A 115,343-nucleotide genomic window follows, 5' to 3' on the forward strand; every position below is an offset into this window, starting at 1 on the left:
CTCAGCAGTTAAGGACTTTACCTCTTCAACATAGGCATTAACCGTACTTTGTAATTCTTTAACTTCTAACTCAAATTTTTCGGCAAGCTCATGTTTTTCAGCCAACGCTTCAAACAACATGTTAAAATCAGCGGTTTGTCGAATGGCTTCGTTAAACACAGCAGAAATTTCCAGTTGACTTGGCTTATTGAGTTCTATTGATGTTTTTGAAACCTCTTTGTATAAACCCTCATAAAATGCGCGGGCACCTTCAGTTTCTTGTGCCGCCTCTTTTAAAACTTTAAAAAGAATTTGTTTAAACGGTATGGATAAAGCACTGTTTTGTAAAAGTACTTTAAGCTTGGAAGAGTTTTTAGGCTCTTTTGCTTGCTCAATTAGCCACTCTTTATTAATTAAAAGAGCAACAATACGCGCTTTCTGCTGTTCTGGCGTGGCTGTCGAAAAATCAGTGCAAATTGCATCGAGTAACGTTTCCACTATAGCAAAATGCTGATCACGATTGGTTTGTTTAGATAGAAAATTTTTAAGGGGGTTAGCGGGATGAGGATTACTCAACAGCCGAACCAATATATCTGCACTATTTTCAGTATTTTCTTTAATAAAATGAATGAAGCGATCCAGGTATTCAAATTGATCCAATTCAAGCATGTAATTGAGAATATTTTTTCCCTGCGAATCGAGTTGAGAAAAAACTTGTTGCCACTCGTTGAACTGTACTTCTTGTCCCAGTTCGAGTAATTGGAAAACACCTGCAAAATTCGTTTTCGCTGCAGCAATCAGTAAAGGATTCCCTGGTGCGGATAATAAAAAGTCTTTGGCAAGTTCAGGTTGCTGTTTTAGGGCGGTCCAATCAATGGCAGTTAAGTTCGCCTCATTACTTAAGAACAAATGATAGGGTGATAAATTGTCTGGCGGGAAAGCAATCGCCATTATTTGTTCTGTAGTTAGAGGACTTCCTAACTCCAAGCGATTATCAAGAATGGCTTGAAATAAGGTTTTATTTCCAAGTACTGCGCAAAAATGCAGAGCTTTTGCGATTACTTCATCGTAACGATTGTCTTTAGGCAATAAACTTAAAAGGGTTTCTAGTTGTTTTTTATTATTATTGCGGATGGCAATGTGAAAACAGTGAGTCGACCATTTCAGATGAAGAGCGCTATGAATTTGATCTTTACCTGGTCCATATTCAGCTAGTGCTAAATCGAGTATATTATCTACTTCTGCACGCTTTAGGGCTTCTACTAAGCTGTTAAATATCTCGGTTAACCCTTGTTCAGCAGCATAGTGTAACAATCCGTCTTCCCGAACCAGACTAACAAAGTCATCGCGCATTTTTGTCGCTTTATCAAACTTATCTTGCAACGCTTTCTGATTTTCTTGGTTAACCTTTTGAGATTTGCGTAACCGTTCAAGCTCAATTGCATGGCGTTCACGCGTTTCCTGTAATAAAACTTCAGCCTCAGAAACAGCATGCTCACCTTCTTGTTTCGCCGTTTCTACAGCCTGCGTTAAACGTTCTTCCTCTTCTACAAATTCCTTGCGGGTTTGTTTTATTTTTTCATCAAGTTCTAAAGACTGAATATCTATCAACTCTTTATGTTTTTCTTGCGAAACTTTTTGAGACTCGCGTAACCGTTCAAGCTCCATTGCATGGCGTTTACGCGTTTCCTGTAATAAAACTTCAGCCTCAGAAACAGCATGCTCACCTTCTTGTTTCGCCGTTTCTACAACCTGCGTTAAACGCTCTTCCTCTTCCACAAATTCCTTGCGGGTTTGTTTTATTTTTTCATCAAGTTCTAAAGACTCAAGATTTATTTTTTCCAATTGACTTGTAATCGCTGATAATGTCTCTTCCGCACTTTTTTTATCAGCTATTTTATTCACTAAACTAGTGAAAATGTCTGTCTGTCCCTGAGCAATCATTTCTTTAAATAAATGACGCGCTGGAGCTTCGCTACTTAGAAATTTGTCATTTAATTCAGCCTCATCAGTAAAAGCCTCCTGCAAAATATTAATGACCTTGTCTATTTGTTCTTGTGATTCTGGATAAGTGGTTAATACCTGTAAGCGACTGGGACCACCTTCTTGCGCAGGTTGTAATAATTCATTGGCTAAGTTTCTAGACGGTTTTCCTGAGGGAATTTCATTCAGAACCGTTTGCAGCGTTTCTTTCTTCTGAAGCGCTTCTTGGTAACCCTTGTCATTTAATTTTTCATAATTTTTTAAACAACGTTGGGCAGCATTTAATTCTTTTTGCAGCTCTTGCTTGCTCAGTCCCTGACCTAATGCAATTGAACGATGGACTTTTTGTAAAATTTCTTCGATTTCATCAACGATTTGTTGTTCAGGACTGTCCTTCATGTTTTCAGCCGCTAGAGGAGTTAATACTCGTTTTAACTCTTGAAGGCGTCGGTAAAGATGTAGTGGCTCCCCTTCTCGTTGATTGGAAGGAATAAACATAACCGCATTTGGATCATGATAAGCAGTACCATCTTTTAATGAATCGCTATCGAGTTCACTGCCACAAGCAAAAAATTCATTAAATTTTTTGACATCAACAATTTTTAATCCAAGCGGAATGTGGTCATCCGGTTCCAAAATACCGGTAACAATGTAATCATTCACCACTCGCCCTTTTACCAGGGCAAAATAAGCTTGCCGATTACAAATACCAAAAGTCATGGCAGTTAATGCCCAATCATCAAGGGCAGGGTCATTGGTTTTAAGAACGGTATTAAAGGCGGGATTAGGAGGGGTTCCAGCTGCTAATGCCCGATTTTTTCTATCACTCCCCAAGACTTTTTGGGGACTAAGATAGGGGAGTGTTCCACTGCGGGCACCATGCAAAATTTGCAAAGTGGGATTAATTCCGTAGACGATGCCAATACCTTCTTTTTTCCTTACGAAACGACCATCTTTATCAACACAGACGCCCTCTTTGCATTCAGATGAAAGATCGCTACCAAACAATTCAGCAAAAATGTCCTTTAAATTTTCCTGCTGACCTTCATATTTTCGCTCAAAACCACCAGTCGCCCAATCAATATAGCGGACTTCAAAACTACCATCACTATTTCGTTTATAAAGAAAATTTTCTGGTTTAATATCATTGTGCGCGAAACCAAACTCTGGACTTTGTTCACTGGCTCCCAAGGTTGCAAATTTTTGTGCTTCACCGACTAAAGCCTGTGATAACGCTAACATATCCGTAAGCTCTTGCAGATTATTTGTTTTACGTTGGATAGGATCGTGATAGGCAAGCTTATCTTTGGAATAATAATTTAAAGCCTCATTTGCCTTGTCTGCAAAAGTTTGCCCTTTAGCTCGTCCCGTTAATAGATGATATTGCTGAGGCTGACTGTCCTTAGCAAATAAAACGCCTTTCGATCGTTGCTTATCTGTCTCCAGCCAATATTGTGTTTCCCCTATCATCGTATTTTTATTAGCAATCGCTGCTGCTGAAAAATTTTTCAGGATATCACTTTCTACACGATAGAAAGGATCATCACGAGCAGTAATTGGTCGTGTTCTTAAATCATTACGACTTTCATCAGAAAAAGTGGGTTCAGTGCTGGGAACATATCCTTTTTTGATAACCTGGTTTAAACCAGATAATAAATTTTCAACTTCTTTGACAGAACCATATTGTCCCACACCTAGTAAACGGGAATGAGTAAAAAGACGAGATTTGAGTTTGCTCTCACCCGCATAAGCTTTATCCAACCCAGCAAAAGGTGCAATGACCCCTCGGCTACCACCAAAGGAAAAAATAAATTCGCTTTCACCAGGTGGTTTAATAAGTGAATACGGCAGTTGCTCAACATTTAAGTGAATCTTTACCGAATGCTCCCGCCCCTCTTTATCAATTACAATAATTTTTTGTTCTGGTTTTAAGGCATAAGGGATTTTAAACCGCACTTCATTCATTTTAAGGTTAAGCGATTCTATTTCTATGGAGATCTGTTTAATCGCTTCAAAATAAGCAGCCTCCTCTTCTGGTTTCAAGGCGGGTTGAGCATTTTGAGTTCGCTCAAGCAGTTTGATAGTTTCTTTCGCCATGCCAAAAATATTATCATGCAAGCGCTTATAATCTTTTTCAGACAAAGCGAGTGTAGGGGCCATGTCTTTGTATTCATCAAAGAAAAGTTTAGTAAGCTTAAGCTCTTTATCCGTAGTAGATAATTCTGACTGTAATATCTCATTTAAAGTCTTTAGTTTTTCTTCTCTCTCCTTGGTAAAGAGTGTTTTTGCTTTCTGCAAAATGGGGCGCACATAATCGGGTACCTCTGCTTCTCTGAGAGAAGCCAAATTTCGATAGGCCATTTCAACGGCAGATTCTAAATTTTTAATTTTTACAGCTTCTATGTATTGGTTGGCTGCTATTTTTTCGAGAGCCTCTGAGATCTCTAGCCCATTGGTCACTTCATTAATAGGCGCTATCGATTGCAGCTCCAATAATTTTCGTAATAAAATTTCTTCATTATTACTTAAAGGCAAGTCACTAATTTGCTTAATTTTTTCTTTATCAAAAGTATCTTGCAGGCTCTTTAATTGTTTTTTATAAGAATCTCTTAATTGCTTTTTATAAGCATTTCGCTGATCTACATCTTTTACTTTATTAAATTGCTTATCGAAGTCTTCCTCAAAGTATTGCTCTAAAGACTGGTCTATTTCTGCCAAGGTTCTGCCTTTCAACGTTAAGTCTTGTATCGCAGGGATCTCATGCTTAAATCGTTGTAATTTTTTTAACTCATTAACCAAAGGTTCTGAATTGCTCCCCAATCCCTTCGCTTCTAAAATAGATTGAGTGAGTTCATTATTCTTTAAGGACGAATAATAAAAATTAACATGTATCAAACCATCTTTTATCTGGAGGGTGGGAACAAAAAATTTTTTAAATTCCTCACTCACAACCCGTTCCATTTTTACTAAGTCATTTCCTTTTACCCTTGTTTTGTCACCTATTGCAAAGGAAGTCGTTGAGCTTCTAATTTCTTTCACTTTATTAAGAACAGCCACCAACTTTCTTTCTGCAAAAGAGAAGTCGACAGGCAATGAATGCGGCTTCCTGAATGATTGTTTTAGTGAATTTTGCTGCACCAATGCTGAAAACTCATCATCAGAAACACCACTTTTGGTAAACAACTCAATATCACGAATGTTTCTACCCCAAAATAAATCGCGTGCCAGGTTACTTTGTACTCTTTCTACATACTCTCTTCTGTCTGACTGGCCAAAACGCAACTTATGAAACACTGCTTTTTTAATTTTAAATGCTTCAATTTTAGCGTCATCCTTCCAGCTATCATTAGGTGAAATACCCAATTTACGTTCAACATTAAAGAGTAATTCAATAAGAGTTCTTCCTTGCGAATCTCTATGCTCGCTTAAGGTATCAATCACATTAGATTTTTCAACATTGGGTAATTTAGCGTTTAATAAAAGAAGAAATTCTTTATATTGTGCATAAGGAGGTAACGATTCTTTCACTGTTGCTCGTTCACAGTCACTACGGATGATTTCGAAAATACCCATAGAAATGAGCTTCTTTGCCAAGTCACGCAACAGAGGAGTACTCGATTCATCTTCATAAATGTCAAACGCCTGGTTTATCATCTCGCGAATATCTTCGAGCGATAACGTTTGCAACTGTACTTCTTGCTCTTTTTGTTCAAGTTTAAAAAGAATTTCTGTATATAGACGAGTTTGTAATCGCTTAATTGCCACAGGTGCATCGGACAAAGTGTCCGCTAAATGCCTGATGTTACGGAAATTACCTGCAAAATTTTGAATAAACGAGTCATCAATTTTAAATTCTGCATCTAAATCAAAGGGAGGATTTTTAGCCTCCTCTTGCAACATACTAAGTTGAAACTCAATTCGTGCCACAGCAGCTGCCTGTTTCTCTTTATAAGCTTGTAGTTGCTCATTCCCTAGCACATTCCTATAGGTTTGAAGTTGCTCATTTTCTAAATCATGCTCATCCACTTTTATAGGCAAGCGGGCCAATCTATCTTTAATTGCTTGAAGTTCTTGTTGTAACTCCTTGTAGGCAAACGATAAAAGCGCTTGTTTGAGGAGTTGAGCGGAAGAGTCAGAAAAGTTAATAGCGCTGATTCCAGCGATAAATTTCTTACAATAAGCCATGAATGAATTTCTTTTATTTCTGCAGATAAAATAATCATAGCGCTTAAATATTAAGATACAATTAAGATAAGAGAATTTTTCAATTAAACTAGCTAATTAACGTCATTAATTATCATATATTAATCAAATAGTTTTATTAACAAACCGTCATTACGTAACCTGTTTGTTATAGTGCGCCAAAGCAGCAGCGATAACTGCTGCTTTATGATGAGGTAAGGATTTATTTGAATAGCGTAACCATTCGGGATGTGCTTCTATTAAACCGGTGGTGAGCATGCCTTCTTGGAATTCTTTGGATTTTAACATCTCTAAATAAAAGGGAATGGTTGTTTTCACCCCAAATACCCTCATTTCTTCCAGAGCCCGTCGGGCGCGGCGTAATACAGAAGACCAGTCAAGGCTCCAAACAGTCAGTTTGGCACACAGAGAGTCATAATCTGGCGGAATGGTGTAGCCTGTATAAATTGCACTGTCGGTACGAACCCCTGGCCCGCCCGGGGCATAGTAACGTGTAATACGCCCAAAACTGGGCAGAAAATCATTTTGTGGATCTTCCGCATTGATTCTAAACTCAATCGCATAGCCTCGCCGGGTAATTTTATCCTGTGTCAGTGTTAATTTTTCCCCAGCAGCAATACGAATTTGCTCTTGCACCAGATCAATCCCTGTAATTTGCTCAGTGACGGGATGTTCAACTTGCAAGCGGGTATTCATTTCCAGAAAATACGCTTGATTTTGCTCATCCAAAATAAATTCCACTGTTCCCGCATTGGTATAACCCACAGCGGCTGCAGACTTGACGGCATAATCGTACAAAAGGTTTCGAGTGTTATCATTTAACTGAACAGAGGGGGCAATTTCGACAAGTTTTTGATGGCGCCGCTGTATGGAACAATCTCGTTCGAATAAATGTAAAACGGTACCGTGATTATCCGCGAGAATCTGCACTTCGATATGACGTGGGTTTGCAATAAATTTTTCCATAAAAACATGAGCATTACCAAAGGCCTTGCTCGCTTCGGATTGTACGCGCACGTATTGGTGCCTGATTTGTTCCGCGTCATGGCAGAGACGAATACCACGCCCTCCTCCTCCGAATGTCGCTTTAAGCATGACCGGATAACCCAATTTTTCCGCACAAGCGACTGCCTCGTCAATGGACTCCAAGTTCCCATCACTACCTGGTATAACGGGAATGTCCGCGTGTTGCATTGCTTTTCTGGCAGCAATTTTAGACCCCATAGTGGCGATAACATCTGCGGAAGGACCAATAAATACGATACCTGCTTTTTCGCAGGCAGCAGCAAAATCGGGATTTTCTGATAAAAATCCATACCCAGGATGAATAGCTTCGCAGCCAGCGGCCTTCGCACATTCAATGATGCGATGACCATTGAGATAAGCTTCCAGGGGTTTCTTACTCAGACAGTGCGAATGAGAACCACGTTTAACATGCAAGGCGTATCGGTCAGCAACGCTATGGATCGTCACAGCCTCAATACCCATTTCTTTACAAGCTCGCACAATACGAAGTGCAATTTCCCCACGGTTACTTACGAGAATTTTTTTAAACATCCATGCCTCTAGTTACAGGTTATGAGTTTGATATTGCAAGTAATTTGAACAGCATTAACTGCTTTTACCATTCTAGCAGGAAATCAAAATTTTTAAGACGCAGTATTTAAGAAAACCTAAATTGACCATTAAGTCAACCGTCAGGATTGTGGCTATAATTAATCTACATAAGAATTATATAGTCTAGCCGCTTGAATCCAATGGTCGGAGGCTGGTTAATTAATGAGATTAATAAACAGTTATAAAACCGCCTTATTTCAGGGAAGGAAAAGTGCAAAAACTTTGCCCTCCACTAAAATTTTAGCTGATCAAGTTCATTTACTTTACGAGCAAAATCCTTTTGGCATTTCTGCTCAATGTGGGGCCGCAATTTTTTTGACGATTGCTATTTGGCCTGTGGTAAATCATCAACTACTCCTCGGATGGGGCATCTACATGCTATCCATTAGTTTAATCTGGTTTAGCATAGCAATGTCTTATAAACTCAAAAAAAAGCACTATAATCCTAAAATCTGGTTAAGGTGGTTTTCAATTTTTACTTTTCTTTCTGGCTGTGGTTGGGGCTTTGCAAGCTCTATTTTAATGCCAACAGAAAATCTCATTTATCAAAGCTTTGTAGTAATACTTATTTTTGGCCTCACAGCAGGCTCCATGTCCTTCTTTGCACCCGTTGTTTCAACTTACGCGCTTTATCTTTTTCCAGCCTTTATCCCTTTTACTGTATGGCTATTTTGGCAAGGCGATATTTATATTCTCCTTGGGTTTTGTGGACTAATTTACATGCCCGCCGTCCTTATTAGTTGTTATTATTCCAATAAAATTTTGACCAGTTTTCTTTCTTTACATTATAAAAACATTGATCTTGATACCCTCAATCAACTACTTGAGCGTCGTGTTGCCAAACGCACGCGTGAATTGGAGAAATCACTGGCCATTACCAAATCGACCCTGGAATCGACAACAGATGGTTTACTCGTCATTGATTTGAAAGGGCGAATTGAATATTACAATCAAAACTTTATAGAGATGTGGAAAATACCAGAAAACTTTGCCCCCAAAACCGATCTTGCCCTAGTTATTGACGAAATACTTAGTCAACTTAAACTTCCGCAAGATTTTCTGGCAAAAATTGATGAGTTACGTGCCAATCCCGAACTGGAAACTGATTATGAAATCCTGTTAAACACGGGAAATATCTATGAGTGGCATTCGAAACCTCATCAACTACGGCATATTACGGTAGGCTATGTATGGAGCTTTCGCGATGTCACCATGCGTAAGCAAATGGAAAAACAATTGGCTTATCAAGCCACGCATGATCTTTTAACTGGCTTACCTAACCGTACCTTACTTTACGATAGGATACATCAAGCCATTGCCTATGCTAAGCGCTATGGTAATCAAGTCGCTCTATTTTTTCTTGATATTGATAATTTTAAATTAATCAATGACAATCTAGGGCATAACCATGGCGACATTTTATTGCAAAAAATTGCAAGAAGACTTACTTTATTTCTACGCAAAAGTGATACTATTTCCCGGTTCGGTGGGGATGAGTTTGTCATTTTATTCATTCTTAATGAGAATGATGATGTCACACAGCTTTCACAAAAAATTCTTAATAAACTAACTAAACCTATACAGCTTCTTAATCATGAAATTGTGATTACTGCAAGCATAGGGGCAAGCCTCTTTCCTGATCATGGAAAAGACCCGGCAACGCTGCTAAAGCATGCTGATATGGCCATGTATTTAGCAAAAAAAGAAAAAAATAATTTTAAAATTTTTGATCAAAGGCTGCACGAGAGCACACAAAAAAGTCTTGAAATGCAAATGGATCTACGAAGTGGGTTACTTGCTAATGAATTTTTTTTGGAATATCAACCTACCATTGATTTATTAACCGGTGAAATTATTGGCGTAGAAGCCTTAGTCCGTTGGAATCATCCAACGAAAGGCATTATCCAACCGCTGGATTTTATCCCAATGGCCGAATCATCAAAATTGATTATTCCTTTGGGGGAGTGGATTTTTACCAATGCTTGTTTACAAAATAAAGCCTGGCAAAAGCAAGGACTTAAACCATTACGTTTAGCTGTTAACGTCTCTGGAGTACAGCTTGTTAGGGACAATTTTGTCGAATTTATAAAAGAAACGTTAGAACAGTGTCAGCTTGATCCTACGTACATTGAAATAGAATTAACAGAAAGTGTGATTATGGATAATAAAAAGCAAAACTTACACAAACTCAAACAACTTAAGGCACTTGGCATTAGTTTAACGGTTGATGATTTCGGTACCGGCTACTCCAGCTTAAATTACTTAAGGGCATTTCCCGTAAGCAAACTTAAAATTGATCAATCCTTTACACAGGAATGCCTTAATAATCATAATGATGCCTCAATCATAGAAGCTATCATTGCGATGGGACACAGTCTTAAACTACGGGTGCTTGCGGAAGGAATTGAAACCCTTGAGCAGCTTAAATTTTTAAAAAGCCGCAACTGTGATGAAGGTCAAGGCTTTTTTTACGGGCACCCCATGCCCCCAGAGGCGTTCGCAAAATTACTGGCAAAGCATCAAAGATTTTGCTTTGAATAAAGTAATCCTACCATTTGGTAACTCGTACCATAGTCTCCTGCACCAGAGTGAGTCGTTTTTCAATTTCGCCTACTTCGGCGTTCAAATTTAATCGAGTACCTAAATCATTCGTTTGTTCCAAGCGATTAATTAAAGCCTGCCGTTGCTGCAATAGAAGTTCCTTTTCTTTTCCCAACTCTTCTACATAGTGTTGGCGTGTGGTAATCATACTCAAATAATTGCTTTGTCGTGGAGCGGGATTTACTTCCAAACGACATAATGCTATTAGAACATTGATTTTTTGCTGGATTTTTTGAGCTAGATAAAAACCGCTTTGTTCATTTTGATGGTTAGCCAATCTTTTAAGATCTGTTTTTATATCATTAATAAAAGCAGTTGCGCTGGCTGTTTCTGGTAGTCGGAATAGTCCTTTGGGTAAGATTTTGGTTGAAATAGTGTGTCCGAAAGAGCTCATTTGCCATTCTAATTCGGGCAAACGAGCCTCTAGTTCGTCAAGTGATAGACTAACAGTCATCTATCGCTACGCAGCCGCAATATCGATTTCTGCTGCAACCCTGGCACGATTTTGAAGCCAGGTGCTGATAAAAGGTGGTAAACACATGAATATCAATCCTGCAATCAAAGTAAGCTCATAACGACTTACCGACCCTACATTTATACCTTCCGGAGGCATGAAACTTACCACTAGGGTGGTTAAACAACCCACTATACCAACGCCTCCTACCAAGCTCATGCCAATTATCCCTCCGGGAATACGAAAAGCGCGAGGATGAGAAGGAGCACTAACACGCAATTTAAAAGCAGCAAAAAACATAAGTAAATACATGAGCATGTAAAGCTGTGCTGCCAGGGCAGTTAATAACCAGTAAGAACCATTAACAGAAGGCATAAAAAGAAATAAAGCAGAAAGAATAGTTACAATTACTGCCTGTGAAATTAACATAACAATCGGAGCCCCATTACGATTAGCTCTTTGAAACAATGCGGGCAAATTTCCATCTTCTGCGGCGACTAATAACCCTTTGGTTGGAGCAATAATCCAGTTACTGACACCTCCTAACCCTCCCATAACCAGCATGACTGCGACAATAGGCATAAACCAACTTAGATGGTACCTGGCAAAAAACGCATCAAATGCTTGCATAATCCCTGCAACAAGATTGATGTCATGTTGAGGCAAAACCACTGCAATGGCTAATGAACCTAAAATCAGGGTGCTAAGGATAATAAGCACAGAATAGATTAACGCGCGGGGGAAAGCTTGTTGAGGATTTTGTACATCATTGGCATGTACCGTCGCAATTTCAATACCACAAAAGGACATCATAATAGCAGTTAAAGAAACCCACATTGATTTATCCTGCCAATGTGGGCTAATGCTATGTGAATCGAATTGAACTTGTAAAGGGTTACCGCCCACTATCCACAAGGCACCTAAACCAATAATCAGTGCCATTGGTAAGAGAAGGCCTGACAGCGCACAAATGTTACTGAATAAAGCGGATGAACGCATACCCCTTAAATTTAGCAGTGTCGCCCCCCAAAATGAGCTAACTATCACTAACCATAGAAAATATGGATTATCCGCCATACCCGGATTAATCAAATAACCAATTGTTCCAGCAACAAAAGATAAAATGGTTGGATACCAAATCACATTTTCAATCCATTGTAACCATATTGCCAAAAATCCTGTTTTCTTGCCGAAAGCTTCTTTTACCCAGATATAGATTCCGCCTTGTTTAGCCCATCCAGAAGCCAATTCTGCGGAAACCAAAGCAGTAGGAATTAAAAAAAACAAAGCACCCAAAATAAAAAAAGAAATCAGCTGACTTCCAAATAAGGCAGTTGCTGGCAAATTGCGAATACTATCGACTGAGCCAACGGTAATCATAGTCAAACTGAAAATAGTTAACGCGTGTTTTCTACTGCTCATTGCATTCCTTCTCTGCTGTTCCAAACTACTTGCAAAAGGTCATTGTAACGTGGACAAGCTTAAGATAACCTTAATAATCGTGTAAAAACTAAACAAAAATAGCCTTACTCTACGCTACCCTGGTGAATTTGTAAATTAGGGAATAGTTTTAAGGCGATATTCATTGACGCGACACATAAAATATCGCGGTTTCATTTAGCAAATCAAGCTATCAGGGTGAGGTATTATATCATAATACTGGCCTACTGTACAAAATTACATCATAATAAAATTGTATTGCGGACTTTGCCCTTCAATTAGAACTTGATAGGATAAAACTAATGCATTCAGAGGATGGTTACATGAAGCGACTTAAAGCATTCATCGTGTCTATTGGATTAGCTATTTTTCTCTTGTCCCATCCCAGCTATTCCCTGCCTCCAAAGCCTCATCTATGTCAAAATGCAGCCACGATATATGTTAACGCAACATTTATTACTTTAAATCCCAAACAACCAGAAGTCTCTGCCGTAGCTGTGGGGAGACATCGCTTATTAGCGCTTGGCGACAAAGCAAACTTAATGCGTGCTTGCCAGGGCAAAGACACACAGGTTATTGATTTAAAAGGGGCATATGTTGTACCAGGGTTTATCGATACTTATTCAAAATTTCTTCTTTATGGCTGGTTATCTGAAAATGCTCTCGATGTATCAACAACCAACGCGCTTAAGCAATCTGATTGGCAAGAAATTAAAAGTCTTAATACATTTTTAGCTGCTCTTAAACATAAGGCTCCTAATGCCGATGGATGGGTAATTGTGAATGGCTATGATCCATTACGCATGCAAGGGGAATCTTTAAACCAAACCATGTTAACTAATTTGCAACCTACTATCCCTACCCTTGTCCTTTATGCATCAGGGGCACAAGCCTTAGTTAATCAGGCAGCCATGCAAAAAATTACTGCTTTTAATCATGAAAAAAACATGGTTATCGATAACCATGGATTTATTCGCAATACTTCATTAATGAAAGTGTTTGGTCACCTGATCAACAAAGAAGAGGCAAGCAAGGCAATACAACAAGCAGCACGTCAATATACTCAACAAGGTTATACCACAGCGACTGAGACGATGCTTAACCCAGCCTGGATTGCTGACTATGAGCAATTAACGTTATCTCCCAACTTTCCTCTTGATGTGGTTTTGTTACCTTCAACGATTACTGAAAAGCAACGCATGGATTTGACCTATCAGGATTTTTTCCGTCTATATGCTGGACCGGTGTTGTTTAAAGTAGATGGTAGTGCTCAAGATGGAGCCGCATTTCTTACAACCCCATCATCGCTACAAACAAATCGTCTTCATTCTGGTAATAGCTGGCCTGATACCCTTAAAAAATCTCCAAGAGAATTAGAACAATTTCTTGAAGCAGCGGATAAGGAGAAAGTACCGGTAGCCCTGGAATGCAATGGTGATGCCGCTATTGATTTGGCTTTAAATTTGATTAATAAAGTACAAAATACGCCAAGTGAAGGGTCGTTAAATGCCATCATTATCAATGCCCCTTTTGTACGTAATGATCAGTTGCAACGCCTGCAACATTTAAAAGTGAAGGTCAGTTGGTTTGTGCCGCATTTTTATTACTGGGGAACTGCTTTTTGTAGTTTTTTTCGCGATGCACAGGGAAACTATCAGACAACCCCTTTAGTAAGTGCAAAAAAAATTATGACCAGTTTAAGCGCCCATGCGAACCCCCCGGCTGCGCCACCTGCCCCTTTGCACCTAATAGCAATGATGAATTCAGGTGAATTGCCAAACTGGCCACCAGGGAATGCTAGATGTGTATCAATCAAACCTGCCAAAGCATCGTTAAAGTTTATAGATGCCTTGAAAGCATTAACACTAGACGCTGCCGTGTTATATGGACTTGAAAATAATAAGGGTTCGCTTGTTCCTGGCAAATTAGCAGACATGACTTTGCTGAGTGCTAATCCCTTAAAGACCGATATACGAACAATTAAAGTGTTAGGCACAATTTCCAGAGGAGTGCTGCGTCTTAATAATGAATAAAGTAACTGTCTCACAGTATTGTCTGCGAGACAGTTACTTTTACCTTAATAGGGGACAGCAATATTATGTGGGTTATTTTGTGCCTCAAGTTCAATAATAGTTTTAATTTCTCGTTCGATAATTTTTCTCAATTCCGTATTTGCTCTCTGGCCATGCCATTGTATGGGATTTTCATTATTTGCTTTGGCATGAGCGTCATAAATTTGGATATAAGTTTTGAGTGCTTCAAGACATTTTTTTTGTTTATCCAAAGGCACCTCACTTAAGCCATCTATTTTAAACAAATCCAGAATAACATTACCTAATGCACTATTTTTCTTGACACTGGTTTCATCACCCTTATAACTTCTGGTAATTTTTAGAAGATCCAGCAACAGCGCTCCAGACAGTGCTTCTTTCAGGAAGGGGGCAACCACCAAAGCATAATCTTGACCTTTGAATGAAGCGTCAACATTGCTGTAATTTGCTTTATTATCACTGATATGTTGTGCCAACGTTTTAATAAACTGCATATCATTTATTCTATCGGAATTATAAGTCGCAGGACGAATACTTCCCAGAAAACGATTAGAGTCTTTCTCTTTTCTTATTTCTGCATAAGTTATCTCCAGTTGATTAGCAGCTTTCAATAACTCTGACATCGGGGGGATTCGAAATGGCATATTGTTCTCCAGTTATTAATTTCCTTATTACTAACCTCAAAAAACATAATGCTGCAAATACGGCTGCTTTGTATAACAGACCGAAGGCTTCAAGTATACTCTTTATTAACGCTTTAAAAGAAGAATAAAATGAATAACGGCCTACTTTTCCATATTTTTATTTTCCTCGCAGCAGCCTCTATTATTGTACCGCTGGCAAGCCGCTTTAAACTAGGCTCCGTATTAGGTTACCTCCTCATAGGAATTTTAATAGGCCCTTTTGGTTTTAATTTAATTACCAATTCAGAGCAAATTATGCATTTTGCTGAATTTGGTGTCATTATGATGTTGTTTTTAATAGGGTTGGAATTAGAACCAGCCAGATTGTGGCAATTGCGCAAATCCATCATTGGTTTAGGTGGATTGCAAGTTACCCTCACTACCATTTTGTTAATGGGGCTCGGGCTTTTGGCAGGTTATAACTGGCGGGTGAGCCTTGCCATAAGTATGGCCCTATCTCTTTCATCTACAGCCCTGGTTTTACAAATACTGCAAGAAAAAAAATTAATGCACACCGCCACTGGCGAAACTTCATTTGCTGTTCTTCTTTTTCAAGACATTGCGGTAATCCCCATTCTAATTTTAATGCCCATGCTTACCAGTCCAGAGGCAATAACGTCTACGGCTTACCCTGTTTCAGTATTAACTGGATGGTCTCATGCCGGATTAATTGCTGGCATTATTGGTGCGGTTATTTTAGCCGGCCATTACCTGTCTCATCATTTTTTTTATTTAATAGCTCAAACCAACCTGCGTGAAGTGTTTACGGCTACTTCGTTGGCTTTAATTGTAGGTATTACCTTGTTAATGCAAACAGTAGGAGTATCGCCAGGGTTAGGTGCTTTTATCGGAGGAGTAGTGTTAGCGAATTCCGCCTATAAACGTACGCTGGAAACGGATATTGAACCGTTTAAAGGATTATTACTTGGCTTGTTTTTTATTTCAGTAGGGATGAGCATGAACTTCCATCTACTGGTCCAACAGCCTATAACACTATTTAGTGTCGTAGCCAGCTTCATTTTAATAAAAATTTCAATACTCTTAATGTTGGGACGCTTCTTTGGACTTACCACATTACAAGGTATTGCCTTTGCATTAGTTCTTTCTCAAGGGAGTGAGTTTGCTTTTGTATTATTTACCTTTGCCTATAGTACAAATGTGATTAGCCTGCAGGATGCAAACTTCTTCACCTTGGCTGTCGCACTTTCTATGGCCAGTACGCCTTTTTTAGTCCTTATTTACCAATACTTAATTGTACCCAGATTTATAAGCATTTTACCTCCTCATCAATTTGATGCAATTGATATCCAACATTCTATTATTCTTGCTGGTTATGGTCGCTTTGGGCAAATTATTGGACGTTTTTTAAATGCACAAGGTATTGAGTTAACAGTACTAGAAAACGATCCACAACAGATTGAACAACTAAGAAAATTTGGTATTAAGGGGCACTTTGGTGATGCTTCTCGACTTGACTTACTCAAAAATGCAGGCGCCCAGCAGGCCAAATTACTTATTATTACTGTTGATGATCCAGATACCTCTCTTGAAATCGTAAAACTTGCAAAACAAGAATTTCCGCAACTTAAAATCTATGCACGTGCCCGCAATCGTCGTCATGCGTATGAATTACATAAAGCAGGAGTTGATTATTTCAAACGGGAAACCTTCGATTCATCGCTGTCTATGGCTCAGGAAATTATGAAATTTCTGGGCTATGAGGAAGAAAGTTTAAAAACGAAGGCGCAAGCTTTTGCCCGGCACGATGAACTTACCTTACAAAAATCCTTCACTTTTTTTGAAAAAGAGCACGAATTAATTAACCTTTCACAACAAGCCCGGGGTGAATTGGAACGAATTTTAAAGGATGATCAAATTCTTTAAACAAATGAGGGCATATTGGAAATCAGAGATTTAAGCTTTAAAATAATCAGGCTGCAATACTGCACTGTTATCAACGCATAAATCTCTGTCACTTGGCGCTTACTGACTTTCTTTATAACGCTCAACGCTTGCTATAACTTCTTTTCGAGCTGCTTCTGGCCCTTCCCAACCATTCACTTTAACCCATTTGCCCTCTTCTAGATCTTTATAGTGCTGGAAGAAATGCTCAAGTGATGATAGCAAATGCTGTGGTAAATCCTTATACGTTTCCACTTTTTCATACATTTTGGTTAATTTGTTAGTTGGCACAGCAAGAAGCTTGGCATCTACTCCAGCTTCGTCCGCCATCTTCAGCATCCCCACCACACGACAAGGAATAACGGAACCACTGTATAAAGGTACCGGAGTTACAACCAGTACATCCACCGGGTCACCATCTTCAGATAACGTTTGAGGGATATAACCGTAGTTAGCAGGGTAATACATCGCGGTTGTCAAAAAACGATCGACAAATAAGGCTCCCGTTTCCTTGCTAACTTCATATTTAACAGGCTCCCCGTGCATAGGAATTTCTATAATGACATTGATTTCATTCGGTACATCACGGCCACTTTTAATACTCATTAAACCCATTTTCTCGCACCAATCTAATTTTAAAGACGCGCTATTATGCGCAAAACGGTCTTAAAAGGCAAAAAATTACTATTTCCAACAAGGTGAAATTATATGCACTTCAGGACAAAAATCATGCTCTTTGAATTAAATTCATACCATTATTCTAAGCAAAGCGAAGGACCTCCCGCAGATAAGTCTTGAGCTTCAACAATGAGATTCTTTCGTTTGCCCCAAAGACGTACGTCATGTCGAACGTAGTGAGACATCCTGCAAAGGGATCCCTCACTACGTTCGGGATGACGGTCGTTTTTTTTGATGTTTGCCACAGTGTGGCTGGGATACTCAGGATGATAATAATGTCGTTTATATTTGGTTAAAATAGGATTTTGCCCTGCATTAGTTTTCAGGGCACTTTTTTATCCATACTAACTCGAGCTATAATTGTAGGTTAAGCCAAAACTATCAGGATGAATATGAGCTGCTTATTTTGTAAGATTGCCTCAGGGGAAATAAAAGCGGATATTGTGTTTGAAACCCAAGAGATTCTTGTGATACGCGATATAAAACCACAAGCTCCTATACACCTGTTGCTAATTCCGAAAAAGCATATTGCGACGATTAACGATGCAGATAGCAAGGATGAGCAATTGTTAGGCCGTATGATACTAACAGCAAAAAATATGGCCAAAGTGGAGCAGCTAAGCGAAGACGGATATCGGCTGGTATTTAATGTTAACTCCGGTGGCGGGCAGGAAGTTTACCACATTCATTTACATCTACTGGGTGGCCGACAGATGACTTGGCCTCCAGGCTAGGATTCGTACAATGCACGAACTATATAAACAAATTTTAAAGAGAATTGGTGAAGACCCAGAACGAGAGGGATTGCGTGATACCCCTGAACGAGCTGCAAATGCTTTGCTTTATCTAACCAAAGGGTATCATGAACAGCTCGATGATATTATTAACGATGCCCTATTCGAGTCTGATATGAGTGAAATGGTCATCGTAAAAGACATTGAGATGTATTCCATGTGTGAACATCACTTGCTTCCCTTTCTTGGAAAATGCCACGTAGGCTATTTACCTAACGGTAAAGTATTGGGGCTATCCAAAATAGCACGTATTGTAGATTACTTCGCGCGCCGGTTACAAATTCAGGAGCGATTGACTTCCGAAATTGCAAATTGCATTCAATCAATTACTGGAGCACGTGGGGTCGCTGTTGTCATGGAAGCCAAGCATATGTGCATGATGATGCGAGGTGTTGAAAAACAGAACTCCGTAATGACCACCTCAGTCATGCTGGGTGACATGCGAAATAACCCTTCAAGCCGCAGTGAATTTCTGCAATTAATTGGTTAAACGCCTGGAGCATGCCTTTGTTTGTTTTTGCAAGGCGAAATTTTGAATAATTTTATGTAAGAATACCAGTAGGTTGGCTTTACTGATGAATACAGTTAGAGCCAATTGCTTTTCAACAAGTTATGAATTCTTAAGTATTCATTTGACTTCGCTATTTTCTTGTAAAATAATCCAATATCATCGATTTCTTCACCAATGCCCTTATAGAATCAATAAGTTAAGAAAAATTATGATTGTTATTTTCGTTCATGGTTGGAGTGTCACACATACCAATACTTATGGGGAGCTTCCGCAATGGCTTGAACGTGAGGGCAAAGACGGAAAGCTGGATATTCAAGTTGGTAATATTTATCTTGGGCACTATATTAGCTTTGACGATACAGTTACAGTCGACGATATTGCCCGTGCATTTGACCATGCAGTGCGTGATGGAATTGCTGATAAGCTGCGAGATGGGGAACGTTTTGCTTGTATTACTCACTCAGCCGGTGGCCCCGTTGTTCGAAAATGGATGGATTTATATTTTAAAAATAATCTTGCAAAATGCCCATTGAGTCATCTGATTATGCTGGCTCCCGCAAACCACGGTTCTGCGCTTGCCCAACTTGGTAAATCCCGACTAGGCCGTATAAAAAGTTTTTTTGAAGGTATTGAACCGGGACAGCATGTCCTTGATTGGCTTGAGCTTGGCAGTGATATGAGCTGGAAACTTAATGAAAGTTGGCTTGATTACAATTGCACAACCAACGGCATCTATGCCTTTGTACTTACAGGCCAGAAAATTGATCGCCAGCTGTATGATGCTATTAACTCTTACACCGGGGAATCCGGGTCTGATGGAGTGATACGCGTCGCTGCTGCAAATATGAATTATAGTCTATTAAAGTTACATCAGGAGGGTACTAACGGTGAAAATCTTGTTGTCGCTAATATGACACGTACAAAACCCATGGCATTTGGTGTTCTGCCAGGGTGTTCTCACTCCGGTAAAAGAATGGGAATTATTCGCAGTGTTACCATGGCCAATGCAGCCACCCATCCTACGGCCATATGGATCTTACGATGCCTTCAAGTAAAAAATCGTGACTCCTATAATACATTGACAAAAGAGCTAGCTAAGCTTACTGAAGAAACCCAGCACAATGAACATATACAAGTTGTGAACACACCTCTCTATAAGCGCAAATACATTACAAACCGCTACTCCATGATTATATTTCGACTTGTTGATGACAGGGGAAACTATCTTAACGATTATGATCTGTATCTAACTGCCGGCCCCCAATATAGCGAACATGCGCTACCCAAAGGTTTCTTTGGAGATCGTCAGCGAAACCAACATAATCAAGGAAAGCTTACGTATTACCTTGACTACGATATTATGGAAGCCGGGATTAACACGCCAAAAATGCAAGGTAATCTCGGATTTCGTATCAGGGCACGCCCCGAAGCGAGTGACCAAGCCCTTGCTTATTACAAGTTACTTGACTTTCATTCCTCGCTTGCTGATATTAATAAAATTCTGCATCCGAATGAAACAGTAATGGTTGAAATTATGCTACAAAGAAGGGTCGATAGAACTGTCTCTCGTATCACCAACATCCTTACTCCAGCAAAAATCAATTCAAAACCAAGTGGCAAAACAGTAGATTAATATTTAAAGGATATATTATTGTTGTTTATTGCATTTGTATTTTTTTAATCCAGATCTTGTTTCATGTGGGCCTCATCTTGTCTACTATTCTTGTAGCGCAACTAAGGATTGCAATAATTGCAGTACTGTGGTTCAACCAATTGTAATCCATCTTTTCTAGGTTTTATTTCCTTGTAATCACATTGTATGCATTTCCAAACTTCATCCCTAAAAAAAGAGGTAGGTGAATCACACACTTTGTAATTTAAATGTCCTTGAGTATTTGCATATCCAAAACCTGGTGCTTTACATTCGGGACAAAAACTTGCAATTTTAAGTGTTAATTTATGTGCAAGCTCTCTTATGACCCCCATTCTTGTTGGATTCATCATGGCACGCATGTCAGTTGCCAAATATAATTGATTTTCTTTTTGAAAACCTTTCTTTAAAGCGCTAGACAATGAAGACAGGTCTTTTATTCCCTTGGCAATTACTTCTTTTGTTGTATTAGTTTGAAGGGTAACAGCATGGTTAGGAAAACCAATTTTGGTTAAAAAACTCTTTAATTCTGTTTGGCTATCAATAGTTACCATATTAAAATTTGTTTTTTCTGAAATTAATTGCTCTGAGATTATCCAATTATTTTTTTTATCATAAAAAACCATAATTTCATGGCCAGCAGGTATAAAGGGTATAGCGGGATGGGGGCCAAAACTTCCCTCGCTTGCCAAACTAAGCTCATACCCATAGAGTTCTATGGCTTTTTTTGCTTTTAAAAGGCAAGTTTCATAAGGGTTTAATAGTCTGGGCTTCTCCCCTGTAAATGTCCCAAATTGATCAGTATCAAAGCTTTCAACACAAACCTCACAATTTAGATTCTTTAAAAAAATATTGGATATTGCTTTTTCTTTTCCATGCATGGTAGCAAGCAAAACTTGTTTATTGTCATAATAGTTCATGGAGTTTCCTTTAATCCTGTCTAAAGTTGTAAAGCGTTCTTTTCGTTACCCCAATCCAATGACCTGGCTTTTCAAGTCTATAAAATTGATTATCCGTAGGGTCAATTACAATTAAATGTACCCATTCATTAAAAAATAAATTTTCTAGGATCTTATGCTTTTTGATAATAGAGCTAACTATATCTCGGGGTGCCAAGACTACAGTTAACAAACGTTGGGGTATATGATAATACTTTTGATCGTTAATCATCACTGACTGAACCGGTAAGCCATGCATTAAATCACTGGCATTACCTTGCATAACACCAATTTTTCCGGTGACATTATGAGTAATTTTACTTCCACTTCCATAGCTTATGTTATCAATTGTTGAAAATAAATACTGTGCATTAATCCACTGTGCCACAATCATTGGCGCAGTTAAAATCATTTCCAGATAAACTCCGTCAGGGTCATTTTCCCATTTATAAGAATGAAGAAAACATCTACCCGCTAGATTAAGATCTTTGGTTAAACAGCGAGGGGCGACTATAAAAGCCGCGTTACGAGCCAATCCCCACTCTGGTCTTACCTCAGACCAATCATTACTTCTTCGAAATATATTTTTAGGACTCTGAATTACTGTTAAGTTTAAACTTCGTTCCTTGTTGTTTGCTGATTGAGCCCTTTTTAAATTCTCTTTCAGCTCACTAAGAATAGTTGGATAAATTACCCGTTGAGCCTTATCAAAAACCTCCACTGCATCGGTGGTGGTATTATGCAGCGCCCCAAAAAACTGTGTATCCAATGGAATGTGGATACCTTTATCTTCCAGACTTTGGCGCACTTCAACCTTGTTTAAAATGGTAGCGAGAAGTCTTGCATTTATGTCACCTTGGTTCCCGCCGCAAGCACCACAATCTAATGATGATGCATAGGGATTATTTAGAGTTGTACTTCCATGACCACAAAAAACAACGACCTTTGCAAAATTGGAAGTCAAGCCCATCAAATTCAAAATGGTTTCTGCGTGGTTAATCTGTTGGTGAAGCGTCATAGGTGAATTATTTTCTATTTCAGTTATTGTAAACACTGATTTAACTTGTTCTAGTTTTATTGAAGCCAATTTTTTTATAAAAGTACTTACTTTTCTTGAAATATTGGGGAACGTAGACTGCAAAAGCATGCGCAGGCCATACCAGGGTCCTAAGGCTTCAACCAAAGAAAAAGCGGTGGAAAAATTATATTTTAATTGCGGATAGAGCTGTAAAAATGCTTTATTTGCCTCGTTAACCGTATTTATATTGTTGACTAAATCAGAATTTGCTAAAAATTTTTCCTCAACTTGAAAACTAGGCTTTAAAAGAACAGGACAAAGATCTTTGAGTTGTTCATTATTCTTTATTTGAATCGCTAACCCAAAAAATCCTGCAAAGCCTAGTGTTTCATAGTTGCCACACTGCTCTAAAGCACGACGAAAAGGTTCAGAGCGGACATCAATACAAAAAACCATCTGTACATCCGCCCTTTTAGAGTGACGAGTTTTTTTATTGACATAAGGGAAAAGAGCATTTAGCAATTCAGTTCTATAAGTAATTTCATTTTGCTTTAAATCCTTAATAAGTTGTTTTAAATGGAAACCACCACTTTCTTCTTTTTTTTTTCTTGCGCTGCATCAGGCCACATAAGGCAGGTAATCACTAATCTGATGGCCACAAAATCAGTCAATGTAACTGGCTTTTCACCGGGATTTATAATATTTTTCCATTCTGATCGCCATTTAACATAACCAGCCCAACCAGGTAAATATTGCAGCGTTTGTTTGATAAATTGCACACGGCGATTCACATCAACACCAAGCTGTTCTAGACAAAAATGGACCGCTTCTTCAGCCGTTTTGGGTAAATTTTTTATCCAATGCTTTAACTCTTTTTTATTTCTATGCAGCTGCTTATCATAATAAGCCAATGCTAAAAAGCCCTGGTAGAAGCCTTTGTCTCGATGGGGCATTTCAATAGCCCCTTGCCCTGCATCCAGAAAACCGCCACACCATTTAATCATCTGAAGATTGACCTCTTCCAGAGGTACATTACGTTTCTGCCTTTCCCGATTTAAATTCCCCTGTGTTAAAGCCTCCTCAAAACTTCTAGCCTCAAACCCTTGCAACGGATTGCAAGCAATAAATGTTTCAAGTGGCCAAACAGGTACTATTTCTTGTGCACAAGTTTTTATAAGCAAACGTATTTCAGCCTGTACACTTTCGAAATTATCGTTTATGGATTGAGAAATCTCGTAGTGATCCCTTTCTTTTATTAACGCTGAGCTTTTCATTAAAGACTCCTTAATTAAAATTAGTAGTAATAAAGATTTCGTAACGTGGTTACAGTTTTTGGATGAGGTTGACTTGCATTCATCATTGCTACATAGAAACGACTCCAAAATTGTGTTCTTTTGATGCGTACAAATACTCCAAGATTAGTAACTATCCATAGGGTAAAGAAAACAACCATGGGAATAAGATGTATTAGCGTAAGCTTTGAGATAGAGGATATGACTAGCTGTGGAACTAATGACTCAATCAAAAAAATGCTTAACCCGTAGAAAACACCTGCAATGCTACTTAGTACATAGGTCATGGTGATTCGTTTAAAAGTTGGATTGCTGTTAAGCAAAGTGAGGCTAAACTGAGCACCAGCAATGAAAGCAAACATTAAAAGAAAAGTGGTAGGCGCCAGGAAGAAAATAGGTTTATTAATGGTTATCGCAAATAGTGCCATTGCTATAAACCCACCTATAAGCGCTGTCAAAAACGATTTTAAGGGAGTGCCGGTTGTTTCTTTCAGGCTTTTTTGATGAATCGCCGAACCAGCATTAAGGAAAAGATAGGCTTTGAACAACCCATGCCAGCATAAATGTGCAATCGCTGAAGCATATAGCCCCAGACCGCATTGCATCATCATAAATCCCATTTGGGCTAAGGTGGAACAAGCAAGCATTCTTTTAATATCATGCTGGATCAACTTCCAAAATGTTCCAAGCAGAGCAGATAAAGCACCCAGTAAAAATAAACAGGTTAAGATCTTTTCATCAAATAAGGGTGCAAATCTTATGATCAAGATTCCTCCTCCACTAATAAGGCCAGCATGCATCAAAGCAGATACAGGAGTGGGGGAATTTAATGAACTAATAAGCCATCGATGAAAAGGCCACAGGGCAGACTGCATAACTGCTGAGATAACTAATAAAGTCGAAAAAAATAAGTGTATTTGAGGTGATAATTGATGCGATAGATTTAACAAAGAGTTAATCGATGTGAGATGGGTTACTTGTGTTATAAAATTAATTGCACTTAGTAGTATGACACTACCTGGTACTAATGTTTTTAAAGCTAACACCCCAGCGCTTTTGGCAGGAGCCCATTCTTTTTTATGAATCATTAATACTACAAGTAAAAAATTACTTAATGTCCATAAAAACGCAAAGATGAAAAGATTATCAGTGAGTACCATCCATGTTGTGCTTAATGTAATTGCTGATAGATTGAAAAAATAACGACGGTAGAACCTATCCCCATCCATGTAGTGAACAGAGTAACGGTGAACAATGAAACTAATAAAAAAAATTAACGTACAAAGTAATAGAGGTACGGTATTTAAGTTCTCTGCAAAATTTACTGCCGTGCGACTAAAATGAACCCCTGTTAAAAGTATTAATCCAGCCACAAACCCACTCCCCATGAAGTAACTTGCTAGTCTTGCAGCCAGATGTGATCTTTTTTTTCCTATCATAGCGTTAACAAATAAAGCTAATATTGGAAAAACAGCTTCGAAATGTATTAAATTTAAAATCATTTTATGCGACCGCCATTAGAAAAATTGTTTTAATGATTTAAATTTATAAGAAAATGTGATAGAAATAAAATTAATAATTTTTATCAATATAATTAGGATTTCTAATGTCTCTTGATACAGTCACGTTACAATGTTTCTTAGCAGTAGCTGAGACGTTAAGTTTTACAAAGGCAGCACTTCGTGTTGGACGTACTCAATCTGCAGTCAGCCAGCAAATTGCCAAACTTGAAAATATGATTGAAAAACCTCTTTTTTTTCGTGGCAAAGAGTTATCGTTGACCTCAGATGGAGAATTATTCTTAGGCTATGCTAAAAGAATTTACGAATTACAAAGAGAGTCGATTGATCGGTTTAAGGCGCCAGAACTTGAGGGAGAATTACGGCTTGGACTTCCTGAAGATTTCGCTTCGATGATTTTATCAGATGTTTTAGTAGAATTCTCAAGACTTCATCCTAGAGTCTTACTGAATGTTGAATGTGATCTAACCCTCAATTTACTAGAACGTTTTAATCAAGGATATTTTGATTTAATTCTGATAAAAACTAACAAGCGCCATGAAGTCGGGCAAGGTATTACCGTTTGGAACGAACCTGTTGAATGGGCAGGAAAACTAGAGCTTTTTTCTTCCTGGAATCCAGAAGCACCACTTCCATTGGTGCTTTCTCCTGCCCCCTGTGTTTATCGTGGAAATGTTATTGACTCTTTGAATCAAAAAAAAATAAATTGGCGACTTGTTTACAGTAGCTCCAGTTATGCAGGTAAAATGGCTGCCGTGCGTGCGGGATTAGGTATCACTGCAATTCAGCGAAGTTTAATTCCTGTTTACTTAGATCGCTTGGATTTTCACTTTTTACCCAGATTGACTGATCTTCATGTCTCACTACTTAAAAAAGAGGAAACCAATAAAGCGATTGATTCTTTGGAATTTTTTATTTTAAAAAAATTAAAGCATTAAGGGCGCCCATGGAAAGGAAAAAAATTGTTTCAATTTATGATGTCCTGGATAAGTCAGCCATCTTGTCTATAGGAATGATGAGCACTTTTTCAGGCATACTCTATTTGGGCATCCCTATTGCCGCTCAAACTCTGATTAATTTAATTGCTTTCGGCAAATTATTACAACCATTACTCACATTATCTATAATTGTGTTTATTTTAATGATTGGATTAGGGGCACTTCATATTTGGCAAGCCGTCATTATTGAAATAATCCAACAAAAATTAATGGTAAAAATCAGTCTAGCCTTGACCAAACAATTTACCCATCTTTCGTTAAATACCTTTTCAACCCATCATGGCCCAGAATTGGTTAATCGCTATTTTGAGATTGTTTCAATCAATAAATCATTGGCAAATTTGCTTTTTTATGGAATTAATTTGGGATTACAGCTTTTTTTTGGCCTTCTTCTTCTACTAATTTATCATCCACTTTTCTTGGCTTATGATCTTCTTATGCTCTTGGGGATTTTTTTAGTCATTTTTATTCCTTACAAAAAAGCCTCCTCGAGTGCAAAGAAAGAGTGTACCCAAAAGCATGAGATTGGTGCTTGGCTAGAAGAAATTCTAATTAATCGTTTCCTCTTTCGTTTTAATTTATATCACCAATATGCAACCAAAGAGACCGACATAAAGTTAGTTGGATTTCTTAAAGCACGAAACACTCATTTTAAGCAATTGATAAAACATCAACTCGGTTTCTATTTTCTCTCTGCCTTAGCAAGTAGTCTTCTTCTGGGCGTTGGAGGGTATCTTGTTATTCACAACCAGCTTAGTCTTGGACAGTTAGTTGCGGCTGAAATTGTTTTAGGTGCTTTAATTTACGCTTTTAAGCGATTTGGTGCCTTAATGGAAAACTATTATGACTTAGTTGCCTCAGCAAATAAAATTGATGATGTCCTTTATTTACCAACCGAGTCATCTAAAGGCTCATCACCGGAAATTTTTCTTCCAGCCACTCACATGAAGGTTAAATTTAAGGAAAACTCTGCCCAGGTAACCTATGATAGGCCTTTAGAGGTTTACTCAGAAACCCCTGAATATTGTGAACAATTTATTCAAAATGTCCTAGGCTTTACGGTAGCAGAGGATTTTGAAGTATTTGTTAATCATATCAAATGTTCCCAGTCACATCTTATGATGCTACGTCAATACAGTTTATTTTTAGCAGCACCACAATGGTTTGCCGGAAGCATCTATGACAATTTGGTACTTAATCATCGAATTGACAAAAAAACAATAATAGAACAGTTAAAAGACCTTGAATTACTTGAAAAAATTATGGAGCTCCCCGCTGAAGTTGACACTGTCATTTATGACTGGCAATCAGTATTTACCGAATTAGAAATGATTAAACTTATGATTATTCGAGCTCTTTTGCTTAAACCCAAAATTTTAATCATTGATAGAGCCTTTGATTTAATTAATGAGGTAGAAATTCGTGGATTAATAGAGAAATTATTAACTTTAGAAAACACACTTTTCATTTTGGTTACCCATAATCAACAATTTCATTACTTTGATAATCATTTGGTCTTACACTCATGAAATTACATGCTTATGCAATGATTAAAAAACTACCTCGGCCGCATAAAGTGGCCAAAGTAATTTTGCTTGTATTATTGTTGTTTTTATTACTTTTAGGCGCAGTTCCCTGGCAACAATTTGCACTCGGCAATGGGCAAGTTATTGCTTTCTCGCCCAATGAGCGAGCACATACGGTGAATAGCCCTATTAATGGACGTATAAAGCAATGGTTTGTTGATGAAGGGATGCAAGTGAAACCCGGTGATCCGATTGTTGAAATCTCAGATAATGACCCTGAACTATTAAGTCGCTTGGAAACAGAAAAAAAAGCAATTCTACTTCGTATTCAATCGGCCAAACAGGCTATTACTGCAAGTAATGCAAATTTAGCTAGACAAAAACGGCTATATAAAGAGGGTATTAATTCAAAACGTCAGTACGAATTGGCACAGATAGAATATGCGAAATATCAAAATGAACTTGCGCAAGCAAATATTGATAAAGTGGATATCGATGTCCGCATAGCCAGACAAAAAACGCAGTTAATTAAAGCACATGCTACAGGAACTATTTATAAACGACTTACAGGACAAGAAAGTGTTGTGGTCAAGGCCGGTGATGTACTTGCACAGATTATTCCAGACACGCAATCGCGAGCAGTTGCACTATGGGTAGATGGAAATGATATTCCCTTTGTTCGATTAAATCAGAAAGCACGTCTTCAATTCGAAGGTTGGCCAGCTGTTCAGTTTTATGGCTGGCCTGAAATTGCAGTAGGTACTTTTGGAGGAGTAGTATCCTTTATTGATCCAATTGATAATGGCTCGGGTATGTTTCGCGTAGTTATTACCCCTGATGAACTTTGGCCCGACAAACAATTTTTACGACAAGGTGTTAAAGTACACGGGTGGATACAGCTTGGCAAAGTGCCTCTATGGTATGAACTTTGGCGGCAATTTAATGGTTTCCCCCCAGAAAGCTATTCTGCCGGGACAGCACAGCAATGATGTATTCTATTTTGCAAAGAAAGAAATATTTTTTATTATTACTATTAATGTCATTCAACGCTTTTACAAAAGAATCTCTAACATTGAAAGACGTTCTATCGAGTGTGGAATGTTTTTATCCACAAATAAGAATTGCTCAGCTTGAAATAAACAAAGCCCAAGGTGATTTTTTAAGCGCAGTTGGACAGTTTGATCCATCTTTAGATATTAATACACGTTCACAACCATTCGGCGGGTATGTAAATAATTACGGTGACGGTCAATTTAATATTCCTACGATGTACAATGGAATTAAATTCTTTGGTGGATATCGATTAGGCAGGGGAGATTGGCCTATTTATTACCAAAATTATTTAACGAATTCAGGCGGTGAGTATAGGGCTGGTTTATCCTTACCTTTACTAAAAGATAGAAGAATTGATAAAGAAAGAACCGAGTTATTATCCAAGGCGCAACTGATCCAGGTAAAACTACAAGAGGTTCAATTAACAAAAATTAAAATCTATAAAGAAGCGATTAATGCTTATTGGAGGTGGGTGGAAGCTGGTTTGCAACTAAGAAACTTTGAAGCATTATTAAAACTTGCCAAAGTGAGGCAAAATGCAATCAGTAAACAGGCAGAGAGAGGTGACTTACCGACCCTTTCCGTCAGTGAAAATTTACAATTAATTATGCAGCGTCAGCAATTGCTAAATCAAAGTAAGATGGTATTTGAACAAGCTGCAATCAATTTATCATTGTATTATCGTGGTAAAGATGGAAAACCTAAAATAGCGTTACCCAGTGTAATACCTCAATTTTTATCCAGATTACCGGCACAAATAGCTACAAGCCTTGGGCAACTACAAAATCATCCCCTCCTCAAAAAACTTGATGAGTACACTGAGGTGCTTAAATTAAAAAGAAATTTGGCTCAAAATGATTTACTTCCTAATCTTGATGCAACAGCTTACACCTTCAAGCAAGAAGGAAGCGGTGGGTATCCACAATTAATCCCTCAAGCAGGTATGGTAGGTTTATCTTTTAAATTCCCACTTCTACAACGTGAGGCAAAAGGCAGGATAATATCCACTAATAGTGAATTACAGCAAGTTTTAGCGGAGAGAAAATTTTTATACGAACAATTAAAAATCGAACTTAATAACCTGTTTGTAGGAATAAAAGCTTATGAACGTCAGGTAGAGCTCTTAAAAAAAGAATTAGATCTAGCCCAACGCGTTCAAACCGGTGAAGCTAAGAAATTTTATGAGGGAGATAGCACACTGTTCCTAGTTAACCAGAGAGAACAAGCAACAGCCCAAGTTAAATTTAATTTAATTAACGCTAAGATTAAACTCTATGAGATGAATGATTTAGCTTATTTTTTTTCTTCTACGAATATTAAGTTAAATGGTGTGATTAACAAAAAATAATAATTTCTTGCAGGCATTCTATGATGGCACTCCACTTCACTATAATAAAAAAATAATTGATGTTAATTAAAAACAAATTGCGCACGCATAAGAAACCCGGTTACCGTGTTTCAACGTCACCGGGCTACAGATTCTAAATGAAGGTCAAACCTAATCTATTATTCTTCTTCTGTAGAAGAAGGATAGCTTTCAGCATCAGCAGTGACCGATTCGTTTGCATCGGCTTTTTCAATGTTTTCTGCTTCTTCTGATTTTTTAGCTTTTTCCTCACTCGTTGGATTAGCTGGTGCTTGAGGTTTATCCTTCCACTCAAGTTTGACACGACCTTGCTTATCCACACCTGCCACGAATACCTCAATTTCTTGTCCCTCTTTTAAGATATCCTCAACCTTTTGGGAACGATCACTGCAAATTTGTGAAATATGCAGTAACCCATCTTTACCTGGTAGTAAGTTAATGAAGGCACCAAAGTCCACGATTTTGCTAACCTTGCCGTTATAGGTTTGTCCTACTTCAATTTCAGCAATCAAAGCTTTTATTTGACGTTGAGCTTCTTCAAGCGCTGAAGCATCAGGTGAAAATAATTGCACAGTTCCACTGTCATCAATATCAATGGATACACCAGTACTTTCGCTGAGACCTTTAATGGTCGCCCCACCCTTGCCAATGATAGTACGTATCTTGTCTTCAGCAACCTTCATGGTCGTGATTCTTGGAGCATGCTGAGACAATTCCTCACGATGTTCAGAGAGAGAGTTATTCATTACACCAAGAATGTGAGTACGTCCTGCCAAGGCTTGATCTAAAGCTTGTTCCATAATTTCTTTGGTGATACCAGTAATTTTGATATCCATTTGTAAAGCCGTGACGCCTTTTTCGGTTCCTGCTACCTTAAAATCCATATCCCCGAGATGATCTTCATCACCAAGAATGTCGGTTAATACTGCAAAGCGATCACCTTCTTTGATTAAACCCATCGCCACACCAGCTACAGGTGCTTTTAATGGAACACCAGCATCCATTAAAGCCAAACTAGTACCACAGACTGTGGCCATTGAGCTTGAACCATTAGATTCTGTAATCTCAGAAACAACACGCAAGACGTAAGGGAATTCACTTTGCGAAGGTAACACGGCCATCAATGCACGTTTAGCTAGGCGACCATGACCAATCTCACGACGCTTAGGACTACCTGTCATACCAGTCTCACCCACAGAGTAGGGTGGGAAATTGTAATGGAGCATAAATCTGTCTTTGGTTTCACCCGTTAATTGATCTAGAAGTTGCGCATCTCTGTCATTACCTAAGGTAGCCACCACAATGGCTTGTGTCTCACCACGAGTAAACAAGGCAGAACCATGCGTTCTTTCGAGTATTTTCGTGCGGATGTTAATTGGCCGTACGGTTTTTTGATCGCGACCATCAATACGTGGCTCACCATCAAGAATACGTTGTCGAACTACATCTTTTTCTAAAGCGCTAAGCATTTCTGTTGCAGTAGCAATATTAATTTCGGGCTGCTCGTTGATCAAAGCATCCAAAGTTTGCTGCTTAACAGTAGCTAATTGTTGTCGGCGCTGCAATTTATCCTTAATGAGATACGCCTCTGTAATGGACATTCTTGCCAATTCGCTAATACGGCGCTCTAATATTGTGTCAATGGCCGGTGGGGTCCAATCCCAGGCTGGTTTGCCTGCTTCTTTTGCTAATTCATTAATGCCTTTAATGACATTTTTCATCATTTCATGACCGAATAGAACGGCACCCAGCATAATTTCTTCACTTAATTCACTGGCTTCAGACTCTACCATTAGAATAGCATCTGATGTTCCAGCAACTACTAAATCCAATTGAGATTGGGCAAGCGCCTTGTAGCCTGGATTAAGCAAATAAACGCCATCTTTATAACCTACACGTGCAGCACCAATTGGTCCGTGAAAAGGGATACCTGAAATTGCCAATGCTGCTGATGCCCCAACCATGGAAACGATATCTGCCGGTACTTCAGGATTTAATGACATCACTGTAGCAATGATTTGTACTTCATTGTAAAAATTATCAGGAAATAATGGACGTAACGGCCTGTCCATTAAACGCGACACCAAAGTTTCATGTTCACTAGGCCGTCCTTCGCGCTTGTTAAAACCACCTGGAATTTTACCTGCAGCAAATGTCTTTTCTTGGTAATTAACGGTTAAGGGAAAAAAGTCATTGCCCTCAGCAGCCTCTTTTTTACCTACTACTGTTACCAATACCTGAGTACCATTCATATTAGCAAAAACAGCACCATCCGCTTGTCTTGCTATTTCACCAGTTTCTAGCACAAGTGTGTGCTCACCGAAACGTATTTCTTTTGTGATTTTAGCCACGTAAATTACCCCTTAAATCATAGTAGTGAAAAAAAAGGGCGCAGAAAACTGCGCCCCTTTTATTCTTACTAAGAATTGCGTAAAGTTAGTCCCATGGTGTGGTTCCAACGATTAATATGAATCTCGCAAGCCTAAGCTTTGAATCAGAGTCTGATAACGAGCTTCATCCGTTCTTTTCAAGTATTTGAGCAACTTGCGGCGTTTGTTAACCAATTCCTGCAAGCCACGTCGAGAATGAAAATCTTTTTTATGGTCTTTAAAATGATCTGTTAAGTATTTAATACGACCAGTCATTAGTGAAACTTGAACTTCAGGTGAACCAGTATCTTTATCACCACGTTTAAATTCTTTAACAATTTCTGCTTTTTGTGCGCTAGTTAGCGACATATTCACTCCTAGAGATAAGCCAGTGTTCTTTTAAAGGGAAGCATTCTACCAAGGCATGCTTTAAGACACAAGTATTAGTTAATAATTTGTGCAATATTTATCGAGTATTATTAAATCCCAATTCGGTGAAAATTTTATACAACCGTTAAAAAATAGCCTTGGTTGCCTCTTCTGTCAATAGTCGCTTTACAGATAACTCACCTGAAAAGATTTTTCCTAAACCAATAAGTTGGCCTGCCTCATTATGCAACCGCAAATATTTTTCAAAATCTTGAACGATAATATTGGTGTTTTTAAGTACTTTTCCCTGACGTAATGCGAGCACCTCATCTTCCTTTAAAACAACTGCTGGGAAATGACTTACAGCACGCTCCATCGGTAATAAACAAGTCAATAGTTCAGAAGACGATTTTTCTTGCAAGTCATCTAAACTGTACATTACCTCACCCTGAAAACCTGAAGTATACACACGATGTAGCCGACTTACATGGGCCCCTGGACCAAGATAATCACCAATATCCTCCACTAAATTTCTAATGTAAGTTCCCTTACTACAAGAAACCCTAATATCGAAGCTGTTCTCATAAACTGCAGTGAGATCCAGTTGGTAAATCATGACATTCCGAGCTTCTCTCTCAATCGAAATGCCTTCTCTTGCATATTTATAAAGAGGTACCCCTTTATGTTTCAATGCGGAAAACATCGAAGGTATTTGTGTGATAGGGCCTGTAAATTGTAGCATGGCCTTTTGGAGTTCCAATTCGTTGACAACGAAATTCTCTCGTTGTTCAACAACTTGACCCAAAGCATCACCCGTATCTGTTTTAATACCTAAAAGAGCAGTTGCCTCATAAACTTTATCAGCATCTAATAAAAACTGACAAAATTTGGTCGCTTCACCTAAACAAACAGGCAACATGCCAGTTGCCAATGGATCGAGACTACCCGTATGCCCTGCTTTTTTTGCACGGAATAGTCGCTTTACTCGTTGCAATACCGCGTTGGATGAAAGTCCTTGAGGTTTATTAACAAGCAAAATACCATTAATCGCTTGTTCATTACTAATCTTGCTCATCGTCATTGTCTGGGTTTACTTCGTCAATCAAGCGACTCAGCCTTTTGCCATATTCTATAGATTCATCATAAACAAAATGAAGTTGTGGCACTGTCCGTAATTTTACTGACTTGGCAAGAGCCGTACGTAAATAGCTGGCTGCCGCGTTAAGAATAGACGTAGTTAACTCAATTTCATTATTCAACACAGTAAAATAAACTTTAGCATGCCCCAAATCTGCAGACACCTTTACTGATGAAATAGTGACAAAAGCAGGTAACCGCGGGTCTTTAATTTCTTGCTGAATAAGTTGCGAAAGTTCACGCTGCATCAATCCTGCAATACGATCAGTTCGCTTAAAGTCGTTCCTCATAAATCCCGCTTAATTTCAACAGTTTCAAATACCTCGATTAAATCACCAGGTTTAACATCATTGTAATTTTTTACACCAATACCACATTCAAAACCTTGGCGAACTTCAATTACATCGTCTTTAAAGCGACGAAGTGATTCTAATGTACCCTCATAAATAACCACATTATTTCTAAGAACACGGATAGGATTATTTCGCTTAATGACTCCCTCGACTACCATACAACCTGCAATAGCACCAAGTTTTGGCGACCGGAATACATCTCGCACTTCAGCTATACCAATAATTTCTTCTTTAAATTGTGGTGCCAGCATGCCTGATAAAGCACCTTTTACTTGATCCACAATATCGTAAATCACACTGTAATAGTGCAATGCAACTGATTCTTGTTCTGCAAGACGTTTTGCACCACCATCGGCACGAACATTAAAGCCGATCAAAATAGCATTTGAGGCAATTGCCAAGTGAACATCTGACTCAGTAATTCCTCCTACACCACTAGCAATAATTTCTACTTTAACCTCATCTGTAGAAAGTTTCACCAGGGCATCGGCGATTGCTTCTACTGAACCTTGAACATCTGCTTTAAGAACAATGTTTAACACTTTTGTTTCAGCTGAAGCCATCGTTTCAAAAATACCTTCCAGAGAAGATTTTTGTCGTCTTGCTAATTTAACATCACGGAATTTGCCCTGACGGAATAATGCGACTTCGCGTGCACGTTTTTCATCCGGAACAACAACAGCTTCGTCACCCGCATGCGGCACAGCGGATAAACCAAGGACCTCAACTGGGATGGAAGGTCCAGCATCATCTACTTGTGTACCATTATCGCTTACCAGTGCTCGAACGCGTCCGTACTGCAGACCAGCTAGAAGTATGTCTCCTCTGCGTAAAGTACCACTTTGTACTAATACAGTTGCAACCGGACCACGTCCTTTATCTAATCTTGATTCAATAACAACACCCTTAGCGGCACCATCGGTTGGGGCTTTTAATTCCAATACTTCAGATTGCAATAAAACTGCATCTAAAAGCTCATCTACCCCTGTCCCGGTTTTTGCTGAAATTTGCATAAACATGGTATCACCACCCCACGATTCAGGAATAACCTCATAGGCCGAAAGTTCATTCATAACTCTGTCAGGATCAGCATCCGGTTTATCCATTTTATTTACTGCAACAATAATCGGCACGTTGGCAGCTTTCGCGTGCTGGACTGCTTCAACTGTTTGTGGTTTAACACCATCATCAGCAGCAACGATAAGAATAACGATGTCCGTAGCCTGTGCACCACGAGCACGCATGGCTGTAAAGGCAGCATGGCCAGGGGTATCCAAAAAGGTAATGTCACCTTTAGGTGTGCTTACATGATATGCACCAATGTGTTGGGTAATACCACCCGCCTCACCCGCAGCAACCTTGGTACGGCGAATATAATCTAGCAATGAAGTTTTACCATGATCGACATGTCCCATAATGGTAACAACAGGCGCTCGTGATTCGCTGTGGCTACCCTGACTAATCACATCGCCCAACGTATCCTCAATGGCATTTTCTTTGAGAGGATGAGGCTTATGGCCCATTTCTTCAACGACTATTATTGCAGTGTCTTGATCAATAACTTGGTTAATAGTAGCCATTGCTCCAAGTCCCATCATGACTTTAATTACTTCAGCCGCTTTTACAGACATACGTTTAGCAAGTTCAGCCACAGTAATTGTTTCAGGGATGGCTATATCTTTTACAACAGGAGCGGTTGGCATCGCAAAGCCATGCGTGAGTGCCTCTTCTGCTTCTCTATATTTTTCAGATTTTTCATTACCTTTACGTTTTTTGGGCTTATTACGCTTAGGTCGGCCATGCATCAAGCGCTCTTCTTCGTCCTGTTCTGGAGTTACATATTTGCCTTTCTTTTTTCCACGTTTAAACTCAGAATCTAAATCAGTCTCTTTTTTATCATGATGTTTTTTCTTAGTGGCTTTATCTGTTTTCTCTTCCAACGGATTTGCAGATTTCTCAACAATATCTTTCTCAGGGGTAACGGGAGTTACAAGAGCTGCGTCTGCTATTTCTTCCTCCGGAATTTCTTCCCGGGCCTCTTCAACTGCTGCCGCTTGTTGCCCTTCTTGTTTGACAGAGTCATCTTGAATAGTCGCAACTGATGCCTTTTCAGCCTGTGCTGCGACGTTCGTGTCTTCCAAAGTCTCTGTATGAGCATCTTCCGAAACTGCCTGTTCCAATTCTACATCGGCCTCTGTTTCAGGCGACTGTTCAAGCAGACTTCGTTTTACATAGGTTCTTTTTTTGCGTACTTCAACATTAACTGTTTTACCACTATGAATATCATGACCAACAGTGACTTGAGTCAAACTTTTACGTTTTAAAGTAATACGCTCAGGGGCAGTTCGAACCTCTCGATTTGCATTGAGATGGTTTAATAAAATTCGTTTTTGGTCTTCATTTAATGTCTGATTATCATCAGTAAAAGCCAAACCAGCTTCCTGTAACTGATCTAATAGGCGTTTAGCAGGGATACCAACGACCTGAGCCAATTGTTTAACCGTCACATCCGCCATAATTTACCCCCTTTCAGCAAATTCCAATAAGAAATTGCTCTAAAAAATTCTAATGTTTCAAGCTTTATGCTACTTAAATCAAAATTGCATGTGCATTTTGATAAGCTCGAAAAAATTTCTCTAGTGCAGGATTGATTTATCCTGCTCTTGTACCGTCTTATTCGATCATCGATCGATTATTGAAACCACGGTTCGCGTGCTTTCATAATAAGTTCAGCGGCTTTTTCTTCCGTCATGCCCTTAATATCCAGAAGTTCGTCAACAGATTGCTCTGCCAACTCATCCATAGTTGTAATTCCTTTGGCTGCCAAATTTGCCGCCAGTGACTCTGTCATTCCTTCCATACTTAATAATGACTCAGAAGGAGTGCCAGGTAAGTCTTGCCCAGAAGTTAACGCTTGGGTTAGCAAAATATCATTAGCTCGGCTTCGTAATTCATCAACAATTTCTTCGTCAAATTCTTCAATGGCCAGTAATTCTTCCTTAGGGACATAAGCAACTTCTTCTAATGATGAAAAACCATGGGTTACGAGAAGATTTGCTATCTCTTCATCCACTTCAAGTGAAGCAGTAAATAAATTAATAATTTTACTGGATTCTTCCTGACTTTTACTGTTAAATTCTTCAACAGTCATCACATTAAGCGTCCAACCAGTAAGTTGGCTGGCTAATCTAACATTTTGACCACTACGTCCTATGGCCTGAGATAGCTGTTCTTTTTGAACTGCCAAATCCATTGTGTGAGTATCCTCATCCACGACTATAGAAGTAATATCTGCAGGCGCCATTGCATTGATAACCAATTGAGCAGGGTTATCATCCCACAATATAATATCGACACGCTCACCACCCAGCTCACTGGAGACTGCTTGAACGCGGGCACCACGCATACCTACGCACGCGCCTACAGGATCAATTCGTCCATCATTGGTTTTAACCGCAATTTTAGCGCGATTCCCAGGTTCACGTGCAGCTGCTTTAATTTCAATAATATTTTCGCCAATTTCTGGAACTTCAATACGGAATAACTCGATTAGCATTTCATTACGAATGCGGCTAACAAACAACTGAGGACCCCTTGCCTGCGGTACTATTTCATAAAGATAAGCACGCACGCGATCATTGGGCCGAAACATTTCATTAGGTAACATTTCGCTTCGCGGCATGAAGGCTTCTGCCTTACCGCCTAAATCAATAATAATATTATCACGAGTTACCTTTTTTACTGTGCCATAAATGAGTTGACCCAATTTAGTTTTAAATTGATCAACAACTTGTTGTCTCTCTGCTTCACGAACTTTCTGTATAATTACCTGGCGAGCAGTTTGAGCAGCTATTCTACCAAATTCAACGGAAGGCATCGGCTCTTCAATACGCTCACCCAGTGTTATTGAGGGCGAGCGTTCCTTCGCCTGAGACAATGTAATCTGACGCTCAGGAAATTCAAGTTCATCATCTGCAACCACTTCCCAATAGCGAAATGTTTCATAGTCACCAGTTCTAGGATCCATTTTTACTCTTACGCCGATATCTTTATCAGTCAATTTACGAGTAGCGGATTCAAGTGCTGATTGAATAGCTTCTAACACAACATCTTTACTTACACCTTTTTCATTAGATAATGCCTCAGCAACTAATAACAATTCTTTGCTCATTGTTCGCCTCACTCGCCTGTCAAATTTGCTTTTACTATTTGGGGAAATTGTACTTCTAGCTGCTCGTCACCTATTTTCAATAGTAAAGTATCTTCATTTACTGAAAGAATGGTCCCAGATAATTTACGACTACCATTTACTGGTTTAAATACTTTGACCTGAACATCATGGCCTATGTATCGTTTATATTGTTCTTTATGGAATAGAGGACGAGGAATTCCTGGTGAAGATATCTCCAAACTATAGTTACCAGGAATAGGATCTTCAACATCCAGTAATGCACTAATTTGTTTGCTCACCCGCTCACAATCATCAATGCTAATACCATTCTCTTTATCAATATAAATACGCAACAAGGAGTGCTTTCCCTGAGATAAGTACTCACAGCCCCACAATTCGTACCCTAAATCCTCAACCAAAGGTTTTAACAATTGTTCAATTTCGCTTTTTATCATATGCTACTCGGCTACCTACTCTTTTCTTTCCAAGCAGGCACTATTTTCGGAATGAATTTTCATCTGAATTTTGATGAACCTGACGCGCCTAGCATAACTCCTTTCTTTATTGTGCAGATACCCTTCAGAGAAAGCAGGTTTGTGCAATTGTTCAACCACGGTATCAATTGCCACACTTATTAAACATAATAAAAAACCCCATAAATGGGGTTTCTAATAGTGGTAGCGGGGGCAGGATTTGAACCTACGACCTTCGGGTTATGAGCCCGACGAGCTACCAGGCTGCTCCACCCCGCATCAACTGAAGGCAAGTATACTCACCCTTCTCCCAGTTATCAAGTTTTTTTTAGTTTATATTGCAGCAGCTTCACTCTTCTCGCACAAATAAGGGTGTATCTGAAACTTTTAAGATTTAATTTACCTGAAATGCAGCTATGTTGTTGCAAATTTTAGCAATTATTATAGCAAATAATAAAAAATATGCGCACAAACAAAAAATTGCTTATCCCCCGTAGTTTAAAGGGGTACACATAAAAGAATATTATGCCTGAACAATGCGCCTTATTTTTTGCAGGAATCCCGAAATGGAATATTTAAATTTACTAAAATAAACGTATCCACGATTAATCGCTGCAATTTTATAGGTGCTAACTTTGAACAAGTAGTGGTTTGAAATAACCTTTCGAAACACTGATTTCATCAAGCCTATACTTGAAAATACTGGTTTCGAGAACGTCAAATTTGTTAATTGTAAATTTTCGGGGGCTATTATCAGGAAAATGATAATAAAGATATGCACTCTGGACACGGTAGTTTTTGCTGGGACTACCATAGTGGATTGCAAAGTAACCGCTAACATATCTAATGTTAATTTGGCATACGAGGTAACAGTAAGAAAATGCAGTACCACCAACCTTCTAGAAGGAAAATCACCTATTGTGTATCTTTAGTACTTGGTTTCGATAAACCGCCATTTTAAATAGCGGTTTACCATTATCTAAATTAGGAGAATGCACTTAGACAGGCATTAATTAAGCCGGCAGGAAATATTCCAAGAAACAGCAAGGACAAAGCATTCGCAGAAAAAATTAAATTCATAGTTGTAGATAAGGTTATATTGGTGGTGTCCGTAGCTTCGTCAAAGTACATTACTTTTACAATACGGACATAATAATAGGCACCTATTACTGCAAAGAGTAATCCGAATACTGCAAGCCAGGTCAGATGGACATCAACCAGTGCTTTGAGAACGAGCAATTTTGTAAAGAAACCGACTGTAGGTGGAACACCCGCCATTGAAAACATGACGATAAGCATCATGAAGGCAATCCATGGGTTACGTTTATTTAATCCTTTTAAGTCATCCACAGCCTCTATTTCAATCCCATTTCTAGATAATAAAACGATTAGACCAAAAGCGGCCACTGTCATTATTGAATATACAAGTACATAGTAAAGTGCTGCTGCATAACCAGCTGCAGTAGCTGTCAAAATACCGAATAATGCATAACCCACATGAGAAATGGCTGAATAAGCTAATAAGCGCTTTATATTGGATTGTGTTATCGCGAGGAGATTACCCAAACCTGTAGATAATAAAGCCATAACAATTAATATCTGCTGCCATTGCGCGGATGCATCGGGTAAACCAATAGTAAGAATACGCAATGCCATACCTATTGCAGCAATTTTGGGGGCAGAGCTTAAAAATAAGGTAACCGAGGTTGGTGCTCCTTGATAGACATCGGGGGCCCACATATGAAATGGTGTTGCGGCTAGCTTAAATCCAACCCCAGCCAAAATAAACACGAGTGCAAAAGATAGCAGAGTGTTCTGTTGTTGCCAGTTAGCAGCTACAGCATTGGCTATATCCATTAAATCTAGCTTTCCAGTAGCGCCATATACCAGAGACAAGCCATATAACAACATTCCTGAAGCAATAGCCCCCATAACAAAATATTTCATGGCTGCCTCAGAGGCATCACTATTAGTACGTCGAATTGCTGTCATTGCATAAAGGGGGAGTGAAAGTAATTCTAATCCCAAGTAAATAGTCAGTAGCGAATGCGCTGAAACCAAAACCATCATTCCTAGTGTAGAAAATAAGCCCAGAACATAGTAATCCCCTGCAGGAATTTGACGCTCTTCAAGATAATGCCTTGAATATAGAAAACAGAGGAAAACACTCAGATATATGAATAATTTCATTAGCTGAGCCACATCATCGCTGATGAATAATCCACCTAAAATAGTGACTTTAAAACTACCCAAGAATAGGAAACTAACAACAGCAGCCAAAACCAAACCGATTTCTGCGAGAATAAATGCTATGGAAGCAAAACGTTCACGCAAAAACAAATCAGCCAGCAAGGCGGCACAAGCTGTAATTAGTATAATCATTTCAGGCAAAGCAATGTGTAGATTTTCTAATAATGCTGTCATGTCAGTTTAACCTTGCTAGTTATAATTTTGATTTATTTGCTTCAGCCAGTGTATGGCTTACAGATTGATGCACATAATCTAGTACGGGTTTTGGATAAACCCCCATTCCAACTACCATTAGAGCCAATAAGGCATAAGCGCTTATTTCAAACCCGGTGAGATCTTTAAGCGCCGCTACTTTATCATTAGCAATAGGACCAAAAATTACTCGTTTGTACATCCATAATGTGTAAGCAGCACCAATAATAAGAGTGGTTGCAGCCCAAAATGCAATCCAGAAATTGGCTTTTACTGCTCCTAAAATAACCATAAATTCGCCAACAAAGCCAGATGTTCCAGGCAAGCCTGCGTTAGCCATGGCAAACAACATAAAGAATGAAGCAAAAATAGGCATAGTATGTACAATACCTCCAAAATCTTTGATTTGTCGGGTGTGCATACGATCATAAATAAAACCAACTCCCGCGAACATTGCGCTTGATACAAACGCATGGGAAATCATTACTATAATTGCCCCCTCCAACACCAAGGCAGCATTCGGTACACCTGATTGACGAGCAATGGAAAAAATAGAGAAACAACCGAGTGTTACAAATCCCATATGGGAAATAGAAGAATAGGCAATCAATCGCTTCATATCTTGTTGGATAATTGCTACCAAGCCCACATAAACTACCGCGATAAGCGATAAGGCAATCATTAACATTGCATATTTACTGCACGCATCCGGTACAATTGGTAACGCAAAACGTATAAAGCCGTATGCTCCCAGCTTCAACAATATAGCCGCAAGCACAATAGAACCACCCGCTGGTGCTTCTGTATGCGCATCAGGTAACCATGTATGGACTGGGAACATGGGAATTTTAATTGCAAATCCAAGGAAAAAAGCAATAAAAATTAGAGTTTGAGCTGTCATGCCTAGTTTAATTGCATACAGCGTTTCAATCTTAAATGATCCAACGATATAACCCATGTATAAGAAAGAGGCCAACATGAGTACAGAACCTAAAAAAGTATAGAGAAAAAATTTAATCGCTGCGTACACCCGATTATCAGAACCCCAAATACCAATGATCAAGTACATCGGAATTAGCGTTGCTTCCCAGAAAATATAGAAAACAATCGCATCCAGAGATGCAAATACTCCCACCAGGAATCCTTGCATAATTAAAAACGCAGCCATGTATTGAGCTACACGCTTATGAATACTATTCCATGTTGCTAAAATAACAATGAGGGTGGTAAATATACTTAATACAATGAGTAACAGTGATAAACCATCAACCCCCAAGCTATAATTAATTCCTAGACTTGGCATCCATGGGTATTCGTTTACGAATTGCATTGTATAAGCATTAGCATCAAACCCGGCAATTAAAGGAATGCACATAACCAGCGTTAACAATACGGTAAAAAGAGATAAATAACGCGACACATTAGGATTATCATCATCACCAGTGAGGAATACAAACACACCACCGATGATAGGCAACCAGATCAATAAATTGAGCAAATGATGCATACCTTCACCTTATAATCAGCCTAGTAACAACCAGCATAAGAAAATAAACAGACCAAACACCATTACAGTTGCGTAATGATACAGATAACCACTTTGCATAGCGCGTCCTCTTTGCGCAAACCATCTTACTGTACGACCAGTTCCGTTCACTATCAGGCCATCAATAAGCTTTTGATCGCCGGTATTATAAAAGAAACGCCCTAGTCCTTTTGAGCCACGAACAATCACAAGGTTATTAAAGGCATCAAATCCATATTTATTAATAAGAATACGATAGAGCCAAGATAATCTTCTTGATAAAACAGCAGGGATGGAAGGAAAGGCGATATAGCAAATCCAAGCAATTAATATACCTGCCATTGTTATCCAAAAAGTTAGTGTCGTTACCGCATGTAAAGCTTCTTGCCAGGGCGAAGAAACTTCTTTGGCAATTTCACCGAGAACATTATGCTGAGGTAGCACGAATAATGACTTGCCTAATAATGTAGGGGTATCAAAGAGCATAGGCATATAAAGCACATAACCTAAGATTATGGATGGGATAGCCAGCAAAACGAGTGGAAGCCATACTACCCAAGGGGACTCATGGAGATGTGAGAGAGTATGTTCATCCATCCTAGGTTTCCCGTGGAATGTCATAAATAAAGCACGAAACGTGTAAAGCGCAGTGACCATGGCTCCCAGTGCTACACAAAAGTATGCATAGCCACTACCCGGGATTTCAGAAAGTTTGGCTGCTTCGATAATCGTATCTTTCGAATAAAAACCAGCAAAGGGAGGAACAGCGCATAGCGCAAGGCCCCCGATAAAAAAAGTAATATACGTAATCGGCATTTTATTCCAGAGCCCGCCCATTTTACGCATATCCTGCTCATGGTGCATACCTATAATTACTGAACCTGCAGCAAGAAATAATAACGCCTTGAAGCAGGCATGTGTCAGTAGATGAAACATGCCAGCACTATAAGCAGATGCTCCCATAGCGACCATCATGTAGCCTAATTGTGACAGCGTTGAATAAGCCACTACTCGTTTAATGTCATTCATTACTATGGCTAAAATTCCTGTAAATAATGCACCTGTCGCACCGATAACTAAAATTGTGCTAAGCGCTGTAGTAGACCATTCTACTAAAGGTGAGATTCGCGCAATCATAAATACACCAGCAGTCACCATGGTGGCAGCATGGATTAATGCTGAAATTGGAGTGGGACCTTCCATCGATTCCGGTAACCAAACATGCAAAGGAACCTGGGCAGATTTACCCATGGCACCTACAAAGAGCAACAGGCAGATTACTGTAATCAACGACCATGAATGACCGGCATATAGTTCTACTGTCTGGCCAGCCAGAACATTTGCACTACGAAAAACAGTTTCATAATCGAGACTTCCTGTATAGGCCAAAACCATTCCTATCCCTAAAACAAAACCAAAATCGCCTACACGGTTTACAATGAATGCTTTCAATCCACCTTCAATAGCTGACTCTTTATAATACCAAAAGCTGATAAGCAAGTAAGAAACCAAACCTACACCTTCCCAACCAAAAAATAGCTGCAAGAAATTATTGGCAGTAACCAGCATAAGCATCATAAATGTAAATAAGGAAATATAACTAAAGAAACGTTGATATCCATCATCATCAACCATATAGCCAATACTATAAATGTGTACGAGGAGAGAGACAAAGTTGACAATCACAAGCATGACTACGGTGAGCGGATCAATCAGAAATCCAATATGAAATGCATATGGAAACAACGTCCCCCCACTAGCCCAGGTAAAAAGATTGACATTTACAGTATCTACTCTACCGCTTAGAATTTCGGCAGCCACATAAATTGATAAAATTAATGATAAACCTACACCAACGATGGTCGCAGAATGTGCCCCAACGCGGCCGATTTGATTGCGAAAAAAACCAGCAACCACTGAACCAACCAGAGGTGCTAGAACAATTACGAGACATAGCTGTTGTATACTCACGTTATCAACCTTTTAAATGATTCATCTTGTCAACATCAATATTGCCCCGATTACGATAGAGCAACATTACAATCGCTAAACCTATTGCTGCTTCTGCAGCAGCAACCGTTAAGATAAAAAAGACAAATACTTCGCCCGCTACACCACCGTAATAATGGGAAAAAGCGATAAAGTTTGTGTTGACTGACAACAACATTAATTCAATGCAGACCAGCAATAATATAACGTTTTTGCGATTAAGCATTATACCGACCAAACTTAAACCAAACATAATTGCGGCTAATATCAGATAATTATTAATTGGGATCATTAATTTATTCCTGGTTATTTCTCTGATTTCATAGTAATAAGGTCAAGCCTATCTTCAGGACGTGTCATGATTTGCTTGGTAATATCCTGGCGCTTGGATCGAATAGTTCCTCGATGGGCTAAAGTGATTGCAGCAACAATAGCAACCAATAATAATACCGCCGCAACTTCGAAGGCAAAAATATAATCGGTATAGAGAACCAGCCCAATTTCTTCAGTATTAGAGATTGGTTTCAGCGGGGCGATATAATGTTCATCGTCTGCGCTTGTTGCTGCAGTTGAGGTCGTTGCTACAACTTCTACTGCTTTGTTAAAGGATTCTTCTGGCATTGCAATTAAGAGTAATCCAGTGAGTAATGCCACTAAAATTAAGCCGAAAGGAAGATAGCGAACAAAATGAGACTTCATTGACTCAATGTCTATGTTAAGCATCATCACTACGAATAGGAACAGTGTCATTACCGCACCCACATAGACGAGAACCAAAATAAGTGCTAAAAACTCTGCTTCGGCAATAATCCACAACACTGAACTGGCAAAAAAAGTTACAACCAGAAACAAGACGCAGCGAACCGGATTATTTTGAGTAATAACCATTAAAGCGGATAGCAAAGCTAATCCAGCAAAAATATAGAATATTATTTGTAACAATAGCTCATGCATTTTTCACCCCGTTAGCGCCATTTTTTATCGGCTTCTCTATCAGCGGCCAATTTTTTTTCCATCAAATCACCCACAGCCAGCAGTTTTTCCTTTGTCATAATATTTTGCCCACGTTCGCTGATATGGTAGTGATGAATTGGTGTTACAACAATCGAATCAACGGGACAAGACTCTTCGCATAAGCCGCAGTTGATACACTTAAACATATCAATATCATACCGTGTAGTGCGTCTTGACCCATCTTCACGTGGTTCGGACTCAATCGTAATAGCCAATGCTGGACACACCGCTTCGCATAATTTACAAGCAATGCATCTTTCCTCCCCATTGGGATAACGTCTTAAAGCCAGCATTCCGCGGAAACGTGGGGACAATGGTGTTTTTTCCTCAGGAAACTGCACCGTTATTTTCTTTTTGAAAAAATACTTGCCAGTTAATTTCAAACCACTAAATAGTTCCCAAAGCAGAAAGCTGCGCAGATAGTGTTTAATATATCGATATGCTTGTTTCATTAGCTTGCTCAATTAAGACTGGTTAAAACCATGGTTTTAGCCGTGCTACTACCATTAAGGCAGTAACAATAACCCAAACTATAGTGACCGGGATCAACACCTTCCATCCTAAACGCATTAACTGATCGTAGCGATAACGCGGAAAGGTTGCACGAATCCATAAATACACGAAGAGGAAAAATGCGACCTTCATCAACAACCAGATAAAACCAGGTACCACAAAGAAAATATCGTTTAATACGGGTATACCTTCAAAAGGAGATAACCATCCTCCCAAAAAGAGCAAGGCAATCACTGTAGAAATTAAAATCATACTGGCGTATTCAGAAAGGAAAAACAGAGCAAATCCTATACCTGAATATTCAACATGAAACCCCGCAACAATTTCTGATTCGCCTTCTGCCAAATCGAATGGGGCACGATTGGTTTCTGCAATACCTGCAATCCAAAAAGCAACAAAAAGAGGTAATAATGGTAAAAACCACCAATGCCATATCCCCCCCTGCTGCGACATGACAATATCAGTTAAATTCATGCTGCCTGCTGCCAATAAAACACCTACAAATGAAAATCCCATTGCGATTTCGTAGGAAACAGTTTGCGCAGCGCTTCTTAATGCCCCAAACATGGCATATTTAGAGTTGGAAGCCCAACCAGCAATGAGGACACCGTATACCCCTAGTGAGCTCATCGCAAATAAGTATAAGACCCCTGCATTAATATTGGCTAAAACAATGCCTTCAGAAAATGGAATCACAGCCCAACCCGCCAATGCGGGCGCTAACGCGAATAAAGGGGCAATTACAAACAAATATTTATTTGATTTTGTTGGAACAATAATTTCTTTGGTTATTAGTTTAAGTAAATCAGCAAAAGGTTGGGTCAACCCTCGCCAACCAACTCGATTAGGTCCAATTCGGACTTGAATATAACCGATAACCTTCCGCTCAGCATAGGTTAGATAAGCTACTGCTAAAAGCAGCGGTACAACGATGATCACAATTTTGATTATGATCCATAGTAAGATGCCAATGTCTTGTAGCATGTTTTTATCCTAACCCTTTATTGTTATTGCAGCAAAAGAGTGCCCTAGATCGACTGTTTCTGGCATTGCATTTGCCACCCAAACCACATCGGGGGCTATTCGTTCATCTCGTTTAAGCGGCAATGTTATCTCAATATCACCTTGAGATACAGTAGCAACCCCATCTAATTTCAATCTATCTGCCGTTGTCGGATGAATTTTTATACATGCCGTTTCTGTAGCAGCACAAACTTGTAGCGCTTGAGCATGTCGTACAATCATATCTGAACGGTACAATGGCCATTCGCCAACCCGAACCAATTCTTGATTATTTAAAGGCAAGGATTCTGGATAATAGGGCTGATATTTTACCTCCGTAGTCATGTTGACTAAAGATTTGATTTCCTGCAAAACATCTTCTGATGAAAGATAATCAAAATGTTTACATTGCAGCAAGTTACCCAAAACTCTTAATATTTTCCATGCTGGCCTTGCTTCCCCATGAGGAGATAGGGCACCTTTTACTGTTTGCCACGTGTGATCAACATTAATATAAGTGCCTGAAGTTTCAGCGTAAGGCGCTATTGGTAATATTACATCTGCATAATCCTGCATGGACTCATGTTGAAATGCAGATAACATTACTACAAATTCCGCGCCTAGCATTGATTGGCGAGCTCGATAAGGATTCGCAAAATCGTAGCCAGGCTCTACTGCCAAAAGAAAGTATCCTTTTAGCTTGGCATTCAATGCTGCCTGAACATCTAATCCAGGAGACTCAATCTCTCTGGCTGCTATTGTGCGATGCGGTAACATCCCTGCCAACCAGCCACCGGTACTGTTTGAACCTGTTGTTAACCGTAGAACACGAACGCCTTGTTGTTCTATTTGATTGACCAGGGTTCGCAGTAAAGAAGCATCAGGATGATTTTCAAATATCGCCCCTGTGATTATCGCTGCATTAGGTTGTCGTAAAGCGTTTGCCATAGCCAACATAGTTTTATCAGGCTGCAGACCAAGCAATAATTTTTGAACTGCCTCTGGCAATTGACTGGCATCTTCTGTTATGGCTAACAACAATTTCGCCATTTGCATTGGCAATTCCTGAGGGGATGTAATAACTTTCCCTGTCAATTCAAAATGGTAATCATAATCCACAGGATTAATGGCAAAAATCTTGGCACCATTACGGAAAGCTTTGCGTACCCTTACACCAGCCAGAGGAACTTCACGATGAATATTGCTACCTAATAAAAGGATATGACTCAAATTTTCCAACCCAGAATAGTTCAGTGAACTACCAGGCATCGTTGCTTGCATCGCTTGATCACGAAAATCCACTTGTTGAATACGGTGATCCAAATTATTAACACCAAGCTCTCGCATTAGTTTCTGTAGTAAATAGAACTCTTCTAAAGTTGAAGAGGGTGAGGCGAAGGCTGCAAACTGCTCTGGACCATGTTGTTTAATTACCCGGCTAATACCATCAGCAGTGAATTTCAACGCGGTTGACCAATCTACAACCTGCCATTGCCCATCACGCTTAATCATAGGTTGACTGGCACGGGCTTCATGGTTTAAGCCTAAATAACTGAAGCGGTCTCTATCAGACAGCCAGGTCTCATTAATTGCTTCATTTTCACGTGGAACAACGCGCATAAGCTCATTCCTACGTACGTGCAAATGGATATTTGAACCCAAACAGTCATGTGGAGCGACACTATCATGCTGGACAAGCTCCCAGGCTCTGGCTGTAAAACGAAATGGCTTTGAAGTCAGGGCACCGACAGGACAAAGATCAATAATATTCCCTGAGACTTCTGAAGTCATACTGTGTTGCACATAAGTGCCAATTTGCATTGCTTCCCCGCGACCTGTTGCACCTAACTCCCTTACTCCAGCAACTTCTTCACCAAAGCGAACGCATCGAGTACAGTGAATACAACGGGTCATTTCCGTTGCGATCAGTGAACCTAGATTGTCATCCTCTACTGCCCGTTTACTTTCTTCGTACTCAGAAGAATCATAACCAAAGCCCATTGAGATATCTTGTAATTCACATTCACCACCTTGATCGCAAATAGGGCAATCAAGTGGGTGGTTTATAAGAAGAAACTCCATCACGGCTTCTTGTGAACGAAGTGTTTCCTCAGATTTTGTGAAAACTTTCATTCCATCTGTAATTGGAGTTGCACAAGCTGGCACGGGTTTACGGCCATTTTCAACCTCTACTAAACACATACGACAATTCGCAGCTACTGAAAGCTTCTTGTGATAGCAAAAGCGAGGAATATAAATTCCTGCCTCATCAGCAACCTCAATTATCATTTTGCCGTTTTCAACTTCAAATGTTTTACCGTCGATTTCAATGGTAGCCATTGTTTAACCTTCTCAATTATGCTGCAACGATCGAGCGTTTATGCTTAATGAAATATTCAAATTCATGATAAAAATGCTTTACGAAACTTTGTACGGGCCAAGCCGCTGCTTCCCCTAAAGCACAAATGGTACGTCCTTCGATTTTATCTGCAACGTTTGCCAATTTTTCAATATCCCCTGGTTCCCCATGTCCGTCCTTGATTCTATGAATTAACCGAACCAACCACCCCGTACCTTCTCGACAGGGAGTACATTGACCACACGATTCATCCATGTAAAATTCAGAGATGCGATATAGAGCATCCACCATGCAAGTGGTTTCATCCATTATAATTACTGCACCTGAGCCTAATCCGGAACCTGCTTTTTGGATGCTGTCATAATCCATATCTAAATTCATCATGATATCACCTGGTAATACCTTCATAGAGGTTCCGCCAGGTATAACTGCTTTAATCTTACGTCCTTCTCTGACTCCACCAGCTAACTCCAATAGTGTTTTAAACGGAGTTCCTAAAGGAATTTCAAAATTACCAGGTTTATTAACATGACCACTAACACTGAAACATTTTGTACCACCATTATTAGGTTTACCCAATTTAAGAAACCATTCCCCTCCTTTCTCCATGATAACGGGAACGGAAGCAAATGTTTCTGTATTATTGATGGTAGTAGGTTTCCCATACAAACCATAATTGGCAGGGAAGGGAGGTTTAAATCGTGGTTGTCCTTTTTTACCTTCAAGGGAATTTAATAAAGCGGTTTCTTCACCACAAATATAAGCTCCAGCACCTAGATGGTTATATAAATCAAAATCAATTCCTGAACCTAAAATGTTCTTTCCAAGAAAACCAGCAGCATAAGCTTCTTTTAATGCTGATTCCATACGTTGAAAAGGAAGCCAAAATTCACCCCGGATATAGTTATACCCTACAGTCGCCCCCATTGTATAACCGGCAATAGCCATTCCTTCTATCAATTGATGAGGGTTTAACGCTAGAATTTCGCGGTCTTTGCACGTGCCTGGTTCACCTTCGTCAGAATTGCATACCACGTATTTTTGCACGGGAGAATTACGATTCATGAAACTCCACTTAAGTCCAGTGGGAAATCCTGCGCCGCCGCGCCCACGTAGTGCTGAGGTCTTTAGCTCTTCTATAATCTGCTGAGGCGGAGTTTGTTCCTTCAGAATGCGCTGCCATGCACTGTAACCACCGATACTCTGATAGGCAGCCATCGTCCAAGGTTTGTCCAAATGGAATGTTCGGTAACAGACTTGATTTAATTCAACCATGACAACTCACCTCTATCGTTCATTGGTACTGTTCCAAAACCTGGTCAATTTTTTCAGGGGTTAAATTTTCATGATAGTCTTTATCCACCTGCATCATTGGGGCATTTACACAAGCACCTAAACACTCCACTGACCTTAAGGTATATTTGCCGTCAGGCGTTGTTTCACCAAGTTTAATATTCAATTTTTTCTCTAAATGCTTCACTACTTTTGAAGAACCACAAAGCTTGCAAGAGATATTTGTACAAACATTAATTAAATGACGACCAACTGGTTTGTGTTCGTACATGGTATAAAATGTAGAAACCTCATAAACAGCAATAGCAGGCATATCTAGGTAGTCGGCTACAGCATCCATTAATTCTGGTGTTAAATACCCCTGCTCTTCTTGCACCACCATTAAGGCTCGCATTACTGCGGATTGCTTTTCAGTAGCTGGATATTTAGCAATCCAATAATCAATTTCATCCATACCAGCGGCTGATACAAATTGACGAAGTAGTTTAGCTGAATTATCAGACATTGTTTTCTAACCCTAATACATTTAATTGTGCAGGCAAAGCCTGCTTCATTTAGCGATCAATTTCCCCAAAGACAATATCTTGACTTGCCAGGATGGCCACACCATCGGCAAGCATATGTCCGCGAACCATTTCATCGTAACTGGATAAATGAGCGAACCCAGGCGCCCGAATTTTTAAACGATAGGGTTTGTTTGCTCCATCTGAAACCAGGTATATACCAAACTCACCTTTAGGTGCCTCTACTGCAGCATATACTTCCCCTTGTGGTAGGCAAAAACCTTCCGTGTACAGTTTGAAATGATGAATTAACGCCTCCATATCATGCTTCATTTTTTCACGCGTGGGTGGTGTTATTTTATGATCATCAACTTTTATTGGTCCGGGATTTTTCTTAAGCCATTCTATACATTGCCGAACAATTCGGTTGGATTGTCGAAGCTCTGCAACCCGAACGAGATATCGGTCGTAGCAATCACCTGTTTTGCCAACAGGAATATCAAAATCTACTTTATCATAGACTGCATAAGGTTGTTTTTTGCGTAAATCCCAAGCTATACCGGATGCGCGAAGCATTGGTCCTGTAAAGCCCCATTGTAAGGCCATTTCTGGTGGGACAATACCAATATCGACTGTTCGCTGCTTCCAAATTCGGTTATCGGTCAACAGGGTTTCATACTCATCGACGCGTTTAGGGAAGCGCTCCGTAAATGCCCACAAGAAGTCAAGTAAACTGCCTTGTCGGTGTTCATTCATTTTTTCTACTTCACGCTCACTATGCCAGCGTGAGGGTTTGTACTGAGGCATTGTATCGGGTAAGTCACGAGCTACCCCTCCTGGGCGATAGTACTTAGCATGCATACGAGCACCAGAAACAGCTTCATAACAATCGAATAAATCTTCTCTTTCACGAAAGCAATATAGAAAAACGGTCATTGCACCAATGTCAAGTGCCGTCGCCCCAAGCCATAACAGATGATTTAATATTCGCGTTACTTCATCAAACATTGTACGTATATATTGAGCACGGAGCGGAATTTCGATACCCAGCAATTTTTCTATTGCTAAAACATAGGCATGCTCATTACACATCATGGATACATAATCCAAACGATCCATATAACCCACATTTTGCACATAGGGTTTAGTTTCCACTAACTTTTCAGTTGCCCGGTGCAACAAACCAATATGTGGATCGGCTCGTACAATGGTTTCCCCTTCCAACTCCATCACAAGGCGCAATACACCGTGTGCCGCTGGATGTTGCGGGCCAAAATTGAGCGTATAATTTTTTAACTCAATCATTGCTCATCCCCTTGTTTTTCTGGGTCAAGATAGCGATTATCATTTCTTATTACCTTAGGCACGAGTATTCTGGGTTCAATCTCTACCGGTTCATAAATGACTTGCTGTACTCGAGCATCATAACGCATTTCCACATGTCCACTAAGGGGGAAATCTTTGCGAAATGGGTGGCCAATAAATCCATAGTCTGTCAAAATTCGGCGCAGATCAGGATGGCCATCAAATAAAATTCCATATAAATCATAAGCTTCACGTTCAAACCAATTGGCTGACTTCCATATTTCATGAGCAGAAGGAATAACTAAATGGGAAGAGTTTAAAAATACTTTCACACGTAGGCGGTGATTTTTTGTAGTAGACAATAAATGGTAAACAACGGCAAATCGAGGCTTGGAAAGTGCGTAAGCCTTAGCTGCTTGTCGCTCTACCCCTCTTGAAAATCCATGTTCGGTGGCAGATTCAGTTTCCCAATCGTATTCACCATAAAGTAAATAATCCACACCACAAAGATCTATGAGCTGATTAAATTCAAATGCATCATGATCACGCAATTGGTAGAGTGCCGCTTTGATATTAGTAGCCTCACACTCTAAGGTAATCTCGTCATTATCCAAGTTTACCGATGAGATCAAGCCATCCAGTTCAGTTGTTAGTTTTTCAGCCAAATTTGTTAATTTTGTCATCTGATGCACCTGTGCTGGTCTTAAGCTTCAATTATCTGTTTACGTCTAATTTTATTTTGCAATTGGATAATTCCATAAAGCAAAGCTTCAGCTGTTGGAGGACAACCTGGTACGTAAACATCAACAGGCACAATGCGGTCACAACCTCGGACAACAGAGTAGGAATAATGATAATATCCCCCTCCATTCGCGCAAGATCCCATTGAAACCACCCACCTTGGTTCAGGCATTTGATCATATACACGGCGTAACGCAGGCGCCATTTTATTGCATAAAGTGCCTGCGACAATCATGACGTCTGATTGTCGTGGACTTGGTCTAAAGATAATACCGAAACGGTCCAAATCGTAGCGAGCAGCACCCACATGCATCATTTCCACGGCGCAACATGCCAAACCGAAAGTCATGGGCCACATTGAACCGCTTCGAGCCCAACCTACGAGCTTTTCCACGGAGGTTGTAACAAAGCCAGTTTTCTGCAATTCAGCTACAGCCATAGCAAGCCTCTATAATATCTGGGTTTAATAACGTTATGGTCATTTCTTTTAAGGAAATGAAGAAGCTTACTCCCATTCAAGAGCGCCTCTCTTCCACTCATAGATAAAGCCAATTACCAATAGGCCTAAGAAGATCATCATCGCGGAAAAACCGAACCAACCAATCTTACGTAAAACTAAAGCCCAAGGAAAGAAAAAGGCAGTTTCCAAATCAAATATAATAAACAGTATAGCAACTAAATAGAACCGGACATCAAAAGGGATATGAGAACTTTCGAACACACCAAACCCGCATTCATAAGGGGCATTTTTGACTGAATCTGGGTTATGTTTGCCAAACAGTGAACCTGCTGCCAACATCACAAGGCCTATTATGAGGCCCATTACGATAAAGATAAATATAGGTAAGTATTGTGATAGCATCATTCACCACTTTGCTCGGATTAAATGGTGCCGAAGGCCGGACTCGAACCGGCACGGCTTACGCCACCGCCCCCTCAAGACGGCGTGTCTACCAATTCCACCACTTCGGCATAGTTAATTATTGTTTTCCGCTCTTACTGCTATCAACCGGTACTGGAATTTTATTTTCCGGTATACTGGTTTGTTGAGGAATGGCTTGCTGTGCTGTCTTTTGGTATTGAGAAGATACCATATAGGACAGAGACAAACTGGTGACAAAAAATGTCAAGGCCAAACCGCCGGTCAATTTGAACAAGAAACTGCCTGTACCTTGGCTTCCGAACACTGTATTAGATGCTCCTGAGCCAAAAGCCGCCCCTATGTCGGCACCTTTACCATGCTGAATGAGTACCAAGCCAATTAAGACTATAGCAATCAGCACGTGAATCATCAGAATCAATTGATACATTTTACAATATCCACAAACTGTTGTGCATTAAGTGATGCACCACCGACCAAACCACCATCAACATCTGGCATAGCAAACAATGCACTTGCATTTTTTTCATTTACACTGCCACCGTAGAGTATAGACAATTGATTGGCGTCATTACGGTCAATTTTTGCTACCAGGGCTCTAATTATGCCATGCACTTCTTGTACTTGCTCCGGCAACGCGGTTTGCCCTGTTCCTATCGCCCATACGGGCTCATAGGCTACTATACAATGACTAAAACAATGATTGTCAGTTTCAGTGACAGCTAATAATTGCTTAGTTATTACGCTTTCTGTTAATCCTTTTGTACGCTCTTCAAGTGTTTCACCAACACAAAGAACGGGTATCATACCATGTTCTTTCACATGGTGGAATTTATCTGCAACAAATTTTTCATCCTCACCAAATATTTGTCTGCGCTCTGAATGGCCCACCAAGACATAGCTGCAACCAAACTCTTTAAGCATTGAGCCAGACACTTCTCCGGTGAATGCACCCGAATCTTGTGGAAACACGTTTTGCGCGCCCCACTGAATGGTGCTTTCTTTTAATTCTTGTTGCACCAACTCCAAATAAACAGCGGGTGGAAATACCAGACAATTTGCACGTTTAAGTCCCTTGGTTAAGACTACCAATTGTTCACAAAGGGCTTTAATCTGGCGAATGTTGCCATTCATTTTCCAGTTACCAGCAACGATCTGTTTCCTCATTTATCCCCCACCGGATTACGGTGCGAGACTATACAGCAAACTGCATTTAAATCCTAGTACTAGTTGTTTTTTTCTTTTTTAGTGGCTTTATTGTGTTAAATTTTAGATCTAATTGACTCTTGTCAATCTAATTAGTTCAGTTAGAATCAATAGACATGCGCAAGGAGGTGCTGTTATGAAAGATAAAATTATGGACTTAATCAAGGAACTGGCTTATTTGGAAGAACCTTATATCCTTGAAACGCTGACCTCTATTTTTGAAAGTAAAAAAGAATTATTTATGGCAGATACAACGATAACGCTGCCCGAAAAATATACTTCTTTTTGGTTTGTGTTACGCAATGTTTACTCAGATCTTGCTACATGGCAGCAATTAGCTAGCGAGCAACAAAAGAACGCTTCTTTACAACTTGAAATTTCATCGCTTTCTGAACAACTTAAACACATTAAATCCCAAATTAACCACGTTAATGAAGAGCAGCTACAGCGGAAAAGGTATTTCACAACTATTTCTAGAGCATTATTCGAAGATTACAATGCTTATTTGCTTTCGCAAAATCCTCTTATCGCTACCATGGTACCTACCACCTCCCAACAGCAGCAGCATGTACTCAACAATTATTTAAAAATTCTTCAGGATCAGATAAATAAATTGATATTTGACACAGCACGCCTTCATTTAGGAACCCTAATCCTTAAACGAAAAGAGCTTAGTATTAGGTTAAAACAACTCCATGTCATTGTCACAGACAGCTTTGCTGATGCGCCATTAATCTATGAAAAGCTCAAAGAGCTTAACCACCGCTTAGTTAATCTTAAAGAAGGTATAGATAAAGCACAACAGGAACTTGCTGAGAACATTTCCACCAATGACATTCGCCAGGAGATTAAAAACAAGACTCAATTAATTGAAAAAGCAAAAGCAGAGTTGCTAAGTATAGAAGTGAAAATTGACAGACATGAATTATCGCCTGATATAAAAACAATGCTTACAAGTGATTATGCGATGGCGGATGACAAAGAAAATTTTATTGCTGAATCGCAGAACAGCTTAAGCTGGTCAAGTTCTCTTTTTAATCTCCATTCCTGGTATTCCTGGGGTACAGATACGGAATATAAAGCCAAATTAAGCCGCTCACACGCTGAATTTTACTTTTTGCAATTACTGCATCAACAAGAAGAGCTAAACACCTACATTCAGCAGCTCACCAAACAGCTTGTCAGTACCCAAGACTTACTGGGTACTTCATCATCCACTACGAAGCCGTCTATCGATTTAGCGCTCCTGCAACAACATACACTTCAATTGCTTAAGGAGTACAATCCCGATTATAAGCCTGATGAAGTCACTAATGTGTCCTTGCTGACAGCAATAATTAATACAATAGGTCCTCTTAGCAAATGTATTGATGAGACAGAAGAATCCTTGCATCTGCTTGTTCAATTAATGCAAATTGACAGCGCCATTCTGGAGCTACGAACAACGAATACCTTAACGGATGAAACTGATGCACTAATGCCCAAGCCAGAAGAACTTTCTCAACTACGTATAACTGAAGTGACTCGCCAGCAAGAAATAGAGCGATTACAAGAGAAAATTAAAGTTTGCACCGCCTCGTCGTCAAACCTGGCAACAATGATCGAATTAACCAATAAGCATGAGTTGTTGCGCAAAGAAAAAGGGGAGTTGGACACAAAACTTAAACAGAAGAAAGCCAAACAGCCACAAGCAGCGAACCGTAATAGTTTGGAGACTAAAATTGAACAAATTAAGCACTCAATACAATTGCAAATTATCCATTTAGATACTGAACTAAAGGCGCTTGCTACTAAAAGCGAAGACCCGTTGATTTCAGAACAAACAGTCAACAAACAAGTTACTAAATTAATGGATTATCAGAATAATCTACATACCTGGAATTGTTTAATTGGTAATAATATTGAACATTTTTCTAACCAATTGCTGAATTGGTATCAACAGCTCTTTATCACATTGCAAATGCATGTGACGGATGAAATTTCCTATTATCAGGCGTGCCAACTGTTACGTGATATTTACTTTGAAGTGGAAGCCTCAAAAAAATCTAAGGATTTTACTGTCCTTGCGAACTATCAAACACTATGTCCCACTCCTCAAACTACATGGCAATGCCTCACTTCCCTTAAACCAGGCTTTCCTCTTCTACAAGAAGGCAACAAATTGACTGATGTTCAAAATCCTGTATTAGAAACACACTTGAAAGGACTTTATCAGCAGCAACAATTGCTTCGAAAAGATTATCCACGAGAAGGACAGCTTTTACTCCAGGCTATCTATAATTTGCATCAAGGTTGTTTATTATACGAAATGAATCCCAAACATCCTGCACTTACATCATTACTTTGCAGCTTAGAAGATCCACGCTATGAGATACTACATAGCCATCGTGGATTTCATAAAGTGTTTGAATGGATAGCAAAACTTTGCTCTTTCTTAATTGATTTAATTAAACATCCTCAAGAAAAAAGCAACTCTCGGCAATTTTTCTTTTTTAAGCCAACAAAAACTATCCAGTTATTACAAGATGCGACCATGGAACTGGGCAAGCATGCCAAACCTTTAGAGGTTTCGCCAACTTGAGTCCAAAATGTCTTGATTTTAGAGTCCTGCTACTCACATATCTGAAGTTGTGAGCAACAGGGCAGCGAAAATCAAGTTTTTCTGTCAAATGATAAGGGGCTCAAACAATCCTAAGTGGCTTGTGAAGTAAAATATTCCTTTTCAATATGCAAGATTTCATTACTTAGTTGTTGGGATAAAGACTTCACTTTATTACCATCTTTACCCTCAACCATGACTCTTAATAAAGGTTCTGTTCCCGAAGGACGCAGTAAAATACGTCCTTCACCCTGCCATTCATTACTAAGCTCAGCTACGATTTTTAAAACACGGTCATGCTCTGCCAACTCTTTGGCATTGGTGGTTTTTATATTAACGAGTGTTTGTGGTAACAACTGGATACCAGCTGCCAAGTCCTGCAAACTTTTCTGTTGCCTTATCATCGAGGCCAATACTTGCAGGGCAGCTATGATGCCATCCCCGGTAGTGGTTTTATCCAGGCAAACTATATGTCCAGACGATTCACCGCCTATTTTCCAATCTTGTTTCTTTAAACTCTCGAGCACATAACGATCCCCTACTTTCGTGCGTAGAAAGGGAATCTTAAGTTCTGCAAATGCTTTCTCCAACCCATAATTGCTCATTAATGTGCCAACAACGCCTCCTGACAGTAAATTCATTTGTTGACGATCTTTTGCAATGATGTATAGAATTTGATCGCCATCGACAATATTCCCAACGGCATCGACCAGAATAAGCCTATCCCCATCACCATCCAGGGCTATACCAATATCCGCCCCCGTCTGTAAAACATGCTGACGTAGAGTGTCAGGAGCAGTAGAACCGCAGGAAGCATTGATATTGAAGCCATCTGGCTTATTGCCTATTGCCAAAACATCGGCTCCTAATTCGTTAAACACATTGGGGGCAACGTGATAAGTTGCACCGTTGGCACAATCCACTACGATTTTAAGCCCTGTCAGGCGTGTTAGTGAAGAAATTGTTGATTTGCAAAATTCGATATAGCGTCCTGAAGCATCGTTAATTCGTGCAGCCTTACCCAATTTCGCCGACGGCACGATTTCCAACGGTTTCTCCATTTCTGCTTCGATAGCCAACTCCATTTCATCAGGAAACTTACTACCATCAGCAGAAAAAAATTTAATCCCATTATCCTCAAATAAATTATGCGAGGCACTAATAACAATACCAGCATTAGCACGCAAAGTTTGGGTTAAATACGCTATGCCAGGAGTAGGCATTGGCCCTAACAACCCGACATTTACACCTGCTGCAGATAAACCAGCCTCTAACGCTGACTCCAACATGTAACCAGAAACGCGTGTATCTTTACCAATAATAACCTTGCCATTCTCTCCTTTGGCAATGACACGTCCCAGAGCCCAGCCTAATTTTAAGATAAATTCAGGGTTAATCGTGGATAAGCCAACTCTGCCGCGAATTCCATCCGTCCCAAAATATTTACGTTGATTCATCCTGTTAAGACCTCTACTAATTTAACGTGAGTGTTATATAAGAAAATATAACTATTTTTTTTACATCGAACTAGTTCAATTTAAACGAATCCCGATAAAATTCTATTGCAATATTAGGACATATCTTGCCCTTGCAATACACTACATTGAGACCCTTACACTTGATTTATTACCTTCTCATTATAAACTGCGTCCAACATTATAAGAACTTGCTGAGTTTCATCAATATCGTGTGTTCTTAGAATTGATGTTCCTTGCAAGGCAGCAATAACTGAAATTGCTAATCCTCCTAACAATCGTTGTTCGACTGGTTTTTGCAGAACAGCACCGATTGTTGTTTTACGTGAGACTCCTAACAGTAGGGGACGATTGTATTGATTAAAGGTAGCCATGTTTTTAACCAGCCGCAAATTGTGTTCGGGCAATTTGCCAAAACCAAAGCCAGGATCAAGAATTAAATTTTCAAATTTAATTCCGGCTGTAAGACAATGCTTTATTTTTTGCTGAAAAAAAGTATGCAATTCATCGATGATATCTTGTTCATAATGAGGGTGTAGCTGCATAGTCATTGGCTCACCTTGCATATGCATCAGACAAACTGGAACATCAAGTTGTGCGGCAGCCTGCAATGATTCCCCTGAATTTAAAGCGGTGATGTCATTGATCATGTCAGCCCCTGCTGCAACTGCCTCCTTCATCACTTGATGCTTTGTCGTATCAATAGAAATACAACAATCGGTTTCTTCTCTCAATCTTTCAATAACTGGGATAACTCTGGCTAACTCTTCCTCACAACTCACTGGTTGGGCTCCCGGTCTGGAAGATTCTCCTCCTACATCAATGATGTCTGCTCCTGCTATTATCATCTTTAAGGCGTGCTTAACTGCATTATCACGCTGCAGAAATTTTCCGCCATCTGAAAATGAATTGGGGGTAACATTAAGAATACCCATAATTAAAGGTTTTTGTTGGTACAACGAAGACGAATTCTGGTATGAGTGGCACCATTGCCGAAATTGTTTGCTATTCATTGGGGATATCACAAGTATTACCAAAGACAATAGTAAGCACCCACTAGAATCATTAGCCGGGTGCCTACCATAAACAATTAGTGCTCACCCGCAGGATGATCGACGGGCTTACCATTTATTGCTGTGGGAGTAGTATCGCCACCTTTTTTATCCTTCTCAAGGAGTTTCGTGGCATCCCAATCATCCGGAGGTGAAGGTTCTTGACCAGACATAATTTCTTGAATCTGCTTCGCGTCTATGGTTTCGTATTTAATTAATCCTTCCGCCATCAGATGCAGTTTATCCATATTTGCCAAGAGAATCTCTTTCGCACGTTGATAATTTCTGTTGACAATTTCTCTCACTTCGACATCAATATCCTGAGCCGTTTTATCAGAAATCTCTTTATGCTGATTTACAGGGCGACCTAAAAATACCTCGCCTTGCTCTTCACCAAACGTCAAGGGACCAAGGTTGGAAAGTCCCCAGGTAGTAACCATTTTGCGGGCAATTTCAGTAGCACGCATAATGTCATTTGAGGCGCCCGTAGTCACATTTTCCACACCAAAGATTAACTCCTCTGCAATACGTCCTCCAAAAAGGCTAGATAATTGGCTTTCCAGGCGACGTTTACTATGGCTATACCGATCTTGTTCTGGCAAAAACATTGTAACACCTAGGGCACGACCCCGAGGAATAATTGTTACTTTATAAACAGGATCATGCTCTGGAACTGAAAGACCAACAATAGCATGCCCAGCTTCATGATAAGCGGTTAATTTTTTCTCATTTTCATCCATGACCATGGAGCGCCTTTCGGCTCCCATCATAATTTTATCTTTTGCTTTATCCAGCTCAATCATTGCAACTTTACGTTTATTGGCACGAGCAGCAAATAAGGCGGCCTCGTTCACCAAATTGGCTAGATCAGCACCGGAAAAACCCGGGGTTCCGCGTGCGATAGGTAATATTTCGACATCTTTATCAATAGGCACTTTCTGTAAGTGGACTTTTAGAATTTGCTCTCGTCCGCGAATATCAGGCAAAGGTACGACGACCTGGCGATCAAAACGCCCAGGACGTAACAATGCTGGATCAAGAACATCAGGGCGGTTAGTGGCTGCAACCACAATTACCCCTTCATTCCCTTCAAAACCATCCATCTCAACGAGTAATTGGTTCAATGTTTGCTCACGCTCATCATGACCGCCACCCAATCCTGCACCCCGATGTCTACCCACTGCATCAATTTCGTCAATGAAAATAATGCAAGGTGCATTCTTTTTAGCCTGTTCAAACATATCCCGAACGCGAGAAGCCCCCACACCAACAAACATTTCCACAAAATCAGAACCCGAAATTGTAAAAAAAGGTACTTTGGCTTCACCAGCTACTGCTTTAGCCAATAAAGTTTTACCGGTTCCAGGTGGACCAACTAGCAACACACCACGCGGAATGCGCCCGCCTAAGTTCTGGAATTTGGATGGGTCACGCAAGAAATCTACTAATTCCTTCACTTCCTCTTTTGCTTCATCAACCCCGGCAACATCAGCAAAAGTGACTTTAACCTGGTCTTCCCCAAGCAGGCGCGCACGAGAGCGCCCAAATGACATGGCGCCACGACCACCGCCACCTTGCATTTGTCGCATAAAGAAAATCCAAACACCAATCAGTAATAGCATTGGGAACCAGTTAATGAATAGATGCAACAGGAAGCTTTCCTGTTGTTTTTCCTGGCCACTAATGTCTACTTGATTTTTTAATAATTCGCCTAACAAAGCATCATCTTGCATCGGCATATAAGTGACAAAACGATGATTATTTTTCGTAAGCCCTTTGATAACTTTGTTGTCTTCAATGGTTACGGTACTAATCATGCCTTGATCAACTTCCTTCAAGAACTTGCTGTAGGATATTTTTTCAGCGGATGTATGGCGCGGACCAAAATTACTGAATACTGAGACTAGCACTATTGCTATTATCAGCCACAAAAATAAATTTTTTACCATGTCGTTCAAAGCATTAACCTCGTTTTGTGACGTATTTCTACGAACGATAACGTTACTATAAATTATAGCCCTTCGCCAGCAAATAGGTTTCTCGCGAACGAGAACGTGAAGCAGCAGGCTTGCGAATGACTACCTTATCAAATTGCGTACGCGCTTGTTTAACCAATTCATCAAATCCAGCACCATGAAAGACCTTAAGTAATAAAGTGCCCCCTGGTTTTAACATCCTAGCACCAAAATCGAATGCCAGTTCAGCTAAATACATGGCTCGCGGAATATCAATAGCTGCTGATCCACTCATATTTGGGGCCATATCTGATAAAAGCAAGTCCACCCCCTGCTCAGGAACCCTATTTATTAATTGTTGGAAAACTTCATCCTCGCGAAAATCTCCCTGGATAAAAGTTACTCCTGGTAATGAATCCATTGGCAAAATATCTAGTGCAATAATCATGCCGCGTCCTTCTATTTTTTCAGAAACGTATTGCGTCCAACCTCCTGGAGCAGCGCCTAAATCAACAACAGTCATGCCGGGTTTTAACAAATGCTCTTTTTCGTCAACCTCTTTGAGTTTATAAACTGCTCGGCTGCGGTAGCCTTCTGCCTGCGCCTTTTTAACAAAGACATCGTCAAAATGCTCCTGTAGCCAACGTTTACTGCTTTTGGAACGGGGCATACATTTTTATCTCACTATAGATTTACTGAATGATACTGAAATTTACTACCTTTTCCCAGCAAAACGTGCAATAATTTGCCATTTAATGAAAGGATAGTCCCTATGGACACCACATTTAGACAATCCCTAAAGGCAAAAGCCCATCATTTAAAGCCAGTTATTCTCTTAGGAGCCAAAGGCTTGACACCCGCCGTAGTGGAAGAAACCAATGTTGCGTTAACCGCACATGAATTAATTAAGGTTAAACTTAGTGGTGTAGAAAAAAAAGAGCGGCAAGTAATAGCTTCGGAACTTTGCCAGCAGCTTGATGCTGAATTGGTACAATTAATAGGCAACATTGCCATTATTTATCGAGAAAATGAAGAGGACTCCCGTTAAGCCTCCTTTTACACTTCTTAATGCTGCAATAAAAGAAATGGGTAATTTTACCCATTCGTTATTTTTCTCTAATCTGTATAATTTTAAATCATAACTATTCTTCCTGGCATTAAGGCGAGCCAAGATTATATGCAAGAGTCTGAACTTATTGCTGCACTGCAAAACCCTGTGTTATTTAAACGTCTATTTGTAACCATTGATGATTTGGAAAAAGCTGCCGGAAAATTTCCACAATATAAAAAGCACTTAATCGACTATCTTTTAAATGATCCCGGGGAATTTACACGACTACTTCCCAATAATAATGCTTTACGTAGCACCACCCTATTGTTTCCGCCCTTTATCAATTCCATTTTGAATAATCCCCAAGTATTTAAACGTTTATTTACCAATAAATATGACCTTTGGTGGACTATAGAGAAATTCCCACAATACGACACCATATTGATCCATTATATTTTGTATACTCCCGGCGAATTTCAACGATTTGTTCCAAATAATCACACTTTAATCGGGATTATGGTTGCATACCCTGAATATGCCGAAACATTGATTTATTATGTTTTAAACAACCCTCACGAGTTAACACGTCTTTTTGCTACTGTTTATGATTTGGATAACACTTTTGAAAAAGTTCCATTCTTTAGTAGGGTTATAATTGACACGCTTTTAAAAAAGCCCGAAGAGTTTAAACGGCTTTTTCCAAATAATGAGACATTATATTTCGCTACAAGAAAACTTTCAGGTTTTATCAAATACGTGATGCGAAATTCCGAGGAATTTAAACGGCTTTTTCCTGACAGTAAAAACTTTCGTTTTACTGCCAAACTGCTTTCACAATATACAGAAAAACTAATGGATTACGTCTTGAATAACCCTAAGGAATTTAAACGTCTTTTTACTACCCTTGAAGAATTAAATGAAACAGGAAAATTGTTTCCTAGTTATGCTGATAGTCTCACACAAAAAAAGAACAGCTTAAAAAATTTAAACGAGATTAAGAAGAATATTTTGTTACTCATGCAAGCAAGAAGGAAAGGTCCGTATTTTTTTAAAGCCGTACCCAATGAAATAATAGCAAAAATCGCTACCTTCACGAGTGACGCTAGTTTGCTTAGCGAAGAAAACGCTTTTAAAGAAGCTTATTCGTTGGTTGCACAAATCAGCTGAAAGTATGTTCTGTTAATTACACACTCATGCCAACCTTTTGTGCTATATATTTAACAATATCATTCGACATTGAACATGATGAGATCCCTAACTGCTCTTTTAATTTTAGCCAGTGTCGCAACCTTTCTTTTAGCCGGTTATTATTTTATTGAGGCTTGGCGAATTACCTACAATACTGTCGCCACAAAAGGCCAAGTCGTTAGCTTTGAAGTGAAGCCCTCTCAAAACAACGTGGCTCGCGCGGAAATGCTGCATTATCCTGTTGTTCGATTTAAAGATAAAACAGGCGACACAATAACGGCTCCTGCGCGTTTAGGATATTATCTTCATCACTATAATATTGGTGACAAGGTTCCTGTACTCTATCACTCCCATGATCCTAAGCATGTGGCAATCGGGAATCACATTGCTATCTGGATGCGTTTTTTTTTAGTCTTTATGGCAGCCCTTTTTTTTACCGTAATAGCATGTATTACATCCCTTAATCGCAAATAATTTTCTTGCAGTAAACATAAATGCTTGCAAATGAGAATGATTATCATTTATATTGAATTTATCTTTTTCTTTCTTAGCAGTTGTAGAGCGATAAATGGAGAACCTCTTATGGCCTTAGCCTACGGTGATTTTCACGCACTAACCCATCAACTTCGGTTCATGCTTTTTGAAATAGGAATAGGGCTTCCCCAACGTACCGTTGAATATTTTATTGGTCAGGCACATCGGGAATGTCTTAAGCGCTTACAGCACACAGCAAGCCTTGAAAGGCTAATTACTTCCTCTATCAATAGCCATCACATTCATGATTTTATTGACCAACTGCAAGAGCAGCTTAAACAACAACAGCCTGCTTCACGATTTTTCAATTGGCAGGCACTCAAACACGAATTGGATGAAACAGTGGCAAATGAAGCCATGGCTCAAGCCTACCGCCAATGCTGGCAACTGGAATTAAGTAAACAGGCAAAAGGCTTTTCCAATTTTTGGGAATGGCTATGTGAAAAAAATGTGACTGAAACTGTACAGTTTTTAGAGCAATGGGGATGTCTTGGGCAATTGTTTCATCCCAATTTTCGTACCAAAATAGGCTTTAGCCGACGCGAAGTCTTGCAATACTCCCCTGAGTTTAATGCGCAGTTCAGTCTTCACTGGTGTGCGCTGCATCAGCGGCAAGCTTATTTTGCAGCACATGGCCTCGACTACAAACGCTTGATGGCAGAGCAATTTCCGAAAGAATATCAGCTTTGGCAAAGTCAATTACTTTTTAAGCATTATGATCCTGAACACTATTTGCCTCTACCCCTTCATCCCTGGCAATGGCGCAATCAGATTCAACATCCGTTTTCGCAATTAATTGACAGTAAAGATTTAATTTTGCTGCCTCACCTCCAGTTGGTTAGACCATCGATGTCTTTTCATACCGTAATGCCGCAAACAGCAGCAAATGCCTGCTATTTAAAGTTAGCCATGGCAGTGCAGACCACCTCAACAAGGCATTTAATATCCCAAGATATAATGGACGGTGGGCCAAGATTGTCTCCATGGATTAATCATTTATTGGAAAAACACGGTCATTATCAGCAAAGTCTGTTTATAACAGCTGATAAGGCAGGCTTGCGTGTTAATCACGCTACCGTACCGGAATCTCACGGTGAACAACTTGCTGTAATCTTACGTGAAAATCCGCTTTCGAAGCAAAAGAACGGGCAAATTCCAGTGCCATTGGGCGCACTCTTTGCGCAATCACCACTTTCTGGTAAGCCACTACTTATCGATATTCTTGATAGTAGCAACCTATCACCCGATGTTTACTTTAGAAATTATTGCCAAAAGTTGTTAACAGGCCAACTGCATTTATTGTTGAATTACGGCATTGTCCTTGAAACACATTCACAAAATGTTTTCATTGTCTTTGACAATCACCGCCCTAGTGCGCTGATTATTAGAGATTTGGAGAATGCCAGCCTTTGTCTGCATCGATTGTATGGTGATGTAGAAAAACCAAAGCTCTCTTCTGAATCAAAGATAGTGACTAACAATCTAACTGAACTTGGCAATAGGTTTGTTCACGGCAATTTTCAGAGCAACCTAGCCCCCTGGATTAATACTTTGAATCATCATTATGGTTTTGCAACAAATAAATTATGGCAAATTGTACGGGAAGAATTAAGAAAGTTATTGGACAATTTTGCCTCAGAAATTAATTCAGAACTATTAAATTTTTTTAAAGATCAACTGCTTGTTAAAGAGTGGCAACATACCCCCCTATTAACCATGCGCCTTCACAAAGACAATAAAAACTATACGGCATTCCCTATTTTTAATCCTTTAAGCCAACGATAAGCCGCTAACAAACGTGACAGTAGCACAAGGATTGTATAAACTTGACAAAGTCATTTGCCTTTGGCTGTTACCAGATGGCAATAGCCCTAACACAAAATCTAAGCCAGATGAGGGTATGTTTAAGTTACCATTTCTAAAATATATACCAAATGCTCTTACCATATTGCGTTTCGTACTGATAGTGCCATTTTTGTTATTTTTATACGAAAAGGAATATGCACAGGCTTTTTATTTGTTTCTTGTAGCGGGGCTAACTGATGGTTTTGATGGTTGGTTAGCCAGGCATTTTCAGTGGCAAAGTCCGCTAGGCTCGTTTATAGATCCTATGGCAGACAAGTTGCTTGTAGCCTCCAGTTTCATTTCTTTGGCGTTAATTGGCTCACTGCCATGGTGGTTGGTTATTCTGGTGTTTTTACGCGACTTGACAATTTCTGTGGGCGTTTTAGCCTGGTATTGGTTAATTCCGCATCAAATTAACTTTGAACCGACCCGATTAAGTAAAATTAATACCGGCTTGCAACTTGCTTTAGTGACTTTGTGTCTTTTTGAATTGGCTTTTTTTACCTTTGCGCCTTATTTAATAGAAATTCTCGTTTTTCTGACTGCAATAACTACCGCTGCAAGCTACTTAGACTATGTCTGGACGTGGGGTAAAAAAGCTTACTCGCGGAATGCTCTTGACAAATGAATCGGCAATTGGCTTTAGCAATTCAATTAAATGATGAATCGACTCTGGCTAATTTTTGCTGGGACAATAATCCCTTACTACAACAACAAATCGAAACTTGTTTATCAGGTACGGGAGAACGATTATTAACCATTTGGGGTAACTCAGGTTGTGGTAAATCTCATTTACTACAAGCTTGTTGTCAAGCTTTAAATAATCAAAGGGCAATTTACCTCCCCTTGCAGGTTTTGAAAGAATGGGGACCAGAAAGTATCGAGGATGTGGATACCCACAGCTTCATTGCAATTGATGATATTGACTTAATTGCTGGCAATACAGTGTGGGAAGAGGCATTATTTCACCTTTACAACAAAGTACGTGACAATGATGATACGACTTTGATAATTAGCAGCAGACAATCCCTTACAGCAATAAAAATGCATTTGCCAGATTTACGCTCACGTTTGAGCTGGGGATTAGTGATGCAACTTCATGAACTTAGCGATGAATTAAAAATTAGAACCCTACAATTACATGCCCAACAGCGGGGCTTTGAATTACCCGTGGGTGTCGGACAGTTCTTACTTAATCGATGCGGCCGTAACATGCATGATTTACACATAACACTTAATCAATTGGATGAAGCCTCTCTGGCTGCGCAACGCAAAATCACCATTCCTTTTGTCAAATCAATTCTCAACCTTTAATTGTTAGTCCTAAAGCTGCAAATTTTATATATAGCCATTTGCAGTTTTTTCTAAAGGTTGTTCAACCACTTTTCGAGACAGCAAGTCGCTTAAAGATTTGGTTTTTCTTAATACAGGCGCTTGGCCAAAAAAGGTCTGATTAGCACTGTATTGAAGAGAGCCAACTGGTTCTATACCTGCAATAACATCATTAGATGCCTCTGTCTGATTAGGCTTAACCCCAACCAGAGATTGTTGTAACGATGCTAATTGAGCTTGCAAATTTTTTACTTCTTGCAATAATCCCCCATTTTCCGACTCGAGATTAACCACTGTTTGCGTTAATTCATTGTTTTTACCTTTAAGCGCTGCATTATCTTTTAATGCATTAATTTTTTCCTCAATATTGTTCAAGAGAATTTGTAATTTTTCTGTTTCCCGATCTACGACTTTAGATTTACACAGCGCATCAATCTTCTCTTTATCCAATCCTTTCCAACGGCTGATAAGATTTTCTATTCCAGGACGCTCGACAAACCAATAAACACTAAATGCAGCTAAACCAATGACCACACTGGCAAGTAATACAGGCCAGAAGGTTGCAGCAACGGAAGTAAAAAATAAACCGGCAACTGCCAATGCCACCGTTTGACCAGCAAAAAAGCCACCACTAAAAAAGATAATACCAGCCACTGCCGCTGTGGCCATTTTTGCAGCGTTTAAATAAGGATTATTCAGGGCTTTCTTAAGTTTGTCGCGGGCTTCATTTAACGCTTCATGTCGTTTAAGAAGCATTACTGCCAGTGCTTTATCTTCTTCCAGTTGTTGTTGTGTTTTTTCCAAAGGTTTAGATAGCTCATAACGGATTGCTTTAATTTGTTGAAACTCATCCAGTAAAACATCCAAAAGCTTAGGCGTATCTCCTTTCTTCACCCCTAAATTTTTAGAGATTTCAACCAAATCAAAGCTATAAAAAACAATGATTGAAAGAACGGAAAATAAAGTACCCACTGCAAAAATAGCAATGGTAGGGACAGCAGAGAAAGCACCCATTATGGCTGTTACGCCATCAAAACCCTCACAACCAAAATAAAGGGTACCAGCTATCGCTAGAAGGACATATTTTGCTTTGCTTCGCCAACTTGTAGGTTTCTCTTTTTTCTTAGGTTTAGAAGGATTAATCGACTCTTTAAAATCTTTTAATAGAGATGCATTCAGTGAGGCAATTAGGAATGCTATTTCCTCATCAGCAATAATATGCTGAACCGTTTCAAACCAGTTAAGTAACGTTTGGCGCTCAATTGACGTTTGCTGTTGAAATACAGTGGTAAGGTTAAGATTTTTTTTTGACAACTGAGAAATCAAGTCTTGGCTTGTTGTACTAAGCTGAATGACCACGATTGTATTTCCCCCCTACGCGAAGTCCAGCCCTTCCCTAAAGTACTTCGGGCATAATCTCTCTATAATACTGTTAATTTATTAACCAAATATTAAGGATGCGAAAAAAAGGCGAATTTTTATATAATTTTTTATAAATGTATATTTTTATCTTCCTACGCTCTGTAACATTTTCACAGCTTGGAATTCTATTTGTATTTCGCAGGAGTTAATACACCAGACAATGAAATTTGTCCTGGTCAAGACTAAGATGAGCCTAAGCATCATTGCGACTATCCCCCTCTCTTACTATACTTTGGATACTATTACCCCCCAACAGGACAAGCTTATGAAAAAGCTTATAAATGTTGACAATGTCTATAACTACGACTACTTAGGCTTTACCAACTGCGTTACTCATAATGGCGTTATTTATATTACGGGACAGGCAGGTATCGATGCCCAGGGCAATCTCGTGGGTCCAGGAATAAAAGAACAAGCTGTTAAAACTTTTGAAAATATCCAAACCATATTGGAAGCAGCTGGTGCGAGTCTTGCTGATATATTGGCAATGACTTGTTTTATTGTAGATATTGAAAAAAATGGCCCGGATTTTTTTACCACCAGAGCAAAAATGATGCCGGTCAACTCGTTTACCAGTGCATCAATAGGAATTTCAAAATTAGCCATGCCAGGCCTTCTCGTTGAGGTGCAATGTACAGCGGCATTACCGCATACTGCTTAAGTTATATGTCAATGGCTGCGGTTCGCTTTATATAGCGACTTAACTGTGGTGAAGTAATCAGCATTAACAAGCCGATAGCCAAAGTCACCAAACCAATCCAGGCAAAGACTTTCGTGTAAATCATCAACGATTCAATGCCTGGTGTTAAATTCTCAGGTAATGAGGTGTAAGAAGCCACTGTGGCCCCTATAAATCCAGCGATGGCAGAGGTTAAAAACCACATCCCCATTACAAAACCTGCAATACTATTGGGTACCAATTCAGCAACCATTGCAACACCTAAGGCAGATACTAACAACTCACCTGTACTTTGGAAAAAATAACTCGCAATTAACCACCAAGATGAAACAACCCCCGATGTATCATGAAAGTATCTGGCAAAAAACAAGAGTCCAAAACTGACACCACAACAAAGCATACCTGTTGCAAATTTGTAAGGAACAGGGAATGAAATACCTTGCTGATGCAGCCTGCCATACAGCATGGCTAACACAGGGCTTAAAGTAATAATCCAGATTGGATTTAATGCTTGAAAACTCTGTGGATCAATCGAAATACCCAATAGGGTGGGAGTGACATTATGTACTGCAAATAAATTTAAAGACGTAGGCATTTGTTGATAAAGCGTAAAAAAAACGATAGCTTCCAGCATTAAAATAAAAGCAACGACCATCCGCATAAAAGAGGCTTTATTTTCTTTACGCATATAAAAAAAATAAATAGTCACAACCACCGCGCTAATTACCCAGACAAGATTTTTAGCCAACATCACGTGTTGTAATAAATAGGCTGAAATGATAGTAACGATGACGATACCGGCTATTACTAATAACCATTGCCAGAATTTAACTTCTTTCCTGTCAGCTGCTGTATTAATTGATAACACGTGTCGGCGTTGGAACCAATAATTAGCCAAGCCTAACACCAGGCCAATAAAGCTAATAAAATAGGCATAAAAATAACCATATGTACTGGAGAGAGCTGGACCCACAAATAAAGCAACGGTTGATCCTAAATTAATTGCCATATAATACAGAGTAAATCCACCATAAAGACGAGGGTCATTTTCCTCGTAGCATTTTGCCAATAAGCTTGAAGGATTTGCTTTGAATAGGCCATTACCAACACACACCAACCCCAACGCTAAAAAAACATGTTCCTTATCGGTAATAGCTAAGGAAAGATAACCAAGTGCAAGCGTAATTAATCCCAGCACAATGGTGCGCTTCGTTCCCAAAACATTATCCCCTAGATAACCGCCAAAAGAAACGAGCCCATAAACAAGCGCAGAAAAGGCGCCAAAGGTGTAATATGCAACGGTATCGCTGAATCCAAGAAATCTGATGAAATAAAGCGTTAAAATGCCCTGTACTGTATAAAAACCAAAGCGTTCCCAGATTTCCAGCATAAAAATCATATGAAAGGCTCGGGGTTGAGCACGAAACAAGGCGAGCATTTTTTCCTTTATGTTTGAGAGGAGGATTAAATTTAACGCTATAATAATTTGGGGATAATTGCAATGCCATGCTCAGGACAAAAACCAATATAATCTAGCCCTAGGTGCTAATGATGGCCTGAGGGAAGTTCATCCATCTTCTGTGGTAAATTAGGTTTACTTTTATTTTCCTCCTGAAACAAACTTGGTGAATGTTTTGATTCAGACGTTTTTTTTATAATAATCTGATTTAAATCAATCCCTGTTTCTTTGAAGGCTGTAACCAGTGATTCGTGACTTAAAAACTGCTCTCTTTCTTGTGCTGACATTTCAATTTGGCTTATTGAGGATTGAAGCATTTGCAAAGTAGGCTGTATGGGTGCTCGCCCTAAGAAACCCCTTAATTCTTCCAGAGTTAAAGGGAGCCCACTTGAACATATAATTTCCTTTATTGTCCGCAATAATAGCTTTGGATTTTGAGAATTGCTTGCAACCTGTAGTTTATGCTCTACTTGCTCCTGTTGTTGTAAAAGTGCAACTTGCTCTTCCAATGCATGAATTGCTTCTTGACCATGTAACTTCACCATCGTTAATCCCGTAGACTCTAGGTTGATGCTGGGAGAAACAATATCCTTCTGGTCATTTGTCACAGGTGTTCCACTTTTGCCATTCAGTTTATTGCTTATCCATTTTATCCACTGTATCACTGGTGAGACTAGGATGCGGGCGAGAATATAGACACTTCCTAAAGCAGCTGCGGCGGCCACTACAGCCAAACCAACCACAGGAAAAGTCAGGGTAACAGCTAAACCAATGACTGCCATAGCAGACAATCCAATGGCTACCGTTTTGTCAGTCAGACTCATCATATTCATTTTGGCAAGTTTTTGTGAAAACCGCACCTGTTTATCATATAAGATCTGCAACTCTTCTTTTAAAGTATTATAAGCTTTCTCAAGTTCAACAAATTCTGCTGCACATGCTTCAAAATTTTCAGGCTCCCTTTCAATTTTCTCCTGTAAACTTTTAGCGCGGTCTTGAAGCTGCTTGAACATTTTTGCCTTAGGCTGGATTGCCTCCTCAACTTCACGTAGTGTTTTTTGCGTCTGTAGGTATTCCCTTACATGTTTAATTAGTAAAAAAACACTACACCCAAAACCAAGAATCGCAGTCACCAGTGCAATAGGAGGAGCTGCGGCAGGAACTGTCAATGAAATAATCGTTAATACTAGCAAGACTGTAGAATAAAGCCATCGTGCATTTTTATTAAGCGTGATAGGTGGCTTTTGGCCAATCAATAAAGCAGCCAAATAAATCAAAGGAATACGAAAAAAATCAATTAAAGCAAGTCCCAATCCTGCCCATTGAAACCCATTTCCTGCCGCTTGTGCAGCAGTGGCGGCAGCCTGTCCTTTAATAGCAACCAATTTGCTTATGGAGGCACCAGTTCCATCTAAGCCATGGAAAAAGTTAGAAAATAAAGGGAGTTTTTTTAATAACAATAAAATAATCGTTTTGTCTGGCAGAGGGCGGCCCTTAAGATGCATTTCATGCATCTCTTGCAGTTTTTTTAAAATTTCCATGGGCATTAAACTAGCATTAAACACTGTCTTTCCTCTTGCGATAAGAAGCCTATTTTCATCGCTTTTAGTCTTTCACCGAGTAAGATTTATCTATTTTACCAATTAATCATTAGCAGAAAATTAAGACTAGTCAATCCTTAACCAAATTTATCAAATATTTTAAATTTTTTTGACCGTGTGCTAACCATCCCTTGCAAGAAGCCACCCTAGTCCACTATATTTTTATATCTTTAAAAAAAATAAGTAGTTATGACAAAAAAAGGCCTTTATTTGGCTGGTGGTGGAGCTCGTGGTGCTTACCAGGCCGGTGTGCTGAAAGCTATTAATGACATTTTACAGGTGAAGCCACTTCCTTTTCATATGATTAGCGGGGTGAGTGTGGGTAGTATTAATGCTGCTGTTCTCGCTGAAAATGCACATGATTTCCCTATCGGTGTTGAAAAACTTGAATCAATGTGGGCTGATATTTCTTGTCAGAAAATTTTTAATGCCAGCAATTATGAGTTGAGTAAATCTGTATTACGAAACTTAAGTCATTTAATGATAAAGCAGCGCCAAACAGGACATCTACTTGATACAACCCCCCTACAGGAGTTTATTACTGAAAATATTGATTTTGATCTCATCAGAATTAATATTGCAAGCCATCACTTGGAAGTGATGGAAGTCATTAGCCAATGTTATGAAACGCAACAAACCATTTCATTTTATCAACACTACGACGCACCTGATTTTGTGGACTGGCATTACCCTCGCCATGTAAGTCAACGTACCACTCTAACAATGGAACACATTCTTGCCTCCAGCGCACTCCCTCTTTTCTTCCCAACCGTGCGCCTTGATGGCTTTCATTACGGTGATGGTAGTATGGGGCTCGTAGCTCCATTGCGGGGTTCTATTCGTTTTCAGGTAGAAAAAATACTAATTTTAGGAACCAGGCAATTGCCGATATTCACCAACGCCGAACATCTAAAAAATGGAAATATTGGCTTTGCCCGCATTTTAGGTGGAATGTTAAACGGTATATTTCTTGATAATTTGGATCGAGACATCGAAATGGTTAACCGCATGAATGATATCGCACGGCTTTTATCCATGTGGAAGAAGCGGCGCTCACCCTGGCGTCCTATTGAAACTCTGCATTTAAGACCCAGTATGGATGTCTCACAAATTGCACAATCCCAATATAATAACATGCCTACGCTGTTGCGCTTTTTACTGAACGTCCTAGGAGCAAAAGATCATTCCGGTGATTTGCTAAGTTTTTTACTGTTCGAAAAAGAATTCACCCGCGAATTAATTGATCTTGGTTATCAAGACACGCTTTCGGTAGCTCCGGATGTCATTAAATTTTTTGCCACTTAAATGCATCCTACTTCTACTTTATTTATATTACGGGGCACTGCGCAACAGAGCTTGGTAATCACTGGAGCGTAGTTTGGCCAATACTACCTCTGTTTCTACCCTTACACCATGCCAAATAAAGAAAGCTTCTGCCGCTTGTTCAACCAACATACCAAGACCATCAGTACCTCTACAATGATGTGCATGCGCCCACTTTACAAAAGAAGTGGGTTCTTGCATGTTATAAGCCAAATCATAACAATAAGTCGTTGGGTGCAAAATGTCTAAAGGCAAACTAAGCGTTTCTTTGCTCAAACTCGCCGAAGTTGCATTAATGATTAAATCAAACCGTTCTTTTAGTTCTTGGAAGCTACAATAAAAAATTGTCGGGAACTCTTCATGCAATATTTTTGCTTTTTCTAGCGTACGATTGGCCAGAGTTAACTCGGCAATACCACTATCCAATAAAGGTCCCATGATGCCTCGTGCCGCTCCTCCCGCCCCTAGGACAAGGACTTTTTTATCGTCTAATTGAATATAGCGGCTTAAATCTTTAATTAAACCAATGCCATCTGTATTATCAGCACAAAGTAACTCCTCCTGCATCCATAATGTATTAGCAGCTTTTGCCTTTAAACAGCGCGATGTCTTTGTCTCTGCCATGGCAAAAGCCCGCTCTTTAAAAGGCAAAGTAATGTTTAAGCCCTTGCCACCTTTCGCAAAAAAATTGGATACTTGCACTTCAAAGCAATCCTCAGCAACCCATTTTTTTTCATAGACAAGGGATTGTTTCGTTTGTTTTGCAAACTGCTGATGAATAAAGGGAGACAAACTATGGGCTACAGGATTACCCATAACGGCAAAAAGATTTTGCATATTTTACTCTTCTTACATCTCTATACAGGATGTGTATGGGGGATTACTCAAATTTTTGCAACGACTTTAAGCTCTCAATCCATTAATATTTATTTAAAATTGGCCCCAAATAATGACATTTTAAAACTTATCAAAAAATTTAATAATTATCTTAGTGAGAAAACGATTTTTTCACAATATCACCTTACTCCTTTTTTAGACAATCATCCCCTCCATCTAACCTTGTATTTAACGAATTTTACTCCTGAACATTTACCACAAATAAGCCGATGCGTTCAACGCATTGCCAATCATACCAAACCTCTTGTCATTAAAAGTAATAAAATTGAAGCCAGCTCAAGTATGTATATTATGCTGTTAATTCATAATACTAAATCACTTCAAGCGCTTAGCAACAAAGTCGTCACACAATTAATGGCTTTTCGTGACAAAAAAACCTGCATTCCCCCCTGGGTAAAAAACAATAAACGCAAAGTACAAGCTTTCTTACGCTTTGGTAGCCCGAACGTATTTGCAAATTTTTCGCCGCATTTCTCAATTTTTGCCGCTAACTATTTAACGCCACGGAACTCAGAAAAATTGCAAGAGATCTTAATCTCTTTCATCAACGAATTTAATAAAATACAAACTATTGTGGACGCAAAAGCCATTGCCATTGGTATTGGTTTAGCCGATGCGCAAGGACAAATCCTTCATGAATTATATGAATTTCCTTTAAATGGATAAATTCTCAAACTACTTAACTACAGTTAATTTCAACCTCAAACCTACCTGTTGTTAATGTTTTTTAATTTGCTCATTCGATTTAGATTTTTTAGAGCTTACAGATAATCGCTTTCCTGCTGTTTTGCCTGTTTCCATTGGGAGATTAGCTATTTCACTCATCACTCTTCGTGGATCGAAGCTGGAACTTGAAAGCATAGGATCTAACCAAGGCTTGGTAATATCGATCGCAGCCTTGGTGGGAACCATCGCCAGTTTTGAGGGATTTAGTAAAGATTTTAAGGTTTTTGCTGTATCCAACGTCGATTTTGAAGAATTCTTAACCGTTTCTGTCACTGGTTTTAGCGTTTGCTCAAAAATCACAAAGGATTGCCGAAGATAGTCAAGTGCCTTATGGCCATTTTCAAAAGCAAGGTTAACTTGTTTTTCAATGATTTCCTCAGGGCTTTTTATACCCAATAAATCCTCCGCTTTAAGGAATTTAATTTCTTTCAACAAGGTTAAATTAAGCTCGAGCATCTCTTGAAATGGTTTCTGGATGTGTCTGGCTATTTCACTCCATTGCTCTATGTATCGCTGATTCATATGTCCTCCCTGTCACCAATAAAGGGCTTATCTATTAAGTTTAGATCGTGTGCAAAATTTGGCAAATCGTAGGCTCGATACCTCTGCTTTTGGACGCGTCGAAGATCGAAGTAAACAAAAAAATTTGTAGTTTACAAAAGATAATGTCAAACGCTTTATGCATATTTATTAAGCAACATCATTGTCTGTAATGATGTTGCCAATCCCAATAAGCATTTCCGTTAAATTAAACGGCCAAGCTTTTAGCCACTATCTCACGCAAATCTTTTGATAATTCAAGAGTAGCCAATTCCTCTAATGCTTTTTTCATAAACGCTTGCCTTTGTAAATCATAGCGTTGCCAGCGCGTAAATGGCGTTGCAAGGCGGGCAGCAATTTGCGGATTTATTTTATCTAATTTGAGTAGCATCTCGGTTAAGAATTTATAGCCACTTCCATTGTTGGCATGAAAATTACGTGGATTGTTTTGACAAAAAGCGCCAATTAAGGCTCTTACTTTATTCGGGTTTTTAATATTAAAAGCAGGGTGTTTTAATAAAATTTTCACACGTGCCAGGGCATCTGGTAATTCACTACTTGCCTGAATTGCAAACCACTTATCCAATACCAGCTCGTCTTGAGACCACTGTTGATAAAAACTATCAATTGACTGCTCTCGTGAAGAAGCATGGGAAGAATTATTAAGTAATGCAAAACTGGCGATTTGATCAGTCATCGTCTGGGATTTAATAAATTGCTGCTGGCATAAAGATAAACTACGCTCCTCATCCGACTTCATCATAAGCCATAAACAGGTATTCCTTAACTGCCTTTGGCCGTAAGCCTGTGCGTTCATGTCATGGGTTTCAATTTTCCATAAACGCTCATAAGCGGCAAAGGCCACTTCAAACAAATACAGTCCCAATTCCTTGCGAAAAAAATCACGTGCAGCCTCAACCATCTCCACATCGACCGTGGATAAACAAGCAGCTACCTCTTCAAATGCAGGGGGCATGAGAATCTCAGCGCGAAGGGCATGATCAAGCGATTCATCCAGTAAAACATGCCGATAAGCGGCAAGTAGTGCTTCCGGGATATGCCAATCCTGACGTGGTAAATCAAAATAAGTAGTAATACAATCCAAGGCTAAGCGCTGGGCTGCATCCCATTTTGCAAAACCATCTGACTCGAAACGCAACAATGCCAGTAATTCGTTTTCATTTCTTTGGAAATGTAATTTTATTGGTGCTGAAAAATCGCGCAGTAAAGAAACAACAGGTTCTTCTTCTAATCCGGAAAAACGAAATGATTGTTCAGTTTCTTTCAACTCCAAAATATCTTTTTCGACAGATAATTGTCGACCCTTTTTATCGAATAAAGCCACACGTATGGGTATATGAAATGGCTTTTTATCAGAACATTCCGGTGTCGGTGGACAGGTTTGCCGCATAGTCAAAGTGAGTGTATCACCGCTTAACTGCTTAGAAACATGTACCTCAGGTGTTCCGGCTTGGCTATACCATCGCTTAAACTGGGTGAAATCAACCTGATTGGCATCCTCCATGGCCGCTACAAAATCATCAATTGTTACAGCCTGGCCATCATGTCTTTCAAAATATAAATCCATGCCCCGACGAAAACCCTCTTTGCCCAATAAAGTATGCTGCATGCGAATTACTTCAGCCCCTTTATTGTAAACGGTAGCGGTATAGAAGTTATTAATTTCCTGGTAAGAATCCGGTCTGACAGGATGAGCCATAGTACCGGCATCTTCCGGGAATTGGGTATTGCGTAATACCTTAACATCCTGAATGCGATTAACATCGCGTGAATTCATATCACGGGAGAATTCTTGATCACGAAATACAGTCAAACCCTCTTTGAGACTCAGTTGAAACCAATCGCGACAAGTAACACGATTTCCAGTCCAATTGTGAAAATATTCATGCCCTACAACACCTTCAATATCAGTAAAATCTTGATCAGTTGCGGTATCTGGCCGCGCTAAAATATATTTAGAGTTGAAAATATTTAAGCCTTTGTTTTCCATAGCGCCCATGTTGAAATCGCTGACTGCAACAATCATAAAAACCGACAAATCGTATTCCCGTCCATACACCTCTTCATCCCAGCGCATGGCGCGTTTTAATGAGGCCATGGCGTGAGCACATTTATCTTCGTTTCCAGGTTCCACGTACAAGCGCAAATCCACTTGCTTACCGGTACATGTTACAAAGGTATCTCCGATACAGGCTAAATCACCTGCCACTAAAGCAAACAGGTAAGAAGGCTTTTTAAAAGGATCTTGCCATTTAACCCAGTGTCGCCCATCTGATAAATCCCCAGAATCGATTAAATTGCCATTAGAGAGCAAAACAGGGTATGTCTGTTTATCTGCAGTGATTCTAGTACTGTAAGACGCTAAAACATCAGGCCGGTCCGGGAAAAAGGTAATTCGTCGAAACCCTTCCGCCTCACATTGGGTGCAAAATAAATGATTAGAGCGATAAAGCCCTGATAGTTGCGTATTTTCTTGCGGGCGTATACGTGTAATGATAGTTAAATTGAACTCGTCGGGACAATTTTTAATGATTAAATCCCCATCTTGTAATTTATAATTTGCTGCAGTCAGTTGCTGATTATCCATATGTACACTGACTAATTCCAATTCATCACCGTACAAATGCAAAACACCTGGATGCTGGCGTTTTAATTCCAATTGACTAGTAATCAAAGCATGATCATCATAAAGGTCAAAATTAAGCGCTACGTTTTTAACTGCAAAGGTAGGGGGTTGGTAATTTTTTAAAAAGATAGTAGTGTCTGGCATGGAGTTTGCTCCTGATCTTGCTATAGAACAAAAAATATTAAAATAATAGCTTGAATTTGTTATTAAATTTTATAGCTAAACTATACTAAATTTAGATAGTGTCTCGTTTTTAGAGATGAAATGCAAAAATTTTGAAATTTGAAAAAAAGCTGGCTTTTTTTCCCATAACAGGTAGGGATAGTACAAGGGGATGACTTATGACTACACTAGATTTTTTATCGGGTTACACACAACGTTATGTTGATAATAAAGAAGAAGAGCTAACCCTGGACGAATACCTGGAATTGTGTCGCACAGACCCATCTGCCTACGCTAATCCAGCTGAGCGTTTGTTAATGGCAATTGGTGAACCTGAACGCATTGATACTCGCCACGATCCTGTTCTTTCCCGACTTTTTTCGAATAAAGTAATTCATCAATACCCTGTATTTACAGAATTTTTTGGAATGGAAGAGCCTATTGAACAAATTGTAGGTTTTTTAAGACATGCCGCCCAAGGGCTTGAAGAAACCAAGCAAGTTCTTTATCTATTGGGACCTGTAGGAGGTGGTAAGTCCTCTTTGGCTGAAAAATTAAAAGACCTTATGCAAAAAACTCCTTTTTATGCCATCAAGGGCTCTCCGGTATTTGACTCTCCCCTTTCCCTATTTGATCCGGAAGAAGATGGCGAATTGCTTTTTGAACGTTTTGGCATTCCACCGCGTCATTTGCGTTATGTGATGTCGCCATGGGCAGTCAAACGTTTGCAGGAATACAATGGTGACATTAGCCAGTTTAAAGTGGTTAAGGTAAAACCCTCTCGCTTAAAACAGATTGCCATCGCCAAAACTGAACCGGGGGATGAAAATAATCAAGATATTTCATCTCTGGTAGGTAAAGTCGATATTCGCAAACTGGAAGAGTTTTCTCAAGATGACCCCGATGCGTATAGCTATTCCGGTGGTTTGTGCCGTGCTAACCGCGGCTTGCTTGAGTTTGTGGAGATGTTTAAAGCACCGATTAAGGTACTTCATCCATTGCTGACAGCAACGCAAGAAGGAAATTATAATGCGACAGAGGGTTTGTCAGCGATTCCCTTCGAAGGCATCATTCTAGCGCATTCAAACGAGGCAGAATGGCAATCTTTTCGTAACAATAAAAACAATGAGGCATTTATTGATCGCATAAATATTGTCAAAGTCCCTTATTGCTTGCGGGTTTCTGAAGAATTAAAAATTTATAAAAAACTTGTCGATCACAGCTCATTGAAAGATGCACCTTGTGCTCCAGGCACCTTGAATATGCTTGCGCAGTTTTCCGTATTAACTCGTTTAAAAGAGCCACAAAACTCAAGTATTTATTCCAAAATGCGTGTCTACAACGGTGAAAGTTTAAAAGACACGGACCCTAAAGCCAAATCATATCAGGAATACCGTGACTTTGCGGGTGTTGATGAAGGGATGAGTGGTATTTCAACGCGTTTTTCATTTAAAATTTTGTCCAAAGTTTTCAATTTTGATCATACCGAGATAGCAGCCAACCCGGTGCACTTGCTCTACGTACTCGAGCGACAAATAGAGCAGGAACAATTTCCTCAGGAACAGCATGAAAAATATTTAAACTTTTTAAAAGAATACCTAACACCGAAGTATGTTGAGTTTATTGGGAAAGAAATACAAACAGCCTACCTCGAATCGTATTCTGAATACGGACAAAATATTTTTGATAGATACATTACCTATGCTGATTTTTGGATTCAGGATCAAGATTATCGTGATCCTGACACAGGAGAAATTTTCGATAGAGCTTCATTAAATCTCGAACTGGAGAAAATTGAAAAGCCTGCGGGCATTTCTAACCCGAAGGATTTCCGCAATGAAGTCGTTAATTTCGTTCTAAGAGCCCGGGCTAACAATCATGGAAAAAATCCCGTCTGGAACAGCTATGAAAAATTGAAAACGGTTATTGAGAAAAAAATGTTTACCAATACGGAAGATTTATTGCCAGTAATTTCCTTTAATGCCAAAGCTTCTGAAGATGATAAGAAAAAACATGAAGAATTTATTGCCCGCATGGTAGACAAAGGCTATACGCGCAAGCAAGTTAGATTGCTGTGCGAATGGTATTTGCGAGTACGTAAGTCACAATAACTAAATGCATAGCTTGTCTTATTAGCCGTCTATTGATGCGTTTTTGAGGTTGAGAGAGGCAATGAATAAGGATTCTGGTTATGTCGCAAATAATTGACAGACGGCTAAATGCTGGTAAAAAGAGCACGGTTAACCGCCAGCGTTTTTTACGCCGCTATAAAAATCAGATCAAGCGTGCGGTTTCTGATGCAGTTGGTAAACGTAGTATTACGGAAATTGACCAAGGTGAAGAAATTAGCATTCCTGCACGTGATATTTCTGAACCTCGCTTTCACCGTGGTCAGGGAGGATGTGTTGAACGCGTTCTACCGGGTAATGATGAATTCTTGACTGGGGACCGTATTAAACGTCCATCCGGTGGAGCCGATGGTGGCGGCGGCGGGCAGGCTAGCGATTCTGGTGAAGGGGAGGATGAATTTGTCTTTCAATTATCCCGCGAAGAATTTTTAGACCTTTATTTTGAAGATTTGGAATTACCCGATCTTGTCAAAAAAGAACTGGCCAAAATGACCACTTACAAAACCATTCGTGCAGGAGTGACTAGCAGCGGTATTCCCACAAATATTAACGTTGTACGCTCGATGCGTCAGGCCACCGGGCGTCGCATGGCTTTAGCCTCCCCTTATAAGCGACAGCTACGCGAGGCAGAGGAAGAGTTAAAACAATTAGAAGCAAATCCAAATGCAAAAAAAATTGACATCTTACGCCTAAAAAGAGACATTGATTTTTTCAAGAAAAAAATTAAAGCCGTTCCCTTCATCGATACTATCGACTTACGCTATAACAATCGTATCCGTGTCCCCTCTCCTTCAACACAAGCAGTAATGTTTTGTGTCATGGATGTTTCTGGATCAATGGATGAAGCTAAAAAAGATATTGCTAAACGTTTCTTTATTCTGCTCTATCTTTTCTTGACAAAAAATTATGAAAAAATCGAATTAGTCTTTATACGGCATCACACTTCCGCTAAAGAGGTGAATGAAGAAGAGTTTTTTTATTCTCGTGAAACGGGGGGCACCGTTGTATCCAGCGCATTAGAACTATTATCAACTATCATTGAGGCACGCTACCCTGCTTCGGCCTGGAATATTTATGTCGCCCAAGCTTCAGATGGTGACAACTGGAATGCCGACTCCCCTTACTGCCAAGAGTTATTACAAGAAAAAATTATGCCTTTATTGCAGTATTTTGCTTATATAGAAATTATGCCCCGTCATCACCAAAGCCTTTGGGAAGTGTATCAGCAGGTACGTAATTCCTATTCCAATTTTGCGATGGAAAATATTGATAATGTCGCCGATATTTATCCAGTTTTTCGCGAATTATTTAAAAGGAAGACCACATGAGAAAAAAACCTTTATCCACTGGAGCTGAATGGACCTTTGAACTGATTCAAGCCTATGATAAAGAAATTGCTCGTTTGGCAAAAGATTTTAAGCTTGATACTTATCCTAACCAAATTGAAATAATTTCCGCAGAACAAATGATGGATGCTTACGCCTCCGTAGGTATGCCTATTGGCTACCATCATTGGTCTTTTGGAAAGCACTTTGTCGGTGTGGAAAAGAGTTATAAACGTGGGCAAATGGGCTTAGCCTATGAGTTGGTGATTAATTCAAACCCGTGTATCTCCTATCTCATGGAAGAAAATACCATAGCAATGCAAGCGTTGGTCATTGCTCATGCTTGCTATGGCCATAATTCCTTTTTTAAAAATAATTATCTCTTTAAAATGTGGACTTCCGCAGATGCCATTATTGATTATCTGGTTTTTGCCAGAAATTACATTAGCGAATGCGAGCAGCGCTATGGTATTGATGAAGTAGAAACTATTCTCGATGCTTGCCATGCATTAATGAATTATGGTGTTGACCGTTACAAGCACCCTGCCACATTGTCTATTCAGGAAGAGAAAATTCGTCAGCAAAATCGGGAAATTTATTTGCAATCCCAAGTCAATGAACTATGGCGAACTATTCCACAAAGCAAACAAGTCGATGAGAATGGTCATAAAAAACGCTTCCCAGAAGAACCACAAGAAAATATTTTATACTTTATCGAAAAAAATGCGCCTTTATTAAAATCCTGGCAACGGGAAATTGTGCGCATCGTAAGAAAAATTGCACAGTATTTTTACCCGCAAGGGCAAACGAAAGTAATGAACGAAGGTTGGGCGTGTTTTTGGCATCATACCTTATTAAATGCATTATACGATGAAGGCTTGGTTACTGATGAATTTATGCTTGAAGTTTTGCAAAACCACACCAATGTCATTATGCAGCCTCCCTTTAATAGCCCTTACTTTACAGGAATAAATCCCTATACGCTTGGCTACCATATGATGCAAGACATCAAACGGATTTGTGAAAACCCTACAAAAGAAGATGAGCAATGGTTCCCTTACTTAGCGAATACAGATTGGCTTACCAGCCTTGATAAAGCGATGCGTAATTTCAAAGACGAGAGTTTTATTGCTCAATATTTATCTCCCAGTTTAATTCGTGAACTTAAATTGTTTTACATCATCGATGATGACAGACACCCTGATCTATACGTAGGAGCCATTCACGATGAATCTGGATATCAAATCATCCGTGAAGCATTATCCAGACAATACAATCTGGGTTATCTTGAGCCTGATATCCAGGTTTATGCCGTTGATATCGAAGGGGATCGGTCTTTAACATTACGCTACACCCAACATAATCGTGTACCTCTCGGAGAAAGCACCGCCGAGGTTTTAAAACATTTATATACCTTGTGGAAATTTCCGGTAGCAATTCAGGCGATGGATAATACAGGACAAATTACTGCAGAGTATTTTTGTCCTCAACCGCCAGCCAAGAACGCTAAAGATAGTCATTAGACAGCCGTGCTGTCTGCCTAAATGATGGGTACACTATACGGATAATAGAGGCTACTCATAACGTTAAAACTAACGTATTTCCTTTTACTCCAACGGTCGTTCCAAACTCGGCGCATAGGGCTTGCATACGTTCAGCAATACAATTAAATTGTGCTTTATTTGCAGGCTTTGTCTGGCAATAGCTAATAAAAACAGGATGCAGCTTGCAGCCTGTGATTGTCTTTTCGGTAATTTCCAATTCAAAAAGAAGCTGATGATCATTCTTAAAGTGCGGATCAACATAATAATCGTCCACCAAATCACCAGCAGCATAAATAATTGGCACCTGCCTATAGATTTCAATCCCTTGAAAAACATGAGCACTATGACCAAAAATTAACTTATATCCCATATTAATAGCTAAATGGGCAAGTTTCCTAAATACCTTTGCAGGTCGAAAAATCATATTAGGCCCCCAATGCAGCGACAAAATTGGCCATGTGACACAAGAGTCTTGCATCTGTTTTAAACTGTGCTCGAATTGCTTTACTGCTTTTTTTTCATTGTTAAGATTAAGATAGGCCATTCCTGGGTGTTTGGCCGTAGCAGTAAAATCGGGTTGATGATCACAAAATGCGGCCATGCCAAATTTATGATGCTTTATCTGAACAGAAACTGGTTTATAGGCTTCAATGGCATTATACCCCGCTCCTGCATAAGCAATATTTTCCTGACTGAGGTAATCCAGAGTATCCAGTAACCCTTCTTTATCAAAATCAAGAATATGGTTGTTAGCGAGGCTAACGAGCTTTACGCCACAATGAGCAAGAATTCTCGCTGCTTCAGGTGGCGCACCAAAATAAAAAGCCTTTTCGGCACCAGGCCATTGATAGGGATAGGTGGTAATTGCACACTCCAAATTAACAATAACTCCGTCAACTTGACGCAATAAAGGGGTAACTTTACCCAAAGGATAGTCTATACCTTCCAACCAAATGGCTTCCTTAACCAGCCGTCCTAGCATTACATCACCGCCTAGCATGATGCGGGTTACGCCGTTGGTATTCATTACAACCCTATGACTTTATCTCTTCTAAAATTATAGGATATAAAGCTTAATTGCCACGGCAGCATGGAGGCACAAACATGTCACAACCGAAGTGGGAGTTCTGGATAGACCGCGGGGGTACTTTTACTGATGTAGTAGCGCGCAATCCCCAAGGTCAAATTCTCACTCGCAAACTGCTTTCCGATAATCCTGAGTCTTATCAAGATGCAGTTATCCAAGGCATTTTGGATCTTCTTGGCCTGCAAAATACCACATCAATTTCTGCCAAAGACATTGCCTTTGTAAAAATGGGGACCACATTATCCACCAATGCTTTATTGGAGCGCAAGGGTGAACCCGTTGTATTGGCAATAACCAAGGGATTTGGCGATGCCTTGCGTATAGGCTATCAAAAACGGCCAGACCTCTTTGCATTAAACATTGTTCTACCTTCTTTATTGTATGAGCAAGTCATCGAAATAAAAGAGCGTATCGATGCACAAGGAAATATTTTGCACCCCCTGGATAGCTTGCATGCAAAAAAATGCATGCAGCAAGCCTATAACCAGGGTTATCGTGCGATAGCCCTTGTATTAATGCATGGCTATCGTTATCACCATCATGAAAAGCGACTTGCACACCTTGCAAAAAAAATTGGATTTAAACAAATATCGATAAGCCATCAGGTCGCCCCTGTCATGAAACTAGTTGGTCGCGGGGATACTACGGTAGTGGATGCCTATCTTTCACCCGTTTTGCACCGCTATATCAATAGCTTACAAAAGCAGCTGAAAGGAATTCCTTTATTTTTTATGCAGTCTAATGGTGGATTGATTGATGTCAAAGGATTCAAAGGGAAAGAAAGTATTTTCTCGGGTCCCGCCGGCGGTGTTGTGGGAATGGTTAAAACCAGTCAACAGGCCGGATTTAATAAAGTGATTGGCTTTGATATGGGTGGAACCTCCACTGATGTTTCTCATTTTGCAGGCGAATATGAGCGCCACTATGCGTGTGAATTTGCCGGTATTCGATTACAAACGCCTATGATGCTCATCCACACGATTGCTGCAGGAGGTGGTTCCCTTTTACATTTCGATGGCCTGCGCCTCATAGTAGGACCGGACTCCGCCGGCGCCGATCCAGGGCCTTGCTGTTATGGCAAAGACGGCCCTTTAACAATCACTGATTGCAATGTCATATTGGGTAAAATTCAAGCTGGATTTTTTCCAAAAGTGTTTGGCAAAACTGGTGATCAGCCTATTGATATTCACCGTGTGCGGAAAAAATTTCAGCAATTAACCCTCAAAATCAATCAGGCAACGGGCGGACAACAAACGATTGAACAAGTAGCAGAAGGGTATTTACGCGTTGCCGTGGAAAACATGGCCAATGCTATCAAAAAAATTTCTGTTCAGCGTGGTTATGACATTGGCGAGTACCTTTTAAATTGTTTTGGCGGAGCTGCCGGCCAGCATGCCTGTTTGGTTGCTGATAATTTAAATATAAAAACTATTTTGATACATCCTTTAGCCGGCGTATTATCCGCTTATGGTATAGGCTTGGCGGAAATAAGAACGTTACGCGAGTCCCCTGTTGAAGAACCCTTAACCGCCATCTCATTATCTGCCTTGAAAGCCAATTACTGTGATTTAGAACAGGCTAATTATGAATCATTAAAAGCACAAGGACTCCTACAAAAGGTCAATCACCGCCGGCAAATTCATTTGCGTTACGAAGGTTCAGATACCATGCTCGCCGTTGACTATGGTTCATTAAAGCAAATAAAAACCGCTTTTATTAAGCAGCATCGTGCACAATTTGGGTTTGCAGATTTAAAAAAGAACCTCATCATTGAGGGAATACTGGTAGAAACTATCGCTGAGCAGCTTGATTTAAATGAAAAAGAAGAGCCGCTGTCTTTACGTCAACAAAAAGATATTCCTGTTAAACAAACTGCCACTTTATTTAGCAAAAATAAAGTAAACCAAGTTCCTGTTTATCAACGACACGATTTAAAACCGGGAGATTGCATTGAGGGTATAGCCATTATCAGCGAAATGAACGCAACCACAGTCATTGAAGCAGGCTGGCAAGCACTTGTGACGCCCAAGCAACATTTATTATTAACGCGTCTTCAACCATTGCCCCGCCTCAAAATCTACTCCAAACGTGTCAATCCAGTAATGCTTGAAGTATTCAATAACCGCTTTATGAATATTGCCGAACAGATGGGCGAAGTTCTACAAAAAACGGCCAACTCCGTAAATATTAAAGAACGCCTGGATTTTTCTTGTGCCATTTTTGATGGTGAAGGCGAACTAGTAGCCAATGCCCCCCATATTCCCGTACATCTTGGTTCCATGAGTGCAAGTGTCAAAAGTATTCTTCATCAGAACCGCTCTTCCATACATCCTGGCGATGTTTTCGTCCTAAATGATCCTTACCACGGCGGGACTCATTTACCAGACATTACTGTTATTACCCCTCTTTTTACTCAAGATAAAACTAAGTTGCTGTTTTTTTTAGGTTCACGAGGTCATCATGCTGACATTGGCGGTATTACCCCTGGCTCTATTCCTGCAGCCAGTAAAACGATAGAAGAGGAAGGAATTTTAATTAATAACTTTAAAATTGTTGATAGAGGACATTTTCTTGAAGAAGCCCTTTTACAAAAATTAACTGAAAGTCTTTATCCTGCGCGTAATCCAAGACAAAATATTGAAGATTTAAAAGCTCAAATTGCAGCAAATGCCCATGGTATCCAAGGGTTAAACGAATTAATCCAACAGTTTGGATTGGATGTAGTCCAAGCTTATATGAAGCATGTTCGCATCAATGCCAGCTTGGCTGTGAAGCAGCTTCTCTACAAGCTTAAAAGCGGTTACTTTCGTTATTCAATGGACGATGGAAGTCCAATTGAAGTTCATATCCATATTAAAAAAATAAAAAATACAGTGAAAGCCTGCATCGATTTTACCGGTACCTCCGCCCAACATCCGGGTAATTTTAATGCGCCTACCGCAATTTGTCATGCCGCTATTTTATATGTGCTACGTTGTTTAATTGCTGAGAATATTCCCCTCAATAGCGGTTGCTTCACTCCTGTCGATTTGATTATTCCACCACAGAGTTTATTAAACCCAAGCTACCCTGCTGCTGTGGTCGCAGGGAATGTAGAAACTTCGCAATACGTCGTTGACACGTTGCTGGGGGCTTTAAACGCTGTCGCTGCCTCCCAAGGCACCTGTAATAACTTCACGTTTGGCAATGCCACTTATCAATATTATGAAACCCTCTGTGGTGGTGCAGGTGCAGGTCCGCATTTCAATGGGGCATCTGCTGTCCATACGCATATGACAAATACTTATCTTACTGACCCTGAAGTTTTGGAATGGCGTTTCCCGGTCATCCTTGAAGAGTTTTCAATTCGTCTTGGCAGTGGCGGTACGGGGAAATACCACGGCGGGGATGGGATTATCCGTCGCATACGATTTTTAGAGTCCATGACTGCTAATATTATTTCCAGCCATCGAAAAATTCCTCCCTATGGATTACAGGGTGGTTTACCTGGCAAAACAGGTCATAATTGGATTCAACGCGCCAACGGCAAGGTAGAAGAGCTTGACGGCTGTGCTCAGGTAGAAATGCAGGAGGGGGATATTTTTGTTATTGAAACGCCAGGTGGCGGTGGTTATGGCAAAAAATAGGGTTAACCCCCTTAACAATTTCCATCTAAAAGCGAACTATACTTAAAAAAATGTAAGATGCTTATAGTCATTTTTATGAGTAAATTTCCAACCACCGAGTTTGAACACATCATGCGCCTGGTCGGTTTACAAACCGATAGCATTACTACACGATTTTTTAATTCCCGCGAAGGTAAGGAAGTCGTAGCACATATTGTTGAAGCTTATGAAAAAAAAGAACAGGAAAAAGAAATAATGCTCGAACTTTTTGCGGAATACGAAACCAATGCCGCAGCAATCTTATCCGCCATAGAAGAGGAGGAAGAGGAGCGACAAGAAGTTATGTTGCATGAGCAACCTGTAAAACTATCGCAACAATCTAAAAGAGAGGAAGTAAAAGATAAGGAGAAACCCACCATCACAAGTTATGAGGAGGATCTTGCTTCTTTAGAGACTGAACTTGAGGACGCTGAGAATGAGCTTTTACAAGCCAAAGCAAAATACGAGAATTATGACAATAATCTTAGAGAAGTGGATTCTTTCATTACAACCTTAGATTCCTCAGATATTGCAGGAACCCAAAAAGCATTGGAAAAAGAAATCGAAAGAGCAAGTGCAGAGCTTAAAGCTGAGGCTGAGACAGTTTCAACCCTGGTTGATGAGGGAGACTATGCAGGTGCACGAACCAAGCTTGAACAGCTGAATGCTAAAAATCTGCAAATCGGTACATTAAAAGATATGCTTGCTGTCACCAAAGGCGAAAAGCAAATGTATAATCAAAACGGTGAATTGGTTAGCTCTTTCAAAGAAGCTGCCTTTATTGTTCCTTCCGATAAGCAGCTCATTAAGGAAGGTGAACAGTTTTACTTGCTTGATAAAGGAAAAACTTTATCATCAACCAACAGGGAAGCGGCAAGAGAGGATTTCGTAAACGCGAAATCGGAAATGGCTAGCGTAAGAAATCTAGTGGATAATAACCGCTCAACTGAACTGGGCGAAATAGACCAGAAAATTGCTGGAATTGCCAAAAAGATTGAAAAATTGCAGGAGGAGAAATCACATGGAGCAAAAAATGATAATACTCTAAGCGCTATGCCTGATACCTTGGCCCATCACTCACAACACTCTCACGCTGAGCTTTATTTAAATTCATCAGACAGCTCACAAAAAACAACGCAAACTACAAATGAAGATAATGCAAGCGCTTACAAACATTAGAGGATAATCATCTCTAAGACTGCCTCGTAAATAGTGTGAATCTAAACAATCAACCGTATTGTAAATTTTTGTCCCCATCCTCGGCATACTGTGTTCTATACGGTATCCTAGGGGACACGTCTAATCCTTTTGTGGCAATGTTTGGTGCAAATAATTGCCACTAGACTCTATTATTCGCTAGCTAATTCAATAGCAAAGGCCACACCTAGCTTGGCAAAATTAGTCATATGCTCCGGATAGAGTAAATCCATCGTATCATGTATGGAGTGAATGTAGGGGTTATGATCTTCAAAACTTGTTTCGCAAGGAAATGCCGCGGGCACCCCTGCTTCTGTCCAGGAGGCATGATCACTGCAACCATAACCACATTTAGAGAAACTTACAGGCACTTGGACGTAAGTTTGAATCAGGTTAACTATAAAATCACTAAGTGGCTTATCAGTATAGTCACGAAATACCCACATGGTTTGATCAGAGGGGTCATTGCGAAAACCTGTCATATCGAACTGAATAGCCGCCTTAACAGGAATGGCTTTTTCCTGAAAATCTTCTACGACATAACGTGAACCGACAAGACCACGCTCTTCAGCTGCATACCAAATAATATAAACAGGCCGTTTTAATTCCAATTTTGAGGCTAAAAGAACACGCGCTATCTCCATCACACTGGAAGAACCACTACCATCATCCCCCGCACCGGGCATACGACCATCCAGAGTATCCATATGGGCCCCGATAACTACCGCCGGTTCTTTTAAATGTTTTCCAATGACAGTGACTAAAGAGGGTTGTTTATACCAGCCGGTGTCAACAAAATAAGTCATTGTGTCATGACGATTATACTGGGTAGCCATCGTTTCAAACTGCTGTTTCAGCCATTGTGCAACCTCTTTACCACGTTTTGTCGTAGCAGAGCGATTATAGTAGGAGGTTAAATGCGTCAAGGTTTTGAGAATGTGGTTCGAATCAACCTCGGCCAAAGCAGCGGTTACTTCCTTGGAATGATTAATTTCATAAATAGCTTGAGACTTAACTGCAGCACTAATTTTAGATTTTGCCAACAGTGCCCTTGCTGTTTGCACTTTGGAGAATGGCTTAGCCGCCAAACGATTACTCACATTAATAAAACGCCCGCAACCCACTTTATCTGCTACCAAAGCAATTTTTGTCACCTCAGCAACTGGAACTTCAATAATTTTAAAGTCTTTGTTTTCAGCCAACACATCGTAAGAAGGCAATTTTGTAGCCAGACATTGGGGTACTTGCAATTGTTCCACCCTGGGAAGAGTGCCAACCGCAAATGAATTCGTTGCCAATATAAAACTGGTGGACAGACCTACCATCCATTGAGTAAAACGCATCATCACTCCTTGTTAACGTTTATAAAATCGCTTTCATGGTACATGATGATGCAAAATTATGTCACCCCTATTTTTAACCGATGCTTTTAATTTTTAATAGCAATCTCCATTCACGTTAAATGCAATTTTTTTGCACGCAAGGTTATTGATAATCATTTTCATTTGTTATAAAGTTTCATTTCTTTTGATTTGTCTACTTGGTGAACAATGAAAACAAAAAAAATTCCCTATTACCTTCTTCTTATATTACTGACCATAGGCGCAAGTTTAATCCTTGGTTTTTTGAGCTTCGGAGGTATGTTTGTTTTATCGCCGCTCGTTCCTCTTGCACTCGGTGCTTTTGTACTTTCTGTTGCATATGAGGGGGAAATTTATCTACAGAACATCAAAGGGGCATTAAATAAGTTATTTTTTAAACGCGAATATCTTAAACATCACTTAGCCAACGACTATTTACTCAAATACTTTCCCAATACCAACGCTAGTGATTGCCCTGAATTTTTTAAAGATTATGAAAAGCAATTAAATTTATTACATAAATTTTCTCATAAACGCTTGGATGATAAGAGTCTTGCGGATAAAAAACGCATCGAAAAAACATTGCGCAATATGGAAAAGTGGTTTGCAAAACAACTGTTTAGCCAAACTGCTAACGAGGACTTAAACCATGACACCCACGTAAACAATTATGAGTCTCAATTGAAAAAATGGTTGCGTGAGCATAACCAGGCAGAATGGCAAGACAAATTAAAAGAGCGTCGTGGCACTTATAATTATGTGAAGGTCTTTAGTGCCCTTGCCGGGTTTTTTATGGGCCTAGGAACCACTTATTTATTGGTTGAAGCATTTGCTGCTATCCCCCTTTTAGCAGCTATTCCTTTTACCGTGCTACCCTTTTTTATTGTTCCCATGGCTGTGATTGCAGGTGCTGCCTATGGTTTCCTTACCTTCAATGCAGTCACGGACATGATTAATAATGATACTATTCGCAAATGGTATAACAAAATCCGTAACGATTTATCCAACGGCCTGACCGTTCGCTCTGTTTTTATCGCCACAACCGCCGTTGTATTGGTAGGTCTGGCAATTGCCCTTACCATTTGCACGGCGGGCACATGGTGGACGGTAGCCAAAAATACACGCCCCCTATTTAGTTGGATGGGAAAATTACCCAGTTTTGTAATGGGAGTCATTAATCCACTGATTACCGGAATGTCTTCCCTGGTTTTTAATCTACAAAATACCAGTGAATCTTTGGAGTTAATTGATCAAGCCACCAAAACTAAACACGGTGTTTTAAAGCGCTTCGGCAAGGCTATCGTTGACGGCTGGCAACGTCTTCGTTCCCAGGAAAATTGGTTGCAAATTATTAACCCGGCACGCCTTTTACTAAAGCTTACAATTACCCCATTGCGAATCCTGTTCTTTTTAGGGCATTTAATTAGTATTGGGGTCACCGCTGACAGGGTTCCAGGTGTGCCTGAGATTCTTTCAGCTTTACTTGGGATAATCAGTGAAGGTTTTGAAGATGCCCATTATTTCTTCGATCACGGCCATGGCGAACACTCTCATGGGCATCACCATGAAACCCATGACATCGAAATGCATACTTCTCACAAGCAGGATGTAAACAAGCCTTCAGCACATACCAAGGCCCTTTTAAAAGAACGTTTGGGTGCAGGCCATGGTCATGATCACAGTGTGGACATCCCTACTCGTCTTCTTAAAACATTATTTACCCCCCTATATGCGCTTGCTGCGGTTTGGGATTCTTGGGCAAGTCAAAGAAATGTGGATACCTCACGCAGTGTACTGAGTTTTAAAGAAGCCTGGGAAAAACAGATGGGACAACAGGAAATTAGCCACATTAATTTAAAAGGAATAGCACAGCCTTCTAAGAATTGGCAGGCCCATTATGCAATTTACCGTATTGATCGCTTTAAAGAAAAGCATTTGGAAAAAGTAGTATGGAAAAAAAGCATTGCCCAGCAAAAAATTGAAGAACTGAATCACCTACAAAATGATTTACGCAAGGATCTCCCTGTTGAAGAACGTTTGGAAAGTGAGAAGCGCAAATCGATTTATAGCCAGCAACGCTTCTTTGGTAAAGCAGAAGCTAAAACTACAACACAGGAATTTGTTGAAGAATTGCCCGACACAATTAGTGCTCCAGCCGCTTAATTAGAATGATTCTCACAACATCTATACTTACCGCGCTTGATGCGCGGTATCTAAAAAATTAAACAGCCCAGATTTAACGCCAATTCAAATTTTTTTAATAATGCCTTAATTTTGACCATCTATAATGAAAAAAATGATAACTTATATAAGTCATCCATGTATAACAACGATTTAAAAAAAGGAGATATACTTCTTTTTAAGGCTTATAAATCCCCGACAATTTCTCAAAATTTGATTCGTTTTGGTGAACTTTTCAATCAGGCAGCAACATTGGGTCAAAATGATACAGTAAGTACATGCCGCCATATGCATTAATCACAGCCTGCAGGGTAAAATTATAATTGCTCATGTCTCACCGGTAGCGAATGGTTATCTAAGTGAAGAACTGGACATTATGTTTAAACGTGACAAGCAACAACAACCTGATTTCTTAGTCTATCGACCCCATGAACCCAATTTTGCCCGCTCCCTTGCCCAAATAGCCTCAAGTGAGAATGCCCAGCGTATTAAAAATTATTCCCTGAAAGAAGGCTTAAAAACAGTAATTTCTTCAGGGAGAAAAGTAACAAATAATCCTGCCCATGAAACTAAAGCTCATTCTCAAGATAATTTTTGTTCTAGATTTGTTATTGAATCCATTGTACAGGCCGCATCGCTGATTAATCACGAACGCTTTAGTTAGTATCAATTAGACATTGACGTCAATTCCACTCCTAAAGCTTTAGAGTCCGCGTTAAATACCAAAGGCCATCTGTTCAGCTGCTATGTCTGTGAGCCAGGAAAAAATACGTTCCAGCATAAAGAACAACCTCACGAAACCTCTACTGAATTAAAGGATATGAATGCACCTTAAATTTAGAATTTAATCACTACAATTCCATATGCAATTTTCTAACTTTCAATCACTGTGATTTTCATAAGCATCCACTTCAGCAAGTAGCCGGGTTGCTTGCAACTGAATCTTATACACATCTCTGAAAACGCATTCCAACTCTAATTCCGACGGGTATAACTCAATATCCTCTTCAAGAGTTTTAGAGATTAACTTAGAACAAGCTTTTAATCAGACTTGGAAATGCAAGTTAAATTCATGCTATCGGATATATTCGAAATGACCCCTTCCATATATCAATTCATCAAAAGCCAAATTTCCCAAAAAGCGACAATAATTGACATATTGAACGAATATTCTTCATATAGCCTGGGTTATGATATAATTTTTAGATTTTAAATTAAAATGTCGTTCCGTTATGAAACAAAATTTCGATAAATCCAGTTCAAAACATCATACTCCGTTAAATTTATTTTCTCCTGATCAATTAAATACTTCTTTGGAAACCCAAAAAATTCACCCAGCAATCAAATATTTCCGTCAGTTACAAATAGAACAACCTTCAACACAACTGGAAGAGTTTTTATCAAATTTTGCTAGGCCAAAATCAATTGATTCTGAAACTTTTGCGGCAGGGGTGAAGAAGTTTATTCAGTTGGCTAATAGTAATCCGCTTGATAAAGAATCAAGTCAGGGTAGAAAAATATTATACGGAACTATTTATTCAGGTCTGCATTACAATAATGATTTAGCCAAATTATGGAATACTGAGCATGCTAACTATGAGCCCATTAAAGCTTCACAGATAACCACACTGGTACCTCCAAGATGGGCTTCCACGTTGCAGGATGGATTTATCACCCTGATTTATAAGGGGCAGCAACCAGCTCAAGCATTAGATGAATTAGTTAAAGGACCAACAGTCATTGATTGTGGTATGTTTACTCAATTAAGTTTATGGTTTGGTCTTCGATACATGCTAGGCAATGAGCGATTTAATCAATGTTTTGGCCGTGCCCCATTTTTTATAACCCAAGGCGTCTACAACAGTATTGAAGACAGCAACAAACCCTATTCTGGAAACCCACTCTATTCATTTTTATCAAAAGAAGAAGTAGCTAAAACTTCCTCTGTAACTGTGAAACACTTAACGAATACCCCTTTATATCCTTTAAAACATCCTGGAGGAAATTATGGTGGTGAAAATTGCATCGTCATTGGCAAACAATATTATATTTTTGATCCTCATTTAAAGGATACTCAAGGAATTACAGAATCTGCCGTGTTAAGCCTACTGCGTCAAGCATTTAATGAAGAAAGAGCACAATACGATACTGATCGCTTATCATTATATGCTGCAACCCCAGAAGAATTTCATCCTAAATTCTTACAAACATATAGCCAATTAATTGAAGCCGCTGAACAATTACGCGATAAAAAGCTCACAGCTGAAGAGTTTATTCATGTGAAACAAGACTCAGCACTTGAATTAACCTTTGATTTGCATAAATTTTCCACTTGGTTGCAGCGCCTTGAAAATAACATGCACTCTGACTCAATTGACTATTCGCCTCTACCTATTGACTCCTCTCTTCTTCCTGTTGAATTACTCAATGTAATTCCATTTGAAAACAGAACATCCATGGATTTTTCTAGATTTAAACACGAGACACCACAGCAGAATGAATTAATGATAATAAGTAAGCAATTTTGTCAAAGCATCATGGGTGACGAATCTAAACTGCTCATATTAACTGGAAAAGCCGGGGTGGGTAAAACAGCGTCGGCTGTTTGTGCTGCGAAAGAATTAGCAGCCCGAGGAAAAAACGTGGTCTGGATTTCAGAAGTAATGGTCAATGGATGGGCAGATCAAGCTAAGAGTATCGCTGATCTTGATAATTGCGGTATTGAAATAGATAACTTATTAGCCACAGACCCTGATGTTGTATTTCTAGATGATGATAATTTGACCGGTTTCAGCGGTAATCTATTGCTTGAAAAAATATATTCTTGGTATGTGAAAAATCCAGGAAAAGGATTATTTATTACCTCCAATGCACTTATTTGCTTTAAGAATTGTTATGGCTATAAATTGGATGGAAAATACTATTATCCTCCATTTAGTGATTACAACTCTTCTCAATACCTAAATTGGCATCATAAAACAGATTTAGCAGGTGCAAGTCTACGTTCAAAACGCGATGGACAATCAATTGGTGCTATAGTGAGTGATTCTGTCTGGAAAACTAAAGCGGATAGTCTAGGACAGATTGAGCTAATTCCGGCTTTTGACGATAGCAAGGAATTAGCTCCTATTCGTCAATCACTCGATAAGACAGGCACTATGCAGTGTAGTGCTTACGATAATTTACGTCCAGTACAAAAACAATGGCTTCATGTTCACCGGGTACCAGGAACATATTCATTTTTCGGCGGACGTTCTCATTATAATGAACCTTTCCTCACTGCAAATCCGTCAAAGTTTGAAAAAACTACTTGTAAAACAATAGCAGTTGAAATCGGAGAATATAACTCTAGCGTATTTGGAAAAGAAATTGATTTAAACTCTATGAATCAATTAATTCGTGTGCTCAATTATGCCCATGATCAAGGAGGAAGACGGATTATTTTAATCAATCAGACTAGTTACACTAGGGAACAATTACTCATTCAGATAAAAGCCCAACTTCCAAAGTCTGAGAGTGAAAGAACTTGGTCTCGTTTAATGCTATTACTATGTGAAACTGAAGACTCTATTTTTAGCTATGATCAATTTAATGGGCATATTGAAGTTGCTCCTCCAAAAAGTTCTGTGCATAACGAAAATAATCACGGTTTTAAAGATTTGTCGATGTTTAAAAGACGACCTACTCGTCTTCCTACACAGCATACGGGCAGAGGATTATTTGACTCAGTCATACGTTTAGAAAACAGGACTCGCGAACAAGAGGAAGTGTTATTAATTAAGCATCGCCATAATAGCCCAGAATTACAACATGAGTATGATAACAAATTTGGAATGATTTTGAAGCCATAGAGAATCAAGAAGCAGCCATGTTGCAAAAACTTGTATTGTCTATAACAAGCCAATCCAACTTCTAGAGCTGCCCATGAACAACTATCAACAGAATAGATGACGTCATCTTCACGGTGAAGTGATTATGCAATATATGCGCTGGTATTGCCGATGAATTAGAGGTCAATGTGGATTAGCTTTTGGGAAAGAAAACTCAAAAAAACCACTAGAAGAAACTTCTAGTGGCGTAAGACATTATCGTTGGTATCGACCTGGTTGGTCTTTCTTTTCACCTTGTCCAGGTTGATGACCTTGTTTTTGACCACCTTGGCCTGGGGCTTGTTTTCTTTCATCGGGATTTTGACCCATATTGCGACCACCTTGACCTTGTTGGTTTTGATTCATGCGTTCTTTATCGTCCCTGTTCATCATTATCTCCTTTTGTTGATAGGGTGAATCAAGTATAGAACAGAAAAAATAGAATGCTTTAAGCCAATAAGGACTGTTTCTCTCGTCAAGAAAAGAAAATGAGGTCATTCAAAGAGATAGCTAAGCTGGACGGGATAAAAAAAAATTACGCCTATCTTTTCCATTTGTTTACATAAAAGAGTGCTTTTAAAGCGGTTGAATACGATAATTCTTGCTATTCTATAATTGTGGTTAGAAAATCTTGCACGGCTAACACATTAAACTAGGAGGTCAAAAGAAAGTATGGTGAGCATGCTTTTATGTCTTAAAAGAAGCCTAAAATACTTTTGGTGAACTCCACGTTAAGGGATGAACCGTTGCAAGATCCTAACCCACCTTATCTATTCAGCTGCATTAATCCTGCAATAAACTTTTAAGGCCTGCCAAATGTGACTTGGCCATTGCTTTTGCTTTCGCTTCATTTTTTTCACCGGTTTTACCAAACCATTCCAAACTATCCTGAGGCAATTCATCCAAAAAACGGCTCGGTTGACACTCCTGAAGCTCGCCTGCGCGCCGACGTTGTCGTGCCAAGGTCAAACAGAGCTCTTTTTGCGCTCGAGTAATTCCCACATAAGCCAATCGACGCTCTTCTTCAATTTGATCTTCATCGATACTCACCCGATGCGGTAGTAGTTCTTCTTCCATACCGACCAAATACACATAGGGGAATTCCAAGCCTTTGGAAGCATGTAACGTCATTAATTGCAGGGTTTCACTATCTTGTTCATCGGCTTGTTCCAAAATATCAATCAGAATTAATTTGTTAACTACATCTGCTAATCGTTGGTCATTATTTTTTACCAGCAGGCGACCTACCCATTCAATTAGTTCCCATACATTATCCATACGTTTTTGTGCTTTGGCAGGTGTATCACATTGCTCGTAAACATACGCTTCATAACCGCTGTCTTCAACCATTTCACGCAATACCTCTACTACAGCTCTTCTTTCAAGTTGGCGTTTAATTTCCTCAAACCATTGCTTGAAATGAAGCAAGGCAGCGCGAGGCTTGTCTGCCAATCGTTCGGTTAATGCCAAATGATCGGCACAACTGTAAAGGCTTTTTCCTTTACTTTGGGCATAATTTCCTAACGTATCGAGGCTTGTTTCACCAATCCCTCGTTTGGGGGTGTTAACTACCCTTAAAAAAGCAGCATCATCCGCTTCATTACATAGCAGTTTTAAATAGGCAAAGACATCTTTTACCTCACTACGTGCAAACCAGGATTGCCCACCGCTAATACGATAGGGAATGCTGTGATGACGCAAAATTTTTTCAAAAACACGCGATTGGTGATTGCCACGGTATAAAATAGCATACTCACCATACTGGGTACGGTTACGTAGCTTATGACTAATTAAATCAGCAACCACTTGTTCTGCTTCATCATTCTCGTCTTTACACACGACCACACGTAATGACTCCCCATGACCAAGCGCACTCCATAATTTTTTGCTGAACAAATGGGTATTATTAGCAATTAAATGATTGGCCACATGTAAAATACGCCCGGTTGAACGGTAATTTTGTTCAAGTTTAATGACTTTAAGCTGCGGGTAATCTTTTTGTAATTGCGCCAAGTTCTCAGGTCTAGCACCACGCCAGGCATAAATGGACTGATCATCATCACCAACTACAGTAAACTGCGCCCGAATCCCTGTCAGTAATTTAACAAGCGAGTATTGGCAAGTATTAGAATCCTGATATTCATCAACAAGTAAATGGCGTATTTTATTTTGCCATTTTTCTCGCACGTCTGCGTGATTACTTAGCAAATTCACTGGCAAGCGAATTAAATCATCAAAATCAACGGCATTGTAAGCTTTGAGTGCTTGTTGATAGGCAGGATAAATTCGTAAAATGTCTTCATTAACTGCAAAGTCATGACTACGTTCCATTAGTTCTTCAGGACTTAACAATTCATTTTTCCAACGGGAAATCTGCTGTTGAATTTGTAGTAAATAATCCCGCTCTGTGGCTTTATTAGGTGGCAGAAAACTTCTAAGCAATTGCAAACAATCTTCGCTATCGAAAATGGAAAATCCTGTTTTTAACCCACACAGAGCGACATGGTGCTTGATAATCGTTAAACCCAGAGTATGAAAAGTGGCTACCTTCAAACCTCGCCGTACTGTAGCAGGTAACACCAAAGCCACCCGGGCACGCATTTCATTGGCTGCTTTATTGGTAAAAGTGACAGCACAAACGCTGTTTGCGGCATAGCCGCATTTTTCAAGCAAATAAGCTATTTTTTGTGTAATTACCCTCGTTTTACCACTGCCAGCACCGGCCAATACCAACAAAGGGCCATCTATATACTGCACTGCTGCCGTTTGTTGAGGATTTAACATTCTCTTAATCTCGAACAAAAAAAGATCATTATCTCGCGCCAAATCGAGGCGTGCAATCTTATTTATGCTAGAATAATGTATTTTGCAAACGCCTCAGGTTCATCATGAAAGAAACAGATTCCTTACAACGCTTTATTTTTGAAAATGCCAGCATTCGCGGAGAAATTGCCCATTTACAAGAAACCTATCAAATCATTATGGGGCAAAGGCCTTATCCCCCCATGGTGAGAAATCTACTGGGTGAAGCGCTGGTATCTTGTTTATTGTTAGCAGGCAGCATTAAATTTGAAGGTGATTTGAGTTTACAGTTTCAAGGAGATAAACGCCTTCCTTTGCTCCTTGTGCAATGTGACAACCTTTTGCATTTAAGAGCTTTTGCAAAATACGAAGAAGGATTGCAAGTCATTGATTACGCGGAAGCATTTTTACAAGGGCAAATGGTATTAACCATTAATCAATACAATCACACACAAGCTTATCAAAGTGTAGTTCCTATTCAATCAACCTCGATGAGTGAAAATTTAATGTCTTATTTTGCGCAATCAGAACAGATTGCCAGTCGCGTTTGGCTTGCGGTCAATGAAGACATGGCCGCCGGCATGCTCTTACAATTGATGCCCGGTCAAGATACCCAGCAACGTGAGCAATTCTGGGAATATGCAGTACAGCTCGGACAAACGGTCAGTGAACATGAATTATTAAATCTCGATAATCAAACTCTACTCCATCGTCTTTATCATGAAACTGAGGTTCGTCTTTTTGACGGTCGTAAAGCCAGTTTTAAGTGTCGCTGCAGCGAAGAAAAAATGAAACAGGTTTTAACCATCATTGGTGAAGAAGATGCCCAACAGTTACTTGCAGAAAAGGGACAAATCGAAGTCACCTGCGATTTTTGCAATAAGCAATATTGTTTTGACCCCATTGATGTGACGATGCTATTTCGTAAATAGCCTATGGCAAAATTCCAACTATTTGCCGCCAGGAGAATGATAATTTGCCTCGTAAATAGCAAAGATGGCAATAATATTGGCATAGCTTATGTATAAAAAGTAATCTTAAACTCATTTTAGAGAATCCCATGTCAAGACTAATCCTGGTGTTTGGTTTTTGGCTATTCTCCCCATTATTTGCCGGCAACGTGCATATTATTGCCGTTGGTGATGTACTTCTTCATGGACGCCTGCAACAAGCGGGCATGGAAAAAGGATTCAGCTCCTTGTGGCTTGCCGTGATACCGCAATTGCGTGAAGCAGACATCACTTATGGTAATTTAGAAGGCCCTGCGGCAGAAATGCTTGACCCCCGCGGTAATAATACACACAGTGTTAAAGAAGCCTATACTTCATTTCCCATGTTTAACTACCCTCCTTCTTTGATTCATGCGCTAAAGTTGTCCGGTTTTGATGTGGTTTCTACTGCGAATAATCACACGCTCGATCGTTGGGGTATTGGGATTGATAAAACCATTGCTACGTTAGAGGCAAATGCCATAGCATTTACTGGGACTCGACGCCAAAATAGTAAAGATGCCTGGTTTGCTGAAACCAGTGTTAATGGGATATCCATTGCCTGGCTAGCCTGTACCCAAGATACAAATGGAATAGCCGATAAATACCGACAAGTGCTTCATTGTTACCGCGATAAGCAACAAGTTTTGCAGTTAACCAATGAACTTGCCCAAACACATGATGCGGTTATTGTCACTCCTCATTGGGGCATTGAATATCAAACACAAGCGAATAAGGCACAACGTCTTTTAGCGAAAGAGCTAGCCGAAGCAGGGGCCTTTGCAATTCTTGGATCACATTCACATTGTGTACAGCCTTTTGATTGGATAACTACCGAAGTAGGTAAAACAGTATTCGTGGCTTATTCCCTGGGAAATTTTATTTCTAATCAAGGCAGTTTAAAAAATCGAGCGAGTGGCTTATTATCCCTCTATTTAAAAAAAGAGGACAATGGCATTACAGTGCTTGATAAAATTCATTACCAACCAACCTACATGGAAAATCGCGGAAAATCTATCCATTTATCTCTTGTGGTCTCCAAAAAGCATCCGGCTTATCAATGGATTAAAAAAGTGATTGGTGAAAAATATTTAGTGTTACCTAAAGATAATGCGGCAGAAGCTAAAGCCTCTGCCAGACCATTATTGCAGAGATGAATCAACTTTCGATAATAAAATAGTTTCTGGAGAAACAGCCTCCAGGAATTCTCCACGCATCGCGCGTAAGATTTGTTGAAGGGAGAGAAATTGTTCGCTGAGCTGAAAATATAAATCAGCAGTTTGGTTCTCCTGGAGCTCACCGACCGTAAGATAGGCAGCCTGGCCAATATCAGCAAAATATTCAAGACTAACATGTCTCTTTTTAGCAATGCCGGGGAAAAGTCCACAAAACAACAAACTTTTATCACCGACATCTTTTAACAACTCAACCTGTCGTCTAGGATTGTTCATGGATTCAAGGAAATCAAGCGCAACAACCGACTCAATTAACCTTGGACCTTGTGAAAACCGCATCAATAAAAACACCAGGTAACTTTCTGTATTTTCATTAAGTACCAAATGAGTTAAAGCTTGTGCTTCATTGACAAGAGCATGCCATTGACTGATTTCGGTGGGATGCAAAATCAATTGCTTCATAGTATCCCCCAATTTCCATTGTTTTTACTTTACTCTTAGTGTAGCAAACCGTATACCAAATATGCGGATGTTATCTAAATAAAGATAAATTATGGGTTTGAGTTTGCTAAAAGACCCCCTCAATAAATAAACTCAATGGTAGACCAAAAAAACATTAGACTTTAAAACACCAGCTATGTTTTTGTCTAAACAAATGAGGTGATAGTGCGGTTGCATTAGCTAGTTGAATTCACAAAATATAGGGTCGCTATCAAAGCACTGCACTGCCTTTCTTTATTTCATCTCCCTATCGAATTTTTCCGGAGTGAATAAAATGAAGCTTCTTATTTTTGCAATAGAATCTCCAACCCTATTATTATGAAGCCTTATGGTTTAATTAGAGAAGGGCATTATGTATATCAACAGCCTTTTGACGAAATTTTTTAAGAACGATGAATCTTTCAATAAGCTTGATGATTATCTGCCTCGAGAGTGTTGGCTTAACATTCTCGAATACCTACAAAAAGATAGAGAAATTAATACCTTGAGATTAGTCTCTACAGAGATGCAACGCGCCACCACCCTTACCAAAGCAGGAAGGAAGTATTATCAACGGAAAGATAACTTTTTCAACACTTATAAAAAAATAAAAGCAGTTTCGCAAAGGGATAATAATTATGAACTTTTTTTTGTTTCTCATTTAAAAACGCAAGTCGCCATTATAAAGGAACAGCTGATTACTCCTTCCAATACATTTAGTCTTTATATTTATTTTGATAATTCGTTGCAATCAGATAAAGAAAAGGCTTATTTAGCCCAGCAACTAGGTACTTGGGGAGCAGAGTTTATTTCTTCGCAAATACGTAGTATCACCTGGTACAATTATCCTAGTGATTATTTTAATTCTAAGGGACAGGGCTCTTCCTACTGGTCTTCTAATAAAACTGTTAAACATATTGTCAACAGCATGGACTCAGATGCCAAGCTTTCTTCTATTTATAATCATGTCATCTTAATTTTTACTATAGAAGCTTCAGAAAGCAATCATTTTATTCAATCATTAGTAGAACAGAAAAATAAATATCAATCAAAATTGCCTTTTATTATCATTGTCTCTTTAAACCCACTGATTAAACTAGAAGATTTTCAATACCCTATTTTAAAACTGTTTTCTATCTCACCTGGCTATAGGGAAAAACTAGCAGATACCTTCTTTTTAAATAACATTCATCCCGACCTTTGGACTAATACAAGTTACAGATATGAATTTTATTACCGCAGAAAAATGGAAAATATAGCTAAAGAGATAAGCAATTTATTTGAAAATTTAATCAACATAAAAGAGTCTCTTCAAACACATACCGATAATCAACATATGAACGGTCCATAAACCTTAGACCGCCTTACACGTAGTTAGTCACAATATGATCCTTGTGCTCCTTGAGCATCTCCCAATAAGTAGATCCACTTACACTAGAAACTCTGGCAAAAATATCGATTAACAAAAAATAAGGCATTCGCCATGAAACGTAGTAAATTTACAGAAGAACATATTATTCAGTCTTAAGCAGGCGGAATTAGGAACGAGTGTTTCAGAAGCTCGGGATAAACGAAGCGAATCTCTCACCCGATCCTCCTTTACTGTATGAAATATCTCGCCAATTTATGATAGGCTATGATGTTTACTGTTACGAATATCATCCAGTAAGTCTGCCGTCCGAGTGCTAATACTACCCTTTCGTAAGTCAGGAAATTTTTTTTCTACTTTATCAAGAGCATCAGTAATATCCATACGTTCTGCATAATCCAGGAGTTTCTTTAATCCTTTTACTTTTTCGGCTTTCCTATCTTTATTTGCATAAGGCCAGCAACTTTGTATTTCCTTTTCTAATTTATCAATCAGCTTTTCTATTCCGGCAATCTGCTCGTCAGTGAGACTGGAATCAAAAGATTGAACTCGGATTTCTGCGAAAGGATTCGCAGCTTGATTACCTGGATTATGTTTTTGTTGAGCGGGTAGATTTAGATAATAACTTTGTTTAACCCAAATTTGCTCACCTTGGGTTAGAGTATTACCTGTGCCCCCTAGCTCCTCATACAATTCATCCTCCATTACAATACACTGCTCATTTCTATAATTAAAGCGGGTTGGTTTACCCTTGTTGTCGAGAATGACTGCATCGTATTTCGTTTTAACTGCTTCTTTATCTGAATTAATCGGCCTTTCATCAATACCAATACCATTGGCGTCCAATATGAGTGCAATTTTACTAAGGAATGCTGCTATTTTTTTTCTATCTCGTAATTCATTATTATAAAAAATCAGAGCTATCTGTTTACTTGGCTGGCCAGTTGGGGCTAGCTGCTTGCCGGCAAATTTAATACTTACACGGGGTGCTTCTGCTTGATTTAATTCGTTTGCAATAAGTTGAGCGGCAAGGGCTATTTTATCAGGGTCTATACTAATATGAATTTTCCAACCATTACCAGGATTACCTCCGCTACTCCCTAAGGCATTTGCAATGATACTCCCCTCCTTCGAATCAGGCACCGCAAGCCAACCCTTGCTTTCAGGGCTATTAAAATCTGTAATATAAATCTGAGTTAATCGTTGTATGCTAATTGGCATGTTATAACCCCTGTATGAATTGTTTATAATTATATTGCTCTTTGCTTAAACAATTATTAACCCGAATTTTTTAAAGCTTAATTCGCCGATGCCATTTCTGCATTTCCACCTGTATACTTATTTATATCGTTAAGCGGGAAAATGAATCACAACATCAAATCATAAAGAGTAGTCTATGAGTGCAGCAGATTTGGAAAAAATTAGTAACCTCATTGGTGAAGCCCAGCAGCTCCTACAAGAAAATCAACAAGGTATAGAAGAAATTCTTCGTGAATCGCAAAATGAGGATACCTCTTTCGAAGAAATTTCCCATAGCTTACAATTAGTTCTTCAATATCGCCTCAATTGCCAAGATACCCTGGTTGCCTTGCTTAATCTTGATCACCACTTGCTTTATGGTTTGGGCATTCAAGCGCAGCACTCAGCAACAAGTAATCTCGAGCGTCTTTCCTATGCCTTGGGAAGTGATGATTTGAAACAAATTTTGCATGCCCTGTCGCAGTTAGTGGAGTCTTTGTTAAAAATAGCTCGACGCCACCAACGCATTACAGAGCATCATCCTACAAAGCTGGAGAAACAACCTATTAAAAATTCTTCCCCTAATAAATTCATCAAAAACATAAAAAAACTGCTTCTAAAGCAAGAACATTTTATTCTCTTGATTAATCAATTGGATTCTTCGATTAAGCAGCTCGTGAAGTTTGAAGCAATAGGTCCCGTTCGTGATCATATTGCAGCTTTAAGAGGGCCTGTTTCACAGTTCCATCAAGCTATACTACACGGCCTTGCACAGGCAAAACTGCTATATCAAAAAATTCATAAAACGCCAATACTCGATCACAATTTGTCGCAACTTTTAAAGAAAACGGAACAGGTATTGGATTTAATGCCCTCGCTTTATCAACCTTCACCTAACTATTCCTTAGGGCATTTTGCTGCCAAATCATCCGAAGACTTGGAACAAAGAGCTGCAGCCAAACGATTGCGCCCTTTTTTTGGCTGATGATAAACTAAGTTATGGTTCTCTGAAACTTCAACCAAATTGAGGTGATATTTAGTTTAAGAGCTCAAATAATTGATCTTTATTTGTGCTTTCAGATAAAGCAATGGGTAAAATAAAGCTTTTAATGACTGCTTGCCAGAAATCATCATATAAACAGTTTTGCAGAGGATGCTCATCGCTTACAGGAAAGCACGGCCCATGGTTTGCTTCCAGCAACCAAATGCGTTGATTACTGTCTACCATAAAATCAAAACCAAAAATCGCCAATCTTTTCGCTTTATCCACCACAAAAGCCTGAGGATACTGGTGCTGTAATGCGTTTATCGTAATAGTAACAATTTGCTTAATGTAAGGATAAAGGCTACCAAAAAAATCAAACCGCCATGCAGGGATTTGCACAACGTTTGCCTCATTATGATCCAAGTGTTCATTGGTTAAATGCGGGCGCAAATCGGCATATTGATTTTCTTTAAAAGGGTGCAAGGCCACATTAAAGTAGCCTTGTGGGTAAAGATAAACGCCTGCATAATTGGTCAGGATAACAAACATGCGTATGCTATATTTGTGTCCGGCTGGAGGTCTTAGTAAATGCGGATTAGTAATATATCGTTGCAAAACATGCTCCCCTCCGAGCCTTGTATTTCCTAAAAAATGATTTTCCAAATCATTAAGATGCTGAAAAATTTTGATGGCTTTACCATTATTTAGTAACGCTGGCTTTAAAATCCAAACTGGGGGTTGCTCAGTCAAAGAAGTATAATCATCGGCAATTTTTTCTAAAACGAAAGGCCAATTTTTATCATTGATGCAATAGGTCGATGGCATAACTTCAGGGCAATAGTAGGTCAGTAAGCGTGCTAGTAGATGCTTATATTCCAGACATTGCGCAGCCTCCCTATTAAATTGCAAATTGTTATCATTGAAACTTGCTTGCCAGTTAAAACGGCTACCATGCCAACCCTGCTGCTGCAAATAGCGGACTAAATTGAAATGTGTTGGCGATTGCCCTGCATTTAAAAAAAACCGTGCAGGAGGTTTTAAAAATTTAAGCATTTTCAGTGCGATACTTACGGTAATTTAATAATGTTAATGATAGTACACCACAAACCAGCCCCCAAAATGCAGCTCCAACTCCCCAAAGAGTAATACCTGAGGCCGATACCAAAAAAGTAATTAAGGCCGCTTCCCATTGGTTTTCACTATTCATCGCAGTTTTTAGGCTATTGGCAATGGGATTTAATAAAGCCAAACCTGCAATAGCCAGGATGAAGGATTTAGGGAAAGCCGAAAACAAGGCAACCACCGTCGCCCCCAAAAGCCCTGTCAACACATAAAATATACCGGCATATACTGCAGCAAGATAACGCTTGTCACGATTGGGATGTGCTTCCTCCCCCATGCAAATGGCTGCAGTAATAGCCGCTAAATTAAAAGCATAACCACCCCAAGGCGCTAATAAAAGGGTAGTGAAACCTGTCCAGCTAATTAATGGTGAGATCGGTGGCTTAAAACCCGAGGCCTGAATAACGGCCACTCCTGGCAGATTTTGTGATGTCATCGTGACAACAAATAAAGGGATACCGACACTAATTAAAGCCGACCACGAAAACGCCGGGAATGTAAAAATTGGTGTTGACAGGGCAACATGAAAATTTTCAAAATGAAACAACCCCTCCATTTCAGCAATAAAAGCACCCAAAACAAATACCCAAAGAATGACATAGCGTGGAAATAAACGTTTTCCTAGCAAATACACAATAAACATTAGGCATACCAACAAAAATTGCTCTTGCATTGCCACAAATACATTCATGCCAAAATGCAACAAGATACCTGCAAGCATAGCTGAAGTCAGGGCACGTGGAATATGCATCATAATCTTCTCAAACCACCCCGTTATCCCGGAAATCAAAATTAATATTCCTGAAAAAAGAAAAGCACCTATCGCTTCTGCCATGGAAATGCCTGATAAACTAGTAGCCAATAAAGCAGCACCCGGGGTCGACCAGGCGGTCAAAATAGGAACTCGATAATAAAGAGAAAGTCCTATGCAAGTTAGCCCCATCCCTACACCAAGTGCCAATAACCAGGAACTCACCTCCGCGGAGTTAGCTCCTGCAGCAGCCGCCGCCTGAAACACAATAACCGCAGTACTCGTGTAACCTACCAACACAGCGATGAAACCTGCTGTAAGGTTTGAAAAAGAAAATGACTTAAACATTAGCAAAATCCTGAAGATTAAATACCTATTGTATGCTACAATGTGCGTTATAGCGCACAATTGTAACATCGTGCGCTATAACGCACAATAGAGAGCGCATCAATGCAATCAGTATCAGGACATATTGCAAAAACATTGAAGGCCTTACGGCAACAACGTGGCTGGAGCCTTAATAAGGCCGCTACGGAAACCGGGGTCAGCAAAGCCATGCTAGGTCAAATTGAACGGCAAGAGTCAAGCCCCACAGTTGCTATTTTGTGGAAAATAGCAACCGGTTTTCATGTTTCTTTTTCTACTTTTTTAGCAGAATCAAAACTGTATTCACAAACTTTACTGTATCGCGCTTCTCCTTCTTCTGAGTCTCAAGCAAATGAAGAGCAGATTCGCATCAATGCGTTGTTCCCCTTTGATGAACAATTACGCTTTGAAATGTTTGTCATTGAGTTGTTACCCGGCTGTGAGCAATTATCGAGCCCACATGAACCTGGGATAATTGAGCATATCATTGTTACCGGTGGAGAAATAGAAGTTCTAATAAACCAGCACTGGCAAATTTTACGTTGCGGGGAAGGATTACGTTTTAATGCTGACCAAGCGCATGGTTATCGGAATCCAGGCGCAGTGAGTGCTTTTTTTCACAATATTATTCACTATCCTTAACAACCCGGATTCAACTGATTAGTGCAACTTTTGTATTAAAAGAGGCAGGTGAACAGTTTTCGTTTACTACGATGGATTGTTAACGTCCGTTTATTAACGCTATTATAGTGTTTATGAATCCACAATGACGCGCTGCTCTCATAGAAATACTCTAATTTGCTGCTCCATATGCCCTATCGCGCCAAATGTCTTGGATGATGCAGCACAAAGGCTTTTCCTACTTACTGACCGATAGGTTATTCCTCAGCTTAATTCCCAGTCGACCTGCATTCTGCGAACAAATTTTTTGCAATAAAAGAGGAGATAAATTGCAGCCCCGAATAAAACTCATACTTTGCTTCACACTTTCATAAGGATAATCAGTTGCAAGCATAACCTTATGTTCTCCCATAACATTTAAGATGTAGTCCAATAAAGGTTTGGAAAAACGTCCACTAGTAGTTACATAAACATTGTCCGAAATCACTTGGGATGGGGTACGTTTGATATTTGGTCTTTCTTTTATAAAACCCGCTAATTTAGAGATATTAGGGTTTACATAAGCCCAATCTATTCGATCAGGAATTAAAAACGGTATGGTTTCTCCCATATGTCCAAGGATTATAGTGAGTTTAGGAAATTGATCAAAAACACCTGCGTAAATCATTCGCAATAAACAAAGTGCTACGTCAAGTTGAAATCCTAATGGGGGTCCACCTAAAGCAAAACCATATTTGCCAAACTCGCTCATTAATGGTGTAGTAGGATGAATATAAATAGGAATATTCAGACTTTCAGCAGCTTCCAGCAAAGGCCAATATTTTTTGTCATCAAAATATTCGTCGTCCCCAAAGTTAGAATGCACCAACCAACCGACAAAACCCAATTTGGTTATTGCACGCTCCAACTCCTTAACTGAATTTTTTGGATCGTAAGGAGAAATAGATGCAAATCCCATAAATCGAGTGGGATACTTTTTAGTGGTTTCAAAAATCAGGTCATTGAGTTCTACTGCCAAGGAACCTGCTATGTGATGATCAGGAGCAAATTCATCGATACCTGGGGAAGAAAAACTTAATACTTGAATATCTAATCCAGCTTCATCCATAGCGTTAATACGCTCTTGACCCAGATTACATAAGATGTCAATAAATGCAGTATTTTGAAAAAGTGAAATCTGTTTCGTAAAACGCAGCATGTACGCCCCTGGTCTTTTTTCTTTAACAAAAAGAGGATAATTTTTTCGCGTTGCTAGGTAATCAAAAACTGCTTTAGTATAAAAATGCGCTTCCAAATCTATAGAGGTCATGATTTTGTCTCTTATTTATTTGTGATGTTTTAGTAGGGCAAGCCTTGGGTATTTTTTTTGATTTCAAACGCATTTCTTGCATTAAGGCATTACGAAGAATGGTGCCATTTGCTTGGGTTGCGCCAGACCAAAAACCGGTAGCGCAGGTATTTGTATTACAATCACCGCCAAAAGTAAAAAATGCTTGGGTTCTCTCTATTCTACAGTTACACAAAGCGCGTTTTGAATTTTGCGGATCAACTGTGCACAACATATCAACACAATTCGTCCAGGGCAATCCTTCTGGGCAGTTCATTGGTCTTTTAGTTGCAAATTGCTCAAATGAAAATGTTGAAATAAGTGTCGTCACTTTGTATCTATTCTGAACAGGTTTTCTCTCTTTACACGTTTTATAACCGGCACTTTTACCTTTTTCTACTACACAATCGCAAATTGCGTTGGCCAAGCTCCCTGGGATGGGAATACAGCGAGCAGAAGTACATAGGGCATAATCTTGATCGCATATAATTGGAGTTTCAGAAGCCTGCGCAAAACCGGTAAGAAACAAAAAAACGCACATTAATCCAATCCATTGTCTAAGTATTAAGTCCATTTTTTTCCTTTATTTTTTTATTGAGGCTACTTTATATATTTGTAAACTGTTTTATTAATTACAATGACCGCAAAAGGGACTAATAGCAATATTGTTCCCACAAAAAATAATCCTTACCCTTTCCATGAAGCTTAGGGTTCCGCTTTAGAGGCCAAGCTTCGATTCATAGTGTCTGCGTCTTTTGGGTCTACTCTGTAGATTTTTACAGAATGTTGAGCGCTTGAGTGAAATGCATTTGAAAGTTCTGTACATAAGCCACCGTCTCCTATAGCCCGCTTTGTGCAAAATTGTGTGACCTTAAAAAAACGGTAAAGACGGTAAAATTTTAAGAAAAGACAGCCAGGGGGCAGCAACCCTAGTGATGAGGAGATTGTCGAGACTGAGAAGTGATGAAACTGATTGACGGGATTAATCAAAAATATGGACCGAGACCATGCGACTCGCCACTCAAGGGTTTTCATGTAGATTATGTCCGGCATCCCGGAGCGCTTTGTTCATGGTGTCGCAGCGCACAATCAGGACGAATATACGTTTTGTATTGGTTATAGGCTTCATGAAAAGTAGGATGGCCTAACTTTTTTTGAAAATAATCTATCGCATCCGCATCATGATAGCTTACAGCCAAATCCAACCAATCAAACCCTGCTAACCAGTCACATTCCAATTTGGGGAACTGGACATTAATGTCGGGATCCATTTCAGTCTTTAATGCTTTAAGATCACCGAATGAAACAAGTGCAAGTTCAAATTGTGCACTGGTAAAACGTTGCTTACCAGGTGATATTTCGACAATCCGTCGCGCTAAAATTAAAATTTCTTGCAAATATTCCTCAAAACTGACGAGGCGTTTAGCCGGCTTAAAAAATTGTCGTCGTTTCATTTCATTTCATTTCTTAAAGAATAAAATATAATCAATAGTACATTTACTTACCTATTTTGGGAATCTCTTTTCTATTCTTTACAATCCTCTTCGTTTTTTCTTTGCAAAATCCCTGCACATAACTTTTAATAATTGTGGCCTGGGTATATCCTTAAAATTTGTTTTATTTAGGGCGATGAAGGGATTGCATGACTTCTCATTCAAATGTTCATTCACCAGAATCACCTTCGCGAAGCTTTGCTAATAGTAAAATATTAGCACTAGCAGCCATTGGTGGCCTATTCATTGGCACTGCTGTTGCCGGTATTCGTTTAGGCGTTGGCTTCATGCAAACCCTCTTTTTTGGCGCTAATGTTAATTTGTATAGTCCAGCGACAGTACCTTTCTGGCGTATTATGTTAGTGACAGTGTTGGGAGGAATATTCTTAGGATGGCTTTTACGCCTTGCCGGGCGCTTCAAACGCTTGGCGATCGTTGACCCTGTTGAAGCAAATGCCCTGGAAGGGGGTAAAATGTCTTTAGGCGACAGTTTAATCCTGGTGGGCCTCTCTATTGTTTCTATCACCATTGGAGGTTCAGTTGGATTTGAAGCAGCTATGACTCAGCTTGGAGCAGGTAGCTTAAGCTTCATCGGGCAAAAACTAAACCTTGAACGACGCGATCTAAGAATACTAGTCTCTTGTGGCACCGGTGCTGGAATTGCTGCAATTTTCGGTGCACCACTTGCTGGTACTTTTTACGCGCTGGAGCTAGTTGTGGGTGGGTATGCCATGCGCGCTTTACTCCCCACCTTATTAGCAAGCGCGATGAGCAGCCATATCATTTATATTTTTATTGGCTATCAACCCATTTTTCTTGCGAGCGACATCGGCCCCCCTGCCCTTTGGCATTTCCCTTTAGCCATTTTGACTGGTATTTCTGCAGCAATCATTGGTATTGCGGTAATGAGGGGGACAACCGGCTTTGAAAAAATCCTGTCTTCTTTTCGTGTCCCTACCATTGCCAAACCGACCCTAGGCGCATTGATTCTAGGTTTAGTTTCCTTGCGCGTGCCTGAAGTAATGGGGCCCGGTCATCATAGTATCAATGAAATTCTGGCCGGTAGTAATTTATTAGGCGGTATGATGGTACTTTTGCTTGCCAAAATCATTGCTTCAGTTGCTTGCGTAGGTTCAGGCTTTCGAGGGGGCTTATTTTCGGCCTCATTATTTCTTGGTGCAACACTTGGTTATTTAGTCCATGGGCTTTTATTGCTTCCTGTATTTGGCCCTACTATTCCGCTTGACCTGGCAGTGGTCGCAGGAATGGCCGGAGTAGCCACATCAATTATCGGTACTCCTATTGCCATTGTATTACTGATGGTGGAAACAGCGGGGCTGCAAACCGGGGTGGTAACTACAGCAATTACTGTTATTATCGCTAGCCACTTAACACGCTATTGGTTTGGTTATTCATTCTCAACCTGGCGCTTTCATGTTCGTGGCAATGATCTTTTAGGGCCACGGGATATTGGGCGCTTAAGAGAATTATCCTTTGGTGATTTGCAACTCAATAATCCTCTACGTGTTTCCTTGCAGACGTCGATAAATTCCGCCGCTAAAAAAACGTCAGAAACCGATTTAAACGTCATTGCCCTGGAAGAGAGGGAAGGGCGTTTTGTTGGCTTGGTAAGTTGCCAAGAGTTGCTAGAATCTCGCCCCAATACTCCAGCGCTGGCGCTCTGTAATTTGGCGCAAAAACCTGAGTTTTGTGTCCATAAAAATGAACCCTTAATTAATTATATTGAAAAGATTGGCGAAAGTTCTGCCGGGGAAATTGCGGTCCTGGATGAGCAAGAGCACCTTATTGGCTTAGCCTCAGAAGCGGCGGTGTTACATCGCTACCTCATGGAAATTTTGGCTGCTGACAGGGATGATGCGATTCAGATTATTAATAAG

The 115,343-nt window shown here is 39.6% G+C and carries 87 protein-coding genes, 2 tRNA genes and 2 pseudogenes (1 of these 91 only partly in view); 34 read left to right on the forward strand and 57 right to left on the reverse strand.

The window, feature by feature from the left end:
- Together Ljam_RS08215 and Ljam_RS08220 are read right to left on the reverse strand one after the other, a co-directional pair.
- The coding region (locus Ljam_RS08215; RefSeq protein WP_193786986.1) for a hypothetical protein at nt 1–6,147 on the reverse strand (6,147 nt) is incomplete at its 3' end.
- A 150-nt stretch (nt 6,148–6,297) separates the two neighbouring features.
- Nucleotides 6,298–7,722, reverse strand: a complete 1,425-nt coding sequence (locus Ljam_RS08220) for an acetyl-CoA carboxylase biotin carboxylase subunit (protein WP_058449565.1) — start codon at nt 7,720–7,722, stop codon at nt 6,298–6,300.
- Between the two features lie 222 nt (nt 7,723–7,944).
- On the opposite strand from Ljam_RS08220, the gene Ljam_RS08225 reads away from it, so the two are divergent.
- A complete protein-coding gene (locus tag Ljam_RS08225; protein ID WP_058449566.1) occupies nt 7,945–10,323 on the forward strand; it encodes a putative bifunctional diguanylate cyclase/phosphodiesterase in 2,379 nt (792 codons plus the stop codon).
- A gap of 7 nt (nt 10,324–10,330) precedes the next feature.
- Here the strand turns inward: Ljam_RS08225 and Ljam_RS08230 are convergent, their stop codons facing one another.
- Both Ljam_RS08230 and Ljam_RS08235 read right to left on the reverse strand, forming a co-directional pair.
- Nucleotides 10,331–10,837 carry a hypothetical protein gene (locus Ljam_RS08230; protein WP_058449567.1) on the reverse strand — a complete coding sequence of 169 codons (507 nt, stop codon included), beginning with the start codon at nt 10,835–10,837 and terminating at the stop codon, nt 10,331–10,333.
- Nucleotides 10,838–10,843: 6 nt separating this feature from the next.
- Nucleotides 10,844–12,259, reverse strand: a complete 1,416-nt coding sequence (locus tag Ljam_RS08235; RefSeq protein WP_058449568.1) for an APC family permease — start codon at nt 12,257–12,259, stop codon at nt 10,844–10,846.
- Between the two features lie 341 nt (nt 12,260–12,600).
- On the opposite strand from Ljam_RS08235, the gene Ljam_RS08240 reads away from it, so the two are divergent.
- Nucleotides 12,601–14,310, forward strand: a complete 1,710-nt coding sequence (locus tag Ljam_RS08240; protein ID WP_162262919.1) for an amidohydrolase family protein — start codon at nt 12,601–12,603, stop codon at nt 14,308–14,310.
- Between the two features lie 44 nt (nt 14,311–14,354).
- On the opposite strand, the gene Ljam_RS08245 is transcribed toward Ljam_RS08240, so the two are convergent.
- Nucleotides 14,355–14,972 (reverse strand): hypothetical protein, encoded by a 618-nt coding sequence (locus Ljam_RS08245; protein ID WP_058449570.1) that lies wholly within the window; start codon nt 14,970–14,972, stop codon nt 14,355–14,357.
- Nucleotides 14,973–15,101: 129 nt separating this feature from the next.
- Here Ljam_RS08245 and Ljam_RS08250 point away from each other — a divergent pair, with 129 nt between their 5' ends.
- Nucleotides 15,102–16,895 (forward strand): monovalent cation:proton antiporter-2 (CPA2) family protein, encoded by a 1,794-nt coding sequence (locus Ljam_RS08250; RefSeq protein ID WP_058449571.1) that lies wholly within the window; start codon nt 15,102–15,104, stop codon nt 16,893–16,895.
- 99 nt (nt 16,896–16,994) lie between these two features.
- On the opposite strand, the gene ppa is transcribed toward Ljam_RS08250, so the two are convergent.
- Nucleotides 16,995–17,528 (reverse strand): inorganic diphosphatase, encoded by a 534-nt coding sequence (gene ppa, locus Ljam_RS08255; RefSeq protein ID WP_058449572.1) that lies wholly within the window; start codon nt 17,526–17,528, stop codon nt 16,995–16,997.
- A gap of 455 nt (nt 17,529–17,983) precedes the next feature.
- On the opposite strand from ppa, the gene Ljam_RS08260 reads away from it, so the two are divergent.
- The 3 genes from Ljam_RS08260 (at nt 17,984) to plaB (ending at nt 20,529) form a co-directional block, all read left to right on the forward strand.
- Nucleotides 17,984–18,325, forward strand: coding sequence for a histidine triad nucleotide-binding protein (locus tag Ljam_RS08260; RefSeq protein ID WP_058449573.1), 342 nt, complete (start codon nt 17,984–17,986; stop codon nt 18,323–18,325).
- Nucleotides 18,326–18,335: 10 nt separating this feature from the next.
- Nucleotides 18,336–18,875 (forward strand): GTP cyclohydrolase I FolE, encoded by a 540-nt coding sequence (folE, locus tag Ljam_RS08265; protein ID WP_058449574.1) that lies wholly within the window; start codon nt 18,336–18,338, stop codon nt 18,873–18,875.
- Between the two features lie 229 nt (nt 18,876–19,104).
- Nucleotides 19,105–20,529, forward strand: coding sequence for a phospholipase PlaB (gene plaB, locus Ljam_RS08270; protein ID WP_058449575.1), 1,425 nt, complete (start codon nt 19,105–19,107; stop codon nt 20,527–20,529).
- A 101-nt stretch (nt 20,530–20,630) separates the two neighbouring features.
- On the opposite strand, the gene Ljam_RS08275 is transcribed toward plaB, so the two are convergent.
- Genes Ljam_RS08275 through Ljam_RS08285 form a run of 4 tightly spaced genes read right to left on the reverse strand, consistent with a single transcriptional unit; the run spans nt 20,631 to nt 25,297 of the window.
- Complete coding sequence (locus tag Ljam_RS08275; RefSeq protein ID WP_058449576.1) at nt 20,631–21,467, reverse strand: DUF6671 family protein; 837 nt, start codon at nt 21,465–21,467, stop codon at nt 20,631–20,633.
- Nucleotides 21,468–21,477: 10 nt separating this feature from the next.
- Entirely contained in the window at nt 21,478–23,025 is a 1,548-nt protein-coding gene (locus tag Ljam_RS08280) for a putative inorganic carbon transporter subunit DabA (RefSeq protein WP_274519495.1), read from the reverse strand.
- Between the two features lie 50 nt (nt 23,026–23,075).
- Complete coding sequence (locus tag Ljam_RS15590) at nt 23,076–23,777, reverse strand: putative inorganic carbon transporter subunit DabA (RefSeq protein WP_274519496.1); 702 nt, start codon at nt 23,775–23,777, stop codon at nt 23,076–23,078.
- A gap of 20 nt (nt 23,778–23,797) precedes the next feature.
- Nucleotides 23,798–25,297, reverse strand: a complete 1,500-nt coding sequence (locus Ljam_RS08285) for a proton-conducting transporter transmembrane domain-containing protein (RefSeq protein ID WP_058449577.1) — start codon at nt 25,295–25,297, stop codon at nt 23,798–23,800.
- 104 nt (nt 25,298–25,401) lie between these two features.
- Here Ljam_RS08285 and Ljam_RS08290 point away from each other — a divergent pair, with 104 nt between their 5' ends.
- Genes Ljam_RS08290 through Ljam_RS08305 form a run of 4 tightly spaced genes read left to right on the forward strand, consistent with a single transcriptional unit; the run spans nt 25,402 to nt 30,240 of the window.
- On the forward strand, nt 25,402–26,253 hold the full coding sequence (locus Ljam_RS08290) for a LysR substrate-binding domain-containing protein (RefSeq protein ID WP_058449578.1): 852 nt from the start codon (nt 25,402–25,404) through the stop codon (nt 26,251–26,253).
- A gap of 8 nt (nt 26,254–26,261) precedes the next feature.
- On the forward strand, nt 26,262–27,842 hold the full coding sequence (locus tag Ljam_RS08295; RefSeq protein ID WP_131762402.1) for an ABC transporter transmembrane domain-containing protein: 1,581 nt from the start codon (nt 26,262–26,264) through the stop codon (nt 27,840–27,842).
- On the forward strand, nt 27,839–28,828 hold the full coding sequence (locus Ljam_RS08300; RefSeq protein ID WP_058449579.1) for an HlyD family secretion protein: 990 nt from the start codon (nt 27,839–27,841) through the stop codon (nt 28,826–28,828). Before Ljam_RS08295 ends, Ljam_RS08300 begins: the two co-directional genes overlap by 4 nt.
- On the forward strand, nt 28,825–30,240 hold the full coding sequence (locus tag Ljam_RS08305; RefSeq protein WP_082651604.1) for a TolC family protein: 1,416 nt from the start codon (nt 28,825–28,827) through the stop codon (nt 30,238–30,240). The genes Ljam_RS08300 and Ljam_RS08305 overlap by 4 nt, the downstream gene beginning before the upstream one ends.
- A 158-nt stretch (nt 30,241–30,398) precedes the next feature.
- Here the strand turns inward: Ljam_RS08305 and pnp are convergent, their stop codons facing one another.
- The 26 genes and pseudogenes from pnp to tpiA all read right to left on the reverse strand — a co-directional run bounded on the left by pnp (nt 30,399) and on the right by tpiA (nt 55,863).
- The gene (gene pnp, locus Ljam_RS08310) at nt 30,399–32,609 is read right to left on the reverse strand and encodes a polyribonucleotide nucleotidyltransferase (RefSeq protein ID WP_058449580.1); all 2,211 of its coding nucleotides are present in this window, start codon (nt 32,607–32,609) and stop codon (nt 30,399–30,401) included.
- 111 nt (nt 32,610–32,720) lie between these two features.
- Nucleotides 32,721–32,996 (reverse strand): 30S ribosomal protein S15, encoded by a 276-nt coding sequence (gene rpsO / locus Ljam_RS08315; RefSeq protein ID WP_058449581.1) that lies wholly within the window; start codon nt 32,994–32,996, stop codon nt 32,721–32,723.
- A gap of 145 nt (nt 32,997–33,141) precedes the next feature.
- Nucleotides 33,142–34,071 carry a tRNA pseudouridine(55) synthase TruB gene (gene truB, locus Ljam_RS08320; RefSeq protein ID WP_058450768.1) on the reverse strand — a complete coding sequence of 310 codons (930 nt, stop codon included), beginning with the start codon at nt 34,069–34,071 and terminating at the stop codon, nt 33,142–33,144.
- Nucleotides 34,058–34,423, reverse strand: a complete 366-nt coding sequence (gene rbfA, locus Ljam_RS08325; protein ID WP_058449582.1) for a 30S ribosome-binding factor RbfA — start codon at nt 34,421–34,423, stop codon at nt 34,058–34,060. Before rbfA ends, truB begins: the two co-directional genes overlap by 14 nt.
- Nucleotides 34,420–36,408: pseudogene (gene infB, locus Ljam_RS08330) on the reverse strand (translation initiation factor IF-2); the annotation flags it as partial. The gene rbfA and the pseudogene infB, both read right to left, overlap by 4 nt.
- A gap of 221 nt (nt 36,409–36,629) precedes the next feature.
- Nucleotides 36,630–37,002: pseudogene (locus tag Ljam_RS15645) on the reverse strand (translation initiation factor IF-2 associated domain-containing protein); the annotation flags it as partial.
- Nucleotides 37,003–37,178: 176 nt separating this feature from the next.
- A complete protein-coding gene (nusA, locus tag Ljam_RS08335) occupies nt 37,179–38,657 on the reverse strand; it encodes a transcription termination factor NusA (RefSeq protein ID WP_058449584.1) in 1,479 nt (492 codons plus the stop codon).
- An 8-nt stretch (nt 38,658–38,665) separates the two neighbouring features.
- A complete protein-coding gene (rimP, locus tag Ljam_RS08340; RefSeq protein ID WP_058449585.1) occupies nt 38,666–39,112 on the reverse strand; it encodes a ribosome maturation factor RimP in 447 nt (148 codons plus the stop codon).
- A 220-nt stretch (nt 39,113–39,332) separates the two neighbouring features.
- Nucleotides 39,333–39,409, reverse strand: a tRNA-Met gene (locus tag Ljam_RS08345).
- A gap of 705 nt (nt 39,410–40,114) precedes the next feature.
- Nucleotides 40,115–41,554 (reverse strand): NADH-quinone oxidoreductase subunit NuoN, encoded by a 1,440-nt coding sequence (gene nuoN / locus Ljam_RS08355; RefSeq protein WP_058449587.1) that lies wholly within the window; start codon nt 41,552–41,554, stop codon nt 40,115–40,117.
- Nucleotides 41,555–41,573: 19 nt separating this feature from the next.
- Nucleotides 41,574–43,079 carry an NADH-quinone oxidoreductase subunit M gene (locus Ljam_RS08360; protein WP_058449588.1) on the reverse strand — a complete coding sequence of 502 codons (1,506 nt, stop codon included), beginning with the start codon at nt 43,077–43,079 and terminating at the stop codon, nt 41,574–41,576.
- 15 nt (nt 43,080–43,094) lie between these two features.
- Nucleotides 43,095–45,068, reverse strand: coding sequence for an NADH-quinone oxidoreductase subunit L (gene nuoL / locus Ljam_RS08365; protein WP_058449589.1), 1,974 nt, complete (start codon nt 45,066–45,068; stop codon nt 43,095–43,097).
- Between the two features lie 4 nt (nt 45,069–45,072).
- Entirely contained in the window at nt 45,073–45,378 is a 306-nt protein-coding gene (nuoK, locus tag Ljam_RS08370; protein ID WP_058449590.1) for an NADH-quinone oxidoreductase subunit NuoK, read from the reverse strand.
- Between the two features lie 14 nt (nt 45,379–45,392).
- Nucleotides 45,393–46,040, reverse strand: coding sequence for an NADH-quinone oxidoreductase subunit J (locus Ljam_RS08375; protein ID WP_058449591.1), 648 nt, complete (start codon nt 46,038–46,040; stop codon nt 45,393–45,395).
- Nucleotides 46,041–46,051: 11 nt separating this feature from the next.
- Nucleotides 46,052–46,552, reverse strand: coding sequence for an NADH-quinone oxidoreductase subunit NuoI (gene nuoI / locus Ljam_RS08380; RefSeq protein ID WP_058449592.1), 501 nt, complete (start codon nt 46,550–46,552; stop codon nt 46,052–46,054).
- 22 nt (nt 46,553–46,574) lie between these two features.
- Complete coding sequence (gene nuoH, locus Ljam_RS08385) at nt 46,575–47,597, reverse strand: NADH-quinone oxidoreductase subunit NuoH (protein WP_058449593.1); 1,023 nt, start codon at nt 47,595–47,597, stop codon at nt 46,575–46,577.
- A 9-nt stretch (nt 47,598–47,606) separates the two neighbouring features.
- Nucleotides 47,607–49,955, reverse strand: coding sequence for an NADH-quinone oxidoreductase subunit NuoG (gene nuoG / locus Ljam_RS08390; RefSeq protein WP_058449594.1), 2,349 nt, complete (start codon nt 49,953–49,955; stop codon nt 47,607–47,609).
- 16 nt (nt 49,956–49,971) lie between these two features.
- Nucleotides 49,972–51,249 (reverse strand): NADH-quinone oxidoreductase subunit NuoF, encoded by a 1,278-nt coding sequence (nuoF, locus tag Ljam_RS08395; protein ID WP_058449595.1) that lies wholly within the window; start codon nt 51,247–51,249, stop codon nt 49,972–49,974.
- A gap of 19 nt (nt 51,250–51,268) precedes the next feature.
- The gene (gene nuoE / locus Ljam_RS08400; RefSeq protein WP_058449596.1) at nt 51,269–51,772 is read right to left on the reverse strand and encodes an NADH-quinone oxidoreductase subunit NuoE; all 504 of its coding nucleotides are present in this window, start codon (nt 51,770–51,772) and stop codon (nt 51,269–51,271) included.
- Nucleotides 51,773–51,821: 49 nt separating this feature from the next.
- Complete coding sequence (locus Ljam_RS08405; RefSeq protein WP_058449597.1) at nt 51,822–53,075, reverse strand: NADH-quinone oxidoreductase subunit D; 1,254 nt, start codon at nt 53,073–53,075, stop codon at nt 51,822–51,824.
- On the reverse strand, nt 53,072–53,758 hold the full coding sequence (locus Ljam_RS08410) for an NADH-quinone oxidoreductase subunit C (RefSeq protein ID WP_058449598.1): 687 nt from the start codon (nt 53,756–53,758) through the stop codon (nt 53,072–53,074). Before Ljam_RS08410 ends, Ljam_RS08405 begins: the two co-directional genes overlap by 4 nt.
- A 20-nt stretch (nt 53,759–53,778) precedes the next feature.
- Nucleotides 53,779–54,255 carry a NuoB/complex I 20 kDa subunit family protein gene (locus tag Ljam_RS08415; RefSeq protein ID WP_058449599.1) on the reverse strand — a complete coding sequence of 159 codons (477 nt, stop codon included), beginning with the start codon at nt 54,253–54,255 and terminating at the stop codon, nt 53,779–53,781.
- A gap of 66 nt (nt 54,256–54,321) precedes the next feature.
- Nucleotides 54,322–54,678, reverse strand: coding sequence for an NADH-quinone oxidoreductase subunit A (ndhC, locus tag Ljam_RS08420; protein ID WP_058450769.1), 357 nt, complete (start codon nt 54,676–54,678; stop codon nt 54,322–54,324).
- A 25-nt stretch (nt 54,679–54,703) separates the two neighbouring features.
- A tRNA-Leu gene (locus Ljam_RS08425) sits at nt 54,704–54,788 on the reverse strand.
- Nucleotides 54,789–54,796: 8 nt separating this feature from the next.
- On the reverse strand, nt 54,797–55,126 hold the full coding sequence (gene secG / locus Ljam_RS08430) for a preprotein translocase subunit SecG (RefSeq protein WP_058449600.1): 330 nt from the start codon (nt 55,124–55,126) through the stop codon (nt 54,797–54,799).
- The gene (gene tpiA, locus Ljam_RS08435) at nt 55,114–55,863 is read right to left on the reverse strand and encodes a triose-phosphate isomerase (RefSeq protein ID WP_058449601.1); all 750 of its coding nucleotides are present in this window, start codon (nt 55,861–55,863) and stop codon (nt 55,114–55,116) included. Before tpiA ends, secG begins: the two co-directional genes overlap by 13 nt.
- A gap of 175 nt (nt 55,864–56,038) precedes the next feature.
- Between tpiA and Ljam_RS08440 the strand changes: the two genes are divergently transcribed.
- Nucleotides 56,039–58,483, forward strand: coding sequence for a coiled-coil domain-containing protein (locus Ljam_RS08440; RefSeq protein WP_058449602.1), 2,445 nt, complete (start codon nt 56,039–56,041; stop codon nt 58,481–58,483).
- A 110-nt stretch (nt 58,484–58,593) separates the two neighbouring features.
- Here Ljam_RS08440 and glmM read toward each other — a convergent pair whose 3' ends face one another.
- From glmM to rlmE, 4 genes are all read right to left on the reverse strand, one after another.
- On the reverse strand, nt 58,594–59,958 hold the full coding sequence (gene glmM, locus Ljam_RS08445) for a phosphoglucosamine mutase (protein WP_058449603.1): 1,365 nt from the start codon (nt 59,956–59,958) through the stop codon (nt 58,594–58,596).
- A gap of 155 nt (nt 59,959–60,113) precedes the next feature.
- Complete coding sequence (gene folP / locus Ljam_RS08450; RefSeq protein WP_058449604.1) at nt 60,114–60,989, reverse strand: dihydropteroate synthase; 876 nt, start codon at nt 60,987–60,989, stop codon at nt 60,114–60,116.
- Between the two features lie 77 nt (nt 60,990–61,066).
- Nucleotides 61,067–62,977, reverse strand: coding sequence for an ATP-dependent zinc metalloprotease FtsH (gene ftsH / locus Ljam_RS08455; RefSeq protein WP_058449605.1), 1,911 nt, complete (start codon nt 62,975–62,977; stop codon nt 61,067–61,069).
- A 55-nt stretch (nt 62,978–63,032) separates the two neighbouring features.
- Nucleotides 63,033–63,653: a 23S rRNA (uridine(2552)-2'-O)-methyltransferase RlmE gene (gene rlmE / locus Ljam_RS08460; protein ID WP_058449606.1), complete on the reverse strand. Its 621-nt coding sequence runs from the start codon at nt 63,651–63,653 to the stop codon at nt 63,033–63,035.
- Between the two features lie 102 nt (nt 63,654–63,755).
- Between rlmE and Ljam_RS08465 the strand changes: the two genes are divergently transcribed.
- The 6 genes from Ljam_RS08465 (at nt 63,756) to hda (ending at nt 68,915) form a co-directional block, all read left to right on the forward strand.
- Nucleotides 63,756–64,031, forward strand: a complete 276-nt coding sequence (locus Ljam_RS08465; RefSeq protein WP_058449607.1) for a YhbY family RNA-binding protein — start codon at nt 63,756–63,758, stop codon at nt 64,029–64,031.
- 129 nt (nt 64,032–64,160) lie between these two features.
- Nucleotides 64,161–65,201 carry a hypothetical protein gene (locus tag Ljam_RS08470; protein ID WP_058449608.1) on the forward strand — a complete coding sequence of 347 codons (1,041 nt, stop codon included), beginning with the start codon at nt 64,161–64,163 and terminating at the stop codon, nt 65,199–65,201.
- Nucleotides 65,202–65,276: 75 nt separating this feature from the next.
- Nucleotides 65,277–65,696 (forward strand): DUF3592 domain-containing protein, encoded by a 420-nt coding sequence (locus Ljam_RS08475; RefSeq protein ID WP_082651606.1) that lies wholly within the window; start codon nt 65,277–65,279, stop codon nt 65,694–65,696.
- Between the two features lie 108 nt (nt 65,697–65,804).
- On the forward strand, nt 65,805–67,541 hold the full coding sequence (locus tag Ljam_RS08480) for an IucA/IucC family protein (RefSeq protein WP_058449610.1): 1,737 nt from the start codon (nt 65,805–65,807) through the stop codon (nt 67,539–67,541).
- Nucleotides 67,542–67,656: 115 nt separating this feature from the next.
- Complete coding sequence (locus tag Ljam_RS08485; RefSeq protein WP_058450770.1) at nt 67,657–68,229, forward strand: CDP-alcohol phosphatidyltransferase family protein; 573 nt, start codon at nt 67,657–67,659, stop codon at nt 68,227–68,229.
- Nucleotides 68,226–68,915 carry a DnaA regulatory inactivator Hda gene (gene hda, locus Ljam_RS08490; protein ID WP_058449611.1) on the forward strand — a complete coding sequence of 230 codons (690 nt, stop codon included), beginning with the start codon at nt 68,226–68,228 and terminating at the stop codon, nt 68,913–68,915. Before Ljam_RS08485 ends, hda begins: the two co-directional genes overlap by 4 nt.
- 24 nt (nt 68,916–68,939) lie before the next feature.
- On the opposite strand, the gene Ljam_RS08495 is transcribed toward hda, so the two are convergent.
- Nucleotides 68,940–70,292 carry a hypothetical protein gene (locus Ljam_RS08495; protein ID WP_058449612.1) on the reverse strand — a complete coding sequence of 451 codons (1,353 nt, stop codon included), beginning with the start codon at nt 70,290–70,292 and terminating at the stop codon, nt 68,940–68,942.
- Between the two features lie 328 nt (nt 70,293–70,620).
- Here Ljam_RS08495 and Ljam_RS08500 point away from each other — a divergent pair, with 328 nt between their 5' ends.
- Nucleotides 70,621–71,016, forward strand: coding sequence for a Rid family hydrolase (locus tag Ljam_RS08500; protein WP_058450771.1), 396 nt, complete (start codon nt 70,621–70,623; stop codon nt 71,014–71,016).
- A 1-nt stretch (nt 71,017) separates the two neighbouring features.
- On the opposite strand, the gene Ljam_RS08505 is transcribed toward Ljam_RS08500, so the two are convergent.
- A complete protein-coding gene (locus Ljam_RS08505) occupies nt 71,018–72,472 on the reverse strand; it encodes an oligopeptide:H+ symporter (protein ID WP_058449613.1) in 1,455 nt (484 codons plus the stop codon).
- A gap of 107 nt (nt 72,473–72,579) precedes the next feature.
- The gene (locus tag Ljam_RS08510) at nt 72,580–74,058 is read right to left on the reverse strand and encodes a hypothetical protein (RefSeq protein ID WP_058449614.1); all 1,479 of its coding nucleotides are present in this window, start codon (nt 74,056–74,058) and stop codon (nt 72,580–72,582) included.
- A 225-nt stretch (nt 74,059–74,283) separates the two neighbouring features.
- Here Ljam_RS08510 and Ljam_RS08515 point away from each other — a divergent pair, with 225 nt between their 5' ends.
- A complete protein-coding gene (locus tag Ljam_RS08515; protein WP_058449615.1) occupies nt 74,284–75,399 on the forward strand; it encodes a patatin-like phospholipase family protein in 1,116 nt (371 codons plus the stop codon).
- 27 nt (nt 75,400–75,426) lie between these two features.
- On the opposite strand, the gene aroE is transcribed toward Ljam_RS08515, so the two are convergent.
- Nucleotides 75,427–76,254, reverse strand: coding sequence for a shikimate dehydrogenase (aroE, locus tag Ljam_RS08520; protein WP_058449616.1), 828 nt, complete (start codon nt 76,252–76,254; stop codon nt 75,427–75,429).
- On the opposite strand from aroE, the gene Ljam_RS08525 reads away from it, so the two are divergent.
- Nucleotides 76,213–76,980: a 2'-5' RNA ligase family protein gene (locus tag Ljam_RS08525; protein WP_058449617.1), complete on the forward strand. Its 768-nt coding sequence runs from the start codon at nt 76,213–76,215 to the stop codon at nt 76,978–76,980. The genes aroE and Ljam_RS08525 overlap by 42 nt on opposite strands.
- A 51-nt stretch (nt 76,981–77,031) precedes the next feature.
- On the opposite strand, the gene Ljam_RS15595 is transcribed toward Ljam_RS08525, so the two are convergent.
- Together Ljam_RS15595 and pepN are read right to left on the reverse strand one after the other, a co-directional pair.
- Complete coding sequence (locus tag Ljam_RS15595) at nt 77,032–77,562, reverse strand: phasin family protein (RefSeq protein ID WP_065235532.1); 531 nt, start codon at nt 77,560–77,562, stop codon at nt 77,032–77,034.
- Nucleotides 77,563–77,788: 226 nt separating this feature from the next.
- Complete coding sequence (pepN, locus tag Ljam_RS08535; RefSeq protein ID WP_058449618.1) at nt 77,789–80,371, reverse strand: aminopeptidase N; 2,583 nt, start codon at nt 80,369–80,371, stop codon at nt 77,789–77,791.
- 197 nt (nt 80,372–80,568) lie between these two features.
- Between pepN and Ljam_RS08540 the strand changes: the two genes are divergently transcribed.
- From Ljam_RS08540 to Ljam_RS08550, 3 genes are all read left to right on the forward strand, one after another.
- Nucleotides 80,569–82,500, forward strand: a complete 1,932-nt coding sequence (locus tag Ljam_RS08540; protein WP_058449619.1) for a PrkA family serine protein kinase — start codon at nt 80,569–80,571, stop codon at nt 82,498–82,500.
- Nucleotides 82,501–82,580: 80 nt separating this feature from the next.
- Nucleotides 82,581–83,846: a YeaH/YhbH family protein gene (locus Ljam_RS08545; RefSeq protein WP_058449620.1), complete on the forward strand. Its 1,266-nt coding sequence runs from the start codon at nt 82,581–82,583 to the stop codon at nt 83,844–83,846.
- Complete coding sequence (locus Ljam_RS08550; protein ID WP_058449621.1) at nt 83,843–85,366, forward strand: SpoVR family protein; 1,524 nt, start codon at nt 83,843–83,845, stop codon at nt 85,364–85,366. Before Ljam_RS08545 ends, Ljam_RS08550 begins: the two co-directional genes overlap by 4 nt.
- Nucleotides 85,367–85,421: 55 nt before the next feature.
- Here the strand turns inward: Ljam_RS08550 and Ljam_RS08555 are convergent, their stop codons facing one another.
- Entirely contained in the window at nt 85,422–86,414 is a 993-nt protein-coding gene (locus Ljam_RS08555; protein WP_058449622.1) for a CapA family protein, read from the reverse strand.
- A gap of 77 nt (nt 86,415–86,491) precedes the next feature.
- Here Ljam_RS08555 and Ljam_RS08560 point away from each other — a divergent pair, with 77 nt between their 5' ends.
- Nucleotides 86,492–90,100 carry a hydantoinase B/oxoprolinase family protein gene (locus Ljam_RS08560; protein WP_058449623.1) on the forward strand — a complete coding sequence of 1,203 codons (3,609 nt, stop codon included), beginning with the start codon at nt 86,492–86,494 and terminating at the stop codon, nt 90,098–90,100.
- A 75-nt stretch (nt 90,101–90,175) separates the two neighbouring features.
- Nucleotides 90,176–91,297 (forward strand): hypothetical protein, encoded by a 1,122-nt coding sequence (locus tag Ljam_RS08565; RefSeq protein ID WP_131762396.1) that lies wholly within the window; start codon nt 90,176–90,178, stop codon nt 91,295–91,297.
- Between the two features lie 170 nt (nt 91,298–91,467).
- On the opposite strand, the gene lapA is transcribed toward Ljam_RS08565, so the two are convergent.
- Complete coding sequence (lapA, locus tag Ljam_RS08570) at nt 91,468–92,658, reverse strand: aminopeptidase LapA (protein ID WP_058449625.1); 1,191 nt, start codon at nt 92,656–92,658, stop codon at nt 91,468–91,470.
- Between the two features lie 207 nt (nt 92,659–92,865).
- Here lapA and Ljam_RS08575 point away from each other — a divergent pair, with 207 nt between their 5' ends.
- From Ljam_RS08575 to Ljam_RS08585, 3 genes are all read left to right on the forward strand, one after another.
- Nucleotides 92,866–94,839 carry a hypothetical protein gene (locus Ljam_RS08575; protein WP_058449626.1) on the forward strand — a complete coding sequence of 658 codons (1,974 nt, stop codon included), beginning with the start codon at nt 92,866–92,868 and terminating at the stop codon, nt 94,837–94,839.
- A 394-nt stretch (nt 94,840–95,233) separates the two neighbouring features.
- Nucleotides 95,234–95,521: a hypothetical protein gene (locus Ljam_RS08580; RefSeq protein WP_058449627.1), complete on the forward strand. Its 288-nt coding sequence runs from the start codon at nt 95,234–95,236 to the stop codon at nt 95,519–95,521.
- Between the two features lie 568 nt (nt 95,522–96,089).
- A complete protein-coding gene (locus Ljam_RS08585) occupies nt 96,090–98,708 on the forward strand; it encodes a P-loop NTPase family protein (RefSeq protein WP_058449628.1) in 2,619 nt (872 codons plus the stop codon).
- 234 nt (nt 98,709–98,942) lie between these two features.
- Here Ljam_RS08585 and Ljam_RS15205 read toward each other — a convergent pair whose 3' ends face one another.
- Nucleotides 98,943–99,119 (reverse strand): hypothetical protein, encoded by a 177-nt coding sequence (locus tag Ljam_RS15205; protein WP_156411921.1) that lies wholly within the window; start codon nt 99,117–99,119, stop codon nt 98,943–98,945.
- 390 nt (nt 99,120–99,509) lie between these two features.
- Nucleotides 99,510–101,510, reverse strand: a complete 2,001-nt coding sequence (rep, locus tag Ljam_RS08590; RefSeq protein WP_058449629.1) for a DNA helicase Rep — start codon at nt 101,508–101,510, stop codon at nt 99,510–99,512.
- 104 nt (nt 101,511–101,614) lie between these two features.
- Between rep and hslO the strand changes: the two genes are divergently transcribed.
- On the forward strand, nt 101,615–102,460 hold the full coding sequence (gene hslO, locus Ljam_RS08595; protein ID WP_058449630.1) for an Hsp33 family molecular chaperone HslO: 846 nt from the start codon (nt 101,615–101,617) through the stop codon (nt 102,458–102,460).
- Nucleotides 102,461–102,588: 128 nt separating this feature from the next.
- On the forward strand, nt 102,589–103,674 hold the full coding sequence (locus tag Ljam_RS08600; RefSeq protein WP_058449631.1) for a CapA family protein: 1,086 nt from the start codon (nt 102,589–102,591) through the stop codon (nt 103,672–103,674).
- On the opposite strand, the gene Ljam_RS08605 is transcribed toward Ljam_RS08600, so the two are convergent.
- Nucleotides 103,660–104,154: a hypothetical protein gene (locus tag Ljam_RS08605; protein ID WP_058449632.1), complete on the reverse strand. Its 495-nt coding sequence runs from the start codon at nt 104,152–104,154 to the stop codon at nt 103,660–103,662. The two genes, Ljam_RS08600 and Ljam_RS08605, sit on opposite strands and share 15 nt — an antisense overlap.
- A gap of 391 nt (nt 104,155–104,545) precedes the next feature.
- On the opposite strand from Ljam_RS08605, the gene Ljam_RS08610 reads away from it, so the two are divergent.
- Nucleotides 104,546–105,523, forward strand: a complete 978-nt coding sequence (locus Ljam_RS08610; protein WP_058449633.1) for a hypothetical protein — start codon at nt 104,546–104,548, stop codon at nt 105,521–105,523.
- Nucleotides 105,524–105,796: 273 nt separating this feature from the next.
- Here Ljam_RS08610 and Ljam_RS08615 read toward each other — a convergent pair whose 3' ends face one another.
- A complete protein-coding gene (locus Ljam_RS08615) occupies nt 105,797–106,762 on the reverse strand; it encodes a hypothetical protein (protein ID WP_058449634.1) in 966 nt (321 codons plus the stop codon).
- A 175-nt stretch (nt 106,763–106,937) separates the two neighbouring features.
- Here Ljam_RS08615 and Ljam_RS08620 point away from each other — a divergent pair, with 175 nt between their 5' ends.
- The gene (locus Ljam_RS08620; protein ID WP_058449635.1) at nt 106,938–107,765 is read left to right on the forward strand and encodes a hypothetical protein; all 828 of its coding nucleotides are present in this window, start codon (nt 106,938–106,940) and stop codon (nt 107,763–107,765) included.
- A gap of 51 nt (nt 107,766–107,816) precedes the next feature.
- Here Ljam_RS08620 and Ljam_RS08625 read toward each other — a convergent pair whose 3' ends face one another.
- Nucleotides 107,817–108,818, reverse strand: coding sequence for an ATP-grasp domain-containing protein (locus tag Ljam_RS08625; RefSeq protein ID WP_058449636.1), 1,002 nt, complete (start codon nt 108,816–108,818; stop codon nt 107,817–107,819).
- Nucleotides 108,811–109,986, reverse strand: a complete 1,176-nt coding sequence (locus tag Ljam_RS08630; protein WP_058449637.1) for a benzoate/H(+) symporter BenE family transporter — start codon at nt 109,984–109,986, stop codon at nt 108,811–108,813. Before Ljam_RS08630 ends, Ljam_RS08625 begins: the two co-directional genes overlap by 8 nt.
- 102 nt (nt 109,987–110,088) lie before the next feature.
- Between Ljam_RS08630 and Ljam_RS08635 the strand changes: the two genes are divergently transcribed.
- Nucleotides 110,089–110,646 (forward strand): helix-turn-helix domain-containing protein, encoded by a 558-nt coding sequence (locus Ljam_RS08635; RefSeq protein WP_058449638.1) that lies wholly within the window; start codon nt 110,089–110,091, stop codon nt 110,644–110,646.
- A 217-nt stretch (nt 110,647–110,863) separates the two neighbouring features.
- On the opposite strand, the gene Ljam_RS08640 is transcribed toward Ljam_RS08635, so the two are convergent.
- From Ljam_RS08640 to Ljam_RS08650, 3 genes are all read right to left on the reverse strand, one after another.
- Nucleotides 110,864–111,934, reverse strand: a complete 1,071-nt coding sequence (locus Ljam_RS08640; RefSeq protein ID WP_058449639.1) for an amidohydrolase family protein — start codon at nt 111,932–111,934, stop codon at nt 110,864–110,866.
- Nucleotides 111,897–112,526, reverse strand: a complete 630-nt coding sequence (locus tag Ljam_RS08645) for a hypothetical protein (RefSeq protein ID WP_058449640.1) — start codon at nt 112,524–112,526, stop codon at nt 111,897–111,899. Before Ljam_RS08645 ends, Ljam_RS08640 begins: the two co-directional genes overlap by 38 nt.
- Nucleotides 112,527–112,992: 466 nt before the next feature.
- Complete coding sequence (locus Ljam_RS08650; protein ID WP_058449641.1) at nt 112,993–113,406, reverse strand: hypothetical protein; 414 nt, start codon at nt 113,404–113,406, stop codon at nt 112,993–112,995.
- A gap of 188 nt (nt 113,407–113,594) precedes the next feature.
- Here Ljam_RS08650 and Ljam_RS08655 point away from each other — a divergent pair, with 188 nt between their 5' ends.
- On the forward strand, nt 113,595–115,343 hold the 5' portion of the coding sequence (locus tag Ljam_RS08655; protein WP_058449642.1) for a chloride channel protein. 3 nt of this gene lie beyond the right edge of the window; the window shows 1,749 of its 1,752 coding nt (coding positions 1–1,749); it begins with the start codon at nt 113,595–113,597; its stop codon lies beyond the right edge, outside the window.

The sequence above is a fragment of the Legionella jamestowniensis genome (genome assembly GCF_001467745.1).
Lineage (GTDB): Bacteria > Pseudomonadota > Gammaproteobacteria > Legionellales > Legionellaceae > Tatlockia > Tatlockia jamestowniensis.

Bases quoted from the DNA above. Each gene is read 5' to 3' on its own strand.
- secG (WP_058449600.1), bottom strand. From the start codon at position 55,126: ATGTATCAATTGATTCTGATGATTCACGTGCTGATTGCTATAGTCTTA.
- ftsH (WP_058449605.1), bottom strand. From the start codon at position 62,977: ATGGTAAAAAATTTATTTTTGTGGCTGATAATAGCAATAGTGCTAGTC.
- folE (WP_058449574.1), top strand. From the start codon at position 18,336: ATGCACGAACTATATAAACAAATTTTAAAGAGAATTGGTGAAGACCCA.
- Ljam_RS08275 (WP_058449576.1), bottom strand. From the start codon at position 21,467: ATGAACTATTATGACAATAAACAAGTTTTGCTTGCTACCATGCATGGA.
- Ljam_RS08240 (WP_162262919.1), top strand. From the start codon at position 12,601: ATGAAGCGACTTAAAGCATTCATCGTGTCTATTGGATTAGCTATTTTT.
- Ljam_RS08525 (WP_058449617.1), top strand. From the start codon at position 76,213: ATGGGCTACAGGATTACCCATAACGGCAAAAAGATTTTGCATATTTTA.
- aroE (WP_058449616.1), bottom strand. From the start codon at position 76,254: ATGCAAAATCTTTTTGCCGTTATGGGTAATCCTGTAGCCCATAGTTTG.
- Ljam_RS08305 (WP_082651604.1), top strand. From the start codon at position 28,825: ATGATGTATTCTATTTTGCAAAGAAAGAAATATTTTTTATTATTACTA.
- Ljam_RS08620 (WP_058449635.1), top strand. From the start codon at position 106,938: ATGAGTGCAGCAGATTTGGAAAAAATTAGTAACCTCATTGGTGAAGCC.
- Ljam_RS08295 (WP_131762402.1), top strand. From the start codon at position 26,262: ATGGAAAGGAAAAAAATTGTTTCAATTTATGATGTCCTGGATAAGTCA.
- Ljam_RS08220 (WP_058449565.1), bottom strand. From the start codon at position 7,722: ATGTTTAAAAAAATTCTCGTAAGTAACCGTGGGGAAATTGCACTTCGT.
- tpiA (WP_058449601.1), bottom strand. From the start codon at position 55,863: ATGAGGAAACAGATCGTTGCTGGTAACTGGAAAATGAATGGCAACATT.
- nuoH (WP_058449593.1), bottom strand. From the start codon at position 47,597: ATGCTACAAGACATTGGCATCTTACTATGGATCATAATCAAAATTGTG.
- Ljam_RS08285 (WP_058449577.1), bottom strand. From the start codon at position 25,297: ATGATTTTAAATTTAATACATTTCGAAGCTGTTTTTCCAATATTAGCT.
- Ljam_RS08300 (WP_058449579.1), top strand. From the start codon at position 27,839: ATGAAATTACATGCTTATGCAATGATTAAAAAACTACCTCGGCCGCAT.
- Ljam_RS08545 (WP_058449620.1), top strand. From the start codon at position 82,581: ATGTCGCAAATAATTGACAGACGGCTAAATGCTGGTAAAAAGAGCACG.
- rep (WP_058449629.1), bottom strand. From the start codon at position 101,510: ATGTTAAATCCTCAACAAACGGCAGCAGTGCAGTATATAGATGGCCCT.
- Ljam_RS08440 (WP_058449602.1), top strand. From the start codon at position 56,039: ATGAAAGATAAAATTATGGACTTAATCAAGGAACTGGCTTATTTGGAA.
- Ljam_RS08550 (WP_058449621.1), top strand. From the start codon at position 83,843: ATGAGAAAAAAACCTTTATCCACTGGAGCTGAATGGACCTTTGAACTG.
- rbfA (WP_058449582.1), bottom strand. From the start codon at position 34,423: ATGAGGAACGACTTTAAGCGAACTGATCGTATTGCAGGATTGATGCAG.
- Ljam_RS08615 (WP_058449634.1), bottom strand. From the start codon at position 106,762: ATGCCAATTAGCATACAACGATTAACTCAGATTTATATTACAGATTTT.
- nuoI (WP_058449592.1), bottom strand. From the start codon at position 46,552: ATGAAACAAGCATATCGATATATTAAACACTATCTGCGCAGCTTTCTG.
- Ljam_RS08635 (WP_058449638.1), top strand. From the start codon at position 110,089: ATGCAATCAGTATCAGGACATATTGCAAAAACATTGAAGGCCTTACGG.
- ppa (WP_058449572.1), bottom strand. From the start codon at position 17,528: ATGGGTTTAATGAGTATTAAAAGTGGCCGTGATGTACCGAATGAAATC.
- Ljam_RS08290 (WP_058449578.1), top strand. From the start codon at position 25,402: ATGTCTCTTGATACAGTCACGTTACAATGTTTCTTAGCAGTAGCTGAG.
- truB (WP_058450768.1), bottom strand. From the start codon at position 34,071: ATGAGCAAGATTAGTAATGAACAAGCGATTAATGGTATTTTGCTTGTT.
- rpsO (WP_058449581.1), bottom strand. From the start codon at position 32,996: ATGTCGCTAACTAGCGCACAAAAAGCAGAAATTGTTAAAGAATTTAAA.
- Ljam_RS08575 (WP_058449626.1), top strand. From the start codon at position 92,866: ATGAAAACAAAAAAAATTCCCTATTACCTTCTTCTTATATTACTGACC.
- Ljam_RS08225 (WP_058449566.1), top strand. From the start codon at position 7,945: ATGAGATTAATAAACAGTTATAAAACCGCCTTATTTCAGGGAAGGAAA.
- Ljam_RS08605 (WP_058449632.1), bottom strand. From the start codon at position 104,154: ATGAAGCAATTGATTTTGCATCCCACCGAAATCAGTCAATGGCATGCT.
- Ljam_RS08610 (WP_058449633.1), top strand. From the start codon at position 104,546: ATGTATATCAACAGCCTTTTGACGAAATTTTTTAAGAACGATGAATCT.
- Ljam_RS08645 (WP_058449640.1), bottom strand. From the start codon at position 112,526: ATGGACTTAATACTTAGACAATGGATTGGATTAATGTGCGTTTTTTTG.
- glmM (WP_058449603.1), bottom strand. From the start codon at position 59,958: ATGAATCAACGTAAATATTTTGGGACGGATGGAATTCGCGGCAGAGTT.
- Ljam_RS08540 (WP_058449619.1), top strand. From the start codon at position 80,569: ATGACTACACTAGATTTTTTATCGGGTTACACACAACGTTATGTTGAT.
- Ljam_RS08465 (WP_058449607.1), top strand. From the start codon at position 63,756: ATGGACACCACATTTAGACAATCCCTAAAGGCAAAAGCCCATCATTTA.
- nuoF (WP_058449595.1), bottom strand. From the start codon at position 51,249: ATGGTTGAATTAAATCAAGTCTGTTACCGAACATTCCATTTGGACAAA.
- hslO (WP_058449630.1), top strand. From the start codon at position 101,615: ATGAAAGAAACAGATTCCTTACAACGCTTTATTTTTGAAAATGCCAGC.
- folP (WP_058449604.1), bottom strand. From the start codon at position 60,989: ATGAATAGCAAACAATTTCGGCAATGGTGCCACTCATACCAGAATTCG.
- Ljam_RS08500 (WP_058450771.1), top strand. From the start codon at position 70,621: ATGAAAAAGCTTATAAATGTTGACAATGTCTATAACTACGACTACTTA.
- Ljam_RS08480 (WP_058449610.1), top strand. From the start codon at position 65,805: ATGGCCTTAGCCTACGGTGATTTTCACGCACTAACCCATCAACTTCGG.
- Ljam_RS15595 (WP_065235532.1), bottom strand. From the start codon at position 77,562: ATGAATCAGCGATACATAGAGCAATGGAGTGAAATAGCCAGACACATC.
- Ljam_RS08555 (WP_058449622.1), bottom strand. From the start codon at position 86,414: ATGAATACCAACGGCGTAACCCGCATCATGCTAGGCGGTGATGTAATG.
- Ljam_RS08235 (WP_058449568.1), bottom strand. From the start codon at position 12,259: ATGAGCAGTAGAAAACACGCGTTAACTATTTTCAGTTTGACTATGATT.
- Ljam_RS08245 (WP_058449570.1), bottom strand. From the start codon at position 14,972: ATGCCATTTCGAATCCCCCCGATGTCAGAGTTATTGAAAGCTGCTAAT.
- Ljam_RS08640 (WP_058449639.1), bottom strand. From the start codon at position 111,934: ATGACCTCTATAGATTTGGAAGCGCATTTTTATACTAAAGCAGTTTTT.
- Ljam_RS08485 (WP_058450770.1), top strand. From the start codon at position 67,657: ATGTTTAAGTTACCATTTCTAAAATATATACCAAATGCTCTTACCATA.
- Ljam_RS08585 (WP_058449628.1), top strand. From the start codon at position 96,090: ATGAAACAAAATTTCGATAAATCCAGTTCAAAACATCATACTCCGTTA.
- Ljam_RS08375 (WP_058449591.1), bottom strand. From the start codon at position 46,040: ATGCATGAGCTATTGTTACAAATAATATTCTATATTTTTGCTGGATTA.
- Ljam_RS08470 (WP_058449608.1), top strand. From the start codon at position 64,161: ATGCAAGAGTCTGAACTTATTGCTGCACTGCAAAACCCTGTGTTATTT.
- rlmE (WP_058449606.1), bottom strand. From the start codon at position 63,653: ATGCCCCGTTCCAAAAGCAGTAAACGTTGGCTACAGGAGCATTTTGAC.
- nusA (WP_058449584.1), bottom strand. From the start codon at position 38,657: ATGAGCAAAGAATTGTTATTAGTTGCTGAGGCATTATCTAATGAAAAA.
- rimP (WP_058449585.1), bottom strand. From the start codon at position 39,112: ATGATAAAAAGCGAAATTGAACAATTGTTAAAACCTTTGGTTGAGGAT.
- Ljam_RS15205 (WP_156411921.1), bottom strand. From the start codon at position 99,119: ATGATGAACAGGGACGATAAAGAACGCATGAATCAAAACCAACAAGGT.
- Ljam_RS08250 (WP_058449571.1), top strand. From the start codon at position 15,102: ATGAATAACGGCCTACTTTTCCATATTTTTATTTTCCTCGCAGCAGCC.
- hda (WP_058449611.1), top strand. From the start codon at position 68,226: ATGAATCGGCAATTGGCTTTAGCAATTCAATTAAATGATGAATCGACT.
- Ljam_RS08630 (WP_058449637.1), bottom strand. From the start codon at position 109,986: ATGTTTAAGTCATTTTCTTTTTCAAACCTTACAGCAGGTTTCATCGCT.
- Ljam_RS08405 (WP_058449597.1), bottom strand. From the start codon at position 53,075: ATGATTGAGTTAAAAAATTATACGCTCAATTTTGGCCCGCAACATCCA.
- plaB (WP_058449575.1), top strand. From the start codon at position 19,105: ATGATTGTTATTTTCGTTCATGGTTGGAGTGTCACACATACCAATACT.
- nuoE (WP_058449596.1), bottom strand. From the start codon at position 51,772: ATGTCTGATAATTCAGCTAAACTACTTCGTCAATTTGTATCAGCCGCT.
- Ljam_RS08410 (WP_058449598.1), bottom strand. From the start codon at position 53,758: ATGACAAAATTAACAAATTTGGCTGAAAAACTAACAACTGAACTGGAT.
- pepN (WP_058449618.1), bottom strand. From the start codon at position 80,371: ATGCCAGACACTACTATCTTTTTAAAAAATTACCAACCCCCTACCTTT.
- Ljam_RS08505 (WP_058449613.1), bottom strand. From the start codon at position 72,472: ATGCTCGCCTTGTTTCGTGCTCAACCCCGAGCCTTTCATATGATTTTT.
- Ljam_RS08560 (WP_058449623.1), top strand. From the start codon at position 86,492: ATGTCACAACCGAAGTGGGAGTTCTGGATAGACCGCGGGGGTACTTTT.
- Ljam_RS15590 (WP_274519496.1), bottom strand. From the start codon at position 23,777: ATGAAAAGCTCAGCGTTAATAAAAGAAAGGGATCACTACGAGATTTCT.
- Ljam_RS08650 (WP_058449641.1), bottom strand. From the start codon at position 113,406: ATGAAACGACGACAATTTTTTAAGCCGGCTAAACGCCTCGTCAGTTTT.
- Ljam_RS08360 (WP_058449588.1), bottom strand. From the start codon at position 43,079: ATGCATCATTTGCTCAATTTATTGATCTGGTTGCCTATCATCGGTGGT.
- Ljam_RS08580 (WP_058449627.1), top strand. From the start codon at position 95,234: ATGTTTAAACGTGACAAGCAACAACAACCTGATTTCTTAGTCTATCGA.
- Ljam_RS08415 (WP_058449599.1), bottom strand. From the start codon at position 54,255: ATGGCTGTAGCTGAATTGCAGAAAACTGGCTTTGTTACAACCTCCGTG.
- Ljam_RS08625 (WP_058449636.1), bottom strand. From the start codon at position 108,818: ATGCTTAAATTTTTAAAACCTCCTGCACGGTTTTTTTTAAATGCAGGG.
- lapA (WP_058449625.1), bottom strand. From the start codon at position 92,658: ATGCGTTTTACTCAATGGATGGTAGGTCTGTCCACCAGTTTTATATTG.
- Ljam_RS08515 (WP_058449615.1), top strand. From the start codon at position 74,284: ATGACAAAAAAAGGCCTTTATTTGGCTGGTGGTGGAGCTCGTGGTGCT.
- Ljam_RS08260 (WP_058449573.1), top strand. From the start codon at position 17,984: ATGAGCTGCTTATTTTGTAAGATTGCCTCAGGGGAAATAAAAGCGGAT.
- Ljam_RS08230 (WP_058449567.1), bottom strand. From the start codon at position 10,837: ATGACTGTTAGTCTATCACTTGACGAACTAGAGGCTCGTTTGCCCGAA.
- Ljam_RS08600 (WP_058449631.1), top strand. From the start codon at position 102,589: ATGTCAAGACTAATCCTGGTGTTTGGTTTTTGGCTATTCTCCCCATTA.
- nuoK (WP_058449590.1), bottom strand. From the start codon at position 45,378: ATGATCCCAATTAATAATTATCTGATATTAGCCGCAATTATGTTTGGT.
- ndhC (WP_058450769.1), bottom strand. From the start codon at position 54,678: ATGCTATCACAATACTTACCTATATTTATCTTTATCGTAATGGGCCTC.
- Ljam_RS08475 (WP_082651606.1), top strand. From the start codon at position 65,277: ATGATGAGATCCCTAACTGCTCTTTTAATTTTAGCCAGTGTCGCAACC.
- nuoN (WP_058449587.1), bottom strand. From the start codon at position 41,554: ATGACAGCATTATTAGAAAATCTACACATTGCTTTGCCTGAAATGATT.
- Ljam_RS08565 (WP_131762396.1), top strand. From the start codon at position 90,176: ATGAGTAAATTTCCAACCACCGAGTTTGAACACATCATGCGCCTGGTC.
- nuoG (WP_058449594.1), bottom strand. From the start codon at position 49,955: ATGGCTACCATTGAAATCGACGGTAAAACATTTGAAGTTGAAAACGGC.